The organism is Aquibium sp. ELW1220 (assembly GCF_030398385.1).
In the GTDB taxonomy this organism is placed as follows: domain Bacteria; phylum Pseudomonadota; class Alphaproteobacteria; order Rhizobiales; family Rhizobiaceae; genus Aquibium.
This window is the reverse complement of record NZ_JAOAOQ010000021.1, coordinates 1-92,984: the sequence shown is the minus strand read 5'-3', so window position 1 is coordinate 92,984 and position 92,984 is coordinate 1. Positions and strand designations below refer to the sequence as shown.

Annotated in this window: 91 protein-coding genes, 1 tRNA gene and 2 rRNA genes; 40 read left to right on the top strand and 54 right to left on the bottom strand. The window is 67.6% G+C overall.

Features of this window, described 5'->3' with window-relative positions:
* The first annotated feature begins 399 nt into the window (after positions 1–399).
* A complete protein-coding gene (locus N1F91_RS18855; protein WP_289994571.1) occupies positions 400–981 on the top strand; it encodes a TRAP transporter small permease subunit in 582 nt (193 codons plus the stop codon).
* Positions 974–2,881 carry a TRAP transporter large permease subunit gene (locus tag N1F91_RS18850; protein ID WP_289994569.1) on the top strand — a complete coding sequence of 636 codons (1,908 nt, stop codon included), beginning with the start codon at positions 974–976 and terminating at the stop codon, positions 2,879–2,881. The genes N1F91_RS18855 and N1F91_RS18850 overlap by 8 nt, the downstream gene beginning before the upstream one ends.
* Before the next feature lie 93 nt (positions 2,882–2,974).
* On the opposite strand, the gene N1F91_RS18845 is transcribed toward N1F91_RS18850, so the two are convergent.
* Together N1F91_RS18845 and N1F91_RS18840 are read right to left on the bottom strand one after the other, a co-directional pair.
* Positions 2,975–4,081 (bottom strand): TRAP transporter substrate-binding protein, encoded by a 1,107-nt coding sequence (locus tag N1F91_RS18845; protein ID WP_289994568.1) that lies wholly within the window; start codon positions 4,079–4,081, stop codon positions 2,975–2,977.
* Positions 4,082–4,363: 282 nt separating this feature from the next.
* Positions 4,364–5,470 (bottom strand): TRAP transporter substrate-binding protein, encoded by a 1,107-nt coding sequence (locus N1F91_RS18840; RefSeq protein WP_187968290.1) that lies wholly within the window; start codon positions 5,468–5,470, stop codon positions 4,364–4,366.
* 290 nt (positions 5,471–5,760) lie between these two features.
* On the opposite strand from N1F91_RS18840, the gene N1F91_RS18835 reads away from it, so the two are divergent.
* Positions 5,761–6,534 (top strand): gamma-glutamyl-gamma-aminobutyrate hydrolase family protein, encoded by a 774-nt coding sequence (locus N1F91_RS18835; protein WP_289994567.1) that lies wholly within the window; start codon positions 5,761–5,763, stop codon positions 6,532–6,534.
* Positions 6,535–6,563: 29 nt separating this feature from the next.
* On the opposite strand, the gene N1F91_RS18830 is transcribed toward N1F91_RS18835, so the two are convergent.
* Positions 6,564–7,547, bottom strand: a complete 984-nt coding sequence (locus N1F91_RS18830) for a 2-hydroxyacid dehydrogenase (protein WP_289994566.1) — start codon at positions 7,545–7,547, stop codon at positions 6,564–6,566.
* Positions 7,548–7,786: 239 nt separating this feature from the next.
* Here N1F91_RS18830 and N1F91_RS18825 point away from each other — a divergent pair, with 239 nt between their 5' ends.
* On the top strand, positions 7,787–8,146 hold the full coding sequence (locus N1F91_RS18825) for a hypothetical protein (RefSeq protein WP_289994565.1): 360 nt from the start codon (positions 7,787–7,789) through the stop codon (positions 8,144–8,146).
* Between the two features lie 75 nt (positions 8,147–8,221).
* On the opposite strand, the gene N1F91_RS18820 is transcribed toward N1F91_RS18825, so the two are convergent.
* The 3 genes from N1F91_RS18820 to N1F91_RS18810 all read right to left on the bottom strand — a co-directional run bounded on the left by N1F91_RS18820 (position 8,222) and on the right by N1F91_RS18810 (position 10,831).
* Positions 8,222–9,244 (bottom strand): LacI family DNA-binding transcriptional regulator, encoded by a 1,023-nt coding sequence (locus N1F91_RS18820; protein ID WP_289994582.1) that lies wholly within the window; start codon positions 9,242–9,244, stop codon positions 8,222–8,224.
* 87 nt (positions 9,245–9,331) lie between these two features.
* Positions 9,332–10,246 carry a DMT family transporter gene (locus tag N1F91_RS18815; RefSeq protein ID WP_289994564.1) on the bottom strand — a complete coding sequence of 305 codons (915 nt, stop codon included), beginning with the start codon at positions 10,244–10,246 and terminating at the stop codon, positions 9,332–9,334.
* A 114-nt stretch (positions 10,247–10,360) separates the two neighbouring features.
* Positions 10,361–10,831: a MarR family transcriptional regulator gene (locus tag N1F91_RS18810; RefSeq protein ID WP_289994563.1), complete on the bottom strand. Its 471-nt coding sequence runs from the start codon at positions 10,829–10,831 to the stop codon at positions 10,361–10,363.
* A gap of 262 nt (positions 10,832–11,093) precedes the next feature.
* Between N1F91_RS18810 and N1F91_RS18805 the strand changes: the two genes are divergently transcribed.
* Together N1F91_RS18805 and N1F91_RS18800 are read left to right on the top strand one after the other, a co-directional pair.
* Complete coding sequence (locus tag N1F91_RS18805) at positions 11,094–12,128, top strand: GTP-binding protein (RefSeq protein ID WP_289994562.1); 1,035 nt, start codon at positions 11,094–11,096, stop codon at positions 12,126–12,128.
* A gap of 119 nt (positions 12,129–12,247) precedes the next feature.
* Positions 12,248–13,222 (top strand): WD40 repeat domain-containing protein, encoded by a 975-nt coding sequence (locus N1F91_RS18800; RefSeq protein WP_289994561.1) that lies wholly within the window; start codon positions 12,248–12,250, stop codon positions 13,220–13,222.
* A gap of 3 nt (positions 13,223–13,225) precedes the next feature.
* Here N1F91_RS18800 and N1F91_RS18795 read toward each other — a convergent pair whose 3' ends face one another.
* Entirely contained in the window at positions 13,226–13,687 is a 462-nt protein-coding gene (locus tag N1F91_RS18795; RefSeq protein ID WP_289994560.1) for a hypothetical protein, read from the bottom strand.
* A gap of 117 nt (positions 13,688–13,804) precedes the next feature.
* Positions 13,805–14,278, bottom strand: coding sequence for a GNAT family N-acetyltransferase (locus N1F91_RS18790; RefSeq protein ID WP_289994559.1), 474 nt, complete (start codon positions 14,276–14,278; stop codon positions 13,805–13,807).
* A 155-nt stretch (positions 14,279–14,433) separates the two neighbouring features.
* Here N1F91_RS18790 and N1F91_RS18785 point away from each other — a divergent pair, with 155 nt between their 5' ends.
* The 6 genes from N1F91_RS18785 to N1F91_RS18760 all read left to right on the top strand — a co-directional run bounded on the left by N1F91_RS18785 (position 14,434) and on the right by N1F91_RS18760 (position 21,268).
* The gene (locus N1F91_RS18785) at positions 14,434–15,807 is read left to right on the top strand and encodes an aspartate aminotransferase family protein (protein ID WP_289994558.1); all 1,374 of its coding nucleotides are present in this window, start codon (positions 14,434–14,436) and stop codon (positions 15,805–15,807) included.
* 225 nt (positions 15,808–16,032) lie between these two features.
* Complete coding sequence (locus N1F91_RS18780; protein ID WP_289994555.1) at positions 16,033–17,421, top strand: glutamine synthetase family protein; 1,389 nt, start codon at positions 16,033–16,035, stop codon at positions 17,419–17,421.
* Between the two features lie 160 nt (positions 17,422–17,581).
* Positions 17,582–18,010, top strand: a complete 429-nt coding sequence (locus tag N1F91_RS18775) for a MerR family transcriptional regulator (protein ID WP_289994554.1) — start codon at positions 17,582–17,584, stop codon at positions 18,008–18,010.
* On the top strand, positions 17,946–18,347 hold the full coding sequence (locus tag N1F91_RS18770) for a carboxymuconolactone decarboxylase family protein (RefSeq protein WP_289994553.1): 402 nt from the start codon (positions 17,946–17,948) through the stop codon (positions 18,345–18,347). Before N1F91_RS18775 ends, N1F91_RS18770 begins: the two co-directional genes overlap by 65 nt.
* 186 nt (positions 18,348–18,533) lie before the next feature.
* On the top strand, positions 18,534–19,769 hold the full coding sequence (locus N1F91_RS18765; protein ID WP_289994552.1) for a putative DNA modification/repair radical SAM protein: 1,236 nt from the start codon (positions 18,534–18,536) through the stop codon (positions 19,767–19,769).
* Positions 19,770–19,771: 2 nt separating this feature from the next.
* On the top strand, positions 19,772–21,268 hold the full coding sequence (locus tag N1F91_RS18760) for a UdgX family uracil-DNA binding protein (RefSeq protein ID WP_289994550.1): 1,497 nt from the start codon (positions 19,772–19,774) through the stop codon (positions 21,266–21,268).
* Positions 21,269–21,696: 428 nt separating this feature from the next.
* Here N1F91_RS18760 and N1F91_RS18755 read toward each other — a convergent pair whose 3' ends face one another.
* Genes N1F91_RS18755 through N1F91_RS18740 form a run of 4 tightly spaced genes read right to left on the bottom strand, consistent with a single transcriptional unit; the run spans position 21,697 to position 24,617 of the window.
* Positions 21,697–21,993, bottom strand: a complete 297-nt coding sequence (locus tag N1F91_RS18755; protein ID WP_289994549.1) for a nucleotidyltransferase domain-containing protein — start codon at positions 21,991–21,993, stop codon at positions 21,697–21,699.
* A 26-nt stretch (positions 21,994–22,019) separates the two neighbouring features.
* On the bottom strand, positions 22,020–23,285 hold the full coding sequence (locus N1F91_RS18750; protein ID WP_289994547.1) for a glycerate kinase: 1,266 nt from the start codon (positions 23,283–23,285) through the stop codon (positions 22,020–22,022).
* Entirely contained in the window at positions 23,282–24,073 is a 792-nt protein-coding gene (otnI, locus tag N1F91_RS18745; RefSeq protein ID WP_289994546.1) for a 2-oxo-tetronate isomerase, read from the bottom strand. Before otnI ends, N1F91_RS18750 begins: the two co-directional genes overlap by 4 nt.
* Before the next feature lie 46 nt (positions 24,074–24,119).
* Complete coding sequence (locus N1F91_RS18740; RefSeq protein ID WP_289994545.1) at positions 24,120–24,617, bottom strand: heme-degrading domain-containing protein; 498 nt, start codon at positions 24,615–24,617, stop codon at positions 24,120–24,122.
* Positions 24,618–24,837: 220 nt separating this feature from the next.
* On the opposite strand from N1F91_RS18740, the gene N1F91_RS18735 reads away from it, so the two are divergent.
* Positions 24,838–25,704: a hypothetical protein gene (locus N1F91_RS18735; protein WP_289994544.1), complete on the top strand. Its 867-nt coding sequence runs from the start codon at positions 24,838–24,840 to the stop codon at positions 25,702–25,704.
* Between the two features lie 67 nt (positions 25,705–25,771).
* Here the strand turns inward: N1F91_RS18735 and N1F91_RS18730 are convergent, their stop codons facing one another.
* The 3 genes from N1F91_RS18730 to N1F91_RS18720 all read right to left on the bottom strand — a co-directional run bounded on the left by N1F91_RS18730 (position 25,772) and on the right by N1F91_RS18720 (position 29,080).
* On the bottom strand, positions 25,772–26,452 hold the full coding sequence (locus N1F91_RS18730; protein WP_289994542.1) for an MOSC domain-containing protein: 681 nt from the start codon (positions 26,450–26,452) through the stop codon (positions 25,772–25,774).
* Positions 26,453–26,562: 110 nt separating this feature from the next.
* Positions 26,563–27,864, bottom strand: coding sequence for a guanine deaminase (gene guaD, locus N1F91_RS18725; protein WP_289994541.1), 1,302 nt, complete (start codon positions 27,862–27,864; stop codon positions 26,563–26,565).
* Position 27,865: 1 nt separating this feature from the next.
* Positions 27,866–29,080: a urate hydroxylase PuuD gene (locus N1F91_RS18720; protein WP_289994540.1), complete on the bottom strand. Its 1,215-nt coding sequence runs from the start codon at positions 29,078–29,080 to the stop codon at positions 27,866–27,868.
* Between the two features lie 157 nt (positions 29,081–29,237).
* Here N1F91_RS18720 and N1F91_RS18715 point away from each other — a divergent pair, with 157 nt between their 5' ends.
* Both N1F91_RS18715 and N1F91_RS18710 read left to right on the top strand, forming a co-directional pair.
* Positions 29,238–30,152 carry a LysR family transcriptional regulator gene (locus N1F91_RS18715; RefSeq protein ID WP_289994538.1) on the top strand — a complete coding sequence of 305 codons (915 nt, stop codon included), beginning with the start codon at positions 29,238–29,240 and terminating at the stop codon, positions 30,150–30,152.
* An 8-nt stretch (positions 30,153–30,160) separates the two neighbouring features.
* Entirely contained in the window at positions 30,161–30,481 is a 321-nt protein-coding gene (locus N1F91_RS18710) for a hypothetical protein (RefSeq protein ID WP_289994536.1), read from the top strand.
* Between the two features lies 1 nt (position 30,482).
* Here the strand turns inward: N1F91_RS18710 and N1F91_RS18705 are convergent, their stop codons facing one another.
* Positions 30,483–30,608, bottom strand: a complete 126-nt coding sequence (locus N1F91_RS18705) for a hypothetical protein (RefSeq protein WP_289994535.1) — start codon at positions 30,606–30,608, stop codon at positions 30,483–30,485.
* A gap of 92 nt (positions 30,609–30,700) precedes the next feature.
* Between N1F91_RS18705 and N1F91_RS18700 the strand changes: the two genes are divergently transcribed.
* Complete coding sequence (locus N1F91_RS18700; RefSeq protein WP_289994534.1) at positions 30,701–31,789, top strand: nitroreductase family protein; 1,089 nt, start codon at positions 30,701–30,703, stop codon at positions 31,787–31,789.
* On the opposite strand, the gene xdhC is transcribed toward N1F91_RS18700, so the two are convergent.
* The 4 genes from xdhC to uraH all read right to left on the bottom strand — a co-directional run bounded on the left by xdhC (position 31,790) and on the right by uraH (position 37,152).
* Positions 31,790–32,620 carry a xanthine dehydrogenase accessory protein XdhC gene (gene xdhC, locus N1F91_RS18695; RefSeq protein WP_289994533.1) on the bottom strand — a complete coding sequence of 277 codons (831 nt, stop codon included), beginning with the start codon at positions 32,618–32,620 and terminating at the stop codon, positions 31,790–31,792.
* A gap of 349 nt (positions 32,621–32,969) precedes the next feature.
* Positions 32,970–35,315, bottom strand: coding sequence for a xanthine dehydrogenase molybdopterin binding subunit (gene xdhB / locus N1F91_RS18690; RefSeq protein ID WP_289994532.1), 2,346 nt, complete (start codon positions 35,313–35,315; stop codon positions 32,970–32,972).
* A gap of 2 nt (positions 35,316–35,317) precedes the next feature.
* Positions 35,318–36,787, bottom strand: a complete 1,470-nt coding sequence (gene xdhA / locus N1F91_RS18685; protein ID WP_289994581.1) for a xanthine dehydrogenase small subunit — start codon at positions 36,785–36,787, stop codon at positions 35,318–35,320.
* 8 nt (positions 36,788–36,795) lie between these two features.
* Positions 36,796–37,152: a hydroxyisourate hydrolase gene (gene uraH / locus N1F91_RS18680; RefSeq protein WP_289994530.1), complete on the bottom strand. Its 357-nt coding sequence runs from the start codon at positions 37,150–37,152 to the stop codon at positions 36,796–36,798.
* Positions 37,153–37,335: 183 nt separating this feature from the next.
* Here uraH and puuE point away from each other — a divergent pair, with 183 nt between their 5' ends.
* The 12 genes from puuE (at position 37,336) to N1F91_RS18620 (ending at position 49,607) form a co-directional block, all read left to right on the top strand.
* A complete protein-coding gene (puuE, locus tag N1F91_RS18675; protein ID WP_289994528.1) occupies positions 37,336–38,778 on the top strand; it encodes an allantoinase PuuE in 1,443 nt (480 codons plus the stop codon).
* Positions 38,775–39,608, top strand: coding sequence for a bifunctional allantoicase/(S)-ureidoglycine aminohydrolase (locus N1F91_RS18670; RefSeq protein ID WP_289994526.1), 834 nt, complete (start codon positions 38,775–38,777; stop codon positions 39,606–39,608). The genes puuE and N1F91_RS18670 overlap by 4 nt, the downstream gene beginning before the upstream one ends.
* A gap of 115 nt (positions 39,609–39,723) precedes the next feature.
* Positions 39,724–40,236 (top strand): ureidoglycolate lyase, encoded by a 513-nt coding sequence (locus N1F91_RS18665; protein ID WP_289994524.1) that lies wholly within the window; start codon positions 39,724–39,726, stop codon positions 40,234–40,236.
* Positions 40,233–40,826: a nucleoside deaminase gene (locus N1F91_RS18660; protein ID WP_289994522.1), complete on the top strand. Its 594-nt coding sequence runs from the start codon at positions 40,233–40,235 to the stop codon at positions 40,824–40,826. The genes N1F91_RS18665 and N1F91_RS18660 overlap by 4 nt, the downstream gene beginning before the upstream one ends.
* 120 nt (positions 40,827–40,946) lie before the next feature.
* A complete protein-coding gene (locus N1F91_RS18655; RefSeq protein WP_289994521.1) occupies positions 40,947–42,959 on the top strand; it encodes a CocE/NonD family hydrolase in 2,013 nt (670 codons plus the stop codon).
* A gap of 154 nt (positions 42,960–43,113) precedes the next feature.
* Positions 43,114–44,700, top strand: coding sequence for an ABC transporter substrate-binding protein (locus tag N1F91_RS18650; RefSeq protein WP_289994520.1), 1,587 nt, complete (start codon positions 43,114–43,116; stop codon positions 44,698–44,700).
* A gap of 16 nt (positions 44,701–44,716) precedes the next feature.
* Positions 44,717–45,673, top strand: a complete 957-nt coding sequence (locus N1F91_RS18645; protein WP_289994519.1) for an ABC transporter permease — start codon at positions 44,717–44,719, stop codon at positions 45,671–45,673.
* 10 nt (positions 45,674–45,683) lie between these two features.
* Complete coding sequence (locus tag N1F91_RS18640; RefSeq protein WP_289994518.1) at positions 45,684–46,514, top strand: ABC transporter permease; 831 nt, start codon at positions 45,684–45,686, stop codon at positions 46,512–46,514.
* Entirely contained in the window at positions 46,507–48,171 is a 1,665-nt protein-coding gene (locus tag N1F91_RS18635) for an ABC transporter ATP-binding protein (RefSeq protein ID WP_289994517.1), read from the top strand. Before N1F91_RS18640 ends, N1F91_RS18635 begins: the two co-directional genes overlap by 8 nt.
* A 48-nt stretch (positions 48,172–48,219) precedes the next feature.
* On the top strand, positions 48,220–48,465 hold the full coding sequence (locus N1F91_RS18630) for a type II toxin-antitoxin system ParD family antitoxin (protein ID WP_289994579.1): 246 nt from the start codon (positions 48,220–48,222) through the stop codon (positions 48,463–48,465).
* Positions 48,462–48,764 (top strand): type II toxin-antitoxin system RelE/ParE family toxin, encoded by a 303-nt coding sequence (locus N1F91_RS18625; RefSeq protein WP_289994515.1) that lies wholly within the window; start codon positions 48,462–48,464, stop codon positions 48,762–48,764. Before N1F91_RS18630 ends, N1F91_RS18625 begins: the two co-directional genes overlap by 4 nt.
* A gap of 3 nt (positions 48,765–48,767) precedes the next feature.
* Positions 48,768–49,607, top strand: coding sequence for an alkaline phosphatase family protein (locus N1F91_RS18620; protein ID WP_289994514.1), 840 nt, complete (start codon positions 48,768–48,770; stop codon positions 49,605–49,607).
* A gap of 7 nt (positions 49,608–49,614) precedes the next feature.
* Here the strand turns inward: N1F91_RS18620 and N1F91_RS18615 are convergent, their stop codons facing one another.
* The 10 genes from N1F91_RS18615 to N1F91_RS18570 all read right to left on the bottom strand — a co-directional run bounded on the left by N1F91_RS18615 (position 49,615) and on the right by N1F91_RS18570 (position 59,565).
* Positions 49,615–50,091 carry a CAP domain-containing protein gene (locus tag N1F91_RS18615; RefSeq protein WP_289994513.1) on the bottom strand — a complete coding sequence of 159 codons (477 nt, stop codon included), beginning with the start codon at positions 50,089–50,091 and terminating at the stop codon, positions 49,615–49,617.
* 110 nt (positions 50,092–50,201) lie between these two features.
* A complete protein-coding gene (locus N1F91_RS18610) occupies positions 50,202–51,143 on the bottom strand; it encodes an alpha/beta hydrolase (RefSeq protein ID WP_289994512.1) in 942 nt (313 codons plus the stop codon).
* A 221-nt stretch (positions 51,144–51,364) separates the two neighbouring features.
* Entirely contained in the window at positions 51,365–52,147 is a 783-nt protein-coding gene (locus N1F91_RS18605) for a carnitinyl-CoA dehydratase (protein ID WP_289994511.1), read from the bottom strand.
* Between the two features lie 51 nt (positions 52,148–52,198).
* A complete protein-coding gene (locus tag N1F91_RS18600; protein WP_289994509.1) occupies positions 52,199–54,217 on the bottom strand; it encodes an acetate--CoA ligase family protein in 2,019 nt (672 codons plus the stop codon).
* 79 nt (positions 54,218–54,296) lie between these two features.
* Positions 54,297–54,425 carry a hypothetical protein gene (locus tag N1F91_RS18595; RefSeq protein ID WP_289994508.1) on the bottom strand — a complete coding sequence of 43 codons (129 nt, stop codon included), beginning with the start codon at positions 54,423–54,425 and terminating at the stop codon, positions 54,297–54,299.
* 54 nt (positions 54,426–54,479) lie between these two features.
* Positions 54,480–54,800, bottom strand: coding sequence for a hypothetical protein (locus tag N1F91_RS18590; protein ID WP_289994506.1), 321 nt, complete (start codon positions 54,798–54,800; stop codon positions 54,480–54,482).
* A gap of 105 nt (positions 54,801–54,905) precedes the next feature.
* A complete protein-coding gene (locus N1F91_RS18585) occupies positions 54,906–55,640 on the bottom strand; it encodes a DUF2161 family putative PD-(D/E)XK-type phosphodiesterase (RefSeq protein WP_289994504.1) in 735 nt (244 codons plus the stop codon).
* Between the two features lie 222 nt (positions 55,641–55,862).
* Positions 55,863–57,026, bottom strand: a complete 1,164-nt coding sequence (locus N1F91_RS18580) for an acyl-CoA dehydrogenase family protein (RefSeq protein WP_289994503.1) — start codon at positions 57,024–57,026, stop codon at positions 55,863–55,865.
* 333 nt (positions 57,027–57,359) lie between these two features.
* Positions 57,360–58,418: a carnitine 3-dehydrogenase gene (locus N1F91_RS18575; RefSeq protein WP_289994578.1), complete on the bottom strand. Its 1,059-nt coding sequence runs from the start codon at positions 58,416–58,418 to the stop codon at positions 57,360–57,362.
* Positions 58,419–58,647: 229 nt separating this feature from the next.
* Positions 58,648–59,565, bottom strand: coding sequence for a 3-keto-5-aminohexanoate cleavage protein (locus tag N1F91_RS18570; RefSeq protein ID WP_289994502.1), 918 nt, complete (start codon positions 59,563–59,565; stop codon positions 58,648–58,650).
* A 245-nt stretch (positions 59,566–59,810) separates the two neighbouring features.
* Between N1F91_RS18570 and N1F91_RS18565 the strand changes: the two genes are divergently transcribed.
* The 3 genes from N1F91_RS18565 to N1F91_RS18555 all read left to right on the top strand — a co-directional run bounded on the left by N1F91_RS18565 (position 59,811) and on the right by N1F91_RS18555 (position 61,522).
* Complete coding sequence (locus N1F91_RS18565; RefSeq protein ID WP_289994501.1) at positions 59,811–60,791, top strand: GlxA family transcriptional regulator; 981 nt, start codon at positions 59,811–59,813, stop codon at positions 60,789–60,791.
* Between the two features lie 66 nt (positions 60,792–60,857).
* Complete coding sequence (locus N1F91_RS18560; protein WP_289994500.1) at positions 60,858–61,121, top strand: AbrB family transcriptional regulator; 264 nt, start codon at positions 60,858–60,860, stop codon at positions 61,119–61,121.
* Positions 61,118–61,522 carry a type II toxin-antitoxin system VapC family toxin gene (locus tag N1F91_RS18555; protein ID WP_289994499.1) on the top strand — a complete coding sequence of 135 codons (405 nt, stop codon included), beginning with the start codon at positions 61,118–61,120 and terminating at the stop codon, positions 61,520–61,522. The genes N1F91_RS18560 and N1F91_RS18555 overlap by 4 nt, the downstream gene beginning before the upstream one ends.
* A 28-nt stretch (positions 61,523–61,550) precedes the next feature.
* On the opposite strand, the gene N1F91_RS18550 is transcribed toward N1F91_RS18555, so the two are convergent.
* Complete coding sequence (locus tag N1F91_RS18550) at positions 61,551–62,678, bottom strand: alkene reductase (protein WP_289994498.1); 1,128 nt, start codon at positions 62,676–62,678, stop codon at positions 61,551–61,553.
* Between the two features lie 43 nt (positions 62,679–62,721).
* Positions 62,722–63,012: a metalloregulator ArsR/SmtB family transcription factor gene (locus N1F91_RS18545; RefSeq protein WP_289994577.1), complete on the bottom strand. Its 291-nt coding sequence runs from the start codon at positions 63,010–63,012 to the stop codon at positions 62,722–62,724.
* 308 nt (positions 63,013–63,320) lie between these two features.
* On the opposite strand from N1F91_RS18545, the gene N1F91_RS18540 reads away from it, so the two are divergent.
* Positions 63,321–63,824 (top strand): MarR family transcriptional regulator, encoded by a 504-nt coding sequence (locus tag N1F91_RS18540; protein WP_289994497.1) that lies wholly within the window; start codon positions 63,321–63,323, stop codon positions 63,822–63,824.
* Positions 63,821–64,501, top strand: a complete 681-nt coding sequence (locus tag N1F91_RS18535; RefSeq protein WP_289994496.1) for a GNAT family N-acetyltransferase — start codon at positions 63,821–63,823, stop codon at positions 64,499–64,501. The genes N1F91_RS18540 and N1F91_RS18535 overlap by 4 nt, the downstream gene beginning before the upstream one ends.
* Before the next feature lie 10 nt (positions 64,502–64,511).
* Here N1F91_RS18535 and pcaF read toward each other — a convergent pair whose 3' ends face one another.
* The 3 genes from pcaF to N1F91_RS18520 are packed head-to-tail and all read right to left on the bottom strand — an operon-like array spanning position 64,512 to position 67,110.
* Positions 64,512–65,720: a 3-oxoadipyl-CoA thiolase gene (gene pcaF / locus N1F91_RS18530; protein ID WP_289994495.1), complete on the bottom strand. Its 1,209-nt coding sequence runs from the start codon at positions 65,718–65,720 to the stop codon at positions 64,512–64,514.
* Between the two features lie 2 nt (positions 65,721–65,722).
* Complete coding sequence (locus tag N1F91_RS18525; RefSeq protein WP_289994494.1) at positions 65,723–66,394, bottom strand: 3-oxoacid CoA-transferase subunit B; 672 nt, start codon at positions 66,392–66,394, stop codon at positions 65,723–65,725.
* Positions 66,394–67,110, bottom strand: a complete 717-nt coding sequence (locus N1F91_RS18520) for a 3-oxoacid CoA-transferase subunit A (RefSeq protein ID WP_289994493.1) — start codon at positions 67,108–67,110, stop codon at positions 66,394–66,396. Before N1F91_RS18520 ends, N1F91_RS18525 begins: the two co-directional genes overlap by 1 nt.
* An 86-nt stretch (positions 67,111–67,196) precedes the next feature.
* Between N1F91_RS18520 and N1F91_RS18515 the strand changes: the two genes are divergently transcribed.
* The gene (locus tag N1F91_RS18515; RefSeq protein ID WP_289994492.1) at positions 67,197–68,039 is read left to right on the top strand and encodes an IclR family transcriptional regulator C-terminal domain-containing protein; all 843 of its coding nucleotides are present in this window, start codon (positions 67,197–67,199) and stop codon (positions 68,037–68,039) included.
* Positions 68,040–68,226: 187 nt separating this feature from the next.
* Here the strand turns inward: N1F91_RS18515 and N1F91_RS18510 are convergent, their stop codons facing one another.
* The 11 genes from N1F91_RS18510 to N1F91_RS18460 all read right to left on the bottom strand — a co-directional run bounded on the left by N1F91_RS18510 (position 68,227) and on the right by N1F91_RS18460 (position 83,249).
* Positions 68,227–68,652, bottom strand: coding sequence for a hypothetical protein (locus N1F91_RS18510; protein ID WP_289994491.1), 426 nt, complete (start codon positions 68,650–68,652; stop codon positions 68,227–68,229).
* A 446-nt stretch (positions 68,653–69,098) separates the two neighbouring features.
* Complete coding sequence (locus tag N1F91_RS18505; RefSeq protein WP_289994490.1) at positions 69,099–71,447, bottom strand: TIM-barrel domain-containing protein; 2,349 nt, start codon at positions 71,445–71,447, stop codon at positions 69,099–69,101.
* 227 nt (positions 71,448–71,674) lie between these two features.
* The gene (ugpC, locus tag N1F91_RS18500) at positions 71,675–72,778 is read right to left on the bottom strand and encodes a sn-glycerol-3-phosphate ABC transporter ATP-binding protein UgpC (RefSeq protein ID WP_289994489.1); all 1,104 of its coding nucleotides are present in this window, start codon (positions 72,776–72,778) and stop codon (positions 71,675–71,677) included.
* 251 nt (positions 72,779–73,029) lie between these two features.
* Positions 73,030–74,082 carry a carbohydrate ABC transporter permease gene (locus N1F91_RS18495; protein WP_289994487.1) on the bottom strand — a complete coding sequence of 351 codons (1,053 nt, stop codon included), beginning with the start codon at positions 74,080–74,082 and terminating at the stop codon, positions 73,030–73,032.
* 253 nt (positions 74,083–74,335) lie between these two features.
* Positions 74,336–75,259 carry a sugar ABC transporter permease gene (locus N1F91_RS18490; RefSeq protein WP_289994575.1) on the bottom strand — a complete coding sequence of 308 codons (924 nt, stop codon included), beginning with the start codon at positions 75,257–75,259 and terminating at the stop codon, positions 74,336–74,338.
* A 158-nt stretch (positions 75,260–75,417) separates the two neighbouring features.
* Positions 75,418–76,689, bottom strand: coding sequence for an extracellular solute-binding protein (locus tag N1F91_RS18485; protein ID WP_289994485.1), 1,272 nt, complete (start codon positions 76,687–76,689; stop codon positions 75,418–75,420).
* Between the two features lie 160 nt (positions 76,690–76,849).
* Positions 76,850–78,331 (bottom strand): mannitol dehydrogenase family protein, encoded by a 1,482-nt coding sequence (locus N1F91_RS18480; protein ID WP_289994483.1) that lies wholly within the window; start codon positions 78,329–78,331, stop codon positions 76,850–76,852.
* 148 nt (positions 78,332–78,479) lie between these two features.
* A complete protein-coding gene (ppk2, locus tag N1F91_RS18475; protein ID WP_289994482.1) occupies positions 78,480–79,400 on the bottom strand; it encodes a polyphosphate kinase 2 in 921 nt (306 codons plus the stop codon).
* A 127-nt stretch (positions 79,401–79,527) separates the two neighbouring features.
* Complete coding sequence (xylA, locus tag N1F91_RS18470) at positions 79,528–80,853, bottom strand: xylose isomerase (RefSeq protein WP_289994480.1); 1,326 nt, start codon at positions 80,851–80,853, stop codon at positions 79,528–79,530.
* 65 nt (positions 80,854–80,918) lie between these two features.
* Positions 80,919–82,373, bottom strand: coding sequence for a xylulokinase (xylB, locus tag N1F91_RS18465; protein ID WP_289994478.1), 1,455 nt, complete (start codon positions 82,371–82,373; stop codon positions 80,919–80,921).
* Between the two features lie 162 nt (positions 82,374–82,535).
* Positions 82,536–83,249 (bottom strand): alpha/beta hydrolase, encoded by a 714-nt coding sequence (locus N1F91_RS18460; protein WP_289994477.1) that lies wholly within the window; start codon positions 83,247–83,249, stop codon positions 82,536–82,538.
* Between the two features lie 68 nt (positions 83,250–83,317).
* Between N1F91_RS18460 and N1F91_RS18455 the strand changes: the two genes are divergently transcribed.
* Complete coding sequence (locus N1F91_RS18455) at positions 83,318–83,947, top strand: PadR family transcriptional regulator (protein ID WP_289994476.1); 630 nt, start codon at positions 83,318–83,320, stop codon at positions 83,945–83,947.
* Positions 83,948–84,028: 81 nt separating this feature from the next.
* Here the strand turns inward: N1F91_RS18455 and N1F91_RS18450 are convergent, their stop codons facing one another.
* From N1F91_RS18450 to N1F91_RS18435, 4 genes are all read right to left on the bottom strand, one after another.
* Entirely contained in the window at positions 84,029–85,351 is a 1,323-nt protein-coding gene (locus N1F91_RS18450; protein ID WP_289994574.1) for a tetratricopeptide repeat protein, read from the bottom strand.
* Positions 85,352–85,364: 13 nt separating this feature from the next.
* The gene (locus tag N1F91_RS18445) at positions 85,365–85,988 is read right to left on the bottom strand and encodes a LysE family translocator (protein WP_289994475.1); all 624 of its coding nucleotides are present in this window, start codon (positions 85,986–85,988) and stop codon (positions 85,365–85,367) included.
* A 133-nt stretch (positions 85,989–86,121) separates the two neighbouring features.
* A complete protein-coding gene (locus N1F91_RS18440; RefSeq protein ID WP_289994474.1) occupies positions 86,122–87,030 on the bottom strand; it encodes an alpha/beta hydrolase in 909 nt (302 codons plus the stop codon).
* 26 nt (positions 87,031–87,056) lie between these two features.
* Positions 87,057–87,782 carry an MBL fold metallo-hydrolase gene (locus N1F91_RS18435; protein ID WP_289994473.1) on the bottom strand — a complete coding sequence of 242 codons (726 nt, stop codon included), beginning with the start codon at positions 87,780–87,782 and terminating at the stop codon, positions 87,057–87,059.
* A 306-nt stretch (positions 87,783–88,088) separates the two neighbouring features.
* Between N1F91_RS18435 and N1F91_RS18430 the strand changes: the two genes are divergently transcribed.
* Genes N1F91_RS18430 through N1F91_RS18420 form a run of 3 tightly spaced genes read left to right on the top strand, consistent with a single transcriptional unit; the run spans position 88,089 to position 90,749 of the window.
* The gene (locus N1F91_RS18430; protein WP_289994472.1) at positions 88,089–88,703 is read left to right on the top strand and encodes a Spy/CpxP family protein refolding chaperone; all 615 of its coding nucleotides are present in this window, start codon (positions 88,089–88,091) and stop codon (positions 88,701–88,703) included.
* 27 nt (positions 88,704–88,730) lie between these two features.
* Positions 88,731–89,432, top strand: coding sequence for a response regulator (locus tag N1F91_RS18425; protein WP_289994471.1), 702 nt, complete (start codon positions 88,731–88,733; stop codon positions 89,430–89,432).
* Positions 89,433–89,438: 6 nt separating this feature from the next.
* Positions 89,439–90,749: a HAMP domain-containing sensor histidine kinase gene (locus N1F91_RS18420; RefSeq protein ID WP_289994573.1), complete on the top strand. Its 1,311-nt coding sequence runs from the start codon at positions 89,439–89,441 to the stop codon at positions 90,747–90,749.
* On the opposite strand, the gene N1F91_RS18415 is transcribed toward N1F91_RS18420, so the two are convergent.
* On the bottom strand, positions 90,676–91,122 hold the full coding sequence (locus N1F91_RS18415) for a YbaN family protein (RefSeq protein ID WP_289994469.1): 447 nt from the start codon (positions 91,120–91,122) through the stop codon (positions 90,676–90,678). The two genes, N1F91_RS18420 and N1F91_RS18415, sit on opposite strands and share 74 nt — an antisense overlap.
* Before the next feature lie 51 nt (positions 91,123–91,173).
* Between N1F91_RS18415 and N1F91_RS18410 the strand changes: the two genes are divergently transcribed.
* Positions 91,174–91,740: an acyltransferase gene (locus N1F91_RS18410; RefSeq protein ID WP_289994466.1), complete on the top strand. Its 567-nt coding sequence runs from the start codon at positions 91,174–91,176 to the stop codon at positions 91,738–91,740.
* The gene (locus N1F91_RS18405) at positions 91,740–91,982 is read left to right on the top strand and encodes an acyl carrier protein (RefSeq protein ID WP_289994465.1); all 243 of its coding nucleotides are present in this window, start codon (positions 91,740–91,742) and stop codon (positions 91,980–91,982) included. The genes N1F91_RS18410 and N1F91_RS18405 overlap by 1 nt, the downstream gene beginning before the upstream one ends.
* A 158-nt stretch (positions 91,983–92,140) precedes the next feature.
* Here the strand turns inward: N1F91_RS18405 and N1F91_RS18400 are convergent.
* The 3 genes from N1F91_RS18400 to N1F91_RS18390 form a co-directional block, all read right to left on the bottom strand.
* A tRNA-Met gene (locus N1F91_RS18400) sits at positions 92,141–92,217 on the bottom strand.
* A 237-nt stretch (positions 92,218–92,454) separates the two neighbouring features.
* Positions 92,455–92,569: ribosomal RNA gene (rrf, locus tag N1F91_RS18395) — 5S ribosomal RNA — on the bottom strand.
* 301 nt (positions 92,570–92,870) lie between these two features.
* Positions 92,871–92,984, bottom strand: a 23S ribosomal RNA gene (locus N1F91_RS18390); the annotation flags it as partial.

Sequence of the window (92,984 nt, the reverse complement as noted above, 5' to 3'; positions counted from 1 at the left end):
GTTCCATCGCCGCGACGCTGCAGCCGGCGGGACCGTGAGGCGACCCGGGCGGAACGCCCCCGCAACCAGGCCCCATCAACCTCCAGCGCGTTCTACAAGTCCAGATCCGCCCGCGGTGAAAGAGACGCCTCGACTGCCCGCGTACCATCGACCGGCGTCATCCGCGAAAGCGAACTCATGAATAAGACGGGCTAGAGACGGTTACGTAGAATCACGTAATCGCATCCCCCGCCTGCCGGTTTGAAGGCCAATCTCTTTGATTGCGCCGACAAAGCTGATAATCACTGCCCGGCCGTCGCATCCTCGCGGAAGGGACGGCCAGGCCGGCGTCCGACATGAGATAAGAAGCGTCGCCGGATCACGGGGTTACCGACAAAGGCATATCGGGAGGTGTACTTCATGGCGGGGCTTCTGGCTCTTTCGCGGCTTGTTGACCGCATAACCGGATTCATCGGGAAGAACGTCTCCTGGTTGATCCTGGTCGCGGTTCTGATCAGCGCCGGCAATGCCAGCATGCGCAAGGCCTTCGACATCTCGTCGAACGCCTGGCTGGAGGCGCAGTGGTATCTCTACGGCACGGTGTTCATGCTCGCCGCCGCCTATACCCTGCGGCAGAACGAGCACATCCGCATCGACATCGTCTCGAATCGGCTGAGCAAGCGGACCCGCGACTGGATCGACCTCCTCTGCCACGTCTTCTTTCTGCTGCCCTTCGCCGCGCTGCTCGTCTACCTGTGCTGGCCTTGGTTCATGCTGTCCTACAACAGCGGCGAGATGTCGTCGAACTCCGGCGGCCTGATCATCTGGCCCGCCAAGGGGATGGTGCTGCTCGGCTTCATCCTCCTGCTCGCCCAGGCGCTGTCCGAGATCGTCAAGCGCGCGGCCGTGATCATGGGCGTGATCGACGACCCGTCGCCGCAGCACGACCTGCCGCCGGCCGCCGAGGCCGCGATCGAGATGGAGGGCGAGCGTCGTGATTGATTTCGTCGCCCACAACCTCGCGCCGATCATGTTCGTCACCGTCATGGCGATGCTGCTGATCGGCTACCCGGTGGCCTTCACGCTGGCCGCCGGCGGACTGATCTTCTTCGTCATCGGCGTGGAGTTCTCGCACATATCGAGCGAGATCCGCCTGTTCTGGCCGCTCCTCCAGTCGCATCCCGAGCGCATCTACGGGATCATGTATAATGATACGCTCCTGGCGATCCCGTTCTTCACCTTCATGGGGCTGATTCTCGAACGCTCGCGCATGGCGGAGGATCTGCTCGACACCATCGGGCAGCTGTTCGGTCCGGTCCGCGGCGGCCTGGCCTTCGCGGTGGTCCTGGTCGGGGCGCTTCTGGCCGCCACCACGGGCGTCGTGGCCGCCTCCGTCATCGCCATGGGCCTGATCTCGCTGCCGATCATGATGCGATACGGCTACAACCGGTCGGTCGCGACCGGCACGATCGCGGCATCCGGAACCCTGGCGCAGATCGTGCCGCCTTCGCTGGTTCTCATCGTCATGGCCGACCAGCTTGGCCGCTCGGTCGGCGACATGTATGTCGGTGCCCTGTTCCCGGCGATGATCATCATCGGCGTCTATTGCATGTACATCCTCGCGGTCAGCCTGCTGAAGCCCGAATGGGTTCCCGCACTGCCGGTGGAGGCACGAACGCTCGGCAGCGGTGTGACCTCGCTCGTCGTCGTTCTCGCCGCGGCGGGACTCATCTACTGGGCGACCTACAACACCATCTTCGCCGACATGCGCTACGAGATCCGCCTCGTCTGGGCTGCGACCGTCGCCACCCTCGCGGCCTACCTGTTCAGCCTCGCGAACCGCTACTTCAAGCTCGGCATCATGTCGCGCCTCGCCGAGCAGGTGGTCATCGTCCTGATCCCGCCGCTGGCGCTGATCTTCCTCGTGCTCGGCACGATCTTCCTCGGCATCGCCACGCCGACCGAAGGCGGCGCCATGGGTGCGACCGGCGCGCTGTTCCTGGCCCTGGTGAAGGGGCGTCTCAACATGACGGTCCTCAAGCAGGCGCTCGATTCGACCACCAAGCTGTCTGCCTTCGTAATGTTCATCCTGATCGGCGCACGCGTCTTCGGCCTGACCTTCTACGGCATCAACGGCAACATCTGGATCGAGGAATTGATGCTGTCGCTGCCGGGCGGCGAGACCGGCTTCCTCATCGTCGTCACGATCGTCATCTTCGTCCTGGGCTGCTTCCTCGACTTCTTCGAGATCGCCTTCATCGCCGTGCCGCTTCTGGCCCCAGTCGCCGAGAAGCTCGGCATCGACCTGATCTGGTTCGGCGTCATCCTCGGCATCAATCTGCAGACCTCGTTCCTGACGCCGCCCTTCGGCTTCTCGCTGTTCTACCTACGTTCCGTCGCTCCGATGCGCGAATGGAAGGACACGGTCTCGGGACGGATGATGCCGGCGATCAGGACCGCGGACATCTACAAGGGCGCGCTGCCGTTCATCATCATCCAGTTCCTGATGATCCTGCTAGTCATCGCCTTCCCCGGGCTGGTGACCCACTACAAATCCGCGCCGCCTGCGGGCGACATCCAGATCCAGCTGCCACCCATGGGTGGCGGGGGAGCCGGAGGCGGGATGAGCCTGCCGCCGCTCGGCGGCGGTGCGGACAATGGCGGCGGTCTGGGTCTGCCGCCGCTCGGTCTGCCGCAGTTCGGCACACCGGGGCCGGCGACACCCGGCGCCGGGACTGCCGCGCCTGACAGCGGCCAGGGCACGCAGAATGGCGGCGGGCTCGGACTGCCTCCGCTGGGGCTGCCCCCGCTGGGCAGCCCCCAGCAGGCGGAGCCCGCCCAGCCTGCCGCACCGCCGGCCGCCAATCCGAACGATCTCAGCCGGCCTCCGAGCTTCGACTAGGCGCCTCGAAAGACGAAGACCCCGGGATGTCGCCATCCCGGGGTCTTTTCGATAGGTGCCTGCAGCGGCTTTGCGCGGCTGATCAGGCCTGCATCACAGCTTGCCGGCGCGCTGCTGGATCATCATGAAGGTGTCGAAGTTGTACTCGGTCAGCTGCGCCCACAGATAGGCGTCCTTCTTGAAGGCCTGCTGGTCGTCGTAGATCTTCTTGAACATCGGGTTGACCGCGTTGATCTCGGCATAGGTCCCCATCGCCGCGTCGTAGCAGGCCGACAGGATCTCCTGGCTGAACGGGCGCAGCTGCGCGCCGGCCTGGACCAGGCGCTTGATCGCCGCCGGGTTCTTGAAGTCGTAATTGGCCATCATGTCGGCGTTGGCCGCGCGGCAGGCGGTCTCGAGGATCGCCTGGTAGGCCTTCGGCAACTCGTTCCACTTGGCGAGATTGGCCAGCGTGTGCAGCACCGGGCCGCCTTCCCACCAGCCGGGATAGTAGTAGTAGGGCGCGACCTTCTGGAAGCCGAGCTTCTCGTCGTCATAAGGGCCGACCCACTCGCAGGCATCGATGGTGCCCTTCTCGAGCGCCGGATAGATGTCGCCGCCGGCGATCTGCTGCGGCACGACGCCGAGCTTCTCGATGATCTTGCCGCCCATGCCGCCGATGCGCATCTTCAGGCCCTTGAGATCGTCGAGCGTGTTGATCTCCTTGCGGAACCAGCCGCCCATCTGCGCACCGGTGTTGCCGCACGGCATGCCGTAGAGGCCCTGGGTGGCGTAGAACTCGTTCATCAGCGTGTTGCCGTTGCCGTAATAGTACCAGGCGTTCTGCTGACGGTAGTTGAGGCCGAAGGGGACGGCCGTCCCGAAGGCGTAGACCGGGTCCTTGCCCCAGTAATAGTAGGATGCGGTGTGGGCGAGTTCGACGGTGCCTGCCGTCGCAGCGTCGGCTGCCTGCAGGCCCGGCACGATCTCTCCGGCCGCGAAGACCTGGATCTCGAAATTGCCGTCCGTGGTTTCCTTGACGAACTTCGCCATGGTCTCGGCCGCGCCATAGATCGTGTCGAGCGCCTTCGGGAACGATGACGTGCAGCGCCAGGTGATCTTGGGCATCGACTGCGCAATGGCGGGTGCGGCGAGCGAACTGGCCGCTGCTGCGCCCGCGCCGGCAAGGCCGGCCTTCCTGATGAATGAACGACGATCCATGAACTTCCTCCCGTTTGGATTGAAGCTGGCCCTGGCTAGAGTTCCCACCACCAGCCGGCCAACTGTTGGGCATCAATGCATATGGACCGAAACCTGTCCAGCCGGCGGACGACAGGTCGCTCGATTTATTTCGGCAACGGAATGAAGAGGTTGAGCAGGTCGCCCCCGGCAGACGGGCGTCCGGATCGGCGCCGAGCAACGGCCCGCTGCCAGCAGTTCCGCGCAAAGAAAAAGCCCCGGGACGTTTCCGTCCCGGGGCTCGGTCTTTGCGATCCGCAAGCTTCAGAGCTTGCCGGAACGCTGCTGGATCATCATGAACGTGTCGTAATTGTACTCGGCGATCTGCGAGTACAGGAAATGCCGGCTGCGGAAATCGGCGATCGAATCCCAGATTTTCTTGAAGGCGGCGTTCGACGAGGTCAGTTCGTCGTAGATGCCGAGCGAGGCGTCGAAGCAGGCCGAGAGCACGTCCTGCGTGAACGGGCGCAACTGCGTGCCGTTAGCCACGAGGCGCTTGATGGCCTCAGGATTCAGGTAGTCGTACTTCTGCAGCATGTTGGCGTCTTCGGCCTGGGCAGCCGTGCGCAGCAGCGACTGGTATGCCTTCGGCAGCGCGTCGTACTTCTCCTTGTTGAACATGAGATGGACGGTCGGGCCGCCTTCCCACCAGCCGGGATAGTAGTAGTACGGCGCGACCTTGTAGAAGCCGAGCTTCTCGTCGTCGTAGGGGCCAACCCACTCGGCCGCATCGATCGTGCCCTTCTCGAGCGACGGATAGATGTCGCCGCCGGCGATCTGCTGCGGAACCGCGCCGAGCTTCTCCATGATGCGGCCGGCGAAGCCGCCGATGCGGATCTTCAGACCCTGCAGGTCGGCAACCGTGTTGATCTCCTTGCGGTACCAGCCGCCCATCTGGACGCCCGTGTTGCCGCCGGGGAAGCCGACGATGTTGTGCTGGGCGTAGAACTCGTTCATCAGGTCGATGCCGCCGCCATGGTAGTGCCAGGCGTTCATGCCGCGCGCGTTGAGCGCGAAGGGAACGGCGGCGCCGAGCGCCCAGGCCGGGTCCTTGCCCCAGTAGTAGTAGGAGACGGTGTGGCAAGCCTCGACCGTGCCGGACGTCACGGCATCGGCCGCCTGAAGACCGGGAACGATTTCGCCGGCCGCAAAGACCTGGATCTCGAAATTCCCGTCGGTGGCTTCCGAAACCATCTTCGAGAAGACCTCGGCGCCGCCGTAGATCGTGTCGAGCGACTTCGGGAAGGACGACGTGAGCCGCCAGGTGATCTTCGGGGTCGACTGCGCGATGGCAGGTGCCGCGAGCGCGGTCGCGGCTGCGGCCCCTGCGCCGGTCAGGCCGGCCTGCTTGATGAATGAACGACGATCCATGTTTTCTCCTCCGATCGTGGCGAAATGCCGAGCCATCGGTGTGCGGCCCGGGCATCCAACGGTTTGCTTTGCACAGGCCGCCAGCCCCGTCCAGCATTTCAGGCGACGATTCGAGATGATAGCGTATTTTTACCTAAGCGTCTGGAAATACATCTAAAATCGTTTGTTCTAATACGTTTTTTATGCCTACCGATAGCGGGGTGCGGTGCCTGTTGGAAAAGGCGTTCGAAAAAGCTAGATAGAAGCTTCACCGCTTCTCCCCGAATGACCGCAAGGCCGGGAACCCAATTATGAACCAGCCCCTCGTCGCCGTCTCGTCCGACATCCGCAGTTTCGATGCCTACACCTGGCACGCCGTTCCGCAGCAGTACATCGAGGCGGCGATCACCGGCGCCGGGGTGCTGCCGATGGTGCTGCCCAATCTCGGCGAACGGATCGACTTCGACGGGCTCCTGTCCTCGGTCGACGGGGTCATGATCACCGGGTCGAAGACGAACGTGCACCCCGATCTCTATGGTGGCGAGGCGACGGAAGCGAACGGACCCTACGATCCCGCGCGCGACGCCACCACGCTGCCGCTGATCCGCAAGGCCATCGAGCGCGGCGTACCGCTGCTCGCCATCTGCCGCGGCATTCAGGAGATGAATGTCGCGCTGGGTGGAACCCTGGCCACGGAGATTCAGGAGAAGGAAGGCAGGCTCGATCATCGGGCGCCGCCGGGCGAGCATCACGACCTTCGCTTCGCCATCCGCCAGAACGTCACGATCAGGCCCGGAACCTGCCTCGCCGGCGTCTTCGGCGCAGGCGACATCCGCGTGAACTCGGTCCACCGCCAGGCCATCGACCGGCTGGGCGACAGGCTTCAGGTCGAAGCCGTGGCGGAGGACGGCACCGTGGAGGCCGTATCCGTGCGCGACGCGCCGGGCTTTGCCGTCGGTGTCCAGTGGCATCCGGAATACTGGGTGCGCAGCGACGACAGCTCGGCGCGGATCTTCCGCGCCTTCGGTGACGCCGTGCGCGCGCACGCAGCCGCCCGCACCGGAATGGCGGCTGCCGCGGAATAGGGCCGTGCCGCCGGGCGCGGCCGGCCCCGTCAGCCCTGGCGCGGTCCCACCGAGAGGGTCTCGTTGACGGGTGTCAGCGCCCGCCCCTGATCGAACCAGCCGATCAGGTTGTCGACCACCAGATCGGCCATCGCCTGGCGCGTATGCACCGAGGCCGAGCCGACATGCGGCAGCAGGCAGGCATTGCCGAGCGACAGGAGAGTGTCGGGCACGCGCGGCTCGTCGTCGAACACGTCGAGCCCGGCTGCAAGGATGGTACCGTCCTTCAGCGCCGCCGCCAGCGCCGTCTGGTCCACGGTGCTGCCCCGCCCGATGTTGACGAAGACGCCACTGGTGCCGAGCGCGGCCAGCACCTCCGCATTGACCGCCTTGTCGGTCGCCGCGCTTCCGGGCGCGACCGAGATAAGCGTGTCGACGGCCTGCGCGAGCCCCACCAGAGTATCGTGATAGGTGTAGCCGACGCTTTCGGCCTTGCTGCGGTTGTGATAGCTGATCGGCAGGCCGAAGGCCGCCAGCCGTCGCGCGATGGCGAGACCGATCCGCCCCATGCCGAAGATGCCGACCGAGCGCCCGCGCAAGGTGGCGCGCGACAGCGGGTAGGCGCCGTCGCTCACCCACCGGCCGGCCCGGAGCCAGGCTTCCGCCTTGGGCAGTTCGCGCACCGTATTGATGAGCAGCCCGACGGCGGTGTCTGCGACCTCGTCCGTCAGCACATCGGGCGTGTTGGTAACCATGACCTTGCGGATCGCCGCATGGGATGCATCGACGGCATCGTAGCCGACCCCGAAATTGGCGATGATCTCCAGGTTCGGCAACGCATCGATGAAGCGAGCATCGATGGCCGTCATCGAGGCAACGGCCCGAACGCTGGCGGCGACTTCGGCATCGATCAGAGCCGGATCCGCGCGATCGATCCGGACCAGCCGGAACCCGTCGCCGAGCCGCGTTACGGCGTGGCCGTGCAGCCTTCCCGGAACAAGGACGACGATGTCGCGGGGTTGCGGCTGGGACATGCTTGACTCCTGTGAACGCGTGTCGATCGGGCGCGACCCTAGACACTTTCTGCGTGCGTGCAAACGGGTTCCCCGCCCGCCGTTCACGGAATGGTCAACGCCCTGCGTCCGTTTCTCGGAACACGGGGCGGGCCGCGACGTTTGGCAATGGACTGCGCTGGACATGAGGTCGGGCGCATTCGCCAAGTAGTTCAGACGAAAAGAAATAGGCGAACCCACGCCTACGGAAGGAGACAATCATGAAACATACTCTCATCGCCGCCGCGTCGATTCTCGCGTTCGCCGTGTCCGGCTCGGCATTCGCCCAGGGCACGCCGGCGAAGAACGACATGGAGCGCACCTCGACGTGGCAGTCGGACGACGAGCGGATGATGTACGAGAACGACCGCGAACTCTACACGCCGTTCTTCAACGACGACTGGAGCGAGTATCGTTCCGACGACGAGATCCGCAGCGCGTTCGATGCGATGGGCACCGAGCAGCAGGACAGCATTCGCGCCTCGTGCCAGCGGGCGGCCCAGAATCGCGGGTCCTATGGCACCGTGACCACGGCGCTCTGCCAGGTGGCCGATGTCGACAACGCCTGGGCTGCGAACTGATCTGGCACGCCTGTGCATTTTGGAGGGCTCCGGCATCGCCGGGGCCCTTCTTGCGTCTGGCGGCGCCGGGCGCGTTCAGTCCCGCTCGACCGGCTTGCTGGTCGACTGTCTCACATGCAGTTCCGGCTTGATCAGTTCCTGCGAGGCCTGCACCACCACCCCGTTCAGCCGGTCGAGCAGTGCGCGCGCCGCGCGCCGTCCGACGTCGCGCTGGCCGTTCCACACCGTGGTGAGTGCGGGCGTTGCGATGGCCGCTTCCTCGAGATCGTCATAGCCGGTGACGGAAACGTCGACGCCGGGATCGAGCCCGGCCCGTGCGATCCCGTTCATCAGGCCGATCGCCACGAGATCGTTCCAGCAGACGGCCGCCGTCGGCTTGTCGGGCAGCGCCAGGAACTCCCCTGCCACTTCGAAGCCGGCCTGCTTGGTTCGTGGACCGGGGATGCGCCAGTGCGGCTGTACCTCGAGGCCCGCCTTCTGCATGGCGATCACGTAACCCTGGTAGCGATGTCGGCCGGTCGAAGTCTGGTCGGTGCCGCCGATCATGACGATGCGGCGATGGCCGAGCGAGATCAGGTGGTTGGTGGCCAGACCGATACCGTAGGAATCATCGCCGCGAAACACCGGCACCTGCGCGCCTTCCACGGAGCGCGCGACGAGCACGGCCGGCAGGCCGTTGTCTTCCATCAGCTGGATGTCCTCGCGCGGCGTGCCGATCGCCGGCGACATGATGACGCCGTCGGCACCGAGCTGCAGCAGCGTGTCGATGAAGCTGCGCTGCTTTTCCAGCTGATCGTAGTGATTGGACAGGAGAAAGGTCTGCCGGCTGCGGTCGAGTTCGGTCTCGATCGAACGCAGGATTTCGGCGAAGAACGGGTTCATGATGTCGTGCACGACGACGCCGACGATCCCCGACCGGGACGTCCGGAGGCTCGCCGCGCGACGGTTGTAGATGTAGCCGATGGCGCGGGCATGCTCCTTGATCCGATCGCGGGTGGAATCGGCGACGAGCGGGCTGTCGCGCAGGGCAAGGGAAACCGTAGCCGTGGAAACGCCGAGGGCATCCGCGATCGTCGAAAGCTTGATCTTCTGCGCCAGAGCGCCCTCCCCGCGACGTCCCTTAAACTGTTTAAATCAGCTATACGCCATCGCCGTCGGCCTGTTCAAACCTTTTCGCTGCTGCGCTCAGTGGTTCGAAAGGGCGGCATCCCGCAGACGCAGCTGCCGCTCGCGGTGGACGATGTAGAGCCCGCTCGACACGATGATGAGCGCGCCGCCGATCGTCCAGAGGTCGGGCAGGTCGTCGAAGATGAGGTAGCCCAGCGACACCATCCAGACGAGTTGCAGGTAGGCATAGGGGGCGAGCGCGGTGGTGGCGGCGATGCGATAGGCCTTGATCAGCAGCCAGTGGCCGATCCCGCCGAGCACGCCCATCGAGAGGAGTACGGTCCACTGGAGCCAGTCCTGCGGCATGGACGCGTAGAACGGCAGCGTCGGTGCCATCAGAACCACCGGCGCCAGGGCGGAGTAGAAGATCATGCTTTCGGCCGTCTCGTGCCGGCCCAGCTGGCGGGTCATGATCACGTAGAGGCAATAGCTGAACATGGCGCAGAGCGCATAGACGTGACCGATGCCGAAGATGCCCAGGCCCGGTCGCGTGACGACGATGACTCCGACGAAACCGACGAGGATCGCCATCCAGCGCCGCCAGCCCGCCCATTCACCGAGCAGGGGGCCGGCGATCCCGGTGATCACCATCGGCGCGAAGAAGAAGATCGAGACCGTCTCGGCCAGCTGCAGCGTCTGCAGCGCCAGGAAGTTGAAGAAGGTCGAGCCGAACAGGAACATGCCGCGCAGCAACTGCCGGGGCATGCTGTTCACCCGGAACACTGCCGGGTTAGACCAGGCGCGCAGGAGGACGAGGGCAAGCAGGACGTGGATGGCGAAGCGCATCCAGGCGATGAAGGGCGAGGCGAGCCCGACGGAGCCGAGGTACTTCGCGCTTGCGTCGAGGAACGAGAACAGGAGCCCGGCCGAGAAGACGAGCAGGATGGCGGGAACGGGGGTCGCCGTTTCCTGATTCGCGGAAGACTTGTTCACCGGTGCCGCCGTCAGAGGAATCGATCCGACCTGTTTCAGCGATCCCGAATGCGAGGGCAAGCGATTTCGGGCCGCCCCGGCCGGCAGGCTCGGGGATGATCGGAGGTCTGACGGCTATTCGTCGTCGTCGGCGTCGTCCATGACATCGATCTGGCGCGGATTGCCCGACAGATTTCCCTCGATGCGCGCGAGCAGCTTGGCGAGGGTCTTCTGCTCCTTCTTGTCGAGGCCTTTTAGCGCCTGCTTCTCGGTCTTGCGCACCGACTTCTCGATCGCCTTGATGGCATCGCGTCCGCTTTCTGTGAGGAACACGTGCGCCTGGCGGGCATCGTTCTCGGATGCGCGCTTGTCGAGAAAGGACTGGGCCTGCAGCCGGTTGATCGTCTTGGTGATGGTCGGCGGGCGAACGCCGAGCCGCGCTGCGAGCTGCCCGGGCGTCTGCCCGTCCTCCAGCGCCAGCGCGAGCATGATCTGGTCCTGCCCGGCATAGAAGCCGTGATCGAGGAGCCGCGATGCCAGCGCGGTGCGCGACAGCCGCGCCGCCGATTGAAGGCGGCTCAGCGCCGCACCCTTTTCCTTCGCCATAGCCCCTCCTGCATGCCCCGGCGGATGCACGGAGCATAGACGTCCAGCCGGTGGAGGCAACGCCCGCCGCCTCTTCGAACCAGCCGGCTAATTCGCCGACGAACGCATGGCAGAGGACTGTATCAGTTGCATGACAGGCGCGGCGGCCGGCGGCCCGGCCCGCGAATCGAAGGCCTCGCCAACGACGGATCCAGCGCGTGCAATCGTGCGGTCACCGTCCTATATGACCGCGATACTCGTTCAAACGACGCAGAGGCGCGCCATGCCCGACACCCAGCCCCAGATCCCCGTCACCGTTCTCACCGGCTATCTTGGTTCCGGCAAGACCACCCTGCTCAATCGCATCCTCTCGGAAAACCACGGCAGGCGCTACGCGGTCATCGTCAACGAGTTCGGCGAGATCGGCATCGACAATGATCTCATCGTGGAGTCCGACGAGGAGATCTACGAGATGAACAACGGCTGCATCTGCTGCACGGTGCGCGGCGACCTGATCCGGGTGGTGGAAGGCCTGATGCGCCGGCCGGGCCGCTTCGATGCAATCCTGGTCGAGACCACCGGTCTCGCCGATCCGGTCCCGGTCGCGCAGACCTTCTTCATGGACGAGGACGTTCGGTCCAAGACGCGGCTCGACGCCGTCGTCGCCATGGTCGACGCCAAGCACCTTCCGCTGCGCCTGAAGGACAGTCGCGAGGCGGAGGACCAGATCGCCTTCGCCGACGTCATCGTCGTCAACAAGACCGACCTCGTCACCGCCGACGAACTGCGTGCCGTGGAAGCCACCATCCGGGCGATCAACCCGGCCGCCCGCCTCCATCGCGCCGAACGCGCCGGTGTTTCGCTTGCCGAAGTTCTCGATCGCGGCGCCTTCGACCTGAAGCGCGTGCTCGCCGACGACCCGCATTTCCTCGACCCCGAGGAACACCACGACCATGATCACGCGCATCACGACCACGAGCATGGGCATCACCACCACGGCGACGCCTCGCCGATCCACGATGTCACCGTCCAATCGGTATCGCTGCGCGCGGGCGAGATGGACCCGAAGCGCTTCTTTCCCTGGATCGAGAAGATCACCCAGCTGGAAGGGCCGAACATCCTTCGCCTCAAGGGCATCATCGCCTTCAAGGGTGATTCGGAACGCTATGTCGTGCAGGGCGTCCACATGATCATCGAGGGCGATCACCAGCGCCCCTGGAAGGACGAGGAGAAGCGCGAGAGCCGTCTGGTCTTCATCGGCCGCGAACTCGATCCCGAGCGGCTGAAGCGGACCTTCGAGGCCTGCCAGGCGGCTTAGACCTTTCCGCGCCGGCTGGGCGTGACCCGTGCCGCATTCCTCGCCAGCGCCGCGCGTGACAAGATCGAGATGCGCCGCTAGACCCGCGCCAGTTCTCGACAGCCACGTCCGGAGATACGATGCCAACCGTCGCCCCCCTCGATCTCGATGGCCACTGCGTCGTCGCCGCCTTCGTCTCCGACGTGCCGCACTTCGCGCTGGCAGACGGCGTGGTGCATCGCTTGGCCGACGGTCACAGGCAGGTAGCCGCGCATGACGGGCTGACCTGCGCGACGCTCGACGAGCGCGGCGAGCGGCTGCTGACCGGCGGCGAGGACGGCAAGGTCACGGCCATCGGCGCCGACGGATCGCTCGAGCACCTGGCCGACATCGGCCGCAAGTGGATCGCCTGCATCGCTTCGGGTCCGCAGGGCGCCATCGCCTGGGGAGCCGGGCGCACGGCCTATGTCCGCTTCGCCGACGGCAGGACGAAGAGCTTCGACCATCCGCGCACGGTGGAAGGCATCGCGTTCTCGCCCAAGGGCATGCGCATCGGCGTGGCGCGCTACAATGGCGCGACGCTGCACTTCCCGGCCGCCGACGGCAAGCCGACCGAGCTCGAATGGGCGGGCGCGCATACCGGCATCACGTTTTCGCCCGACGGCAACTTCCTCGTCACCACCATGCAGGAGGGCGCCCTGCACGGCTGGAAGCTCGTCGACGCCAAGCACATGCGCATGACCGGCTACCCTGCCAAGGTGAAGAGCCTGTCATGGAGCCCGAAGGGCCGCTGGCTGGCCAGTTCCGGCGCACCGGCCGCCATCGTCTGGCCGTTCCAGGGCAAGGACGGTCCGATGGGCAAGGCGCCGCTCGAACTCGGCACCCGCGGCAACACGCAGGTGACTGCAGTCGCCTGTCATCCGGCCGACGATTTCGTCGCCATCGGCTATGCCGACGGCATGGTTCTCGCCGCCCGCATCGCCGACCAGAAGGAGGTGCTGCTGCGCCGCCCTGGCAAGGGCGCGATCACCTCGCTCGGCTGGGACCGCGCCGGTCGTCGCGTCGTCTTCGGCTCGGAAGCCGGAGACTGCGGCGTCATCGACATCGCCGGCTGATCCCTATTCGACGAAGCATTCGACGGAACCGCTTCCCTTGAACGTCCGCCCCTCTCCCGTGGTATCGCCTGCCATGTCGAACACGCTCAGGTCGTACGCCCCCTTGTAGAGGCCTTCCTCTCCGGCAGTCGTCCGGACTTCGATCCGGACGTAGCCATGCGTGCCCTCAGCGCGCTCGCGATAGAGCAACAGGCGCAATTCCTCGCCGTCGAGCCAGTATTGCGCCAGATGCTCGCCGTCATAGGCCATGTTGCGCAGGTCGCCCGCCACCGCGTCGTCGCGGATGACGGACGTGGCGCGGAAATTGAAGACCGGACCGCCCATGCCACGGGCTACCCCGCTCTCGATCGTGAAGACCGCGAACTCGTCCTCGGCCGTGCACTGGAGGCCACCGGATGCAAGGGCGACCGCCGGCCACAACGCCAGAATCACCCCCGTCAGAACCGAAATCGAAGCGAGACGCATACGAGAAATCCTCCCTCTCGTGGTCGCGAGCCGTGCGCGTTCGCCCAGAATAGCATCACGGGGCGCTGGACGGGAGACCGTCGCGAAATCGGAACACGCCTCGCCCTGCGATCGCCGCTACAGCACGCGCTCGTAGTAGCGCACCGTCCGCTCGCCCCCATAGATGGCCGCCTCGCCGACGATGCGGAAGCCGAGCGCGGCATGGAAGGCGTCGGAGGCCGGGTTCGGCGGGTCTGAATTCACTTCGCAGGTGACGACAGAGTGACCGTCCCGTCGCGCTTCTTCGAACAGATGCTCGTAGAGACGCCGCGCATGCCCCCGTCCGCGCGCCGCCGCCGCCACCGCGATGCGATCGACATAGGCAAAGCGCGGGTACCGCTCGCAAAACCACAGGAAGTTCGGGCTCTCGTAGGCCGCGTCCTGGTCGAAGGCGATCATGAACGCCTCCAGCCTGCCGATCCGCCGCGCCAGATAGGCGACCTTGAGCAGGCGCTTCAGACCTGCCGCATCGAGCAATGAGAGTTCCGAGGCGTGAATGGTGTTGAGCGCAAGTACGGCAGGTTCGTCGGCAGGCGAGATGGGCTCGATCATGGGCAGGCGGCGGTCCCGGTTTTCGCGGTCCGCGACCATAGCCCGGGCGGATGCGCGCTCAAGCCCCAATCTGGTCCAGTGCCTGCAGCGGCAGGACGATTGCCGGCCTCGACCGCCCCAGCTAAGAAGATGCTCGTCTTCCGGGGGGCGTTCGATTGCAGCAGACCAGCGACAGGATCGGCGGCGTACCCGTCCGAAGCATAGAGGCCCTGCGCGCCCGTGAAGCCGCGATCTTCGCCGCCTCGCGGCCGCGATCGGCGGCCGCCGCCGCCGCGCCGTCCGGCTTCCTCGACGGGGTGCCGCTGCACTGGATGCTCGACTGGCCGATGCCCTTCCGCATGGTGGTGGCGCAGGCGCGCGGCGCCACCATCACCGACATCGACGACCACCGGCTGGACGATTTCTGTCTCGGCGACACGGGCTCGATGTTCGGTCATTCGCCCGCCCCCGTCGCTCGCGCCATCCGCCGGCAGGCCGGCCGGGGCCTGACCTACATGCTGCCCAACGAAGATGCGGCCGTGGTCGGCCGGCTGCTCGTCGAGCGCTTCGGCCTTCCTTTCTGGCAGGTCGCGACCACGGCGACCGACGCCAACCGCTTCGCGCTGCGTCTCGCCCGCGCCATCACCGACCGGCCGAAGATACTCGTCTTCAACGGCTGCTATCATGGCTCCGTCGACGAGACGATGGTGCGGCTGAGGGACGGCCGCGCGATCAACCGCCCTGGCCTCGCAGGCGAATTTCGTGACTTGGCGCAGGCAACCATGATCGTCGAGTTCAACGACCTTCCCGCGCTCGAAGCCGCACTCGCCGCGCGCGACGTGGCCTGCGTCATCACCGAGCCGGTTCTCACCAATTCCTGCATGGTTCTGCCGGCGCCGGGCTTTCACGACGCGCTCCGCCGCGCCACCCGGGAGACCGGAACGCTGCTGCTCATCGACGAGACGCACACGATCTCCACCGGTCTCGGCGGCTACACGCGCACGTTCGGCCTGGAGCCTGATCTTTTCGTGCTGGGCAAGCCGGTCGCGGGCGGCGTGCCGGCCGCAGTCTGGGGCATGACCGAGGAGGTAGCCATGCGCTGGGAAGCGTATCAGAAGACGAAGGAGCAAGGCTATTCCGGCATGGGCACCACGCTCTCGGCCAACCCGCTGCAGTTCGCCGCGATGCGCGCGACGCTGGAGGAGGTGATGACGGCGGAGAATTACGCCCGCATGGAGCGCTTTGCCGAACGGCTGGAAGCGGGCCTGTCCGCCGCCATCGGGCGCCATGGCCTGCCCTGGCACGTCGCCCGTGTGGGGGCCCGCGTCGAGTTCATCTGCGCCCCGGGCCCGCTCGCCAACGGCGCGGAAGCCGAAGCCGCGCACGCTCCCGCGCTCGAAGCCGCAATCCATGTCGCGCTCGTCAACCGCGGCTGCCTGATCGCCCCCTTCCACAACATGATGCTCGTCTCCCCCGCCACCACGGCACGGCAGGTCGACCGGCTGGTCGGGGCCTTCGGCGCTGTCTGCGCGGAACTGGCGGGACACTGAGATGCCCATGCTCCGTCGCGCCCCCCTCTGGCCTGCCGGCCATCTCCCCCACAAGGGGGGAGATCGGCAGTCGTTGCGACGGCGCGTCTCCTTCGATCTCGGCGATTGGCGAAGGCCGTCGCGATATCCGATCTCCCCCCTTGTGGGGGAGATGCCCGGCAGGGCAGAGGGGGGCGCCGTAGAGCGCGACGCACCACGAACCGCAAGACCCGCGAGCCCCCGCCCATGACCTCCCCCTCAGGCTCCACCCCCGACGAAGCCCGCGCCTTCCTCGAGGCGCATCCGGATGTCGAGGCGATCGACATCGTGCTCGTCGACGTCAACGGCGTCGGCCGTGGCAAGATCATCCGCAGGCACGAACTCGAGGGTTTCTACAAGGGCGGCCGGCACCTGCCGATTTCCATCCTCGGCCTCGACATCACCGGCGAGGACGTCCACGAAACCGGGCTGATCTGGGATTCGGGCGACGGCGACCTGCGCGCCTGGCCGATCCCGGGCACGCTGGTGCCGCTGCATGGCACCAGCCCGCGCCGCGCCCAGGTGCTGATGTCGATGCATGGCCTCGACGGGGCACCCATGACCTCGGATCCCCGCCATGCGCTCGTGCGCCAGGTCGGCGCCTTCGCCGCCCGCGGGCTGCATCCGGCAGGCGCTTTCGAGCTCGAGTTCTTCCTGCTCGCCAACGAGCGCGATGCCGACGGCGGCGTGCGGCCCGCTCGCGCCGTCCTGGACGGCCGCCGCTCCGGCAAGACCGAGGTCTATTCGGTCGACCACCTGCATGGCATGCAGCCGCTGTTCTCCGACATCTATGCGGCGGCGCGCGAACAGGGCATCCCGGCGGAGACGGTGATCTCCGAATATGCCCCCGGCCAGTACGAGCTGACGCTGAACTACCGCACCGACATCCTTCGGGCAGCCGACGACCTGATCATGCTGAAGCGGCTTGTCCGCGCCCAGGCGCGCCGACACGGCGTCACCGCCTGTTTCATGGCCAAGCCCATCGAGGCCTATGCCGGCTCGGGCATGCATCTGCACGTCTCGCTGCAGGACGGAGCCGCCCGCAACATCTTTGCCGAGACAGAAGAGGGGCGCTGGGAGCCGCGCCTGCTGCATGCGCTGGGTGGTCTTGCCGCCACCATGGGCGAATCCATGCTGGTCTTCGCGCCCCACGCCAATTCCTGGCGCCGCTTCGTCGCCCAGTCCTATGCGCCGGTCGCGCCGACCTGGGGCGTCAACAATCGCTCGGTGGCGCTGCGCGTGCCCGCCGGCGACGCCCGCAACCGCCGGATCGAGCACCGCCCGTCCGGCGTCGATGCCAATCCCTATCTCGTCGCTGCCACAGTGCTCGCCGGCATCGCCAAGGGCCTCGACGAGGCGCTCGATCCGGGTCCCGAGACGACAGGCAACGGTTATGCGGCCGCCGATGATGCCCGCGCAGCCATGCCCGCCGACTGGCGCTCGGCCATTGAAGCGGCGCGCGCCTCGGCCTTCCTGAAGGACGCGCTCGGCGAAGACCTCCACCGCACCTTCACCGCCATCAAACATGCGGAATACCTCCGCGTCGCCCGTACCGTCAGCGAACTGGACTACCATCTCTACCTGCACGAGGTTTGAACCCGGCTCCGGCCGATCCGGCCCTGTGCCCTTCTTTCCCGCGCGAACCCGGCCGCAGGATTGGTGCCGACGGATCCATGTTCCGGTCGCACTTTCCCTGTTGACTTGGAGTGCGCTCGAACCCCTAGCCTCGGATGCGTCGTGGCGAAGGAAGACATTCATGAAGATCGGCCAGCTGGCGAAGCGTTCGGGACTGTCGGCTTACACCATCCGCTACTACGAGCGGATCGGCCTGCTTCCCTATGCCGACAGGGATCGCTCGTGCCAGCGAGACTATGATGCGTCGATCCTGATCTGGATCGAATTCCTCGGCCGCCTGAAGAAGACCGGGATGCCGATCCGGGAGATGCTGCGCTATGCCGCCTTGCGGGAACGCGGCGTCGACACGGAAACGGAGCGCCGTGAGCTGCTGGTTCAGCACCGCGAACGCGTCCAGGCCCACATCGCAGACCTGCAGGAGTGCCTTCTCGTCCTCGACACCAAGATCGCCGGCTACGGCGGCCCAGCCAAGAGGATGAACGACTATGACGCAACACCACCCGAACGCCGGCGAAAGCCGGTTGGAACGCGGCAAGCGCGCGCTCGCTGACATCGACGGCGAGGCTGGCCACAACGTCGTCGCCGCACTGGCCGACATTGCTCCCGATTTTGCCACCTATCTGCTCGAGTTTCCGTTCGGCGACATCTACAGCCGGCCGGGCCTCGATCTGCGGAGCCGCGAGGTGGCGACGATCGCCGCCCTGACAGCCATGGGCAATGCGGCGCCGCAGTTGAAGGTCCATATCGAAGCCGGCCTGAATGTCGGTCTCGGCCGGGAGGAGATCACCGAGATCATCATGCAGATGGCCGTCTATGCCGGCTTCCCGGCCGCCCTCAACGGCCTGTTCGCCGCCAAGGAGGTCTTTGCCCGCCGCGACCTCGCCTGACGGGCAAGTCGATCAGACATGATCCGCGGTCGCGGGCGCGCCCTTCCCGGACGATGCGAGGAAGGGCGAGCCCGCCATCCATCGCGCGGCCCCTCGTCTGCCCGGCCCCCTCCGGGCGTCGGCTCCAATGTGCCGCTCATATCAAAGTGAATGGCGCGGCTGCCCTCGGGAACATATCATGAACTCATGACAGCCATCACCCTTCGCCAGAAGCTTGCGATCCTCTCCGACGCGGCCAAGTACGACGCCTCCTGCGCCTCGTCGGGAGCGGCGAAGCGCAATTCGCTGAAGAGCGGCGGCATCGGCTCGACCGAAGGCTCCGGCATCTGCCACTCCTATGCGCCGGACGGTCGCTGCATTTCGCTGCTCAAGATCCTGCTCACCAACTTCTGCATCTACGACTGCAGCTACTGCATCAACCGGTCGTCCTCCAACGTCCGTCGCGCCCGCTTCACGGTCGACGAGGTGGTGCAGCTGACGCTGGATTTCTACAAGCGGAACTACATCGAGGGCCTGTTCCTCTCCTCCGGCGTGATCCGCTCGCCTGACGAGACAATGGGCGAGATGGTCGAGATCGCCCGGCGCCTGCGCGAGGAGCACCGTTTCGGCGGGTACATCCACCTGAAGACGATCCCCGAATGCGCGCCGGAACTGCTGGAAAAGGCCGGCCGCCACGCCGACCGCCTGTCGATCAACGTCGAACTCCCCACCGACGAAGGCGTGAACCGGCTTGCCCCGGAGAAGAAGCCGGAGACGATCCGCATCTCGATGGCGCGATTGCGCTCGAAGATCGAGGAGAAGTCCGAGCCCACCATGCGCACGAAGACGCGCGAGCGCTTCGCGCCCGGCGGCCAGTCGACGCAGATGATCATCGGCGCCGACGCCTCGCCCGACGCGACGATCCTGAAGTCGAGTGCCCGGCTCTATTCCAGCTACCGCCTGCGTCGCGTCTATTACTCCGCCTTCAGCCCGATCCCGGATTCCTCTTCCGCTCTCCCCCTGAAGAACCCGCCGCTGATGCGCGAGCACCGTCTCTACCAGGCCGACTGGTTGATGCGGTTCTACGGCTTTGAACAGGACGAGATTCTCTCCGGTCGGCCTGATGGCATGCTCGATCTCGCTGTCGATCCAAAGCTCGCCTGGGCGATCGGCAATCGCGCCATGTTCCCGGTCGACGTCAACCGTGCCGACCGCGAGAACCTGCTGCGCGTGCCGGGCCTCGGCACCCGCGCCGTCGGCCGCATCCTCGACACCAGACGCTATCGGCGGCTGCGGCTGGAGGATGTTGGCCGGCTCTGCCAGTCCATCACGAAGGTTCGCCCCTTCATCGTCGCGGAAGGCTGGACGCCCGGCGCCCTGACCGACAGCGCCAACCTGCGCGCCCGCCTTGCGCCAGCGCCGGTGCAGATGGAGCTGTTCTGACGATGGCGGCCATCGCCCGCAGCCTGCCGCGCATGACGGTGAAACTGGCCGGCCAGACCGACCTCGATGGCTGGCGCACGGCGGCGCGGGCTCTGGCGATGAAAGGCGTGCCGGCCGACCAGGTGGGCTGGACCATCGCGGGCAACGCCTCGGCGGACCTCTTCGCGGGGACGGATCATGCCGCCTCCGAGGCGTTGCCGGGTGCGGACAGTACCACCTTCACGGTGCCGCGCGCCTTCGTCGAGCTTGCCGAGACCGTCGTGTGCCACCGCGACCCCGAGCGCTTCGCGCTGCTTTACCGTGTGCTCTACCGGCTGCGCGAAGAGCCGCACCTCATGAAGATCGGCTCCGACACCGACGTCCGCCGACTCGAGGCGATGGCGAAGTCGGTCCGCCGCGACATCCACAAGATGCGCGCCTTCGTGCGTTTTCGCCGCATCGGCGGCGGGCCGGACGACCGCCATGTCGCCTGGTTCGAGCCCGATCACTTCATCGTCGAGGCCAACGCGCCCTTCTTCGTGCGCCGCTTCACCGGCATGCGCTGGACGATCCTCACGCCGCTCGCCTCGGCAGACTGGGACGGGACGCGCCTCACGATCGGCCCCGGAGCCACCAAGACCGACGCGCCGTCGGAAGACGATGCCGAGACCCTGTGGCGCACCTATTTCGCCTCGATCTTCAACCCGGCGCGGCTGAAGGTGAAGGCGATGCAGGCCGAGATGCCGAAGAGATACTGGCGGAACCTCCCCGAGGCCTCCCTCATTCCCGACATGATCCGCGGCGCCGAGGAGAAGGCCAGGGAAATGGTCGAGAAGCAGCCGAGCGAACCCGCACCGCACCATGCGAAGATTCAGGCGCGTCACTGGCCGGCGCCGCCCGCCGGCGACAGCACCACCCAAGACGGCGCCGACGCCCGGACCTTGGCCGAACTCTCGCGCACAGCCGAATCCTGCCGTCGCTGCGACCTCTGGCGCGACGCCACGCAGACCGTCTTCGGCGAGGGACCTGCGCCGGCCCGCGTGGTCTTCGTCGGCGAGCAGCCCGGCGACCACGAGGACATCGCCGGCAAGCCCTTCGTCGGCCCGGCCGGGCGGCTCCTCGACGGCGTCCTCGTCGAAGCCGGCGTCGACCGCGACGCGGTCTACGTCACCAATGCGGTCAAGCACTTCAAGTTCGAGCCGCGCGGCAAGCGCCGCATCCATGCCAGGCCGAACGCCGGCGAGGTAAAGGCCTGCCGCTGGTGGCTCGACCACGAACTGGCGCTGATCCGCCCCGACCTTGCCGTTGCCCTCGGCGCCACCGCCGCCCAGTCCCTTCTCGGCAAGCCGGTCGCGATCACGAAGCTGCGCGGCCAGGTCATCGTGCGCGACGACGGCCTGCGCGTCTTCCTCACCGTCCACCCCTCCTACCTCCTGCGCATCCCCGACCCCGCAGACCGCGACGCCGAGCATGGGCGGTTCCTGGCGGACATGAAGGCAGTGAAGGCGTTGATGGGATAGTGGGGGCGCCGCGACACATTTGTGGTTTTCACCAGTCCACTTCGCTCGCCCTCGCATGGTCGATGGGCTGGCACGGCGACGCGACAACCATCGCGCCGTCATCCTCGGGCTTGTCCCGAGGATCTCCCGACCCTCGAATGCTTGGCGTTTCCAGCCTCCCCGCGTGACTGCAGCACGCGTGCAAGCCCGAAGCCCGGGCAGATCCTCGGGACAAGCCCGAGGATGACGGCGGCGCCGGGATTTTGGTGTCGGCCCTGTCGGAAGCGCCGACAGGGAGCTGCAAGATCGGCCATCAGATCGGCCAAACTCACGCAGCCGGCCCAGGATATCCTTTCATCGTCCTCGCCTTGGCCCGCCGCGCCATCGGCCAGCTGTTGGCGCCGGGACCAAGCGGCAGCGCGACATCGGAACATCCGCGCAGCGCCTTGTCAGAACGCATAGACCGCATTGCTCGGCGCGGCCGCCCGGACATGCGGCTTCAGCCCTTCGCGGCTGACCACGTCGACAGACCCCTCGAACAGGCCCGCGAAGTAGGCCTTGAGGTCGACATGGTCGTAAACCCCGAGACCGGTGTCCGCGTCGAGTTCGATGACGATGTCGATGTCGCTGCCGGCGTGCCTGTCCCCACGCGCGGTCGACCCGAACAGCGCGGCGCGGCGCACGCCCCGATTCTGCAGATCGGCCCGATGCCGTCTGAGGATGTCCAGTGCCTGGTCGCGTTCCATGGCGCGATCCGCCCCCGCGCGACAGCCTACCGCACCAGCATCGCCCTCAGATCGTTCACGTTGGTCCCGCTCGGCCCTGGCGAAAACAGGTCGCCGAGCGCATCGAACGCGGTCCAGGCGTCGTTGGTGGCAAGCAGCGCGCGCGGGTCGCGGCCCGCAGCCCTCAGCCGCGCGGCACTCGTTCCGTCGCAGAAGGCGCCCGCATTGTCCTCCGACCCGTCGATGCCGTCGGTGTCGGCGGCGAAGGCGGAGATGCCGGCCACCCCGTCGATGCCGAGCGCCAGCGCCAGCAGGAACTCGGAATTTCGCCCGCCCTTGCCCGCCCCGCGCAGCGTCACGGTCGTCTCGCCGCCCGAGAGGATGACCACGGGCTTGGCGAACGGCCGGTTCCTCGCAGCCACCTCGCGTGCGATGGCCGCATGCACGCCGCCCACCTCGCGCGCCTCGCCCTCGATCGCGTCCGACAGGATCACGGCCTCGAGCCCCTGCGCCCGCGCGGCAGCGGCTGCCGCCTCGAGCGAGACGGCCGCCGAGGCGATGACGTGAACCTCGTTGCCGGCGAACCGCGGATCGTCGGGCAGCGGCGCGTCGGCCTCGGGCGAGGCGAGATGCGCCATCACTGCCGCCGGCAGTTCCATACGCCAGGTCTCCACCAGCCGCAGCGCGTCCTCACGCGTCGAGCCGTCCGGAATGGTCGGGCCCGACGAAACGAGAGCGGCGACGTCGCCGGGAATGTCGGAAACGACGAGTGTCACCACGCGGGCCGGATGCGCGGCCGCGGCGAGCCGGCCGCCCTTGATTGCCGAGACGTGCTTGCGGATCGCGTTCATCGCCGAGATCGGCGCGCCCGAGGCGAGCAGCGCGCGGTTGACCGCGATCTCGTCGTCGAGCGAGAGCCGCCCGGCCGGCGCCGGCAGCAGCGCGGACCCGCCACCCGAGATCAGCGCCACGACAAGATCGTCCGCCGTCAGCCCCGAAACCGTCCGGAGCAGCCGCTGCGCGCCGGCGAGCCCCGCCGCGTCCGGCACCGGATGCGCGGCCTCGACGACCTCGATGCGTGTGCACGGCGCGCCATAGCCGTAGCGGGTGACGACGAGGCCTTCGAGCGGTCCGTCCCACGCGTCCTCGAAGGCCCTCGCCATCTGCGCGGATCCCTTGCCGGCCCCGATCACGATCGTCCGCCCCTTCGGCCTCTCGGGCAGGAAGCGGCCGATGACCCGCGCGGGATCTGCGGCCGCCACCGCCGCCTCGTAGAGATCGGTGAAGAAGCGCTTGGGTTCGAAACCGCTCATGCCACATCAGCCTTCAGCCATGACCGCGCCCAGCCGAGTCCGGCAACGGTGTCGCCGGCCGGGGTGTATTCGCAGCCGACGAAACCGTCGTAGCCGCGGGAAACCAGTGCCTGGAGCACGAAGCGATAGTCGACCTCTCCCGTGTCGGGCTCGTGGCGGCCGGGATTTCCTGCGATCTGCACGTGGCCGATGAGGTTTCGGAAGCGGTCGAAGGTGGCGATGAGTTCGCCGCGCATGCGGCTCTGATGGTAGAAATCATACTGGATGCCCACGCCGGGCGAGCCGACTGCCTCCACGATGGCAGCAGCCTGCTCCACGGAGGAAAGAAAGTAGTTCGGCGTATCGAATGGGTTGAGCGGTTCGATCAGCAGCCGCACGCCGTGCGGCCAGAACAGGGCGGTCGCCTCGCGCAGGTTCGCCACGAAGGTCGCTTCCCGCTCGGCCATGTCGGCCTGCCCCGACAGCACACCGGCCATGCAGTGGAGCTTGCGGCACCCGGTGGCGAGCGCATGGCGGAGCGCCGGCTCCAGGCTCTCGCGGAAGCGTTCGCGCGCCTCGGGAATGCTGGCGAGCCCGCGCTCGCCCGCTTCGATGTCGCCCGGCGGCAGGTTGAACAGCGCGATCTCCAGCCGGTTCCTTTTCAGTTCGGCGCCGATGGCATCGGGATCGAAGGCATAGGGAAACTGGAACTCGACGGCCGAAAACCCTGCCCGCGCCGCGCGCTCGAACCGTTCTAGGAACGGCGTCTCGTTGAACATGGTCGACAGGTTGGCAGCGAGCTTCGGCATTCATGATCTCCGTCGGATTCCGAGCCTGGACGGCCTTGCGACCGCGTCACTCCGCCGGCAGCGCCAGCGCCGCGTGGTCGAGACCGAGATGTGCGCACAGCGCCTCGACGACGATCGCGTGGTCCTGGCGCTGCGGCAGGCCCGATATCGTCACGCAGCCGATGATACCGGCCGCAGCAAGCCGGATCGGGAAGCTGCCGCCGGCCAGAACGTAGTCCTGCGGATCGAGCCCGTGGCGCTGCGGGAAAAGCCCGTCCGGCGCGTTCTGCTCCAGCGCAGCGCGGTAGCTGCTCCTGCCCATCCGCCGCACCGTGTTGACCTTGCGTCGCACCCAGTCGGCATTGGCGTCGGTCGAGCCCGGGAGTGCCGCAAAGAACAGCGCCCGGTCCCAGGTGCGGACGTCGATCACGATCGGCAGTCCGTCGCGCACGCCACGGTCGCGCAAGAGCACGCCGAGCCGGAAGGCCTGCTCCTCGTCGAACCGCTCGAAGACGATCGACGCCTCCTGCCTGCGGATGACGGCCAGGTCGCTTTCCATGCTCATTGTCGACTGTCCCCGCTTTTCGGCCGCATCGCCATCTGTCTCGCTCGCCGTCGACTAGCATGGAACACCGGCCGCTCAAACTACCGGCAACCCGCGTTCCCCTGCCCCACGGCGGCCATGGCAGGTGGCCAGCCAGGGTGCAGGCCAGCAGCATCCTCTGGCCGGAGTGCCGGATTTGAGCTAGGGCCGCGGGCGGCTACAGAGGCAGGACGGGATTCCCATGCGGCGGCTCGACGAATACACCGCTCGCGAAATCCTTCGCGGCAAACCGGTGGAAGCGCTCTTCAAGGTCGGGCGCAACGCCGTCATGCGCGAGGCCTACTGCGCGCGAAGGACCGAAGGACATGATGACTTCCTCGCGCAGCTCCAGGCCGTGCGGGGCGGCGTGGTGGCCGTCACCATCGCCTTCGAGGTGCCCTGGCTGATCGACTATCTGGCTGACCGGTTCCGGCGCTTCTCGCAGGACGCGGTGCTGGCCGTCTGCGACAATTCGAGAACGCCTGCGCGCCGGACGGAGATCGCGGCGATCTGCAAGGCTGCGGGCGTGCCCTACCTGGCCTTGCCGCCCAATCCGGCCCGCCATATCGACCGGTCGCACGGCAATGCTCTCAACTGGGTGTTCCGCCACGTCGTGCAGCGCGTGGAACCGAAGGTCTTCGCCTTCATCGACCACGATCTCTTTCCGCCCGGGCCTTTCGCCCTGGCGCCGTTGGTGGCCCGGCAGCCGGTCTACGGCCTCAGGCTCGACGGGATCGGGAGTTGGGCGATCTGGGCCGGCTACGGCATCTTCGACTTCGCCCATGTCGGCAGGCGGCCTCTCGACTTCTACCCGGATCCCGACCGACAGCTCTTTACCGGCGGCAGGAACTGGGAACATGTCTACCGCCACCTGGACCCATCCTCGCTCGCCTTCGCCAGCCGCAGCAGCCGCGTCTTCGACGAGTTGAGCGACTCCAGCGGAACGGCGCTTCGCTGCGGCATCATCGACGGATGGCTGCACCTCGCGGGCGCGTCGCGCTTTCCCGAAAAGATCGCCGCAGCGGCTTACTTCCGGAAGGTTCTCGACGAGGGCGCGGACACGGATTGACCATGGCCGCCCGGCCGCACCGTGCCACCGGGCCGGCAATGCGAGAAGGTCTTGCACCCTGTCCGCTTCAGCCCTTCAGCCGGGCCGCCGTGTCCTCGCCGGCTTTCCCAAGCGCCATCGCCGCGAAAGCCTCGCGCCAGCCGGCATAGAGTTCCGGCATGTCGGCGAGAAACGCCGCGTCCGCCGGTTCGACCCGCCGCGACAGCCGGGCAAGCGTTACACGCTTCACCGTCCAGCCGGGCCGCGGGCGCTCGACGAGCCTGATCGTGTCGCCCTCGGCCACATGCCCCGGCTCCAGCACCCGGTAATACCAGCCGGTGCGCCCGGTCTTCTGGAACAGATAGGCCATGCGCTCCTCGGCCGTATGGGCCGCGAGCTTCCAGCAGGGCTGCCGCCCCTGGCTCACCTGAACGGTGGCGCCCCCGAACGACAGCACGTCGCCGATGCACAGCGTTTCCTCCGTCAGCCCGACCGTCGAGACATTCTCGCCGAAGCCGCCGGCGACGAGGTCGTCGCGGCCGAGTTCGGCCCGCCATGCTGCATAGTGATCGCCGGGATAATGATGGATCGCCTTTTCTCGACCGCCATGCACCGCGAGGTCGGCCTGTGCATCGCGTGGAAAGCCCGTCGGCCCGATCTCCAGCCGCTCGCTTGTGCGCCGCTTGCCGATCGCCGATGGCGGCCGGCCCGGCCAGCGCTCCTCCACCGTGCCGATGAAGAGGGCGTCGATGGTCGCTGAAAGGTTCATGCCGTTCCGTCCGGTTCCTTGAGGCGGTCAATAAGCCCTGGACGACCCGGTCGGGCAAGCAGCAGTTCGGGACATGCCTTTGGGGCAGACGAATCGGCCCGAAAGCCGTGTCACCTCTTCGCCGCCCGCCCCGCGACATACACGGCCTTCACCGCGCGGTCGTCACCGAGCGTCTGCAGCAGGAAAAGCTCCTGCGCCAGCGTCTCGACCCGCTCGCGGCGCAACGCCATGGCCGGCGTGGCGCTGGCGTCGAGCACCACGATGTCGGCATCGGTGCCGGGCTCCAGCGTGCCCGCCCGGTCTGAGATCGACAGCGCCTCGGCATTGCCGCGCGTCAGCTGCCAGAAACTCTGCAGCGGGTTCAGCTTCTCGCCCTGCAGGGCGATCACCTTGTAGGCCTCGTCCATCGTCCGGAGCATGGAGTAGTTCGTGCCGCCGCCGACATCGGTCGCCGTCGCCACGCGCAGCCGCTTGTCCCGGCGACGATAGCGCTGGTAGTCGAACAGCCCGGAACCGAGGAACAGGTTGGAGGTCGGGCAGAACACCGCCACGCCGCCCGCCTCGGCCATCGCATCGGCCTCGCGCTCCGACAGGTGGATGCAGTGGCCAAACAGGCTCCTGGCGCCGATGAGCCCATACCGAGCGTAGACGTCCGTGTAGTCCCTGGCCTGAGGGTACAACTCCTGCGTCCAGCGGATTTCGGCATGATTTTCGGAAAGATGCGTCTGCACGTGGCAGTCCGGATGCTCGGCGGCGAGCGCTCCGGCCATCTCCATCTGTTCGGGGCTCGACGTGATCGCGAAGCGCGGCGTAATGGCATAGAGCTGCCGCCCCTTGCCGTGCCAGGCGGCAATCAGCGCCTTCGTGTCGTCATAGCCCGTCTGCGGCGTGTCGGTGAGCGCTTCCGGCGCGTTGCGGTCCATCATCACCTTGCCGGCGATGTTGAGCATGTTGCGCGCGTGGCTCTCCTCGAAAAAGGCCTCCGCCGACGCCTTGTGCACCGAACAGTAGGCAGCCACCGTCGTGGTGCCGTGCCGCAGCACCTCGTCGAGGAACAGCCGCGCGATGCGCCGGCCGTGCTGGGCGTCGGAGAACCGCGTCTCCTCCGGGAAGGTGTAGTCGTTCAGCCAGTCGAGCAGTTCCGCCCCATAGGAGGCGATCACCTGCATCTGCGGCATGTGGATATGCGCGTCGATGAAGCCTGGCAGGACGAGATGCGGCCGGTGGTCGGCCACGGCGACGTCCGGCCCTGTTCGAGCGGAGACGGCCGAGTGGCTTCCGACCGCGGCGATCCGGCCCTCGCGCACCAGAACCGCGCCATCCTCCTCGTAGCGGTAGGACGCATGGTCCTCGACCCCATCCGGCTCTCGCAGGAAGGAAAGAACCCGTCCGCGGATCAGGAGATCGCCCAACTCAGCGCGCCTCCTCGAACCAGGCCACGATCAGCGCCCGTTCCTCGGGGGTCACGCCGGTCAGATTGCCGGGGGGCATGGCATGGCTGCGACCGGCCTGGAGGTAGATCTCCCGCGCATGGTTGGCGATCGCGGCATCGGTGTCCAGCCGCACGTTCTTCGGCGCCTGGTAGACCCCGTCCCAGAAGGGTTCGGCGGCGTGGCACATCGAGCAGCGGCCGAGGATGGTGTCGCGCACCGGCTCGAAATGCACCGAGGCGACGAAGCGCTCGGCGCCGGCCGAAACGCGGTCCTCGCCGGTCAGCACCTTGGGCACGGTCGACAGCCACATGACCAGGATGAACAGGATCGCCGTCACCAGCCAGGTCCAGGTCGGATTGCCCTTCCGCGCGTGCACCGTGTTGAAGTAATGCCGGATCGAAACACCCATCAGGAAGACCAGGATGGCGATGACCCAGTTGAACTCCGTGGCGAAGGCCAGCGGATAGTGGTTCGACAGCATCAGGAACACGACCGGCAGCGTCAGGTAGTTGTTGTGCAGCGAGCGGGTCTTGGCGATGCGGCCGTATTTCGGGTCCGGCTTGCGGCCGGCGATGAGGTCGGCCACCACGATCTTCTGGTTGGGGATGATCACCATGAAGACGTTGGCCGACATGATGGTTGCGGTGAAGGCGCCGAGGTGCAGCAGCGCGGCGCGGCCGGTAAACAGCTGCGTATAGCCCCAGGCCATGAAGACCAGCACCACGAACAGCACCAGCATCAGCCGCGTGTCGTTCATGCCGAGCGGCGAGCGGCAGAGCAGGTCGTAGACGATCCAGCCGAAGGCGAGCGAAGCGAGGGAGATGCCGATCGCCACCGGAGCGGAAACATCGAGCACGTTCGGATCGATCAGGTAGAGCTCCGCGCCAGCATAATAGACGACCGCGAGCAGCGCAAAGCCGGTCATCCAGGTGGTGTAGGCTTCCCACTTGAACCAAGTCAGGTGCTCCGGCATCTGCGCCGGCGCCACGAGGTATTTCTGCACGTGGTAGAAGCCGCCGCCGTGAACCTGCCATTCCTCGCCATAGGCACCATCGGGAAGACCGGGGCGCTTGTGCAGGCCGAGGTCGAGCGCGATGAAGTAGAAGGACGAGCCGATCCAGGCGATCGCCGTGATCACGTGCAGCCAGCGCACCCCGAAGGCCAGCCAGTCCCACCACAGAGCGAAATCGTTCATGCCATGTCCCCTCGGCCGGTCGACGAACTCTACGTGCTGCAGTGCAAACGGAAAGGAGGGCAGCCGCCCCGACACTTTCAAAAAAATCTAGAAAATAATAGTCTGCCGTCAAAGGAAACCGTGGGGCACAGCCCCGTCACCCTGGCAGATGCCCCCCATGGCCTATCTCGACAACGTCGCCGTCTTCGTCCGGGTGGTGGAACTGGGCAACCTGTCCGCCGCCGGGCGCGACATGCGCATTTCGCCGGCCGTCGCGTCGAACCGCATCAAGGAGCTGGAAAAACACCTCGGCGTGCGCCTGTTCAACCGAACGACTCGCCAGTTGATGCCCACCGAGCAGGGGCGCGTCTTCTACGAAGGCGCGAGGAAGGTGCTGGAAGCGGTTTCGGATGCGGAAGCCGCCGTCAGCGCCCTGTCCGGCCAGCCGCGCGGCACCATCCGCGTCACCGCACCGCTCGGTCTCGGCCGGCGCATGATCGCATCCGGCATTCCCGAATTCCGCAACCGCTATCCCGACATCGAGGTGCGCCTGCGCCTCTCCGACCACGAGGTCGACATCCTGAAGGAAGGGATCGACGTTGCCTTCCGCCTCGGCCTGCTGGAGGATTCGAGCCTGAGGATGCGCGGCATCCTCGATTGCGAGCGCGTGCTGGTCGCCAGCCCGACCTATCTCGACAAGCGCGGCGAGCCGGCGACGCCCGAGGAGCTTCTCGCACACGACTGTCTGATGCTGCGCTATCCCGGCGCCCGCGAGCATTTCTGGACGCTGCAGACGGGGGCCGGACCGCGCAAGCTCGACGTCCGCGGTCCCTATGATTCCGACGATGGCGACGTGCTGACCGGCTGGGCGCTCGCCGGCCACGGCGTGATCCTGAAGCCGCGCTTCGAGGTCGAACCCTTCATCCGCGACCGGCGCCTGCAGGTGATCCTGCCGGGAACACCGCCGGCCCCGGTGCAACTCGCCGCGGTCTTCCCGCACCGCCAATACCAGGACACCAAGCTGCGCCTCCTGCTCGACTTCATGGCCGACCGCTGCCAGCGGATGATCCGCGACATCCTCTCGGGTCGCTGAGGACGGCGATGGGCCGCGTCCTCCTCGCCGCAATCGCCTGGGGCCTCGCAGGCATGGTTGCGCTCCCGATGGTCCTCTATTTTTCGATCCTGGCGCTGTCGCACCTCCTCGATCCGCGATGCGCGGCCTTGGGCGGCCCCGGATGCGCAACCGGCGCCTTCGGCATCGCGCTGGCGTCAGCCATGCCAGCCTTCGCCTTGTTCTTCCTGTTCGGCGTCGTGGCCGGGCGACAGCGTCTGCGGCGCCGGGCGGCCCGCAGCTTCGCGGCCATCCTCGACGGGTCCGGCGAAGGCGAGACTGCCGCGGAGCCGGACGAACACCGCAACTGAATCAGTTCATGAGGCAGACGAAGGCGGTGACGCTGCGACGCCAGACGTTATCACCGCCTTCCCGCGCGACCTCGACCCGCTCCGGTTCCCGGATGCTCTCGCGCAGGAGCAAGAGCAGATCTGGCACGGCGCACGCTTCAACCTTGTCGCTGGTTGATCTCGCGCAAAGACAATCTCTGCGAGCATTGCTAGTCTTGCTGCGAAGTTCAGGAGAAGGCGATGCTGACGAGACGGGCGGTGCTTTGCGCAGGTGGTGCAGGGATCGTCACGTCGCTGGCCGGATGCGGAGAGGCCACCGACATGACGAGCTACGAGAAAGCGGTCCGCAGGCTCCGCGAGCCGCTGCCGGGCCATGCCGGTCTTGCCGACTGCGTCCGCTATGCGACGCTCGCCGCCAGCGGTCACAACACGCAGCCATGGCGGTTCGCCCTTGGCGTACGCACGGTCGAAATCCTTCCCGATGTCGCGCGCCGGACGCCTGTCGTCGATCCGGACGATCACCACCTGTGGGCGAGCCTCGGCTGCGCGGCCGAAAACTTCCTCATCGCGGCAAGAGCCGTCAGCCTCCACGGCGATGTCCGCGTCGACACGGAGGACGAGCGGCGGCTGATCCTCGCGCTGGAACGTGGCCCTGCCGGAACGGACGATCTGTTCGAGGCTGTGCCGAGGCGCCAATGCACACGAAGCGACTACGACGGCAGACCCGTAGCCGCGGCGGACCTGAAGTCGATGGAGGAAGCGGCCCGGGTCGACGGCGTCCGGATCGTCTACCTGCTCGACAAGCCGCGCATCGCGACCGCGCTCGATCACGTCGTCGCCGGCAACACCGCCCAGATGGAGGATCCCGCCTTCGTCGAAGAGCTGAAGCACTGGCTTCGTTTCAACGAGGGCAGCGCTTTGGAAACACGAGACGGCCTCTATTCGGCGTCATCGGGCAATCCGACCCTGCCGGACTGGCTGGCAAGCATGCTGTTTCCGCTGGTCTTCAGGACGAGCAGCGAGAACGACAAATATGCCCGCCAGATCCGGTCGTCTTCGGGTATCGCAGTCTTCGTGTCGGCAAAGGACGACCGCGAGCACTGGGTGAAGGCGGGACGCGCATACCAGCGCTTCGCGCTCAAGGCGACGGCGCTCGGCATCGCCCAGGCCTTCGTCAACCAGCCGGTCGAAGTGGCTGCATTGCGGAGCGGATTCGCGCAGTGGCTGGGCCTCGAAGCCGGCGAGCGGCCGGATCTCGTCGTCCGGTTCGGTCACGCCCCGCCATTGCCGATGTCGCTGCGGCGGCCGGTCGACGCGGTGGTGATCTGATCAGCCCCGCGCCAGCGCGGTCATGATCTCGGCGGCGGCAAGGGCCGCGATCACCGCCGGGCGCTTGTCGCGCACTGACACGCCGCCGATCGGCGACACGAGGCGCGCGAACTCGGCCTCGCTCCCGTTGGCGGTCTTCAGGAACCAGCTTCGGAACGTCGCCTTCTTGGTCTGCGATCCGATCATGCCGACATAGGCGGCATCGCCCCGCCGCAACGCTTCGGCGACGATCAGGAAGTCGAGCGCGTGGTCATGGGTGAGCACCACGAAGGCGGTGCCCGGAAGTGCAGCGCGCACATGTTCCTCCGGCATCGGCGTCAGCTTGGTCTCGACCGCCAGCGGGAAGCCCTCGATTGCGTCGGCGCGCGTCTCCACCACCGAGGCCCGCACCGGCAGCAGCGCCAGAGCCTGCGCCAGCGCCCGTCCGACATGGCCGCCACCGAAGACGAGGACGGCCGGCAGCCGGGCGTCTTCGGCCACCGCCGTTTCGACCAGCGCCGTTCGATCGGCATCGCTCACCCGGCTGATCGACAGCACCACGCGCCCGCCGCAGCACTGTCCGATCTCGGGGCCGAGCGGGATGGAGAGGGTATGAACGCCCGACGCTCCCGGCAGCGGGGAGGGGCGGCCCCGCAGCATCTCCCGCGCCTCAGCGATCGCCATGAACTCGAGCTGGCCGCCGCCGATCGTGCCGAAGATCGCCGTCGACCCGACCAGCATCCACGTCCCTGTCTCCCGAGGCGTCGACCCCTTCGCCTCCGTCACGGTGACCTTGGCAAAAGGCGCATGAGCGCCGAGGAAGGCGCGCAGCGATGGCGCGGTCACGGGCATCGGACGGCACCCCCCGGCGTAGCGCCGAGGCCGATGCACCGCATCCTTGCCGCCAACGCCCGTGTCCCCCTCCCCCTTGCGGGGGTCCGAAGGACCGGCGAGACGAGCGGCTCGCCCCGGCGGGTAAGGGTGGAGGTTCGCATGTGAGGCGCCGCTGGCAACGTCATCCCCCGTCGAATCCGTCGCACCGCCCCCCACCCCCGGCCCCTGCCCGCAAGGGGGAGGGAGGACGCGGACGCCGCGGCTCCACCGCCGCCCGGAAAGGTGGCTGCATACCTTGGGACAGGATGCGCTTCGAACTCCAGCATGCCGGAACAGTACCCCGCCACGCGGCCTGCGTCAGCAGCCGCTATGCGCCAGCCTCCCGCTTCAGCCGCTCGACCGCCATCAGCACGCGCTCGGGCGTCGCCGGGGCGTCGAGGCGGGGACAGATGCGGTGGTCGGCAGCGCTCGCCACGGCATCCGAGATGGCATGGAAGACCGCGATGCCGAGGCAGAAGGGCGGCTCGCCCACGGCCTTGGAGCGGTGGATGGTCGGCTCGCCCGCTTCGGGCCAATCGGCCAGCGTCACGTTGAAGATCTTCGGCCGGTCCGACGCGAGCGGGATCTTGTAGGTGGAAGGCGCGTGCGTCCGCAGTCGGCCCTTGCCGTCCCACACCAGTTCCTCCGTCGTCAGCCAGCCCATGCCCTGGATGAAGCCGCCTTCGATCTGGCCGATGTCGATCGCCTTGTTCAGCGAACGCCCGGTCTCGTGCAGGATGTCGACGCGCTCCACCATGGTCTCGCCCGTCAGCGTGTCGATCTCCACCTCCGCGCAGGCAGCGCCATAGGCGAAGTAATAGAACGGCGTGCCCTGCCCCTTGTCGCGGTCCCAGTGGATCTTCGGCGTCTTGTAGAAGCCGGTGGCCGAAAGCTGCACCCGCGCCATGTAGGCCTGCTGGGTGAGCGCGCCGAAGGCGATCTCCTGGTTGCCCACCCGCACCCGGTTGGGCAGGAAGACGACCTGGTCGGTCGGCACCTGGTACTTCTCGGCCGCGAAATCGGTCAACCGCTGCCGGATCGTGCGCGCCGCCGCCTGCGCCGCCATGCCGTTGAGGTCGGTGCCCGACGAGGCGGCCGTCGCCGACGTGTTCGGCACCTTGGCCGTGGTGGTCGCCGTGATCTTCACCTGATCGATGTCGATCTGGAACTCTTCCGCCACCACCTGCGCGATCTTGACGTAGAGCCCCTGCCCCATCTCCGTCCCGCCATGGTTCAGGTGCACCGACCCGTCGGCATAGACATGCACCAGCGCACCCGCCTGATTGAAATGCGTGGCGGTGAACGAGATGCCGAACTTCACCGGCGTCAGCGCCAGCCCGCGCTTCAGCACCGGGCTCCCTGCATTGAACGCCGCGATCGCTTTGCGCCGCCCGGCATAGTCGGCGCCGGTTTCCAGCTCCTCGACGATGCGGTGGATGATGTTGTCCTCCACCGTCTGGTGATAGGGCGTCACGTTGCGGTCCGTCGTGCCGTAGAAATTCCGCTTGCGTATCTCCAGAGGGTCCTTGCCCAGCGCGAAGGCCACCTCGTCGATCACCCGCTCGCAGCCGACGATGCCCTGCGGACCGCCGAAGCCGCGGAAGGCGGTGTTGGACACGGTATTGGTATAGAGCGGCGCCGACTGCGCCTTCACCGCCGGGTAGTAGTAGGTGTTGTCGCAGTGGAAAAGCGCGCGATCGGTCACCGCGCCCGACAGATCCGCCGAGAAGCCGGCCCGCGCCGCAAAGAAATAGTCGACACCGAGGATGGCGCCTTCGTCGTCGAAGCCGACGTCGTAGTCGATGACGAAATCGTGCCTCTTGCCGGTCGCGGTCATGTCGTCGTCGCGGTCGGGCCGGATCTTGACCGCGCGGCCGTGCCGCTTGGCGGCCACCGCGGCGATGGCCGCGAACTGGTTGCCCTGCGTCTCCTTGCCGCCGAAGCCGCCGCCCATGCGCCGGATCTCCACCGTCACCGCATGGCTCGGCACGCCCAGCACCTGCGCCACCATGTGTTGCACCTCGCTGGGGTGCTGCGTGGACGAATAGAGCGTCACGTCCATGTCCTCGCCGGGCACCGCCATGGCGATGTGGCCCTCGAGGTAGAAATGGTCCTGGCCGCCGAGCTGCATCGTGCCCTTGAGCCGGCGCGGCGCGGCCTCGATCGCCGCAGCCGCGTCGCCCCGCTTCAGCGTCAGCGGCGGCGTCACCAGCTTGCCTTCGCGCCGGTCGAGGTCGAGGATGTCGGTGACGAACGGCTCTTCGGCATACTCGATCTTCGCCAGCTTGCAGGCCCGTCGCGCCTGCTCGCGCGTCTCGGCCACCACCGCGAAGATCGGCTGACCGAGGAACTGCACCTTGTCGGTGGCCAGCACCGGCTCGTCGTGCCGGTGCGTCGGCGAAATGTCGTTGGAAGCCGGCATGTCATGGCCCGTGAGGACGTCGACCACGCCCGGTGCCGCGCGCACCGCCGACAGATCCATGGACACGATCGCAGCATGAGGCACCGTCGACAGCCCGAGATAGGCATGCAGCAGCCCGGCCGGTTCCGGCATGTCGTCGATGTAGACGGCCTGCCCGGTCACGTGCTTGTGCGCCGAATCGTGCCTCTGACTGGAGGCGACGCCGCCGACGATCGTCTTGGCCGTCAGCGAGGGAGATGCGTGCTTGTTCATGGTCAGGCGGCCCTTTCCCGGCTCACCGTCACCGGCATCTCCGCCCCGCCATGGACGAGGAAGAAGCGCTTGAGGAGGTTCCGCGCGGCCAGCATGCGATACTCAGCCGAGGCGCGCATGTCGGAGATCGGCTGGAAATCGCTCGGATAGACATCCATCGCCGCCTCCACCGTTTCCAGCGTCCACGGCTGGCCGACGAGCGCGGCTTCCACCCCCTTCGCCCGCTTTGGCGTTGCAGCCATGCCGCCATAGGCAATCCGAGCAGCACGCACCACGCCGTCCTCGATCGAAAGGGTGAAGGCGCCGAGAACGGCCGTGATGTCCTCGTCGCGCCGCTTGGTCACCTTCCAGGCGGCGAACTGCGTCTCCGCAGAAGGCACGGGAACATGCACCGCTTCCACGAACTCGCCGGGCTGCCGGTCCTGCTTGCCATAGGCGACGAAGAAGTCCTCCAGGGCGATCGTGCGCCGTGCCCCGCCCTTGCGCAAGGTGACCGAGGCGCCGAGCGCGATCAACGGCGGCGGCATGTCGCCGATGGGCGATCCATTGGCGATGTTGCCGCCGATGGTGCCCATGTTGCGCACCTGCGCGCCGCCGATCCGGTCGATCAGCGGCCCCATCGCGGGAATGCGGCGCGACAGCGTCTCGAAGGCGTCCGTGTAGCTCACGCCGGCACCGATGGTCAGCACGCCGTCCCGTTCCGATATCGTCTTCAGGTCGCCGAGATGGCCGATGAAGACCACGGGGGCGATGTCGCGCATGAACTTCGTCACCCACAGCCCGACGTCGGTCGAGCCGGCGACGATGGTCGCCATCGGCTCGGCCTCCAGCACGGCGGCGAGATCGTCGACGCTGGCGGGGAGGACGAAGCGGTCCTTGCCGGTGCCCACCTCCACCCGCCCGCCGGCGCGGATCGCGGCCAGACGTTCGGCCACCGCAGTGCGCTCGGCCGCCAGGAAATCCTCTTCCAATGTCCCGTAGGACGAGATCGCGCGGGCAGCCTTCACGATCGGCTCGTAGCCGGTGCAGCGGCACAGATTGCCTTGCAGCGCCTTCTCGACGGCCGCTTCGCTGGGATCCGGATCCTGCATCCACATGGCGTAGAGCGACATCACGAAGCCCGGCGTGCAGAAGCCGCACTGCGAGCCGTGGAAATCGACCATCGCCTGCTGCACCGGGTGCAGCGCTCCGCCCTCGCCCTTGAGATGTTCGACGGTGACGACGTGGCAGCCATGCAACGAACCGAGGAAGCGGATGCAGGCGTTGACGCCCTCGTAGACCAGCCCGTCCGGGGTCGGCCGTCCGACCAGAACGGTACAGGCGCCGCAATCGCCCTCCGCGCAGCCTTCCTTGGTGCCGCGCAGCGCCCGGGAAAGCCGCAGCCAGTCGAGCAGCGTCTCGTCGGGCCGGACGTCGGAGAGCGCGATCTCTGCGCCGTTGAGCAGGAAGCGGATCTGGGTCTCGGCCTGGATCAATGGGGTCAGCTCCCGCGATAGGTGGAATAGCCGAAGGGCGAAAGCAGCAGCGGCACATGATAATGCGCCGCGTCCGCCATGCCGAAGCGGATCGGGATCTGGTCGAGGAACAGCGGGTCGGGCAGCGAGGCTCCCTGCGCGCGCAAGTAATCGCCGGCAAAAAAGACCAGTTCGTAGGTGCCGGTCTTGAAGTCATGGCCCGCCAGCAGCGGCTCGTCGCAGCGCCCGTCGGAATTGGTCACCACGGTCTTCAGCTTCTTGTGGGAATTTCCGCTCACCCTGTAGAGCGCGATCGAAAGCCCGGCCGCCGGCTTGCCGGTGGCAGTGTCGAGAACATGTGTGGTGAGCTTGCCGCCGGTCATCCCGTCTCCGTCCGTTCGCATGTCCGTCCAACAGGATAGTGCAGCAATTCAGAACGTCGCATAAGCCGTGACGATCCGGGCCGCGGCAAAAAGACTTTCAAATTTTTCGACAGGAATGGACAAGATCGCCTTTGGTACTGTTGAAGAACGAGGATCCGCGACGGCAGGGTGGAAGCAGCGCGCATGACCGCAGTACGATATCCCCGCGACATGCGCGGCTACGGCGCCAATCCGCCGGACCCGAAATGGCCGGGCGGCGCACGCATCTGCGTCCAGTTCGTCGTCAACTACGAGGAAGGCGGCGAGAACTGCGTTCTGCACGGCGACGCGGCGTCCGAGGCCTTCCTGTCCGAGATCACCGGCGCCCAGCCCTGGCCGGGCAAGCGCCACTGGAACATGGAATCGATCTACGAATACGGCGCCCGCGCCGGCTTCTGGCGGCTGCACCGCATGTTCACGGCGGCGAATGTCCCTGTCACGGTCTACGGCGTCGCCTCCGCGCTCGCCCGCTCGCCCGACCAGGTCGCCGCCATGCAGGAGGCCGGCTGGGAGATCGCGAGCCACGGCCTGCGCTGGATCGATTACCGCGACCACGATCCCGAGACCGAGCGCACCGACCTGATCGAGGCGATCCGCCTGCATGCCGAAGTCGTCGGCGAACGTCCGGCGGGCCTCTATCTGGGCCGCACCTCGGTCAATTCCGTCCGCCTTGCCTGCGAGGAAGGCGGCTTTGCCTACATCTCCGACACCTATGACGACGACCTGCCCTACTGGCTCGACCATGACGGCCATGGCAACGCGATCTCGCCGCAGCTCGTCATCCCCTACACGCTCGACGCCAACGACATGCGCTTCGCCATCCAGGCCGGCTTTACCGAGGGCGACCAGTTCTTCACCTACCTCAAGGATGCCTTCGACACGCTCTATGCCGAAGGAGAGACCGGCCGCGCAGGCATGATGAACATCGGCCTGCACTGCCGCCTGATCGGCCGCCCCGGCCGCGCCGCTGCGCTGAAGCGCTTCATCGACTACGTGCAGGACCACGAGAAGGTCTGGGTCGCCAGGCGCATCGACATTGCCCGCCACTGGGCGGAGCATCATCCCTACCGGGAGCCGGCACTGCGCCCTTCGCGCATGGACGAGGCGGCCTTCGTCGCAGCCTTCGGCGGCGTCTTCGAACATTCGCCCTGGATCGCCGAACGTGCCTGGAAGCTGGAACTCGGACCCGCGCATGATTCCGCTGGCGGGCTGCACAACGCGCTCGCCCGCATGTTCCGCTCCGCAGGCGAGGACGAGCGACTCGGGGTGCTGAAGGCGCATCCCGATCTCGCCGGCAAGCTTGCGCAGGCGAAGCGCCTCACTGCCGAGTCCAGCGCCGAGCAAGCCTCGGCCGGGCTCGACGCGCTGACCGATGCCGAGCGTGCCCGCTTCACCGAACTCAACTCGGCCTATGTCGACCGCTTCGGCTTCCCGTTCATCATCGCCGTGAAGGGCCTGACGAAGGCCGATATTCTCGCCGCCTTCGAACGGCGCATCGCCAACACGCGCGAGGAGGAGTTCGCCACCGCCTGCCGGCAGGTCGAACGCATCGCGCTGCTTCGCCTGAAGGACAGGTTGCCCGCATGACCGAAGCCGCCCGTTCCTACTACGCCCCGCATGGCGGCCTGCCGCCACAGTCGCAACTGCTGACCGGCCGCGCCGTCTTCACCACCGCCTATGCCGTCATTCCCAAGGGCGTGATGAGCGACATCGTCACCAGCTACCTGCCCTTCTGGGAGAAGACGCGGGTCTGGATCCTGTCGCGCCCGCTGTCGGGCTTCGCCGAGACCTTCTCGCAATACATCATGGAGTTGGCGCCTGGCGGCGGCAGCAACCGTCCCGAACCCGACCCGCGCGCGGAGGGCGTGCTTTTCGTGGTCGAGGGCGAACTGACGGTGACGCTGGACGGCATCCCGCGCGTACTCTCCTCCGGCGGCTATGCCTATCTGCCGCCCTCCTCCCGCTGGACCGCGCGCAATGCCGGCACTGCCCCCGTCCGCTTCCACTGGATCCGCAAGGCCTACGAGCCCGTCGAGGGACTGGCGCTGCCCGATCCGGTCTTTGCCAGCGACTCCGACGTCGCGCCCAACGCGATGCCCGGCACCGAAGGCCGCTGGGCCACGACCCGCTTCGTCGACCCCGAAGACCTGCGCTACGACATGCACGTCAACATCGTCACCATCGCGCCCGGCGCCGTGATCCCCTTCATGGAGACGCATGTGATGGAGCACGGGCTCTACGTGCTCGAGGGCAAGGGCGTCTACCGGCTCAACCAGGACTGGGTGGAGGTCGAGGCCGGCGACTACATGTGGCTGCGCGCCTTCTGCCCCCAGGCCTGCTACGCTGGCGGCCCGTCGAACTTCCGCTACCTGCTCTACAAGGACGTCAACCGGCACGCGAAGCTGGGCGTCCGATGAGCGCGAGGTCTGTGGGCGTGCCCCCCACCCCTTACCCTGCCGGGGCGAGCCGCTCGTCTCGCCCCGGCAGGGTAAGGGGTGGGGGTATGCCGGTCCGGGCAGGGGAAGGCGCCGCATGACCCGCACCATCCGCGCCACCCCCCTCACCCGCGAGGCCTTCGCCCCCTACGGCGACGTCATCGAAACCGACGGCGCGCATCACTATCCGATCAATGGCGGCCGCTGCGAGCGCTACCACGACCTTGCGAAGGTGGAGACGAACGGGCCGAACGCCCGTGTGCTGGTCTCCATCTTCAAGGGCACGCCCTATGCCTTCCCGCTCGAACTGACGCTGGTCGAGCGCCATCCGCTCGGCAGCCAGGCCTTCATGCCGCTGACGCCTGCGCCCTTCCTCGTGGTCGTCTGCCCAGATGCTCCCGATGGAAGCCCCGGCACGCCGCACGCCTTCGTCACCCGCCCCGGCCAGGGCGTGAACTATCCCGCCGGCCGCTGGCACGCCGTGCTGACGCCGATCGGCGCGCCGCAGGACTTCCTCGTCGTCGACCGCGGCGGCGACGGCAGCAACCTCGAGGAACACCACTTCGAGGAGCCCTTCCTCGTCACCCTTCCCGAAGGAACCCGCGCATGACCGACGCCGCCCTGCTGGACCGCCTGCTCGACGTGATCGAGAGGGACGTGGTGCCGCTGACCGCGGCCGGCGTGAAGAAGGGCAACAAGCTCTTCGGCGCGGCAATCCTCAACAAGGCCGATGGTTCGCTGGTGCTCGCCGAGACCAACAACGAGCTGGAAAACCCGCTCTGGCACGGCGAGGTTCACGCGCTGAAGCGCTTCTACGAGATGCCGAAGGAGACACGACCAGCCACCGGCGACTGCATCTTCATCGCCACCCACGAGCCCTGCTCGCTCTGCCTCTCGGCCATCACCTGGACCGGCTTCGACAATTTCTACTACCTGTTCAGCCACGAGGACTCACGCGACGCCTTCGCCATTCCGCACGACCTGAAGATCCTGAAGGAGGTCTTCACGCTGGACCCGGGCGGATATGCCGCCGAGAACGAGTTCTGGAAAAGCTATTCGATCCGCAGGCTCGCCGCTGCGCTGCCCGAGCCCGAACGCGTCCGCGTCGAGGCCCGCATCGCAGCCATCGCCGGGACCTATGACGAACTCTCCGCGATCTATCAGGACAGCAAGGACGACAACGACATTCCGTTGAACTGAAGGCGCGACGACGGTCGCCTTCCCGCATCCCGCGCCGCAATCGCCAACGTCGCCGTCGCGTTGGCGCATTGCGCGGGACGGTCTCTCCGTGGCTGACTGCGGCCAGCGAAGAGGGCTCCCATGAAGATCGTCACCGAATTTCCCCGCAAGGTCGTCGAACATCCCGATCTCGGCATCGTCATGCCCGACGGCTGCCGCCTGTCGGTGCGTGCCTGGATACCCGAGGATGCGGAGGCGGATCCCGTGCCGGTGATCCTGGAGCACCTGCCCTACCGCAAGCGCGACGGCACCACCGCGCGCGACAACCTCACCCATCCTTACTTTGCCGGCCACGGCTACGCCTGCCTGCGCGTCGACATGCGCGGCAACGGCGATTCCGAAGGGCTGATGGAGGACGAGTATTCCGAGCAGGAGCTGCAGGACGCCTGCGACGTCATCGCCTGGGCGGCCGCGCAGCCCTGGTGCAACGGCCGCGTCGGCATGATGGGCATCTCCTGGGGCGGCTTCAATGCGCTGCAGGTGGCCGCCATGCAGCCGGACGCGCTGAAGGCCATCGTCACGCTCTGCTCGACCGACGACCGCTATGCCGACGACATCCACTACAAGGGCGGGCTGCTGCTCAACGAGAACCAGGGCTGGGGCGCCACCATGCTCGCTTACTCCTCTCGTTCGCCCGATCCGGCGATCGTGGGCGAGCGCTGGCGCGACATGTGGCTGGAGCGGCTGGAGAACGAGCCCTTCCTGCCGGCCCTCTGGCTCTCCCACCAGCACCGGGACGCCTACTGGAAGCGCGGCTCGGTCTGCGAGGATTTTTCCCGGATCAAAGCGGCGACGCTCGCCATCGGCGGGTGGGGCGACGCCTACAAGAACGCCGTCTCGCGCCTCGTCACCGGCATCACCAACGCGCCCGCCAAAGGCATCGTCGGTCCCTGGATCCACAAATACCCGCATTTCGCCGTGCCCAAGCCGGCGATCGGCTTCCTGCAGGAGGCGCTGCGCTGGTGGGACCGCTGGCTGAAGGGCGCCGACACCGGCGTCGAGAACGACCCCGCCATGCGGCTCTATCTGATGGACTCGGTCCCGCCGCGCGACTGGTACGAGGAACGGCCGGGTCGCTGGATCGCCGAGAGCAATTGGCCGTCGCCGGCGATCGGTAAGCAGACGCTGACGCTCTACCCGGGCGGCACGCTGGCCATCGGCGATGCGGTGCCGCTCGGCGTCGCCGTGTCGACGCCCCAGGATTGCGGGATGGCGGGGGGCGAATACTGCGCCATCTGGCTCGGCCCCGAACTGCCGGGCGACCAGCGCGTCGACGACGAGAAATCCGTCTGCTTCGACGGCCCGGTCCTCGACGCCGATCTCGACGTGGTCGGCGGCCCCGTGCTGCGCATGAAGGTCTCCGCCGACCGACCGGTGGCGATGGTGGCGGTCCGCCTCTGCGACGTCCAGCCGGACGGCGCCTCGACCCGCATCACCTATGGCGTGATGAATCTCTGTCACCGCGCCTCGCGCGAGTTCCCGCAGGCCGTCGTGCCGGGCGAGGTCATGGACGTCTCGCTCCGCCTCGACGACGTCGCCTATTCGGTCAAGCCGGGGCACCGGCTGCGCGTCGCCGTCTCCTCGACCTACTGGCCGCTCGTCTGGCCCTCGCCCGAGCCCGTGACGCTGACCCTGCACGAGGCCGCGCTCGACCTGCCGGTGCGGACATCGGGCATGGGCGGCGACGAGTGGCGCTTCGAGGAACCGGAAGGCGCCACGCCCTGGGCCACCGAGACCATCCGCAAGGCTTCGAACCGGCGCGAGGTCACGCGCGATCCGGCCACCGGTCTCGTGACGCTGTCCATCGAGGACGATTTCGGCGACGCCCGCGACCTCGACCACGGGTTGGAGAACGGCACCGTGGCGCGCGAGACCTGGACGATCGATCCGGCCGATCCCCTGTCCGCAAGCGGTGCGACGCACTGGACGGAAACGCTTGGACGCGGCGACTGGCAGCTGCGCACCGAGACTTTCACCAGCATGCGATCCGACGCGGAGTTTTTCCACCTGGAGGGCCGCATAGATGCATTCGAGGGTGCAAGGGTTGTGTTCTCCCGACAATTCAGCAATAAAATCAAACGCGATCTGATCTGATCACGCCACCGCCCGCCCAAACGCGACACGTCGATTACGTCACGGAATGTCGCTTTCGGTCTTGCCGCTGAGGTCTTCTTGGCGGCAATATCCTTGTCACACAGAGCCCAATAGAATGGGCCAGGGGCAACAGTTTCACAGCGAGGAGCAATCAATGTCGAATGAACTCGAATTCCTGAGCCGTCACGTGGCGATGGGCCGCCTGAGCCGTCGTGACTTTTTGGGTCGGGCCGCGGCGCTCGGTATAACCGCGCCCTTCGCCAACATGCTCCTGTCGAGCGCGGCGCTTGCGCAGACGCCCGTCCGCGGTGGCATCCTCAAGGCCGGCCTGCAGGGCGGCGAGGCGACCAACAGCCTCGACCCGGCGACCTTCCTGAGCCAGGTTCCCTTCAACTTCGCCAAGTGCTGGGGCGAATATCTCGTCGCGCTGGCGCCCGGCGGCCTCGAGAACCGCCTCGCAGAAGAGTTCGGCGCGTCCGACGACGCCAAGGTGTGGACCTTCAAGATCCGCCAGGACGTCGAGTTCCACAACGGCAAGACCGTCACCGCCGAGGACGTGGTCGCCACGCTCGAGCGCCACTCCAACGAAGAGTCCAAGTCCGGCGCGCTCGGCATCATGCGCGGCATCGAATCCATGAAGGCCGACGGCCGCGACGTGGTCATCACGCTCAAGGAGCCGAACGCCGACCTGCCCTACCTGATGGCCGACTACCATCTGATCATCCAGCCGAACGGCGGCAAGGACGCCCCTGACGCCGGCATCTCGGCCGGTTCCTACAAGGTGGCCGTCAACGAGCCGGGCGTCCGCTACGTCGGCGAGCGCTTCGCCAACTACTGGCAGCCGGACAAGGAAGGCTTTGCCGACCAGGTCGAGATCATCGTCGTCAACGACCCGACGGCGCGCACCTCCGCCCTGCAGGGCGGACAGGTCCACATGATCAACCGCGTCGAGCCCAAGATCGTCGACCTGATCAAGCGCGTGCCCGGCATCGAGATCAAGACGGTCTCCGGGCCCGGCCACTACGTCTTCATCATGCATTGCAACACCGGTCCCTTCGACAACGCCGACCTGCGCATGGCCCTCAAGCTCGCCATGGACCGCGAGGAGATGGTCGACAAGATCCTGCGTGGCTACGGCTCGGTCGGCAACGACTTCCCGATCAACTCGTCCTACCCGCTGTTTGCCGACGACATCGAGCAGCGCACCTACGACCCGGACAAGGCCGCCTTCCACTACAAGAAGTCCGGCCATGACGGCCCGGTCCTGCTGCGCACCTCGGAAGTGGCCTTCCCGGGCGCCGTCGACGCTGCCCAGCTCTATCAGCAGACCTGCGCCAAGGCCGGCATCACCATCGAGGTGAAGCGCGAGCCCGGCGACGGCTACTGGTCGGAAGTCTGGAACAAGCAGCCCTTCTCCACCTCCTACTGGGGCGGCCGTCCGACCCAGGACCAGATGTACTCGACCGCATACCTGTCGAGCGCCGACTGGAACGACACGCGCTTCTTCAACGAGAAGTTCGACAAGCTCCTCATCGAGGCGCGTGCCGAACTCGACCAGGACAAGCGCAAGAACCTCTACCGCGAGATGGGCATCATCGTCCGCGACGAAGGCGGCCTGATCCTGCCGATGTTCAACCAGTACATCGACGCCATCAACGACAAGGTCGGCGGCTATGGCGCCGGCGTGAACCACGAGCTGATGGACGGCTACGCGCTCGCCCGTTGCTGGGTGAAGGCGTGATACGGTCGACAGAGCCGTGTCGCCCATCCTGACCCTGATCGCCCAGCGCATTGCGCTGGGCGTTCTCCTCCTCTTCGCCGTGTCGGTGCTCATCTTCGCCGGCACGCAGATTCTCCCCGGCGACGTCGCGCAGTCCATCCTCGGACAATCCGCCACGCCCGAGGCGCTGGCCAACCTGCGCAAGGAACTCGGCCTCAACGATCCCGCGATCGTGCGCTATTTCTCCTGGCTCGGCGGCGTGCTCACCGGCGATCTCGGCACCGCGCTCACCACGCGCCAGCCCATCGCGTCGACACTGATGCCGCGCCTGTGGAACACCCTGTTCCTCGCCTTCTGGGCCGCCATCGTCTCGGTCCCGCTGGCGGTCATGCTCGGCCTGCTGGCGGTGCGCTACCGCAACGGCCCGATCGACAAGGCCATCTCGGGCTTCGCCCTGGCCTCGACCTCGCTGCCGGAGTTCTTCATCGGCTACCTGCTGATCTTCTTCGTGGCCGTGAAGATGCAGTGGTTTCCGTCGATCTCGACCGTCTATGGCGGCATGCCGCTGGCCGACAAGCTGAACGCCATCGTGCTCCCCGCCACCGTTCTGGTGCTCGTCGTGCTCGCACACATGATGCGCATGACGCGGGCGGCGATCCTCAACGTCATGCAGTCGGCCTATATCGAGACCGCCGAGCTGAAGGGCCTGTCGAGCTTCGACATCATCCGCAAGCACGCCTTCCCGAACGCCATCGCGCCCATCGTCAACGTCATCATGCTCAACCTCGCTTTCCTCATCGTCGGGGTGGTCGTGGTGGAGGTGATCTTCGTCTATCCCGGCATGGGCCAATATCTCGTCGACCACGTCTCCAAACGCGACGTACCCGTCGTGCAGGCGGTCGGCCTCATCTTCGCGGCCGTCTACATCGGCCTCAACATCATCGCCGACATCGCCGCCATCCTAGCCAATCCGCGCCTGAGGCATCCGAAGTGAGGGGACATCGATGCCTGACCTGAAGACCATCCCGCCAGGGGCGGCCATCGGCCTGTTCCTGACGATCATTCTCGTCTTTTCCGCAGTCTTCGCCCAGCTCATCGCGCCATACGGCCTGAGCGAGATCGTCGGCGACGTCTGGGAACCGATGAGTGCGGAGCACTGGCTCGGCACCGACAATCTCGGCCGCGACCTGCTGTCGCGCATGCTCTTCGGCGCCCAGACCACCATGCTCATCGCCGGTCTTGCCACTGCGTTGTCCTTCTCGCTCGGCGCCATCCTCGGCTTCACCGCCGCAGTCATCGGCGGCTGGTTCGACATGATCCTGTCGCGCTTCGTCGATCTCCTGATGTCGATCCCGACCTTGATCTTCGGCCTCGTTGTCCTGTCGGTGCTGCCGTCCACAGTGCTGACCCTCATCCTGGTGATGGGGATCCTCGATTCGACGCGCGTCTACCGCCTGTCGCGTGCCGTCGCGGTCGACATCAACGTCATGGACTTCGTCGAGGCCGCCAAGCTGCGCGGCGAAGGCCGGGGCTGGATCATCTTCCGCGAGATCCTGCCCAATGCGCTGTCGCCGCTCGTCTCCGAACTCGGCCTGCGCTTCATCTTCGCCGTGCTGTTTCTGTCGGCGCTCTCCTTCCTCGGTCTTGGCGTCCAGCCGCCGGAGGCCGACTGGGGCGGTATGGTGCGCGAGAACAAGGAAGGCATCGTCTTCGGCATTCCGGCGGCGCTGATTCCGGCCGCCGCGATCGCCGTGCTCGCCATCTCCGTCAACCTCGTCGCCGACTGGATCCTCAACCGCACCACCAGCCTGAAGGGAGGCCGCGGCAATGGCTAAGGCGTCCGCTTCGGCAAAGCCCTCCGGCAAGCTGCTCGAGATCCGTGACCTCAAGATCGAAGCGACGGTCTATCCGCCCGGCGAGGCTCCGCGCGACATCGTCATCGTCGACGGCGTCTCGCTGACGCTCGAGCGCGGCAAGGTGCTCGGCCTGATCGGCGAATCGGGCGCCGGCAAATCCACCATCGGCCTGTCGGCCATGGGCTACGGCCGCGGCGGCGTGCGCATCACCGGCGGCGAAGTTCTCATCAACGGCCGCGACATCCTGAAAGGCGGCATCGGCGGCCTGCGAAAGCTGCGCGGCAAGGAGGTCTGCTACGTCGCGCAGTCGGCGGCAGCGGCCTTCAACCCCGCGCACAAGCTGATGGACCAGGTGGTTGAGGCCGCGATGCTGCACGGCGTGGCGAACCGCGCCGAAGCCGAAAGACGGGCGGTGGCGCTGTTCAGGAAGCTCTCCCTTCCCAATCCCGAGGTGATCGGCCGCCGCTATCCGCACCAGGTCTCGGGCGGCCAGCTGCAGCGCGTCATGACGGCGATGGCGCTGTGCTCGGAGCCGGACCTGATCGTCTTCGACGAGCCGACGACGGCGCTCGACGTGACCACCCAGATCGACGTGCTCGCCGCGATCAAGGACGCCATCCGCGACACCGGCGTCGCCGCGCTCTACATCACCCACGACCTCGCGGTCGTCGCCCAGGTCTCGGACGAGATCATGGTGCTGCGCCACGGCAAGCTCGTCGAATGGGGCGGGACGCAGCAGATCATCCGCGAGCCGAGACAGGAATATACAAACCAGCTCGTCTCGGTGCACCGCATCGAGCACCAGGAGAAGATGCCGGGCAAAGAGCCGCTCCTTTCGGTCGCAAACGTCACCGCCGCCTATGGCGGCGGTATGGTGGACGTCCTGAAGAACGTCTCTGTCGACATCCACCCCGGGCAGACGCTCGCCGTGGTGGGCGAATCCGGCTCCGGCAAGTCCACGCTGGCGCGCGCCATCACCGGCCTGCTGCCGCCGCGCGAGGGCTCCATCACCTTCGACGGCCGCACCTTGCCGGCGAAGCTCGCCAACCGGTCGAAGGACGACCTGCGCGAACTGCAGATGATCTACCAGATGGCCGACGTCGCCATGAACCCGCGCCAGACGGTGGGCACCATCATCGGCCGACCGCTCGAGTTCTATTTCGGCATGCGCGGCGCCGAGCGCGACCGCCGCGTCGCCGAACTCCTCGAAGAGATCGAGATGGGCAAGGGCTTCCTCGACCGCTATCCGGCCGAACTGTCCGGCGGCCAGAAGCAGCGCGTCTGCATCGCGCGTGCGCTCGCCGCCAAGCCGAAGCTGATCATCTGCGACGAGGTCACCTCCGCGCTCGATCCGCTGGTGGCGAACGGCATCCTGAAACTGCTCCTGAACCTCCAGGCGGTCGAGAACGTCGCCTATCTCTTCATCACCCATGACATCGCCACCGTCCGCGCCATCGCCGATTCGATCGCCGTCATGTATCGCGGCGCAGTGGTCCGCTACGGCCCGAAGAGCCAGGTGCTGACCCCTCCCTTCGACGACTACACCGACCTCCTGCTCTCCTCGGTGCCGGAGATGGAGGTCGGCTGGCTGGAGAAGGCGATCGCGGGCCGTCGGATGGAAGCGGCGGGGAACTGATGAACGCCGTATTTGGCAGCGATGCCGAATTTTGGTAGATTGCCCAGCATGAACAAGCATACGACGCTGTCGCTGGACGATCATTCCGCCGAGTTCATCGAACGGCAGGTTGATGGAGGAAACTTCGCGTCGGCCAGTGACGTCGTGGCGGCTGGATTGAGGCTGTTGAAGGCCGAGCAGGACTACGTCGCATACGTCCGTGCCGCTTTGATCGAAGGCGAGAACAGCGGGCCGCCGGAGCCCTTCGATTTCGACGAATTCATCGCCCGGAAGAAGGCCGGACGCTCAGCATGAACGGGTACGCTCTGAGCAGGGCGGCTCAGGCGGACCTCGACGGCATCTGGGACTACACGGAACAGACTTGGTCGGCAGAGCAGGCCGAGCGATACACCGCGATGATACGCGACACCTGTGTGGCACTCGCGACCGGCAGGAAGACGGGAAAGCCTGCGGAGCGGTTCAAGGTCGGATATCTGATGCAGTCGGTGGGCTCGCATTTCATCTTCTACACAGTAACCGCCTACGGCGTCATCCAAGTGATCCGCATCTTGCATCAGCGGATGGAAATTGCGTCCCACCTTCGAAAGCCTTGACGAATGCCCCTCTCCTCCAGACTCCTCCTCATCATCCTCGACGGCGTGCCCTGGCGCAACTGGCGCCGGCTGTTCGGCAATCTCGAAGGCTGGGTGCAGTCCGGCGAGGCGCAGGTCTGGAAGATGCGTTCCGTGCTGCCATCGACCTCGGCCTGCTGCTATGCCTCCATCCACACCGGCGTGCCGCCGCAGGTGCACGGCATCCTGTCCAACGAGGTGCGCTTCCGCGTCGAGCAGCCCGATCTCTTTTCGGAGATCACCAGGGCCGGCGGCAAGACGGGCGCGGTAACCCATTCCTACTGGTCGGAGTTCTTCCGCAGCCATCCCTTCGATCTCGTCGAGGACATGGAGTATGACGAGCCGGCCGGGCCGATCACGCATGGGCGTTTCCACACCATGACCGGCTATGGTCCCGACAACCAGATGACGCCATCCGACGTCGATCTCTTCGCCACGCTGACCATGCTGTGCAAGCGCCACGGCATCGACTACGGCATTCTTCACACCTGCACGCTGGATTCGATGGGCCACCGCTTCGGCCACGACAACACGCCGATGGACCATGCCTGCGCTGTGGCCGACGCCATGCTGGCCGCCTTCCTGCCGAAATGGCGCGCGGCCGGCTACGAGGTGATCGTCACCGCCGACCACGGCCAGACCGACCGCGGCCATCATGGCGGCCGCGAGGACCTGCAGCAGGACTTCGCGCTCTACTATTTCGGCGACGGGAAGGGCCCGGCGGAGGACGCGCTGCTCGACCAGCTCCAGCTCGCGCCCACCATCCTTACCCGCCTCGGCGTGCCGGTGCCGGAGACGATGAAGGCGAAGCCGTTCCTGTCGTGAGTCGCGACTAATTCCCCATCACCAGCGCCCAGTAGCGCCGGCCCTCGGCGTCGGCAGCCGAGGCGAGGCCGTAGCGGGAGAAGCGCGGGTCGAGCATGTTCCTGCGGTGCGGCGGGCTGTCGACCCACATCTGGAACACCTTGGCGACTTCCATCCGGCCATGCGCGATGTTTTCCGCCGCCGGCCCCTCGACGCCGTTCTGGCGCATGCGGGCCGAGAAGTCGCGGCCGCGGCCGGTCGTGTGCACCATCCGGCCGGTCTGAGCCATATAGCGCGCCTGCTGCATCGCCGCCTTCTCCAGCGCCGGGTCGGGCCGTGCCGCAGCAAGCCCGGCAGAACTGCGCACGTAGCCATAGACCTCCTGTGCGCTCGCCGATGCACCGACGCTCGCCGTGTCGATCGACGGATTGAGCGACAGGACGCTGCACCCCGCCGTCAGCGCGAGAAGCGCAATCAAAGCTGCGGAACGGAGAAACGAGGCCATGGTGGTCCTGTCGGGATAGCGGGAAGGGAGGCTGCGACGGTCGGTCTCTGCCGTTGCCGAAGGATTGCGTCAATCCTCGGGCGGCATCGGATGAAGCGCGGCGGTTACCCTCAGTACAGCCATTCGCCCCTCGCCAGCGCCGCCGTCGCCGCCACTATGCGCGCGAAGCTCGCCCGGGCCCGGCCGACCGTGTGCCGCGCGCGCAGATAGCCATGCACCAGCCCGGCTTCCTCGAACGACACCGCATTGCCGGCTGCCGCAAGGATGCGGTCACGGTAGGCCGCGCCGTCCGACGACAGCGGATCGCACTGCGCCGTCACCACCACCGTCGGCGGCAGGCCGCAGAAATCCGTGTCGAACAGCGGCGCGAAGCTGGCGTCGCCGGCGATGTCGGTCCCGCCGGCGCGGATGTCGCGGTAGAAATCGATGTCGCGCACCGACAGCATCGGCGCCTCGGCATGGGTGACGTAGGAGCCTTTCGTCTGGTCGCCACCCAGACCGGGATAGATCAGCACCTGACCCACCGGCGCCCGCGCATCGCCCCGCGTGTGATGCGCCACCGCGGCTGCCAGGTTGCCGCCCGCCGAATCGCCGGCCAGCACGATCGGCAGCGCCTGGCCGTCTGCCGCCCAGCGGAACGCCGTCATCGCATCGTCGAAGGCGGCCGGATGCACATGCTCGGGGCACAGCCGGTAGTCGACCGACACCACCGTGCATCCGGAGCCAAGCGCCAGTTCCGCGCAGACGTCGTCATGGCTCTCCAGCCCGCCGACGACGAAGCCGCCGCCATGGAAATAGAGCACCAGGGCGGTCGGCGCGGCCGCCGTCGGCGTGTAGATGCGCATGGGTATGCGATGCGTCGCCGTCTCGATCGCCGTCGTCTCGACCGAGATCCCGTCCGGATACCCCGCGTGGAATTCCCGGCACATCCGGTCGTAGATCGCCCGCTGCCCGTCGATCGTCGCATCGATCGTGTCGGGCGGGTAGAACGCATTCGTGCGTTCGACGAAGGCCCAGGTCTCGGCGTCGATGAGCTTGGCGTAGTCGGTCACTGAAATGCTCCCTCGGACGAGCCGCGTTCCTTCGCGCCCCCCTCTGGCCTGCCGGCCACCTCCCCCACGAGGGGGGAGATCGGCTGTCGCGGCCGACTGCTCCAATTGCTGTTGGTGCAAGATGACCGCCCTCGCCTGAACTGCCGATCTCCCCCCGTGTGGGGGAGATGGCCGGCAGGCCAGAGGGGGGCGCCGCAGGGCTCGACCAAGGTTCGCATGATCTACCTCCCCTTCCACACCGGGTCGCGCTTCTCGGCGAAGGCGCGGAATCCTTCCATGTTGTCTTCGGACGCGTAGAGCGCATCGACCGTGCGGAACTTGCGCTTGGTGATCCAGTTCATCGCCTCCTGGAAGCCCATCGCCTCGGCCTCGCGCGCCACCTCCTTGATGGCGGCGAAGACCAGCGGCGGGCCGCCGGCGAGCAGCCGGGCCACCTCCCAGACGCGTGCTTGCAGGCGGTCTGCCGGCAGCACCTCGTTGACGAGGCCCCAGCGATGCGCCTCGGCCACGTCCATCCAGCGGCCGGTGAGCAGGAGATCCATGGCGACGTGATAGGGCATGCGCTTCGGCAGCTTGACGGTCGCGGCATCCGCCAGCGTGCCGGCGCGGATCTCCGGCAGCGCGAAGGAAGAATGCTCGGAGGCGTAGATCAGGTCGCAGGACAGCGCGAGCTCGAAGCCGCCGCCGACGGCCATGCCGTTGACGCAGGCGATCACCGGCTTGTTCATGTCGATCAGCTCCTGCAGCCCGGCAAAGCCGCCGACGCCGTAGTCGCCGTCCACCGCATCGCCGCCGGCGGCAGCCTTCAGGTCCCAGCCGGCGGAAAAGAACTTGTCGCCAGCCGTCCTCACGATAGCGACCCTGAGCGCTGGATCGTCGCGGAACGCCTTGAAGGTCTCGCCCATCAGCCGCGACGTGGCGAGGTCGATGGCGTTGGCCTTCGGCCGGTCGAGCGTGATCTCCAGGATCGCGCCTTCGGTGCGCGTTGTGATGATTTCGGTCATGATGTCCTCCTCGGTTTGCTTGCCAGCAGGGAGCGCGATGGCGCGCGGCGCTCAGGCATGGTCCGAAAGCACCATCAGCGCGTCCGCGACCCAGGCACCGTTCTCGCACACGATCAGCGGGTTCACGTCGAGTTCGTCCACCTCGGTCGCATGCGCAAGCGCAAAATCCGCGATGCCGAGGATCGCCTCCACCGCAGCGTCTACGTCCGCCTTCGGCCGCCCGCGAAAGCCGTCGAGCAGCGGAAACAGTTTCAGGGAGCGAAGCGCCGCCAAGACGTCCTCCCGCGTCGCCGGCAGGAGCAGCGTGGCGGAGTCCTTCAGCAGTTCGACCATCACCCCGCCCGTGCCGACCGTCATCACCGGGCCGAACAGCGGGTCGCGCGTTATGCCGACGATCAGTTCGCCGATACCGCCGGTGACCATGCGCTCCACATAGAGGCCGGTGCCGAGGCCCGCCATAGCCTGCGCTGCCGCGCTTACCGCATCCGCATCGCGCAGATTGAGCCGGACCGCGCCGGCTTCCGACTTGTGGGCGATTCCCAGCGCCTTAACCGCGACGGGATAGCCGAGCGCCTCGGCCGCATCCACCGCTTCGCCGGCCGACGCGGCACGGCGGCCGGCGGGAACGGGCAGGCCGGCGGCGGTGAGCAGCGCCTTGGCGGCGGCTTCGTCGGTCGAGCGCCCATCCTGCCACGCCTCCCCCACCAACGCCGCCGCCTCCGCAGCGTCCACCGCCTCGGCGATGCCGTAAAGCGGTACGATCCCGCGCGCGATCAGCCCTTCGCAATACGCTTCCGGCAGGTTCTCCGGCATCGACGCCACGATCGCGCCGGTCGCGCCATGTGCCTTCAGTGCCGCCTCGAAGGCATTCACCGTCGGCCACCAGTCGACGTCGGTGCAGCGGTCGTTGCGCGGAAAGTCGAGCACCAGCAGGTTGAGGTCGAAGCCGCCCGAGACCATCGCCGAGAAGGTGGCCGTCATCGCCGGCTCGTTGTTCCAGATGAAGGTGTGGTAGTCGAGCGGGTTGGCCACCGCCACCAGCGGCCCGAGCGTCGCCTTCACGTGGGCCCGGTGTTCCTCCGCCAGGGCCGGGAAGAGCACGCGGCGGCCCTCCGCGCTGTCGGCCATCACCGAGGCCTCGCCGCCCGAGCAGCTCATCGAGGAGAGCCGCGGCCCGCCGAGAGGCCCGGCAACGGCGAGCAGCTTCAGCGCCTCCAGGAAGGACGGAATCGTGTCCAGCCGCGCGATGCCGAGCCGCTTCAGGAAAGCGTCCGACGCCGCGTCGGAGCCGGCGAGCGAGGCTGTGTGCGACACCGTCGCCGCCCGCGCCTGCGCCGAGCGGCCGACCTTCATCGCCACGATCGGCTTGCCGAGCTGCCGCGCCCGCGCCGCCAGCCGCTCGAAGCCGTCGACGCTGTCGAAGCCCTCGATGTGCAGCCCGAGCGCCGAGACGCGCTCATCCTCGATCAGCCCCAGCGCCATCTCCGAAAGGCCGGTCTGCGCCTGGTTGCCGGCTGTCATGATGTAGGCGACCGGCAGGCCGCGTTTCTGCATCGTCATGTTGATGGCGATGTTGGAGGATTGCGTGACGATCGCCACGCCGCGCGTCCCCGCCGCCAGCCGCGTGCCGCCGTGCTGGTCGGGCCAGAGCAGCGCGCCGTCGGCATAGTTGATCAGCCCGTAGCAGTTCGGCCCGATGATCGGCATGGCGCCCGCCGCCGCGATCAGCTCCTCCTGCAGCCGGGCGCCATCGGCGTCGTCGTTGCCGGCCTCGAGGAACCCGGCGGCGAAGCAGATCGCCCCGCCCGCCCCGCGCGCCGAAAGCTCCCGCACCATGTCGATCGTCAGATGCCGGTTGACACCGACGAAGGTGGCGTCGGGCACATCGGGCAGGTCGGCGATGGAGCGGAAGGCCGGCAGTCCTTCGACCGTGTCCTTCGTCGGATGGATGGGCCAGATGTGGCCGGGGAACCGCATCTTCAACGTCTGCTTGACGACGTTGGCGCCGAACCCGCCGCCGCCGATCACGCAGATGGACTTTGGCCGAAGCAGGCGTTCGAGACGGGTCATGGGAGGAATCCGATTCCAAAAGCAAAGCCGCCACCCGCTTTCGCGGATGGCGGCCGACACACGTCTTCGTTTGGTGCGGCTAGAAGCAGCAGGCCATGCCGGCACAGCAATCCAGGCCTGCCTCGCAGCAGGACGCCAGAGCCGGAGCATAGGAAGAGACCAGCGCAAGCACCGAGACCGATGCAGCGATGAGGGAGTTGCGAACCATTCCGGTTCTCCTTCTTTGAGATGAAATTCGAGATGGAATCATGCAGGTGCGCCCTCAGCTGGCCTCGGGAGGCGGCTGCTCCGGCCGCACGAGGCGCCCGATCAGGATAGGCTCCCTTCCTGACGAAACCACGATGCTGGATGTCGCGACATGAGGAGCGTCTGGCGGGTCCATCGCCACGGAAACCAGACAGGTCGCGCAAGCCGCGGCGGTGGCGGAAAGGCAACGCCCGTCCTCGCAGACACAATCGCCCTTCGGCGCCGCCTGCGTGGCGAGGACCACACCGGCCATGCCGCAGGTACCCGCGGCCGCGCCATGCGCGAGAAACACGGTCACGGCGGCGAGGATCATCGGGAGCAGGCAGCGCTTGAACATAGCCTTTCGACGTAGCGGTGAACTCGCAATGGAGCGAATCATCTTCTCGACAGAACGCCGTGATGGCGCAGATGCATCGAGGCCGCTGACGGGATGCGAGACGGATCATGAGGTGAAGGCTTCCCCGCGAGAGGAATCGTCGACGCCGTCGATGGCGAGCCTTCGCAGTTCGGCCGCATAGTCGGTGACGGCAGCAATACCCTTCGGGCTCAGCCCATAGATGCCGGCAGCGGACCCGCGTTCGAACCAGCCATAATGATTGTCGGCCATCAGCCGGCGAGCATGCGGCACACCCGTGCTCTTCGCCACCAAGGCAGCCTTGCTCGGCCCCTCGGCGTCGAGCAGCCGCAGGCACATGAGCGCCTCCTGCCGGTAAGCGGTCACGAGGTTACGCCGGGTCGTGCCGCCGGTGTTGGGGTCGCCCACAAGCTTCGAGAATTCCTTCAGCAGCCGCGCCTTGCGCGGCTTCGACTGCCTCGGCTTGTAGGGCTCGGGGTCGCAATGGATTTCCACGAAGCCGTCGGCGAGTTTCACCGTGATCAGCCCGAGGCCGAGCCGCCGGCAGAGCTTGCGGTTCTCGGCCAGCGCCTTCAGCGAGGCACGACCCGACCCGCGCGGCACGGCGACGTAGACCGCATCCGTCAGCGCCTGCCGTGCGATCGCCTGGTGGAAGAGCGAGAGCGAGAAGCCGGCCTTGAGCTCGACGATCACGGGCTCGTCCTCGCCCGCGCGCAGCGCCACGACGTCGGCCGCGCCAACCTCGCCCTTGACCGTATAGCCCTGCCCTTCGAGCAGGCGCTTGACGGGTAGGTAGAGGTCGGATTCGCGGACGCGGGTCAAAGCACGCGCTCCGCAGCGCGAGGCTCGCGCTCCTTCGCGCCCCCCTCTGTCCTGCCGGACATCTCCCCCACGAGGGGGGAGATCGGCAGTTTCACCGTTAGCGCCCTCCCTGCGACGTCGACGAGTGGCGAAGCCTCTCGTGACGGCTGATCTCCCCCCTCGTGGGGGAGATGTCCGGCAGGACAGAGGGGGGCGCCGTCGAGCATCAAGGTCTCCCAACCACTATCCGCCCACTGCCCGAAGCAGCGCGCGCGAGATGATGTGGCGCTGGATTTCGCTGGTTCCTTCCCAGATCCGCTCGACGCGGGCATCGCGCCAGATGCGCTCTAGCGGCAGGTCGTCCATCAGCCCCATGCCGCCATGGATCTGGATCGCCTCGTCGGCGACGAAGGCGAGCATCTCGGTGGCCTTCAGCTTGGCCATGGCCATGTCCTCGTCGGTCACCGTGCCGGCGTCGTATTTCCAGCCGGCCTCGAAGGTGAGCAGATTGGCCGCCTTCAGCTCCGTCGCCATGTCGGCGAGCTTGAACGAGACGCCCTGGAACTTGCCGATCTGCTGGCCGAACTGCTCGCGGCTCGCGGCATAGTCGATCGCGTGCTTGAGCGCCCGTTCCGCCCGGCCGAGGCAGGTCGCGGCCACCTGCAGGCGCGTCGCGCCGAGCCAGGAATTCGCCACCTCGAAGCCGCGATGCACCTCGCCCAGAACCTGCTCCCTGGGCAGCCGGCAGTCGTCGAACTCCAGCACCGCATTGGTGTAGCCGCGGTGCGAGACGTTGCGGTAGCCGTCGCGCACCGAAAACCCCGGCGTGCCCTTGTCGACGAAGAAGGCGGTGATCTTCTTGCGTTTCCCGCGTGGGGTCTCTTCCTCGCCCGAGGCCATGAAGACGATGGCGAAGCCGGCGATGTCGGCATGGGAGATGAAATGCTTGGTGCCGTTCAGCACCCAGTCGGTCCCGTCCTGCACGGCGGAGGCCTTCATGCCGCGCAGGTCGGAGCCCGCGCCCGGTTCGGTCATCGCCAGGCAATCCCAGGTCTCGCCGCGGATGCAGGGGTAGAGATATCTCTCCTTCTGCTCGGGCGTGCCGGCGAGCAGGATGTTCGACGGCCGCGCGACGCAGGTCCAGTGCAGCGCATAATTGGCGCGGCCGAGCTCCTTCTCGTAGAGCAGCCAGGTCGGCGTATCGAGCCCGGCGCCGCCGACCTCCTCGGGCATGTTGGCGGCATAGAGCCCCGCCGCCATCGCCTTCTGCTGCAGCTCGCGGATCAGGTCCATCTCCAGCCGCCCCGTGCGCTCCACCTCGCGCTCGTGCGGGTAGAGCTCGTTCTCCACGAAGGCGCGGGTGGTCTCGACGATGAGCGTCTGTTCCTCGGTCAGGCCGAAATGCATGGGAGTTCCTCCGGACGGCGGTGATCGGGGTGCGTCCTTCGAGGCTCGCCCGCCGAAGGTTGGCGACCGATACTGCACCGTCGTGCGGGCTCGCACCTCAGGATGAGGGCGGTCGGCGCCATGCGTCCAATCGCAATGGTTGGTGCCTGGCAACTCGTTGCGACCGCAGAAAGAGCGGAGACGAGAGTCGTCGGATCGTTCATCTGAACCTCGAACCCGGGCTTCTGGCGCCAACGTCCCTCATCCTGAGGTGCGAGCCCCCTCGGCGTCGGCAAGCGGAAGCCGAACATACGCGGGCGAGCCTCGAAGGACGCACGGACAACGCCACCGGCATCACTTCTTCTTCCGCGGCTTTTCCGCCTTCGCCTTCTCGGCCGCCTTCGAACTCTTCTTCCCGGCCTCCTTCCCCAGCCGCTTCACATAGGCGTTGTGCAGTTCGCCCGCGCCCCAGCCCTTGCCCTTCTCGGCCTTGGCCAGCGCTTCCATGATGCCGATGAGGTTCTCGTCGCGGATGCGCTCGAGTTCGCGGATCGACCACTGGCCGGACTGATCGTCGGACTGTGTCGCGACCATGTCGACCAGCGCGTCGTTGAACTCCGGCACGTCCATCAGCTTGGTCCAGGGCCAGGCGAGCGCCGGGCCGAACTGGGCCATGAAGTGGCGCATCCCGGCCTCGCCGCCGGCGATGCGGTAGGTCTGGAACATGCCCATCTGCGCCCAGCGCAGACCGAAGCCGTAGCGCATGATGTCGTCGAGTTCCTCGACCGTGCAGATGCCGTCCTTGATCAGCCACAGCGCCTCGCGCCAGGCAGCCTCCAGCAGCCGGTTGCCGACGAAGGCGTCGATCTCCTTGTTGATGACGACGCACTTCATCCCGATCGACGTGTAGACCTCCCGCGCCCGCTCGACGAAGGCCTTGCCCGTCTTCTCGCCGGGCACGATCTCGTTGATCGGCAGCAGGTAGACCGGGTTGAACGGGTGGGCGACGAGGAAGCGCTCCGGATGCGCCATGTCCCTGGCCATGTCGGTCGCCTTGAAACCCGACGTCGACGAGCCGATCAGCGCATCCGCCGGCGCGGCCGCCTCGATCTCGGCGATGGTCTTCAGCTTCACGTCCAGCCGCTCGGGCACGCTCTCCTGGATGAAGTCGGCGCCTTTCACCGCCTCGGCGATCGAGCCGGCGAAGGTCACCTTGCCTTCCTTGGGCAGGCCCTTCACCGCCATGCGCGTGTAGGCGCGGCGGGCATTCGCCATCACCTCGTCGACCTTGCGCTTGGCCTCGGGATGCGGATCGTAGACCGAAACGTCGATGCCGTTCAGCGCCAGCCGCGCGATCCACCCGCCGCCGATGACGCCCCCGCCGATGCAGGCTGCCTTCTTGATGGTCATGATGAGAACTCCGGTTCATGGAGGCGGCAGCGCCCTACGGCGCCCCCCTCTGTCCTGCCGGACATCTCCCCCACGAGGGGGGAGATCGGCAGCTTCGATGCTTCTGCACTTCCCACAGCCGCGGCGATTGGCGAAACCGTCCGCGCCAGCCGATCTCCCCCCGTGTGGGGGAGATGTCCGGCAGGACAGAGGGGGGCGCGAGGGAATGCCACGTCGAACTGATCCTTCTCGGCTACGCCGCCACCGGCGCCCGCTTCGTGAGCCCGAGCTTCTGGCGCACCTCAGCCGGCCCGATCACCCGCGCGCCCATGGTCTCGATGATCGTCACGGCACGCTCGACCAGCTGCGCATTGGTGGCCAGCACGCCCTTGTCGAGCCAGAGATTGTCCTCGAGCCCCACCCGCACGTTGCCGCCGGCCAGCACCGCCGCCGCGACATAGGCCATCTGGTGGCGGCCGAGCGAGAAGGCCGACCAGGTCCAGTCGGACGGCACGTTGTTGACCATGGCCATGAAGGTGTTGAGGTCGTCCGGCGCGCCCCAGGGCACGCCCATGCAGAGCTGCACCAGCGCCTGAGGCGCCAGCGTGCCCTCCTCGACGAGTTGCTTGGCGAACCACAGGTGCCCGGTGTCGAAGGCCTCGATCTCGGGCTTCACGCCCATCGCCGTCATCATCCCGCCCATGGCGCGCAGCATGCCGGGCGTGTTGGTCATCACGTAGTCGGCCTCGGCGAAATTCATCGTGCCGCAGTCGAGCGTGCAGATTTCCGGCAGGCACTGGCGGACGTGCTCGACGCGGTTCGACGCCCCACCCATGTCGGTGCCTTGCGCCTTCAGCGGCAGCGGATTCTCGACATCGCCGAACACCATGTCGCCGCCCATGCCGGCGGTCAGGTTCAGCACCACGTCCACCTCGGCGTCGCGGATGCGCTCGGTCACTTCGCGGTAGAGCAAAACGTCGCGGCGCGGCTTGCCGGTCTCCGGATCGCGCACGTGGCAGTGCACGACGGCAGCACCCGCCTTCGCCGCCGCAATGGCCGAGTCGGCAATCTCCTTCGGCGAACGCGGCACGTGCGGGCTGCGGTCCTGCGTCCCGCCCGAGCCGGTGACGGCGCAGGTGATGAAGACCTCGCGGTTCATGGATAGCGGCATTGAACAGGTCCCTCCGGATGGCGCCGAGCACCCCCTCTCCGTCTGCCTACGGCAGCCACCTCTCCCCCTGCCCGGGGGAGAGGATGACCAGCCGGCAGCCCGGGTGCCCATCCTCTCCCCTCACGAAGTGGGGGAGAGGTGGCTCGGGCAAAGCCCGAGACGGAGAGGGGGCAAGCGCTTCGATCAATTGTCGCTGCAGCTTCCTCCGCCTTGCACCCATGCGCTTCACATAATACGAATCCGAAATGTCGAAAAGCGAAGCGCGCTCCATCTTCGTTCCAGACCCCACGCCGCTGCGGCTGACCTTCCTCGTCCTGTCCGGCGCCTCCCTGATGTGCGTGGCCTCGGCGATCGATCCGCTGCGGGCGGCCAACCGGGTGGCGGGCGAGACCCTGTTCGACTGGTCGATCGTCTCCATCGACGGCAAGCCGCCCCTCACGACGGCCGGCCTGCCGATCGCGGTCACCGGCACGCTCGATCCCACCGCCCGACATGACGTTCTGGTCGCGATCGGCGGTTTTGGCACCCGCGCAGGTTCGTCCGGCCCGCTCCTCGCCGCCTTCCGCAGGGCGGCGCGGTCGGCGCGCGCCGTCGGCGGCGTCGAGGCCGGCGGCTGGCTCGTCGCCCGCGCCGGCCTGCTCGAGGGCCGCGCAGCCACCACCCACTGGGAGGACCTGGAGGATTTCTCCGCCGCCTTCCCCGGCGTCGACGTGCGGCCCGATCGCTACGTGATCGACGGGCCGGTCTTCACCACCGGCGGCGCCTCGCCGACCTTCGACCTGATGCTGCAGCTCATCCGCTCTCGGCTCGGGATGGCGGCAGCGCTCGATGTCGCCTCGGTCTTCATCTACGATCAGGCGCGGGCGGCCACCGACGCCCAGCCGCTCGTCTCGCTCGGCCGCCTCGACGGCTACGACCCGCGGCTTGCCCAGGCGATAAGACTGATGGAGAGCCATGTCGACCGGCCGCTCCCCGTCTCGGCCATCGCACGGCGTGTCGGCATCACGGCGCGCACCCTGGAGAAGATCTTCACCGCCGCCATCGGCGAGACGCCCGGCGCCTACTCTCTGCGCCTGCGCCTCAACGCCGCCCGCCGCCTCGTGCTCGACACCGCCGAGCCAATGGCCGACATCGCCGCGCGCACGGGCTTCTCCTCCGCCGCCGCCTTCAGCCGCGCCTTCTCCAGTGCCTTCGGCAAGCCGCCGGTGCGGATGCGGCGCGGGTGAGCGCATTGGCCGGACGGGCCGCGCAATGCTATGGTTCGCACCGAACGCGGCTGCGAGGTGATTGCGATGGGCGAGATCGGAAAGCTGTTCAGGGACGGCGACAGCCAGGCCGTCCGCATCCCCGACCGGTTCCGCTTCGAGGGCACGGAGGTGGAGTTCCGGCCCGGGCCCAATCCCGGCGAGGTGATCCTGGCGCCGAAGCGGATGGAGCGGACGGGCTCGTTCGACGCCTTCTTCAAGTCTCGTGCCGAGATTCCCGATTGGGAACTCGAAGGCTTCCTGGAGGACCGGGATCAGGGTGTTCATGAGCGGGATGACCCGCTGGCATGATGCTCTACCTGCTGGATACCAATGCCGTGAGCATGGCCGTCCATCGCCGCTCATCGGCCCTCGACCGCCGGATGGATCAGATCGGCGGAGATGCGATCGCAATATCGTCGATCACCTACGGTGAGATCGTCTATGGCCTCGAGTGGAAAGCGGAGGCTCGCAGGCTTGCGAGGAGCATGGGAGATTTCCTTCGGGAGATCATGGTCCTGCCGTGGACCGAAGCGACTGGCGATCTCTACGGCAAGTTGCGTGCCGATATGCGCCGCAGCGGCATCTCCCTCCGGCCCCTCGACCTCCTGATCGCCGCGCACGCGCTGGAGGCGGGCGCGACGCTCGTCACCGGCGACGCGGCGTTCCGGCACGTGCCAGGGCTGGCCGTGGAAGACTGGACGGCGCCCTGACGCGCCGCCCGTCTTGTCGCTGCGACGGTCAGGCTGCCTTGTCGCTCCACGCCGGATAGTCGACGTAGCCCTTTGCGCCGCCGCCATACATCGTCGCCCGCTCCGGCTCGGCGAGCGGCAGGTCGCGGCGCAGGCGATCCACCAGGTCCGGATTGGCGATGAAGGGCCGGCCGAAGGCGACGAGGTCGGCTCGCCCGCTGGCCACGGCTTCCTGCGCCAGCGCCTTGGTATAGCCGTTGTTGACGATCCATCCGCCGGTGCCGCCGGCATCGCGATAGGCCGCCTTTAACGCGTCCCAGTCGAACGCGTCCGTGCCCTGGGTGAAGTCGCGCGCGCCGCCGGTGGCGCCCTCGATCACGTGAACGAAGGCGAGCTCCCGCGTGGCAAGGCCTTTCACCACATGCTCGAACAGCGGCTGCGGATCGGGGTCCGACGCGTCATTGGCCGGCGTCACCGGCGAAAGGCGGATGCCGACGCGGTCTGCGCCGGCAGCTTCCACCACCGCATCGACCACCTCGAACAGGAAGCGGGCGCGGTTCTCGATCGAGCCGCCATAGGCGTCGGTGCGGTGGTTGCTGTCGGCACGCAGGAACTGGTCGATCAGGTAGCCGTTCGCCGCGTGAATCTCGACGCCGTCGAAGCCTGCCTCGCCCACCGATGCCTTCGCCGCGCGGCGGTAGTCCTCCACGATGCCGGGAATCTCGGCGATGTCCAGCGCCCGGGGCTCGGACGTCTCTGCAAAGGTGCCCGTGCCGTCGGCGTTGACGAGATAGGTCTTCGACTTGGCGCGGATCGCCGACGGTGCGACCGGCTTGCCGCCGCCCGGCTGCAGGCTGTCATGCGAGATGCGGCCGACATGCCACATCTGCGTCACGATCTTTCCGCCCGCCGCGTGGACCGAATCCGTCACACCGCGCCAGGCTGCGAGCTGATCGGCGCCGTAGAGGCCCGGCACGTCGGCATAGCCCTGCCCCTGCTGCGAGATGGCTGTCGCCTCGGTGATCAGCAGGCCGGCGGCGGCGCGCTGCGTGTAGTATTCGACGGCGAAGGGGCCGGGCACCGCGTTCGGCGAACGGTTGCGGGTCAGCGGCGCCATGGCGATGCGGTTGGCGACCGATATGGCGCCGACCTTGGTCGGATCGAAGAGCGAGGTCATGGGAAGTCCTTTGCTTGGGAGGAGGTTGGACAGAGACCGATCGTCAGAGATCGTCGAGCGCGGCGCGGAAGGCTGCGATCACCGGCTCGTTGCGCTGGTAGAAGGCCCACTGGCCGACCCGCCGCTGCGTGACGAGACCGCTGGCCACAAGCGCCGACAGATGCGAGGAGATCGTCGACTGCGACAGGCCGCAGCGTTCGAACTGGCCCGCACAGATGCCCATCTCCAGCGGATGGTGTTCGTCGGAGAAGTGCTTCGCCGGCTCCTTCAGCCAGGCCAGCATCTCCCGCCGCACCGGACTCGCCAGCGCCTTCAGGATCGCGTCTCGATCGATGTCGATGTTTAGATCGGTCATGGTCGATATATGGATCGACAGGTATCGATGCGCAAGGGTTTCGCCTTGCGCCGTGTGAGGCCCACGCGGAATCCGGTTCCGCTGTGTTTCGGCCGTGCCGTGGCAGGAACTGCCTCGCCGGAGAGGACGGCGGGGTTTCCACAGCCGCAAGCCTTGCCGGCGACCAGGCTCGAGCAGCACTCCGCCGGCGGTGTCGGGCGCCGATGGCGGTCCGGCATGGAAGGACGGTCTTGCCGAGATTTTCATGCCCTGTTATATAACGTGGCATATATACAAGGGAACAACGGATGACAGCAAGGGACATCGTTCGGGAACTGGGCCTGCTGACGCTGGGGACGCGCATGAAGCGGCTCGGCGAGCGGCTGCAGTCCGGCACCCAGGCCGTGATGGCCGACGCCGGCATTTCTATTCCGGCCGCCCAGTTCCCGCTCCTCGCAGCCCTGGACAGGCTTGGGCCGCTGGCCGTCGGGGATCTGGCCGACGCTCTCGGCGTAACGCAGCCCGGGACAACGCGAAACGTCGCCCAGCTTGTAGCGCTGGACCTCATCGAGGTGCTGCCCGCGCCCGACGACCAGCGGCGCAGGATGGTTTCGCTCTCCGCCAAGGGCAGGAGACTGGTGGAGACGGGGAAAAGGGATGTCTGGCCGCGCGTGGAGGCGGCGGTGGCGGAACTGTGCGCCGGGCTCGACGGCCCTCTTCTCGACCAGCTGACAGCGGTCGAGGAGCGCCTTGCGGAACGTCCGCTGGAGCGCCGCGCCGGAACGGGACGACCGGAGGAACTCCGCCGATGACCCATATCCTCGACCGCCCGGTCTGGACCGCCCTGACCTCGCGCCATGCAAGCCTTGCCGAAGGTGGCGCACGCGCCCGGCGCTATCCGTCCTCCATCGCCCCCTTCGCGGCGACGCCGGACGACCGGCCCGAGTGCCTGGCCGCACTCGGCGCGCTCTCTGTGCCGGGGGAGCAGCTGCTTTTCATCCAGTCGACCCCGGTCGCCCTGCCGTCGCACATGGTCGCCACGATCGAGGCCGACGCCGTCCAGATGATCGCGGCCGGCCCGACGCCGCCCGTGTCGGACCCGCGCGTCATCCAGCTCACTGCAACCGACGCCGCCGACATGCTGGACCTCGCCATGTTGACGAAACCCGGCCCCTTCACGCTGAATGCGCTCCGGCTGGGGGAGTTCTGGGGCATCCGCCATGAGGGGCGGCTGGTGGCGATGGCCGGCGAGCGGATGGCGCAGCCGGGCTTCACCGAGATCAGCGGCGTCTGCTGCCATCCCGACATGCGCGGGCAGGGCTATGCGCGCCTTCTGTCGCTCGTGGTCGCCAACCGGATCTCGGACCGCGGCGAGCAGGCCTATCTGCACGCCTATGCCGGCAACCGGGCGGCGATTCGTCTCTACGAATCGATCGATTTCCGACTGCGCAGCGCCATGCACTTCGCGGCGGCCACACTGCGCGCGTAGCCGCGCGACGTCACACCCGCTCCAGCGCGATCGCGATGCCCTGGCCGACGCCGATGCACATGGTCGCCAGCGCGAGTTTCGCGCCACGCTCGCGCAGTTCCAGCGCCGCAGTGCCCGCGATGCGGGCACCCGACATGCCGAGCGGATGGCCGAGCGCGATGGCGCCGCCATTCGGGTTGACGTGCTCCGCGTCCTCGGCGATGCCGAGGTCGCGGAGCACGGCGATGCCTTGGGAGGCGAAGGCTTCGTTGAGTTCGATGACGTCGAAGTCGGAGGGCTGGAGGCCGAGCCGGGCGCACAGCTTCTTCGACGCCGGGGCCGGGCCGATGCCCATGATGCGCGGCGGAACGCCGGCGGCGGCACCGCCGAGGACGCGGGCGATCGGGGTCAGGCCGTATTTCTTCACCGCGGCCTCGGAGGCGACGATCAGCGCCGCCGCACCGTCGTTGACGCCCGACGCGTTGCCGGCGGTCACCGTGCCGCCCTCCTTGCGGAAGGGGGTGCCGAGCTTGGCCAGCGTCTCGACCGTGGTGCCCGCGCGCGGGTGCTCGTCCTTCGAAACGACCACCGGGTCGCCCTTCTTCTGCGGGATCGTCACCGGGACGATCTCCTTGGCCAGCCGGCCGTTCGCCTGCGCGGCGACGGCCTTGTCCTGGCTGCGCACGGCAAAGGCGTCCTGGTCGGCGCGGCTGACGTTGAACTCGGCCGCCACGTTCTCGCCGGTCTCGGGCATCGAATCGACGCCGTACTGCTTCTTCATCAAGGGGTTGACGAAACGCCAGCCGATCGTGGTGTCGTAGATCTCGGCATTGCGCGAGAAGGCGGTGTCGGCCTTCGGCATGACGAAGGGCGCGCGGCTCATCGATTCGACGCCGCCGGCGATCATGATCTCGGCCTCGCCGGCCTTGATGGCGCGTGCCGCAATGGTCAGCGCGTCCATGCCCGAGCCGCACAGGCGGTTGACCGTCGAGCCGGGGATGACCGTCGGCAGCCCGGCGAGCAGCAGCGCCATGCGCGCCACGTTGCGGTTGTCCTCGCCGGCCTGGTTGGCACAGCCATAGACCACGTCGTCGATCGCCTCCCAGTCGACGCCTGCATTGCGCTCCACCAGCGCCTTCAGCGGGATCGCACCCAGGTCGTCGGCGCGCACGGACGACAGCGAGCCGCCGAAGCGGCCGATCGGGGTGCGGACATAGTCGCAGATATAGGCTTCACGCATGGTCAGAGCTCCGGAACGATGAGGTCGCCGACGGCGGCACCGACGGCAAGGAGTGCGCCCGTCACGGCCTGGAGATCTTCCAGGCTCATCGACGGCAGCTTCTCGCGCACCACGAAACGCCTGTCGACGATGTCGATCACGGCGAGGCTGGTATAGACGGTCGTCACGCAACCGACGCCGGTCAGCGGCAGGCGGCAGGCTTCGAGCAGCTTCGGCTCGCCCTTCTTGGTCACGTGGTCGGTGACCACCCAGACCTGCCTGGCGCCGTGCACGAGATCCATCGCGCCGCCGACGGCCGGCACCGAGCCGGGGCCGGTGCTCCAGTTCGCCAGGTCGCCGGTCTGGGCCACTTCGTAGGCGCCGAGCACGGCGACGTCGAGATGGCCGCCGCGCACCATGGCGAACGAGTCGGCATGGTGGAAGAACGAGGCGCCGGGGTTCAGCGTCACCGCCTTCTTGCCGGCGTTGATCAGATCCCAGTCCTCCTCGCCGGCCGGCGGCGCCTCGCCGAAGTCGAGGATGCCGTTCTCGGTGTGGTAAGTGACCTCGCGGCCTTCGGGCTTGAAGGTGGCGATCATCTCGGGGAAGCCGATGCCCAGATTGACATAGGCGCCGTCCGGAAGATCCTGCGCGGCGCGCCAGGCGATCTGCGCATTCGTCAGCTTGACAACCATCACTTCGCTCCCTCGCGCAGCAGCGCCTCTTCCTGGGCCGGGTTCGGTACCTCGACGATCCGGTCGACGAAGATGCCGGGCGTCACCACATGCTCCGGGTCGATCGTGCCCGGCTCGACCACGCGGCTCGCCTGCACGATGGTGGTGGCCGCAGCCATCGCCATCAGCGGCGAGAAGTTGCGCGCCGCCTTGCGGAAGGTCAGGTTGCCCTTGGCGTCGGCGAGTTCGGCCTTGATGAGCGCGACGTCGGCCTTGAGCCAGCGTTCCTGCACGTAGGAGCGGCCGTCGAACTCGGCCACCGGCTTGCCCTCGGCGACCTGCGTGCCGAAGCTGCTGGGCGTGTAGAAGGCGGGAATGCCGGCGCCGCCGGCGCGGATGCGCTCGGCGAGCGTCCCCTGCGGGACGAGCTCCAGCGCGATCTTGCCGGCCAGATAGGCATCGGTGAAGGCCTTCGGATCGGACGAGCGCGGGAAGGAGCAGACCATCTTCGCCACCATGCCGGCATAGATCATCGCCGCGATGCCGACCGCGCCGTTGCCGGCATTGTTGTTGATGACGGTCAGCCGCCCCGGCGATCCGGTCGCCTTGTAGCGGTCGACCAGCGCGTGGATCAGTTCGATCGGCGCACCCGCACCGCCGAAGCCGCCGATCATCACGGACATGCCGTCCTCGATGCCGGCAAGGGCATCCTCGATGGTTGGACAGATCTTGTTCATCCCGGATCCCACGCTGGGGAGCGACCGAACCGCCGCTCCGAAAAGTTCGCATTGCGAACACATGTTTCCTATGCGATACTTTCTACATGAGCGACGATGCCAAGTCAACGCGCGAACCCGCTCCCGGCGGCAGCCCCTCCCCGGCTGCCGCCCGCGAGCCGGACGCATCCGCGGAACGAGACCTCGTCGGATCGCTGACCAGAGGTCTCGCGGTCATGGAGATTCTCGCCGCGCATCCGCAGGGCCTCACCCTGACCGAGACGGCCGAGAAGGCGGGGCTGACGCGCGCCGGCGCACGCCGCTTCCTGCTGACGCTGGTGGCCTCCGGCTATGCCGTGCAGGACGGCCGCGCCTTCCGCCTGTCGTCGCGGCTGATCGCGGTTGCCCGCGCATGGCTCGGCGGCGCCTCGCTGTGGAGCTTCGCCGAGCCCTTCATGCGCGAGGTCTCCCAGCGCTTCGGCGAGGCCTGCTCGGCCGCCGTGCTGTCGGGGCAGGACGTCGTCTACGTCGCCCGTGTGCCCGGCCGGCACATCCTGTCGGTGGCGCTTCATGTCGGCACCCGCCTCCCCGCCTTCTGCACCTCGATGGGCCGCGTGCTCTTGTCCGACCTGCCGCCGGCCGAACTCGACGCCTTCCTCGCCCGCGCCGAGATCCGCGCGCTCACCGACAGGACGATCACCGACCGCACCGCCCTCAGGGACGCAATCCTCGCGGCCAAGGCCGACGGCCATTCGCTGGTCGACGAGGAACTTGAACCCGGCCTGCGCTCCATCGCCGTGCCGATCCGCGACCGCACCGGCCGCACCGTGGCCGCCATCAACGTCTCGACGCAGTCGGCGCGGCTGTCGGCACAGACCATGACGGCCGACGTCCTGCCCGCGCTGCGCGACGCGGCGCGGCGGATCGAGGATTACTTCGTGGTTCAGTGAACCGGGTGCGTCGGAAATGCGGGGACAGTTTACCGAATTCGGGCGACGGGCGCGGGTGTTTCGGCCGGAGCGGTCCCGAATTCGGTAAACTGTCCCCGTATTTCCGCCAGCGCCAGCGGGCCGGGAGGCGGCTCTGCCGTCCGGCCAGTCGGACCCGGGAGAAGTTCGGTGCAGCGGCGCGGCCACGTCAGGACGTGTCGTGATACGGCGGCAGCGGGAAGCCGTCCCTGTCGCCGCCGGCCATGGCAAGACGCGCGCCGCGGCAGGCAGGCCTGCCGCTGCTGCAGGCGGCCCGGTCGGGCGCGCGGTCGCGGCCGGTCATCCGGCAGTCGATGCCGCCGAGCCGGTCGAGCAGCGCGACAAGCACGGTCGCGTACCAGCGGAGGCGCCAGGCGAGCAGGACGGCATCGGCGGGGCTGGCGTCGCCGGGACCGGCGACCGGCGTGAGCTCGGCCACGATCTCCGCCAGCTCGACCTGCAGCCCCTTGGCAACATGGGCCTGCACGATGCGCTCGGCGATGCGCAGGAAGAAGAGCACCAACCAGCGCACCGGAAAGGCGCGGCCGGCGGCGATGTCGGCCTTGGCCGCCATCGAGCCGAGCACCGCAATCATGCTCCTCAGCTTCCGCCCGTTCCGTACCGCACCACCCACGTCGTCCGTCCTCCTTCAGCTGCGACCATTGTGCGGCAGCGTGGGAGGGGTGTGGACAGAGCGGGGCAAAATTCGTGCAAAGGGTTGATTTCCTTGGTGGTGGCAGACGCGGATCGGGTGCCGGAAATGCGGGGACAGTTTACTTAATTCGGATCGGGAACGACTGAGGAAGGCCTCGAACTCTGCCGAATTAAGTAAACTGTCCCCGTATTTCCTCCAGACCGCCGGTGACCTGCACGACGGGACGAGAGGCGGGTGCCTTGCCGTGCGAAGAGGGGGCGTGGAACCAACACCTGCCGACGGGCGAGGCATGGATCCCGGCCACGCGCCGTCTCGCTTCACTCGACGCCGCGTTCCGGGATGACGAGGGAGGATGGCGGTTGGAAGGTCCGCCACTCGTCCGCGCGTCAGATCGTCAGATCGCCCTCGAACGCCCGCCCGTCGAGCCGCCGCGCGGCGAGCGTGATCTCCGGTCGCCCGCGGCCGGTCCAGAGTTCCTCGGCGGCGACCCGCACCCGATCGGTGTCCCAGACACCTGAGCAAGCGACGAGCGAGGCGTCGCGGTCGCGGTAGCCCCAGCCCATGCCGTCGTCGAAGAAGATCTCGGCGTCGACCCTGCCCTCGCCTTCCCCAGCGAACAGCGTCAGTTCGACGGCGGTGGCGTCGTGCGGCGCTGTATCGGGCCAGGCCATGGCGAGCGGCAGGATCGCGCCGGACCGCACCAGCAGCGGCAGCCGGCCGAGCGGCGCCGCGATCTCGACGGTTCGGCCGCCTGCATGCACCTCGCCGGTGTGGAAGTCGTGCCAGCCGCCTTCCGCCCTCGGCAGGTAAGCCTGGACGTGGAAGGCGCCCTCCTCCACCACCGGCGCCACCAGCACGTCCGCCCCCAGCATGAAGCTGTCGGCGTCGGCGCGGCAGGCGGGGTCGTCGAAATGATAGAACGTCGGCGCGATGACCGGCGTGCCGCCGCGATGCGCCCTGTAGGCCAGCGCGTAGAGATGCGGCATCAGCCGGTAACGCAGTGAGAGCGCCGCACGGACCTCGCCGGTGACGTCGGGATGCATCCACGGCGTGTTCGTCGGGTCGGAAAGCTGCGGCTTCCACGAGTTCATCACGGCGCGCGGGTGCAGCGACATCATCTCCACCCAGCGAACGAAGAGCTCGGGCGAAGCCTTCGGCCCGTCGAAGCCGCCGATGTCGTGGCCGGTGAAGGGCATGCCCGACAGGCTCGTCGACAGGCCCTGACGCAGGTTCCATTTCAGCGTATGCCATGACGTGCGGTTGTCGCCCGACCAGGTCTCGCCGTAGCGGGCGATGCCGATCGGCCCGGCGCGGGAGATGGTGTAGGGCCGCTTGTCCGGCGCCCGCGCCAGCGTCGCCTCGTAGGTCGCGCGGCTCATCAGCAGGGCGTGCACCGGCCGCACGTCGATCGCCGGCAGCGCCGCGCCGAAGCCGGCTACCGTCGCCGTCTCGTCCCACAGCTCGCATTCGTTGTTGTCGTTCCAGGCGGCGGTGAAGCCCGCGCCGAGCACCTGAGCCGAGATGCCCTCCTTCCACCAGGCGACGGTGGCCTCGTTGGTGAAGTCGAGGCTCGACCCGTTGCCGCCCCAGAACATCTCCACCGCCGGCTGCCCGTCGGCGCGGCACACGAACCAGCCTTCGGCGGCGGCGGTCGGATAGGCCGGATGCTCGGTGAGCAGCACCGGCTTGACGTTGGCGCAGGTGTTGAAGCCGAGTTCGTGAAGCCGGGCGAAGAAGCCGGCGCGGTCAGGGAACTTGCTCTCGTTCCAGGTGAAGACGTAGCGGCGGCCGTCGGCCTTGGTCGTGTAGCCGGAGCCGGAATGGATGGCGCTGATCGGGATCTCTTCGGCGCGGCAGCGTTCGGCAAAGCCGGTGATCACGTCTTGAGCGTTCGGCGCGTCGGCATGGTGCATAGTGGTGAAGGCAAAGCCCATCGACCAGCGCGGCGCAAAGGCCGGGCGGCCCGTCAGCGCCATCAGCCGGGGCACGACGTCGGAGACCTTCGGCCCGGCGATGACGTAGAGCACGACGCCCTTTTCCTGCGCGTCGACGTGGCGGTAGTGCGGGTGGTAGTTGGAATGCTCGGCGCCGAGATCGAAGGTGATTTCCGACAGCGTGTCGTAGAACAGCCCGACCGCCCCGCCCGCGTCGGCGTCGGCGATGACGAAGGGCGCGTGCTTGTAGAGCGGGTCCTGCGTCTCGGCGTCATAGCCCAGCGCGTCGGTCTGCAGGCAGCGCAGCCGCTTGCCGGTGTGGTCGAGCGGGCCGGCCTTGTCGCCGAGGCCATAGTGCCGGTCGCCGAGCGCGCGGGCCTGGAAGTGACGGAAGATGCCGCGGTTGGCGAACCACTGGTAGGCGCCGGTGGGACGGTCGGCCAGCACGGTCTGCCAGGTCTCGCCCGCGCGGCGGCGCACGGTGAGCGCGAGCGGTGCGGGCTGGACGTCGACCTGCCAGTCGTTGCCGAAGCGGACGCGGTGTCCGTCGGCGGCGGGCGTCGCGGCGGCGAGCGGCGCGAAGCCGTCGGTGGAGAGCCGGTCGCGGCCGGCCCAGGGCACGTCGCCGTCCGGCGCGACCATCCAGGTGCGGTCGACGGCGAGGCCGGTTTCGGGGACGATGGCGATGCGGAGCAGCCAGTCGGACAGCGCCTCGACGCGGAGCGTGAAGCCGCCGGTGAGGGGGGCCGAGAGATGGGCGGGGGCGGTGGAGAGGGGGGATGCGAGGGCGAGGAAGGTCATGGCATTTTTTCCGATAGGCTTGCGTTCCGTCGCGCCCCCCTCTGTCCTGCCGGACATCTCCCCCACGAGGGGGGAGATCGGCAGTTGCGGCGACGTCGCCCTTCCCGCGACGCAGGCGATGGGCTGCGACGGCGGTGACGGCTGATCTCCCCCCTCGTGGGGGAGATGTCCGGCAGGACAGAGGGGGGCGCCGTAGGGCACCTTGTCTTCGAATTCTGGCGTTGGTGCTACACCGCCTCCCCGATCACCAGCCGCGTCTGCGCCAGTCCGCCCTCCTTGGCGAACAGGTGCGTGAACTGCGGCCGGAGCACGAGATGCGCGGTCTCGCCGCGGCGGATGGCGGTCTGGCCGGGCAGGTGCGCCGTGAGCTTCGTACCGTCGGCGGCCTCGCAATAGAGGTAGGATTCCCCACCGAGCTGCTCGACCGACTGCACCGTCACCGCCGTGCCCTCGCCTGCACCGATCTCCAGATGGTCCGGCCGGATACCGAGCTCCGCCGCCTGGCCGGGCTTCAGGCCCTCGCCCGCGACCGCGGCGCGGTAGGCGTTGCCGGCGGCGTCTTTCAGCGCGACGCCGTCGGCGTCGATGGCGGTGACCGTGACGTCGATGAAGTTCATGCGCGGCGAGCCGATGAAGCCGGCGACGAAGCTGTTTCTCGGCGTGTTGTAGAGGTCGAGCGGGGTGCCCGCCTGTTCTATGCGGCCGTCGCGCAGCACGACGATCTTGTCGGCCATGGTCATCGCCTCGACCTGGTCGTGGGTGACGTAGATCATGGTGTTGCCGAGCCGCCGGTGGAGCGCCGAGATCTCGCCGCGCATGGTGACGCGCAGCTCGGCGTCGAGGTTGGACAAGGGCTCGTCGAACAGGAAGACGCGCGGCTCGCGCACCACGGCGCGGCCGATCGCGACGCGCTGGCGCTGGCCGCCGGAGAGCTGCTTCGGCCGCCGGTCGAGATAGGCCTCGATCTGCAGCATGCGCGCGGCCTCGGCGACGCGGGCTTCGATCTCGGCCTTCGGCGTGCGGATGTTCTCCAGACCGAAGGCGAGGTTCTGGCGCACCGTCATGTGCGGGTAGAGCGCATAGGTCTGGAACACCATGGCGAGGCCGCGCTCGGAGGCCCGCTGCTCGTTGACGCGCTTGTCGTCGATGCGCAGTTCGCCGCCGGTGATGTCCTCCAGCCCGGCGATCATCCGCAGCAGCGTGGACTTGCCGCAGCCGGACGGGCCGACGAAGACGCAGAACTCGCCGTTCTCGATCCTGAGGTCGACGCCGTGGATGGCGCGCACCTGGCCGTAGTCCTTGACGAGCTTTTCGAGGTCGAGAACGGCCATGGGTCAGGTCTCCGCCAGCATGATGTTCGGAAGGCCGGCGCTCCGCGATACCCCCCTCTGGCCTGCCGGCCATCTCCCCCTCAAGGGGGGAGATCGGCTGTCACATTCGCCTTCGCCAATCGTCAACGATGCGAGTTCGGCGGCGACGTCGGAGCTGCCTATCTCCCCCCTTGAGGGGGAGATGTCCAGCAGGACAGAGGGGGGCGCGACGGAACTCGGCGCTGCGTCGATGCAAACGCGTGCGACGATCATCACTTCACCCCCGACTGCGCGATACCCGCGGTGATGTATTTCTGCAGCACGGCGAAGACCAGCGTGATCGGCAGGAGCGTCAGCACCGTCATGGCGAGCAGCGGTGCCCAGGCGGTCTGCAGGTCGCCCTGGAAGGAGTTGAGCGCAAGCTGCAGCGTGAACTCTTCCGACCGGTTGAGCACGATCAGCGGCCACAGGAACTCGTTCCAGCGCCACATCACCGAGAAGATGACCAGCACCGCCAGCGCCGGCGCCGAAAGCGGCAGGACGATGCGCCAGTAGACCCGCCATTCCGAAGCATGGTCCATGCGCGCGGCGTCGAGCAGGTCGTCGGGAATGGTCAGCATGTATTGCCTGAGCAGGAACACGCCCGTCGGCGTCGCCACCGCCGGCCAGATCACGCCCCAGGGCGAGTTCACGAGCCCCAGTTCCGACACGACGAGGAAGATCGGCACGAGATTGATCGTCGGCGGGATCATAAGCGTCGCGATGATCAGGATGAAGACCAGCGTGCGGCCGCGGAATCGGTACTTCGACAGCGCGAAGGCCGCCATCGAGTTGAACAGCACGGTGATGATGGTGGCGATCACCGTGATGAAGACCGAATTCCAGAAATAGAGCAGAAAGTTGAAGCGCTCGAACAGCGTCGTGTAGTTCTCCAGCGCCAGCGTGAACTCCCGCTCCGGCACGCGGTCGTTGATGTTGACGTTGACGCGCTCTCCGGGCGCGGCGGGGTCGACCATCTGGGCATTGAGGCCGATGCGGCGGACCTGCGCCAGCACCTTGCCCTCGTGCTCGCCGCCGGTGACGCGGAAGAGCGGCAACGGCTCCTCGTAACCTTCCACCGTCGCCATGACCGGCGCCAGCGGCAGCAGCGTCGGCGGGTATTCCTGCAGCGCGGACTCGGTCTTGAACGACGACAGCGCCAGCCAGAACACCGGACCGAACATCAGGAGCACGGCGGCGAGGAGATAGAGCCAGGTCAGCCAGTCGGTAAGGTCGAAGCCGTTGCGGCCGCGGCGGCGTGTGAGGAAGGACAGGACGGTGCTCATGGGGTGCGGTCCTGAACACTGAGGGACGTTCCTGCGCCCCCATGTTCCTTCGCGCCCCCCTCTGGCCTGCCGGCCATCTCCCCCACGAGGGGGGAGATCAGCAGCTTCGCCGACAGCGCGCGGCCTGCGCCGCCGACGACTGGCGAAGGCGCCGGTGACAGCCGATCTCCCCCCTCGTGGGGGAGATGGCCGGCAGGCCAGAGGGGGGCGCCGTGGAACACGAGTTCTGCCGAGTTGGAGCAATCGGCCATGCCTACCCCTCCGCCTGCTTGCGCGTCGCCGCGAGCTGCATCAGCGTCAGCACCAGGAGCACGCCCGCCATCAGCAGCGAGGCGGCTGCGGCCAGTCCGAAGAGCTGCGGCCGGAAGGCGAAGCCGGTTTCGTAGATGAACTGCAGCACGAGCAGCGTCGCGGAGCCCGGGCCGCCGCCGGTGAGGACGAAAATCTCGTCGAAGGCCTGCACGGCACGGATCAGCGACAGCACGATCACGACCACCATGGTGGGCATCAGGAGCGGCATGGTGATCTTCGAGAACACCCGCCATTTCGACGCGCCATCCATCTCGGCCGCCTCGTAGACGTCCGACGGGATCGCCTGCAGGCCGGCGAGCAGGATCAGCGTGTAGAAGCCCATGTGGGCCCAGATCGAGACGAAGACGATCCAGAAGAAGGCCCAATCGGCCTCGACCAGCCAGTTGACGACGGGCAGCTGCCAGCCTTCCAGCGTGGCGTTCAAGACGCCGTAGCGCTGCAGGATCCACTTCCAGATCAGCGCCACCACGACGGGCGAGAGCAGCACGGGATAGAAGAAGACCGAGCGGAAGAAGCCGCGGAAGGGAATGTCGCGGTTGAGCACCAGCGCCGTGACCAGCGAGAACAGGATCATGAAGCCGACCTGCAGCACCACGAACCAGCCGGTGTTGTGGACGGCGCGCCAGAAGATGTCGCGGCCGCAGCTGTTGGGGTCGAGATAGTTCTCGCAGGCGAGCAGCGAGGCGAAATTCTCGGCGCCGACATAGGGCCGCTCGGAGAGCAGGATGCGGTCGCTGCCGGTGGTGGCGTAGAAGAAATTGAGGATGATCGGCAGAAAGGTGAAGGCGCTGAAGATCAGGAGGTTCGGAAACAGGAACACCCAGGCGATACGCTGCGCGCCGGTCATCTTCTGCAGCGCCAGCATCGGGCGCTCGAAGAGTTCGAAGGCGCCCCGATAGACAAAGGCGGCCGCTGTCGTCACCGGTGCGAACATGGCCGTCCCATCGCCTGGCTGTCTCCGTCCGGGAACCTTCTCCCCGCGGACGGGGAGAAGGAGGCTCCGATGCCTTGGCTGCCGGCGGCTTACTTCGCCGCCGCGACCGCTTCCTTGACGTCCGTGTCGATGCGCGCCAGCGCCTCGTCGAGCGTGGATTCGCCCACGATCGCCTGGGTGATGCGCGTGACCGTCGCGTTCATGATGGCGCGGTTGTTCTTGTAGCCCTGGAACTGGAAGGCGACCGGCGAGAAGTCAGCGAGCGCATTGGCGAAGGTGGTCAGCGCCGCCTTCTCCGCGTCGGTGGCGTTCTGGTACTCGATGCCCTTCACCTGCAGCGCCTGGTTGGCCGGGATGTTCTTGGTCCTGGCGAGCACCTTGGCCTGCACGTCCTCGCGCGAGATGAACTCGAGGAGCTTGCCGGCCTCTTCCGGGGCCTTGGTGTGCTTGAACGCCGCGATCGCCGCGCCGCCCGGGATGCCGGTGCAGCCGCCGGGGCCGCAGGGCGCCGGCACCGCCTGCCAGTCGAACGCATCGCCGACGTCGCGGCCGAAGCGGCCGATCTGCCAGGAGCCCGAGATGTACATCACCAGAGAACCGTTGGTGAATTCCTTGGCCGCGTCCTGGTAGGTCGCGCCGCCGGCGCCGGCCCAGACTTCCTTGGCCACGGTGCCGTCGTTGTTCCAGGCCACGAACTGCTCGGCGAAGGCGCGATAGCCGTCGTCGACCGTGATCGGGTTGCCGTCGGCGTCGAAATACTTCGCGCCGTAGGAGATCGCCGGACCGGCGAAGCGATGGCCGGTGCGGTCCATCGCCACCGCATAAGGCGTCTGCGTCTTCTCGGCCACTTCCTTGGCTGCGGCTGCCCATTCGGCATAGGTCGCGCCCTTGCCGGGGATGGCAACGCCGGCCTGCTCGAACAGGGTGGTGTTGATGAAGGGACCGGTCGCGGTCTGCTGGTCCATGATGGCGTAGATGCCCTTGTCGTCGGGCGAATTCACCCGCGTCCAGGCGAGCGTGCGCCCATACTGTTCCTCGATCCTGGCGGCATCGGAAACATGGGGCGTCACGTCGAGCATGTAGCGGGCGAGACCGCCGAGATCGGTAACGCGGGCGAGGTCCGGCCCTTCGCCGGAAGCGAGCTGCAGCGGCAGGCCCTCGACGATCGACTTGTAGGGCACGATGTCGACGACGACGGTGGTACCGGCGTTTTCGGCCTCGAAGGTCTTGAAGGCTTCCGCCCAGGCGTCGCACTCCACGCCGTCCTGATAGCAGGCGAAGCGGAGTTCGGCGGCGCTGGCGGGTACGGCGGCGGTCATCGCGGCAAAGGCGATGCCGGAAAGCAGGATACGGGTCTTCATGGTTCTCCTCCCATTCAGGACATTTGATAGACTGGACGTCTGGACTGCCAATGTCAAAATGCCATCTAAAAACGTATCTTATATCTTATATAAGAGTCAATCGAACGCGTCCGTCGTTGGCGCCCGGTTCGCCGGGACCCGCAAGCCCTGCGGGCAAACGTCAGGCGCGGCACGATGCGGCCTCGGCGGCGATTGCCGCGGGCATGCCCTGCGCCAGCATCGTGTCCAGCCTGCCGGAAACGGCGGCAGTGAAGCCGGTCGTCTCGACGAGACGCGCCGGGAACAGCCCGGGCAGCGCCAGCAGCGCCGCAGTCAGCGCGTGGCCGTCGCGCGCCGCACCCTCAACGGCCGCCCTGATGTCCGCCTCGCGCGGATCGCGCAGCGCGAAGCTCTCGCCGTCGTCCCTTCGGCCCACGGCATAGCGCATCCACGCGGCGACGGAAAAGGCGAAGGGATCGAGCGACTGGCCGCGCTCCAGCGCCGCCAGCGCCGGTTCGAGCAGCCGCTGCGGCAGCTTCTGCGTCCCGTCCATGGCGATCTGGTAGGTCTGGTGCGCGATGGCTGGGTTCGAGAAGCGGGCGCGCAGGTCGCGCGCGTAGTCCGCGAGGTCGATTCCGGGAACGGGTTCCAGCGTCGCCGCGGCCGCCGCCATGTGCCGCTCGATGATCGCCACGAGATCGGCGTCGCCCATGACGTCGCGCACGAAGGCATGCCCCGCGAGATAGCCGGCATAGGCGAGCGTCGAATGCGCGCCGTTGAGCATGCGCAGCTTCATCTTCTCGTAGGGCGCGACGTCGGTCACGAAGACGGCGCCGGCCGCCTCCCAGTCCGGTCGGCCCGACACGAAATCATCCTCGACGATCCACTGCGTGAACGGCTCCGTCTCGACGGCGGCGAGATCCGTGCGTCCGATCAGGCGTTCGACGTCGGCGAAGGTCTGCGCCGTGCTCGCAGGCGTGATGCGGTCGACCATGGTCGAGGGAAACGTCACGCGGTCGCGGATCCAGGCCGCCATCTTCGGATCGCGCGCCTCGGCGAACTCCAGCACCAGCCGCTTGAGCACCCGACCGTTGTTGGGCAGGTTGTCGCAGCTCATCACCGTGAAAGGCGCGTAGTCCTTCATCATGCGCAGCCGCAGCCCCGCCACGATGAAGCCGAGTGCGCTGACGGTGCGCCGTGGATCGTTCAGGTCCGCAGCGATGGCCGGATGCTCCCGGTCGAGCCCGCCGGTACGGGGGTCGAGCCCGTAGCCCTTCTCGGTGATGGTCAGGCTGACGATCCGCGTCTCCTCGCGCGCCAGGGCCTGGATCACCTGCTCCGGCCCCCGCGGCGCCACCAGCACCTCGCGCACCGAGCCGATGACGCGCGGGAACACCCCCTCGGGTCCACGGACGAGAAGCGTGTAGAGCCCGTTCTGCGGGTTCAGCGCGTCGGCCACGTCTGCCGAGCGCAGGCTGACGCCGGTGATCATCCAGTCGCCGCCGGACGCGGCCATGGCTCCATCGGTGTAGGCCGCCTGATGCGCCTTGTGAAAAGCGCCGGTGCCGAGATGGACGATGCCGGCGCGCGCCCTGTCGCGGTCGTAGGCGGGGACGGCGACGGCCTCGGGGAGGCCGGCGGTCGTGGTAAGGCGGTCTGTCATGCGTCTCCTGCCCGGTCGTGCCTGGTTGCCTGCCCCCGCGGCGCCGACACTGGCGAGCGGTCGAGGCCGCCATGCGTCCGGCGGCCCGCGTCAGGTGTAGTCCAGTCGCCGGCCGGCGGGCAAGCCGGCGGCACGACCGCCGCGCGCGTCAGTACTTCTGCGGCACATAGAGCTCCGGCGGCAGGGTCGCCCGCTCGTAGTCCGGGTTGAAGACGCGCTCGGGCAGCGCGATCTCCTCGTGCGGCACCGGCTCGTAGGGGATCTGGGCGAGCAGGTGGTCGATGCAGTTCAGCCGCGCCCGCTTCTTGTCGTTGCCCTCGACGATGTACCATTGCGCCTCGGGAATGTTGGTGCGGGAAAACATCTCCTCCTTGGCCTTGGTGTAGTGTTCCCACCGCACCCGCGACTGGAGATCCATCGGCGACAGCTTCCACTGCTTCATCGGGTCGTGGATGCGCATCATGAAACGCATCTGCTGCTCCTGATCGGTGATGGAGAACCAGTACTTCACCAGGATGATGCCCGACCGCACGAGCATGCGCTCGAACTCCGGCACGTCGCGGAAGAACTCCTCGACCTGGTCGGGCGAGGCGAAGCCCATCACCCGCTCGACGCCGGCGCGGTTGTACCAGGAGCGGTCGAACAGCACGATTTCGCCGCCCGCCGGCAGATGCGGCACGTAGCGCTGGAAATACCACTGCGTCTTCTCGCGGTCGGTCGGCGCGGGAAGCGCGACGACGCGGCAGATGCGCGGGTTGAGCCGCTGGCTGATGCGCTTGATCACGCCGCCCTTGCCGGCGGAGTCGCGACCCTCGAAGACCACCACCACCTTCCTCTTGTGATGCGCGACCCAGTCCTGCAGCTTGATCAGCTCCGACTGCAGGCGGATCAGCTCGCGGTAGTAGACCTGCCGGTCGATGGTCTGCGGATGCGCCTTCTTGTAGATCTTGCGCAGTTCGAGCGACAGCGCCGGCTCGGACAGCTCGAGTTCGATGTCTTCGTCGAAGGTGTCGGCCAGCTCCGCCTCGAGCCAGTCCAGCGCTCCGGCATCCCGCTTTGCGTCGTCCATCGTCACCCCTCGCCTTCGTGCCGCGTCCAATTGCGGCACGATCCTTACGTCGGCGAAATGACGGATTTATTGCAAACGGCCGGCGCGTCGCCGCGCCGGCCGTCGTTCATCCTCGACCGGGACGGCGTCAGACGTAGCGGTTGACGACGTTTTCCAGGTATTCCTGCCGGCCGGACTTCGGCTGCGGCTCGATGCCGGAGGACAGCACGCGCTCGGAGATCTGCTCCAGCGTGCGCCCGCCCGTCAGCATGGCCTTCGCCTCGGCCTCGTCCCAGCCGGCGTAGCGCGCTTCGAGCGGACCCGACAGCGCCTTGTCCTCGATCATCCGGGCCGCCGCCTTGAGGCCGCGGGCGCAGCAGTCGATGCCGCCGATATGGGCGATCAGCAGATCCTGCGGGTCGAGCGACTGGCGGCGCAGCTTGGCGTCGAAATTGGTGCCGCCGGTGGTGAAGCCGCCGGCGCGCAGCACCTCGTAGAACGCGAGCGCCATTTCCGGGACGTTGTTGGGGAACTGGTCGGTGTCCCAGCCGGACTGGTAGTCGTTGCGGTTCATGTCGATCGAGCCGAAAATGCCGAGCGAGGATGCGAGCGCAAGCTCGTGCTCGAAGGAATGGCCGGCGAGGATCGCATGGCCCTGCTCGATGTTGACCTTCACCTCGTTTTCCAGCCCGTACTCCTTGAGGAAGCCGTAGACGGTGGCGACGTCGTAGTCGTACTGGTGCTTGGTCGGCTCCTGCGGCTTGGGCTCGATCAGGATCGTGCCGGAAAAGCCGATGCGGTGCTTGTACTCGACCACCATCGACAGGAAGCGGCCGGCCTGCGCCCGCTCGCGCTTCAGGTCGGTGTTGAGCAGCGTCTCGTAGCCCTCGCGGCCGCCCCACAGCACGTAGTTGGCGCCGCCGAGACGCTTGGTCACGTCGATGCAGCTCTTCACCGTGGCAGCGGCGTAGGCGAAGACGTCCGGGTCGGGGTTGGTCGCAGCACCCGCCATGTAGCGGCGGTGCGAAAACAGGTTCGCCGTACCCCAGAGCAGCCTGATGCCGGTCTCTTCCATCTTGCCGGCGAAGTAGTCGCCGATCGAATCGAGGCGGGCGATGCTCTCCTTCAGCGTATCGCCCTCGGGGCGCACGTCGGCGTCATGGAAGCAGAAGAACGGCGTGCCCAGCGCCGAGAACATCTCGAAGGCGACGTCGGCCTTGAGCCGGGCGAGGTCCATCGTGTCCGCGCCGCCGGCTTTCGGGAACCACGGGCGATCGAAGGTCTGGCCGCCGAACGGGTCGCCGCCCGGCCATGCGAAGGAGTGCCAGTAGGCGATGGCGAAGCGCAGATGGTCCTCCATCCGCTTGCCGGCGACCATCTCGTCGGGATTGTAGAAGCGGTAGGCGAGCGGATTGGTGCTGTCGGGGCCTTCGTACTGGATTTTGGCGATGTCGCCGAAGAAACCGGTGCTCATGGCTATGTTCCTTTCGTGGCAGGCGTCCCGCCCGTGACGGCGGTCTTGGCTTCGGGATGGGTCGATCAGGTCGTCGCGGTACGGATCGCCGGGTAGAGCGCGCGGAAGCGCCCATAGGCCTCGGCATAGGCGGCTTCGAGCCCGGTCTCCGGCTCGATCGTTTCGGCCGTCGCCGGCGCGGTGCAGACCGCGAGCGGATCGGCGCCGGTGGCCGCGATCAGGCCGAGCCGCGCCGCGCCGAAGGCAGCGCCGAAATCGCCGTCGGCCGGCAGGTCGACCGGCATCCGCAGCGCGGTCGCGATCGCCTTCAGCCAGACGCGCGAGCGCGAACCGCCGCCGATGGCGGTGACGCGGGCAAGCGTCGTGCCTGCGGCCTTCAGCGCCGCGAGATTGTCGGCGAGCGCGAAGGCGACGCCCTCGAGCACCGCTTGCGTCATCGCCTCAGCGCCCGTTTCATGGCCGAGCCCGATGAAGGCGCCGCGGATAGCGGCATCGTTGTGCGGCGTCCGTTCTCCGGACAGGTAGGGCAGGAAGGTCACGCCCGATGGCGGGCTCAGCCTGTCGCCCAGCATCCCTGTCAGGTCGGCTGCGGTTTTTCCGGTGACGCGCGACAGCCAGTTCAGGCAATCCGTCGCCGACAGGATGACGCCCATCTGGTGCCAGGTCGAAGGCAGCGCGTGGCAGAAGGTGTGGACCGCGCTCGCCGGGTTCGGCCGGTAGCTGTCGGTCGCGGCGAAGAGCACGCCCGAGGTCCCGAGCGAGACGAAGGCATGCCCCTGTCCGACAGTGCCCATGCCGCAGGCCGAAGCCGCGTTGTCGCCGGCGCCGCCCGCCACCACCACGTCGCGGGACAGGCCCCATGCGGCTGCGAGTTCGCCGCGCAGGGTGCCGCCGGGGGCGGTGCCTTCCACCAGCGCCGGCATGTGCTCCTCGCCGAGATCGGTGGCGGCGAGCAGTTCGGGCGACCAACGGCGGCTGGCGACGTCAAGCCAGGCGGTGCCGGCCGAATCCGACATTTCGGAAATGTGCTCGCCCGTCAGCCATAGCCGCAGAAAGTCCTTCGGCAGCAGCACCTTCGCGACGCGGGAAAAGACCTCGGGCTCGTTCGCCTTCACCCAGGCGAGCTTGGGCGCCGTGAAGCCCGGGAAAACGATGTTGCCGGTGATCGAACGAAATCGCGGGTCGGCGTCCAGCCGTGCGGCTTCCACATGACTGCGCGTATCGTTCCACAGGATGCAGGGCCGAAGCACCGCGTCGGAAGCATCGAGCAAGGTCGCGCCATGCATCTGGCCCGACAGGCCGATGCCGCGCACCGCCGCGAACTCGACGGGATGGGCGGACCTGAGCGCGACAATCGCGTCCTCCGTCGCGCGGATCCAGTCGGCCGGATCCTGCTCGGACCAGCCGGCATGGGGACGCGAGACGTCGAGATGTCCATTGGCCGAGCCGACGACGGCCTGCGTGCCGTCCATCAGCAGCGCCTTGACCCCCGACGTCCCGAGGTCGAGCCCGAGATACATCGCTTCGTCTCCTCCCGTCCGGCTTGGCCGGATCTTGCTTCCGACCGGCACCCGGCGCACTGGTCGGACCAGCGCCCGGCGCCGTTGCGGAGTGTTAGCAGAAGAAGCGAGGGCTTGTCGTCAATTATTTCGAGCCTCGGATTAAATCCCGCAGTGCAGCATTCAGGCGGTTTCGCGCGCCGGTACGGCAGACGCGATCCGCACAAGAAGATTGGCGAAATCGTCCGGCCGCGACAGGAACGGCGAGTGCGAGGCTTCGAAGTCGACCGTCTCGGTGGCCTGGGCCGCGAACATGCGCTGGAAGTCGGCCGGCAGGGCCTGGTCGAGCGTCGTCACCACGTAGGTCGAGGGAATCTCGCGCCAGGCGGCGCGGGTGGCCGAGGGTCCGAGAACCGCCTGCGACTGAAGACAGAGCCGCGCCTCGGCGGCGGCCGCCACGTCCGGTGCGCAGTCGTGGTAGAACGATGGGACGGCCTGACCGGCCGGCACCTCCATCGTGCCGTCGTCGCGCAGGCCGATGTAGGGCGCGAGCGGCCCGGGCGGCAGATAGGACACGCTGGAGCGGCCGGCATCCGGCATGAAGGCGCCGACATAGACGAGACGCTTCACGTTCGGCCCGTATGCAGCCTCGCTGATGGCCGCTCCGCCATAGGAATGGCCGAGCACGATCACCTCGCCGGCGATCGCCGCCGCCGCAGCGCTCACCGCCGCCGCGTCGTCGAAGAACCCGCCGAGTGCGGACGGGTCGGCGCCGCAGCTCGGCAGCGCGACGGCCTCGGACGTCACGTCGCGCTTCGCCAGTGCCGCGCGCAAAGCGTCCCAGCACCAGGGCCCGTGCCACGAGCCATGGACGAGAAGGAAGGTCGGTTCGGTCATGTCGGTTTCCCCTGATTTTACTCCGGTCCGGAGTATATATTTACTCCGATCCGGAGTAAACGGGGCGCATGAACCTGACCACGACCTCCTATGCCATTCTCGGCCACCTCGCCCTCCAGCCCTGGACGATGTACGACCTCGCGCAGCAGATGCGCTCCAACGTGCACTTCTTCTTCTCGCGCGCAGAAAGCCAGGTCTATGCCGAGCCGAAGCGGCTGGTGGGCTACGGACTCGCCAGCGCGAGCCGGCAGATGATCGGCAAGCGCGCCCGCACCGTCTATGCGATCACCGCGGACGGCCGGCGCGAACTGGACCGCTGGCTGGCCGAGCCCGAGGCCGCGAAAGGCCCGAACCTGGAGTTCGAGGCGCTGCTGCGCGTGTTCCTGTCCCCGCTCGGCAAGCCCGAGCATCTCGTCGAGACGCTGGAGCAGGTTCGGGACAACCTGTCGGAGATGTTCGAGGCGGCCGACCGCGTCGGCGGCGCTTATCGGGAAGGGACGGCGGCGTTCCAGCACCACGTGCTCACCCGCTCGATGGTCTACGACTTCCTCGTTTCCTTCGCCGATCTCGCCGACGAATGGGCCGAGCGCTCCGCCGCGCGGGCGCGTCGCTGGCCGGACCAGAGCGAAGCCGAGCGGATAGACGAGGCGATGCGCATCTTCAGCGAGAAGCCGACCCGGTTGCGCCGGCGCCAATGAGCAGGGGAATGCGCCGGGCCGTTCGGTCGGCGGGGATGCCCGGCCGCACGGCCCCGCGGCCAGAAACTCCCCTCGCCGCGTTCAGACGGCGGCGGAGAGCCGGCGGGCGCGATCGAGGAAGAGCTGCGACAGCGGGCTGTCGGGACGCATTTCGTGGCGCTCGGCTGCGAGCGCGGCCGCAAGCGCGACCTGCCTGCCGCGCAGCGCCGCCTCGATCAGCGTAAGGTCGAGAACGTCGCGCTGCGCATGGCTGCCGCCGAAGCGGTGCGCCAGCGCCCGCAACGGCTTGAGCAGCCGGACGGCGGTGGCGAAATCGCCGTCGCCGAAGGCCCGGATCGCCAGCGTCGCCGGCAGGCCGACGTCGCGGGTGAAAGCGGCGTTGTCGTCGCCGCGCGCCACGGCCTCGTGCTGTGTTGCGACCAGCGTCTCGACCAGTTCAGTGCGGCCGGCACCGACGAAGGCCATCATGGCATGCGCATCGTTGAAGGCGTAGTTGCCGGCCGAAGCGTGCGGCGCCCAGAGATCGGCCAGCCGCGTCCAGCGTTCGCCGACGTCGACGCCGCGCAGGTGCAGCCGCCAGAGCAGCGCTGACGCATCGACGAGGTTGAGCACGAAGTCGGAGCGTCCGCCGTCCACCGGACCATCGTAGAGCGAAAGCACTTCGGCATAGTCGCCGAGGTCGTGGTGGAAGAGGCTGAGGTGCCACCAGTTGTGCACCCGCATCAGGCTGTCGGTCGACCAGCGGTCGGGGTCGGTCCGCATCCAGGCGATGCCGTCGCGCTGGCGGCTCTGCATCTCCATGACGTGGGCAACCGCGTGCTGGCCCCAGCCGTCGCGCGGCTCGAGCTCGACCGCGCGCCTGCCGACGGACTCGGCGCGGGCATAGTCGCCCGTCTCCTCCAGCCCGAAGGCATAGGCCGACAGGATGGCATGGCAGCCGGGCATGGAGGCGTCCCACTGCGGCATCACCCGCGCGATGCGGTCGCGCAGCAGGCGTGCATTGCCTGTGAAGAAATCGATCTGGTGCCCGGCCTGCAGCGCCAGCGCGTCGCGCGGACAGGCGATCGTCAGGTCCTCCAGGATGTCGCTTGCGCGATGCCAGCCGCCATCGACAAGCGCGCCGAGCGCCGCGACATGGCCGCGTTCTCGCTCGTTGGCAGGGAGCGCCGCTGCCGCGGCATGGATGTCCCGCGCCGCCGCAGTGGCGGCCGGGTCGGTCGCCAGCGCAAAGAGCCAGCCCTTCAGCACATGCGCCATCACGAAATCCGGTCGCGCCGCGATCGCCCGGTCCGCATGGGCGACCGGATCGCCGACGAAGGCCTGCAGGCCGGCCAGGCCGGATTCGTAATGTTCGCGACTGGCGCCGTCGGCACCCGAGAGGGAAAAGCCAAGGCGGTCGCGGATCATGGCAGGGTCCTCACTGGCCGGAACGCAGGGCGACGGTCGCCACGCCCGCGCCGACGAGCAGCGTCCCGCCCGCGCGGTTGACGATGGTGAGCACGCGCGGATTGGCTACCGCGCGCCTGGCCCGCGATGCCGCAAACGCATAGCCCAGCGCGTTGAGGAAGGCGAGCACGAGGAACGTCGCCTCGAAGATCAGCATCTGCGTCCAGAAATCGCCGCTCCGGTCGAGGAACTGCGGCAGGAAGGCCACGAAGAAGGTGATGCTCTTTGGATTGAGCGCGGTGACCAGCCACGCATGCCCGAGCATGCGCAGCGACGAGGCGGGGGACTGGCGCGGTTCGGCCTGAATGGTCCCGCCCGCCCTGAACAGCTTGACGCCGAGCCAGACGAGATAGGCGGCGCCGATCCATTTCAGGATGGTGAACACGGTGGCCGAAGCCGCCAGCAGCGCGCCGATGCCCAGCATCGACAGCGTCATGGCGGTGAAATCCCCGAGCGCCACGCCGACCGACATCGGCAGCGCGGTGCGCCAGCCCTGCCCGAGCGCATAGGAGACGACGAGCAGGATCGTCGGGCCGGGAATGACGAGGAGCACCGCGGACGCCGCGGCGAAGGCGAGCCAGGTTTCGATCGACATGGGGGTCTCCGTTCGCCGCAAAGGAAGTCACACGTGCCGTCGCCTGTCCAGACGGCACGATGCCGCGAAAGCGTGGCGCCAACCAGCGCGGCGGCGGACGCAGCTGGCACGCTGCGCCCGGCGCCCGCCTTCGCTATTGCCGCGCCATGTGCCGGTCCAGAAACGGCAGCAGCGCCGAAAGCGTGGCCTGCGGATTTTCCTCGGCGACGAAGTGCCCGGAATCGACGCCATGGCCGACGACATTGTCGCACCAGGACTGCCAGACTTCGAGCGGGCTCGTGGCGGCGCTCGGAATGCCCGCATCGCCCCAGAGCGCCAGCGTCGGGGAGGCTATCCGCAGCCCGGCCGCCCAGTCGGCTCCGTCGAGGTCGCGGTCGATCGTGGCGCCGGCACGATAGTCGTCGCAGGCCGCGCGGCGATGCTCGTCCTCACCCCAGCAGGCGCGATAGTCGGCAAGCGCGCGCGGGTCGAAGGCATCGAGGCTGCCAGCCTTGGTCCAACTCGCGATCGTGAAGTCGAGGAAGCCGGACGGGTCTCCCGACAGGAGCATTTCCGGCAAAGGCTTCGGCTGCGCCAGCATCATCCAGTGATAGGTCTTCATGGCCATGGCCGCCCCCATGCCGCGCCACATCTCCGCGGTCGGCACGATGTCGAGCACCGCCATCGCGATGACCGCGTCGGGCCGGTCGAAGGCCATCCGGTAGGCCACGCGGGCGCCGCGGTCGTGACCGACGACGAGGAAGCGGGAATGGCCGAGCGCCTCCATGACCGCCATCGCGTCCGCTGCCATCATCCGCTTCGAATAGGCGAGGTTGCCCTCGTCGTTCTCCGGGCAGGACGAACGGCCATAGCCGCGCAGGTCGGGCATCACGCAGGTGAAGCGCTTCGAAAGCTGCGGGTAGACCGCGTGCCACATCGCATGGGACTGCGGAAAGCCGTGCAGCAGGAGCAGCGGCGGCCCCTCCCCGCCGATGCGGACGAAGATCGACGCGCCATTCGCTTCGAAACGGGCCTCGCGGCTCTCGGGAAACAGGTCGGACATGGTCGGTATCTCCTTCTGCGCCCCGGTCACCCGCGGCGATCCGTGGCATGCAGGTAATCCTCGGCGATCATGCGCACCGTTCCCGGGTCCATGACCTCGCCGTGGCCGCCGCAGGCCAGCCGGATCGGCAGCGAGAGGATGAGCCGCATCGTCGAACGATAGGCCCGGCGATCCGAGTCCGGCAGGCCGTCGATGAGCCCGCCGGGATAGATCGCGTCGCCGCAGAAGAACAGGCCATCCTCCTCGTCGAGAAGCCCGATCGAGTCGGGCGAATGTCCGGGCAGCGCAAACACGGTGAAGCTTCGGTCGCCGAGGTCGATCCGGTCATTTGACCTGAGCGCCCGGCCGAGCGGCGCCGGCTCCAGTCGGTAGTCCTCCGAGCTCCAGCCCGGGGACGGCGCCCGCGTGACGGCACCGGGAAAGCCGCGGAACATGCCGGCATAGGTGAGCGCGTCGGGCATCGTCGCGAAGGCCGCCGCCGACACCGCCGGTCCGGCCCGCTCCTCGAATTCGTGCAGGCCGCCGACGTGGTCGAGATGGATGTGGGTGGCCACGGCGATCACCGGCTTGCCCGGCGTCAGCGCCAGGCTGTCCCGCAGCGGCCGCAGCCCCATTCCCGTGTCGATCACGAGATCCCGCTCCCGGCCTTCCAGGATGAAGACGTTGGCGCTGAAATAGTCGTGCACGAAGGGCTCGGTGACGACCGACAAGCCTGGCTCGACCATTCGCGTCGCATACCAGTTCTCGGCCATCGGCTGGTCCTCCTGTCTACCGTGCCAGCATGCACGTGCGGGCCGCCGAGGGAAGGCCCAAAGCCCGCATGCACGCGATGGTTCCCGCCCCGCTTCGGGGCCGCGCGCCCCGCAATCCCTCGCCGCATGGCGCGGTGAACCGGGGTCCTGCGGCGCGCTGTCCCTTTTCTTTCGCCTCCGGAACGTCCATCAGCGGCCGTCGGACGCTTCACAAAACTTTACATCGTCCCGCAACGGGAGAAACGATGGGGTTCTAGGTTCGGACCATCGCAGCGACGGTCGCTGCAGATCGAAAGGACGATCCAGATGGACAAGAACGTTTTCGACCAGGACCAGACCACTGTCCGGGAAACCGTATCCGCCCCGGCATGGCGCCGCCCCCTCACGATCGGTGCCGCCGTGGTGGCGGTGGTGGCCGGCATTGGCTTCGCCAGCGCCCAGGGACAGGAGTTCGGCAGCCGCTTCTCCTGGGATGACGCCGGACCGGGAATGCACCACGGCATGGTCCAGAAGGCCGGCTGGGGCTGGGGTGGCGACGACGGCGACCGCGGCATGGGCCGGCACGGCGGCGGGATGCACGGAATCGGCCGCGTGATGGACGAGATCGATGCCACGCCCGAGCAGGAAAAGAAGCTGTTCGCCATCTTCGACGGCGTGCGCGGCGAAATGCGCGACACCATGATCGATTTCCGCTCGACGCGCGGCGAGGTGCTCGACATCCTGGGAGCGGCCACGATCGACCGTGACGCGGTGGAGAAGCTTCGCGCCCAGCGCGTCGCCGCCATGGACGCGGCATCGAAGACCATCACGGCCGCGCTCGTCGAGGCGGCCGAGGTGCTGACGCCCGAGCAGCGCGCCAAGCTCGCGGCGTTCATCGAGGAACGCGGCGAAGGCCGCCGCGGCGGCTTCGGCCGCTGGTGACGGCCTGACACGAGGGGAGAAGACGGCATGGCGGATCATGTGCTGATCGTCGACGACGACACGCGGCTCTCCGCCATGCTGAGCGAGTACCTCACCGGGAACGGCTTCCGCGTCACCACCGCGGCCGCCGCCCTGGAGGGCATCGCCGAGATCACCAGGCGTCCGCCCGACGCCGTGGTTCTCGACGTGATGCTGCCGGATATCGACGGCTTCGAGGCCTGCCGGCGCATCCGGCAGGTCTCGGACGTTCCGGTCCTGATGCTGACGGCGAAGGGAGAGGAGACCGACCGGATCGTCGGGCTCGAACTCGGCGCCGACGACTACCTGCCGAAGCCGTTCAACCCGCGCGAGCTGCTGGCCCGCCTGAAGGCGATCCTGCGCCGTCGCGGCGCCCCGACCGGCGGGGCGTCCGGCCTGCTCCGCTTCGGACGGCTGGAGATCGACCCAGGCTCCCGCACGGTACGGCTGGACGGACGCGCCTGCGACCTGACCAGCTACCAGTTCGACCTGCTCGTCGCCCTGGCGCGCAACGCAGGGCGGACCTTGTCGCGCGACCAGTTGATGGACATGGTGAAGGGACAGGAACTCGAGGCTTTCGACCGCTCCATCGACGTCCACGTCTCGCGCATCCGCGCCGTCATCGAGACCGACCCCAAGCACCCCCGCCGCATCGTCACGGTGCGCGGCACGGGCTACGTCTTCGCCCGCTTCCAGGCCGAGGACGACTGAGGGATGATCCGCAACAGCCTGTTTCTCAAGATCTACGCGACGCTGCTGGCAGCGCTCGCCATCGTCGCCTTTTCCAGCGCCGTCTTCTGGTGGGTCGGGCAGAGCCGGGAAGAAGAAGGCTGGCGCGGCCGCCGCGACCGCTTCATCGCCGCCATGCTGCCGCCCGCCGACGGCGCGGCGCAGCTGCGACCGACGCTCGAGCGCCTCGGCCGCGCCTTCGACGCGGAGATTGCGGTCTACGCCCCGGACGGCCGGCTGATCGCCGCCAACGACCGCGATTTCCCACAGCGCCTGAGACGGCGGGAATGGGAGGACGGCAGCGGCGGCCCCATGCGACGCGCGCGGGGCATGCACGCCATGCTGGTGCCGCTGGACGACGGCCGCAGCGTCGCCGTCCGGATGACCGGGGCCGACGGCCCCGGGGGCGGCCTCGCCTATCTCGCCATGATCGCCGCCGTGACGGGCCTTGCCTCCTATCCGGTGGTGCGTCACCTGACCCGCCGTCTGGAGACGCTGCGCCGGGGCGTCGACGCCTGGGGCGAAGGCGCGCTGGTGACGCGCGTCCCGGCGAACGGGTCCGACGAGGTCGCCGCCGTCGCCAAGAGCTTCAACCGCGCGGCCGATCACATCGAGCGCATGATCGTCGCGCACCGTACCCTGCTGGCCAATGCCAGCCACGAACTGCGCTCGCCGCTGGCGCGGCTGCGCATGGCGATCGACCTCTACGAGATCAATCCCGGCCACGCCCGCAAGGACGAGATCGTCCGCAATCTCGGCGAACTCGACGATCTGGTGGAGGAAATCCTGCTCGCCAGCCGGCTCGATCATGCACAAGGCCTCGATCGGACCGAACCGGTCGATCTGCTGGCGCTGGCCAGCGAGGAAGGCGCGCGCAACGGCATCCAAGTCTCCGGCGTGCCGGCGATCGTCGATGGCGATCCGAAGCTGCTTACCCGCCTCGTCCGCAACCTGATGCAGAACGCGCTGCGGCACGGTGCGCCCCCGGTCGAGGTCGAGGTCGCACGCGCCGGCCCCTCCGTCACCCTCTCGGTGCGCGACCATGGCGCGGGCATTCCCGAAGCGGAAGGCGACCGCGTCTTCGAGGCTTTCTACCGCCCGTCGGGACGCGGAGAGCAGGCAGGCGGCTGGGGCCTCGGCCTGTCGCTGGTTCGCCAGATCGCAGAGCACCATGCCGGTGCGGTCCGTCACGAGACGCCGGGCGATGGCGGCGCCCGCTTCGTCGTCAGCGTGCCTGCGGCCGATCCCGCCAGCCCGGCCGCGGCCGCGACAGCACGTAGGCGGCCCCCGCAAGCATGAAGGCCGCAACGCCGAGCATGGCCCCGGGTCCGGGATGCGCGGACACGAAGAAAAGGCCGTAGCCGACCGCCATGCCGGCGACCGCGAAGATCTTCGCCCGCGTCGGTATCGCGCCTTCCTCCCGCCAGGCGCGCAGCGCCCCGCCGAACCGCGGATGATCGAGCAGCCAGGTCTCGAGCCTCGGCGAGGACCGGCCGAAACAGAAGGCCGCAAGGATGATGAAGACCGTCGTCGGCATGACCGGCAGGAAGGCGCCGACGATGCCGAGCCCGAGCAGCGAAAAGCCGAGCACGAGATAGCCGGCGCGGCGCGCCCGCTCCAGGGCCGTCAGCCCGCTGCCGGGTCCGCTGGCATCGTCTTCGCCGGTCTTCATCTCGACTGATCCGCTTCCTTGCGCCATGGTCTCGTCCGGCAGCAGAACGCCATGGCGAACGAAAGGTTTAACCACGTGCTGGGGAAGCTCCGCAATCTGATCGCCCGGCCGAAGACGCAGGCCGACATCGATGCCGCAAGGCTTCGCGCCTTGCGGTCGCAGGGCGTCCGCGTCGGCGAAGGCTGCCGCATCTACTCCGACATCGCGTCGACGGAACCCTGGCTGATCGAGATCGGCGACCGTGTCGGCATTGCCGGCGGGGTCAAGTTCCTCACCCACGACGGTGCCGCCATGATGGTGCGCGATCGCCGGCCGGGCGCCCAGAAACTCGGCACCATCCGGATCGGCGACGAGGCCTTCATCGGCGAGAATGCCATCCTGCTGCCTGGGACGGAGATCGGGTCGCGATGCATCGTCGGCCCCGGCGCCGTTGTGCGCGGCAAGGTTGCGGACAACACGCTGGTCTTCGGCAATCCGGCACGCGAGATGGGTCGCGCCTCGTTGTATCTTGAGCGCCTGCTGCTGGCCCCGGACACGCTGGACACCTACGGCTTGCCGCTGGCGGAGCGCCGTGCCCTGCAGCGCGCGCATTTCGGGTTGCACGAGGTCGTCCGCTGATGCGCATTCCGGCAGACCAGGCCCGGGCGATCGTGGTCGCCGCGATCCACGACGTGACAGGGCTTCCTCCGGTCCGGATCGCCCCCGACCGGAAACTCGTCGAGGATCTCGGCCTCGATTCCCTCGATTTCCTGCGCGTGGTCCAGCTCGTCGAGGAACATGCCGACATCCGCCTCGACGACACAACCGTTGCCGGCGTTGTGACCGTCGATGATCTCGCCAGGCTCTTGCTGTCGCCCTGACAAGCGGGCGGAGCTTCAACGCTTGATCCCGCGGCCCAGAGGGACCGGCGGCTGCGACCGGGGACCTGGCAGCGTCGATTGCCGCCTTTTCCTGGGTGACTGGAGCCTGGTCCGGGCAACAAAAAACCCCCGGCTTTTGGCTCGGGGGTTTTTTTATCTGGTTGCGGGGGCAGGATTTGAACCTGCGACCTTCAGGTTATGAGCCTGACGAGCTACCGGGCTGCTCCACCCCGCGTCAGGGTGTTTTGGTTATGTTTGCCGGGGTCCGGTTGGTCCTGGCGTTTGCGGCGGTTGGGCCGGTCTGGTTTCGGGCGTGTGCCCGGTGTTTNGCCGGTCTGGTTTCGGGCGTGTGCCCGGTGTTTGTTGGCGGCCATAACGGATGCGGGCCGGCTCCGAGGTTTCGGAGGGCCGGCCCGGCATCCGGCATTGGCCGGACAACGTGATGAGAAGCTTTCGATTGTGCGTTTTGTAGACCTGGCAGCGACCTACTCTCCCGCGTCTTGAGACGAAGTACCATCAGCGCTGGGGCGTTTCACGGCCGTGTTCGGAATGGGAACGGGTGCAGCCACCCCGCCATAACCACCAGGTCGACGAAGCGCACAATCTTTGATCGAGAAGCTGGGTCGGAGTGGCGAATAGCGAATGGCGAATAGGGCAACAAGCCCGGACGCCGATCTGCTTTCAGTTCTCTCGTCTTTTCCGCGCAGGTCGCAGCCCTTGGGCTGCGTTTGATAGCCAACATGGCAGACCGACGCTTCGGGCGAAGCCCGAGCACGCGACTTGCGTGCCGCCGGTCGTCCGGCGCCCTCGCGGAGCATAGGCCCGAAGGGCCGCTCATGCGTGAGCGCTGGTATGACCATCGCGTCGCGATGGGCATGAGGAATGAGAATGATCAAGCCAATCGAGCTATTAGTACCGGTAAGCTTCATGCGTTGCCGCACTTCCACACCCGGCCTATCAACGTGGTCGTCTTCCACGGCTCTGATAGGGAATACTCGTTTT

Excerpts from the sequence above, each read along its gene's own strand:
- N1F91_RS18535 (WP_289994496.1), top strand. The coding sequence starts at position 63,821 with ATGACCCATATCCTCGACCGCCCGGTCTGGACCGCCCTGACCTCGCGC.
- xylA (WP_289994480.1), bottom strand. The coding sequence starts at position 80,853 with ATGAGCACCGGTTTCTTCGGCGACATCGCCAAAATCCAGTACGAAGGC.
- ppk2 (WP_289994482.1), bottom strand. The coding sequence starts at position 79,400 with ATGGACGACGCAAAGCGGGATGCCGGAGCGCTGGACTGGCTCGAGGCG.
- N1F91_RS18840 (WP_187968290.1), bottom strand. The coding sequence starts at position 5,470 with ATGGATCGTCGTTCATTCATCAAGCAGGCCGGCCTGACCGGCGCAGGG.
- N1F91_RS18410 (WP_289994466.1), top strand. The coding sequence starts at position 91,174 with ATGGCGAACGAAAGGTTTAACCACGTGCTGGGGAAGCTCCGCAATCTG.
- N1F91_RS18750 (WP_289994547.1), bottom strand. The coding sequence starts at position 23,285 with ATGAGCGGTTTCGAACCCAAGCGCTTCTTCACCGATCTCTACGAGGCG.
- N1F91_RS18755 (WP_289994549.1), bottom strand. The coding sequence starts at position 21,993 with ATGGAACGCGACCAGGCACTGGACATCCTCAGACGGCATCGGGCCGAT.
- N1F91_RS18660 (WP_289994522.1), top strand. The coding sequence starts at position 40,233 with ATGACCGACGCCGCCCTGCTGGACCGCCTGCTCGACGTGATCGAGAGG.
- N1F91_RS18565 (WP_289994501.1), top strand. The coding sequence starts at position 59,811 with ATGTCGAAAAGCGAAGCGCGCTCCATCTTCGTTCCAGACCCCACGCCG.
- N1F91_RS18455 (WP_289994476.1), top strand. The coding sequence starts at position 83,318 with ATGAACCTGACCACGACCTCCTATGCCATTCTCGGCCACCTCGCCCTC.
- N1F91_RS18570 (WP_289994502.1), bottom strand. The coding sequence starts at position 59,565 with ATGCCGCTATCCATGAACCGCGAGGTCTTCATCACCTGCGCCGTCACC.
- N1F91_RS18425 (WP_289994471.1), top strand. The coding sequence starts at position 88,731 with ATGGCGGATCATGTGCTGATCGTCGACGACGACACGCGGCTCTCCGCC.
- N1F91_RS18580 (WP_289994503.1), bottom strand. The coding sequence starts at position 57,026 with ATGCATTTCGGCCTGACCGAGGAACAGACGCTCATCGTCGAGACCACC.
- N1F91_RS18560 (WP_289994500.1), top strand. The coding sequence starts at position 60,858 with ATGGGCGAGATCGGAAAGCTGTTCAGGGACGGCGACAGCCAGGCCGTC.
- N1F91_RS18555 (WP_289994499.1), top strand. The coding sequence starts at position 61,118 with ATGATGCTCTACCTGCTGGATACCAATGCCGTGAGCATGGCCGTCCAT.
- N1F91_RS18845 (WP_289994568.1), bottom strand. The coding sequence starts at position 4,081 with ATGGATCGTCGTTCATTCATCAGGAAGGCCGGCCTTGCCGGCGCGGGC.
- N1F91_RS18765 (WP_289994552.1), top strand. The coding sequence starts at position 18,534 with ATGACAGCCATCACCCTTCGCCAGAAGCTTGCGATCCTCTCCGACGCG.
- N1F91_RS18540 (WP_289994497.1), top strand. The coding sequence starts at position 63,321 with ATGACAGCAAGGGACATCGTTCGGGAACTGGGCCTGCTGACGCTGGGG.
- N1F91_RS18625 (WP_289994515.1), top strand. The coding sequence starts at position 48,462 with ATGAACGGGTACGCTCTGAGCAGGGCGGCTCAGGCGGACCTCGACGGC.
- N1F91_RS18730 (WP_289994542.1), bottom strand. The coding sequence starts at position 26,452 with ATGAACCTTTCAGCGACCATCGACGCCCTCTTCATCGGCACGGTGGAG.
- N1F91_RS18795 (WP_289994560.1), bottom strand. The coding sequence starts at position 13,687 with ATGCGTCTCGCTTCGATTTCGGTTCTGACGGGGGTGATTCTGGCGTTG.
- N1F91_RS18615 (WP_289994513.1), bottom strand. The coding sequence starts at position 50,091 with ATGGCCTCGTTTCTCCGTTCCGCAGCTTTGATTGCGCTTCTCGCGCTG.
- N1F91_RS18735 (WP_289994544.1), top strand. The coding sequence starts at position 24,838 with ATGCGGCGGCTCGACGAATACACCGCTCGCGAAATCCTTCGCGGCAAA.
- N1F91_RS18790 (WP_289994559.1), bottom strand. The coding sequence starts at position 14,278 with ATGATCGAGCCCATCTCGCCTGCCGACGAACCTGCCGTACTTGCGCTC.
- N1F91_RS18550 (WP_289994498.1), bottom strand. The coding sequence starts at position 62,678 with ATGACCTCGCTCTTCGATCCGACCAAGGTCGGCGCCATATCGGTCGCC.
- N1F91_RS18650 (WP_289994520.1), top strand. The coding sequence starts at position 43,114 with ATGTCGAATGAACTCGAATTCCTGAGCCGTCACGTGGCGATGGGCCGC.
- N1F91_RS18775 (WP_289994554.1), top strand. The coding sequence starts at position 17,582 with ATGAAGATCGGCCAGCTGGCGAAGCGTTCGGGACTGTCGGCTTACACC.
- N1F91_RS18460 (WP_289994477.1), bottom strand. The coding sequence starts at position 83,249 with ATGACCGAACCGACCTTCCTTCTCGTCCATGGCTCGTGGCACGGGCCC.
- N1F91_RS18665 (WP_289994524.1), top strand. The coding sequence starts at position 39,724 with ATGACCCGCACCATCCGCGCCACCCCCCTCACCCGCGAGGCCTTCGCC.
- xylB (WP_289994478.1), bottom strand. The coding sequence starts at position 82,373 with ATGTATCTCGGGCTCGACCTCGGGACGTCGGGGGTCAAGGCGCTGCTG.
- N1F91_RS18485 (WP_289994485.1), bottom strand. The coding sequence starts at position 76,689 with ATGAAGACCCGTATCCTGCTTTCCGGCATCGCCTTTGCCGCGATGACC.
- xdhB (WP_289994532.1), bottom strand. The coding sequence starts at position 35,315 with ATGAACAAGCACGCATCTCCCTCGCTGACGGCCAAGACGATCGTCGGC.
- otnI (WP_289994546.1), bottom strand. The coding sequence starts at position 24,073 with ATGCCGAAGCTCGCTGCCAACCTGTCGACCATGTTCAACGAGACGCCG.
- N1F91_RS18405 (WP_289994465.1), top strand. The coding sequence starts at position 91,740 with ATGCGCATTCCGGCAGACCAGGCCCGGGCGATCGTGGTCGCCGCGATC.
- N1F91_RS18600 (WP_289994509.1), bottom strand. The coding sequence starts at position 54,217 with ATGACCCGTCTCGAACGCCTGCTTCGGCCAAAGTCCATCTGCGTGATC.
- N1F91_RS18605 (WP_289994511.1), bottom strand. The coding sequence starts at position 52,147 with ATGACCGAAATCATCACAACGCGCACCGAAGGCGCGATCCTGGAGATC.
- N1F91_RS18640 (WP_289994518.1), top strand. The coding sequence starts at position 45,684 with ATGCCTGACCTGAAGACCATCCCGCCAGGGGCGGCCATCGGCCTGTTC.
- N1F91_RS18740 (WP_289994545.1), bottom strand. The coding sequence starts at position 24,617 with ATGAGCATGGAAAGCGACCTGGCCGTCATCCGCAGGCAGGAGGCGTCG.
- N1F91_RS18670 (WP_289994526.1), top strand. The coding sequence starts at position 38,775 with ATGACCGAAGCCGCCCGTTCCTACTACGCCCCGCATGGCGGCCTGCCG.
- N1F91_RS18480 (WP_289994483.1), bottom strand. The coding sequence starts at position 78,331 with ATGACAGACCGCCTTACCACGACCGCCGGCCTCCCCGAGGCCGTCGCC.
- N1F91_RS18495 (WP_289994487.1), bottom strand. The coding sequence starts at position 74,082 with ATGAGCACCGTCCTGTCCTTCCTCACACGCCGCCGCGGCCGCAACGGC.
- N1F91_RS18780 (WP_289994555.1), top strand. The coding sequence starts at position 16,033 with ATGACCTCCCCCTCAGGCTCCACCCCCGACGAAGCCCGCGCCTTCCTC.
- N1F91_RS18430 (WP_289994472.1), top strand. The coding sequence starts at position 88,089 with ATGGACAAGAACGTTTTCGACCAGGACCAGACCACTGTCCGGGAAACC.
- N1F91_RS18510 (WP_289994491.1), bottom strand. The coding sequence starts at position 68,652 with ATGATTGCGGTGCTCGGCTCGATGGCGGCCAAGGCCGACATCGCCGCC.
- N1F91_RS18835 (WP_289994567.1), top strand. The coding sequence starts at position 5,761 with ATGAACCAGCCCCTCGTCGCCGTCTCGTCCGACATCCGCAGTTTCGAT.
- N1F91_RS18490 (WP_289994575.1), bottom strand. The coding sequence starts at position 75,259 with ATGCTGGCGCTGCAGAAGATGACCGGCGCGCAGCGTATCGCCTGGGTG.
- N1F91_RS18620 (WP_289994514.1), top strand. The coding sequence starts at position 48,768 with ATGCCCCTCTCCTCCAGACTCCTCCTCATCATCCTCGACGGCGTGCCC.
- N1F91_RS18435 (WP_289994473.1), bottom strand. The coding sequence starts at position 87,782 with ATGGCCGAGAACTGGTATGCGACGCGAATGGTCGAGCCAGGCTTGTCG.
- N1F91_RS18770 (WP_289994553.1), top strand. The coding sequence starts at position 17,946 with ATGACGCAACACCACCCGAACGCCGGCGAAAGCCGGTTGGAACGCGGC.
- N1F91_RS18855 (WP_289994571.1), top strand. The coding sequence starts at position 400 with ATGGCGGGGCTTCTGGCTCTTTCGCGGCTTGTTGACCGCATAACCGGA.
- N1F91_RS18635 (WP_289994517.1), top strand. The coding sequence starts at position 46,507 with ATGGCTAAGGCGTCCGCTTCGGCAAAGCCCTCCGGCAAGCTGCTCGAG.
- xdhC (WP_289994533.1), bottom strand. The coding sequence starts at position 32,620 with ATGCCCGTGACCGCGCCATCGCTGCGCGCCTTCCTCGGCGCTCATGCG.
- N1F91_RS18630 (WP_289994579.1), top strand. The coding sequence starts at position 48,220 with ATGAACAAGCATACGACGCTGTCGCTGGACGATCATTCCGCCGAGTTC.
- N1F91_RS18595 (WP_289994508.1), bottom strand. The coding sequence starts at position 54,425 with ATGGTTCGCAACTCCCTCATCGCTGCATCGGTCTCGGTGCTTGCGCTG.
- N1F91_RS18830 (WP_289994566.1), bottom strand. The coding sequence starts at position 7,547 with ATGTCCCAGCCGCAACCCCGCGACATCGTCGTCCTTGTTCCGGGAAGG.
- N1F91_RS18710 (WP_289994536.1), top strand. The coding sequence starts at position 30,161 with ATGGGCCGCGTCCTCCTCGCCGCAATCGCCTGGGGCCTCGCAGGCATG.
- N1F91_RS18700 (WP_289994534.1), top strand. The coding sequence starts at position 30,701 with ATGCTGACGAGACGGGCGGTGCTTTGCGCAGGTGGTGCAGGGATCGTC.
- N1F91_RS18805 (WP_289994562.1), top strand. The coding sequence starts at position 11,094 with ATGCCCGACACCCAGCCCCAGATCCCCGTCACCGTTCTCACCGGCTAT.
- puuE (WP_289994528.1), top strand. The coding sequence starts at position 37,336 with ATGACCGCAGTACGATATCCCCGCGACATGCGCGGCTACGGCGCCAAT.
- N1F91_RS18810 (WP_289994563.1), bottom strand. The coding sequence starts at position 10,831 with ATGGCGAAGGAAAAGGGTGCGGCGCTGAGCCGCCTTCAATCGGCGGCG.
- N1F91_RS18715 (WP_289994538.1), top strand. The coding sequence starts at position 29,238 with ATGGCCTATCTCGACAACGTCGCCGTCTTCGTCCGGGTGGTGGAACTG.
- N1F91_RS18520 (WP_289994493.1), bottom strand. The coding sequence starts at position 67,110 with ATGAACAAGATCTGTCCAACCATCGAGGATGCCCTTGCCGGCATCGAG.
- N1F91_RS18655 (WP_289994521.1), top strand. The coding sequence starts at position 40,947 with ATGAAGATCGTCACCGAATTTCCCCGCAAGGTCGTCGAACATCCCGAT.
- N1F91_RS18440 (WP_289994474.1), bottom strand. The coding sequence starts at position 87,030 with ATGTCCGACCTGTTTCCCGAGAGCCGCGAGGCCCGTTTCGAAGCGAAT.
- uraH (WP_289994530.1), bottom strand. The coding sequence starts at position 37,152 with ATGACCGGCGGCAAGCTCACCACACATGTTCTCGACACTGCCACCGGC.
- N1F91_RS18760 (WP_289994550.1), top strand. The coding sequence starts at position 19,772 with ATGGCGGCCATCGCCCGCAGCCTGCCGCGCATGACGGTGAAACTGGCC.
- N1F91_RS18525 (WP_289994494.1), bottom strand. The coding sequence starts at position 66,394 with ATGGTTGTCAAGCTGACGAATGCGCAGATCGCCTGGCGCGCCGCGCAG.
- N1F91_RS18825 (WP_289994565.1), top strand. The coding sequence starts at position 7,787 with ATGAAACATACTCTCATCGCCGCCGCGTCGATTCTCGCGTTCGCCGTG.
- N1F91_RS18720 (WP_289994540.1), bottom strand. The coding sequence starts at position 29,080 with ATGAACGATTTCGCTCTGTGGTGGGACTGGCTGGCCTTCGGGGTGCGC.
- N1F91_RS18800 (WP_289994561.1), top strand. The coding sequence starts at position 12,248 with ATGCCAACCGTCGCCCCCCTCGATCTCGATGGCCACTGCGTCGTCGCC.
- N1F91_RS18505 (WP_289994490.1), bottom strand. The coding sequence starts at position 71,447 with ATGACCTTCCTCGCCCTCGCATCCCCCCTCTCCACCGCCCCCGCCCAT.
- N1F91_RS18415 (WP_289994469.1), bottom strand. The coding sequence starts at position 91,122 with ATGAAGACCGGCGAAGACGATGCCAGCGGACCCGGCAGCGGGCTGACG.
- N1F91_RS18515 (WP_289994492.1), top strand. The coding sequence starts at position 67,197 with ATGAGCGACGATGCCAAGTCAACGCGCGAACCCGCTCCCGGCGGCAGC.
- N1F91_RS18445 (WP_289994475.1), bottom strand. The coding sequence starts at position 85,988 with ATGTCGATCGAAACCTGGCTCGCCTTCGCCGCGGCGTCCGCGGTGCTC.
- N1F91_RS18590 (WP_289994506.1), bottom strand. The coding sequence starts at position 54,800 with ATGTTCAAGCGCTGCCTGCTCCCGATGATCCTCGCCGCCGTGACCGTG.
- pcaF (WP_289994495.1), bottom strand. The coding sequence starts at position 65,720 with ATGCGTGAAGCCTATATCTGCGACTATGTCCGCACCCCGATCGGCCGC.
- ugpC (WP_289994489.1), bottom strand. The coding sequence starts at position 72,778 with ATGGCCGTTCTCGACCTCGAAAAGCTCGTCAAGGACTACGGCCAGGTG.